Source organism: Rhizobium mulingense, assembly GCF_029194105.1.
In the GTDB taxonomy this organism is placed as follows: Bacteria; Pseudomonadota; Alphaproteobacteria; order Rhizobiales; family Rhizobiaceae; genus Rhizobium; species Rhizobium mulingense.
Window position 1 is genome coordinate 114121 of the sequence record NZ_JARFVE010000013.1, and the last position, 91853, is coordinate 205973.

At 62.1% G+C, this 91853-nt stretch carries 80 protein-coding genes and 3 pseudogenes (1 of these 83 running past the window's edge); 47 read left to right on the forward strand and 36 right to left on the reverse strand.

Features of this window, described 5'->3' with window-relative positions; genetic code table 11:
- The 3 genes in view from PYR71_RS25200 to PYR71_RS25210 are tightly spaced (at most 49 nt apart) and all read right to left on the reverse strand, a layout consistent with a single transcriptional unit that may run on beyond the window.
- Positions 1 to 469 carry the 5' portion of a carbohydrate ABC transporter permease gene (locus tag PYR71_RS25200; protein ID WP_183934742.1) on the reverse strand. 458 nt of this gene lie to the left of the window's left edge, so 469 of the gene's 927 nt are visible here — the first part of the coding sequence; its start codon is at positions 467 to 469; its stop codon lies off the left edge, out of view.
- A gap of 37 nt (positions 470 to 506) precedes the next feature.
- A complete protein-coding gene (locus PYR71_RS25205) occupies positions 507 to 1730 on the reverse strand; it encodes an ABC transporter substrate-binding protein (RefSeq protein WP_275621314.1) in 1224 nt (407 codons plus the stop codon).
- 49 nt (positions 1731 to 1779) lie between these two features.
- Positions 1780 to 3102, reverse strand: coding sequence for an alpha-L-fucosidase (locus PYR71_RS25210; RefSeq protein WP_275621315.1), 1323 nt, complete (start codon positions 3100 to 3102; stop codon positions 1780 to 1782).
- Between the two features lie 206 nt (positions 3103 to 3308).
- On the opposite strand from PYR71_RS25210, the gene PYR71_RS25215 reads away from it, so the two are divergent.
- The 5 genes from PYR71_RS25215 to PYR71_RS25235 all read left to right on the forward strand — a co-directional run bounded on the left by PYR71_RS25215 (position 3309) and on the right by PYR71_RS25235 (position 8258).
- Positions 3309 to 4316, forward strand: a complete 1008-nt coding sequence (locus PYR71_RS25215; protein ID WP_275621316.1) for a LacI family DNA-binding transcriptional regulator — start codon at positions 3309 to 3311, stop codon at positions 4314 to 4316.
- 118 nt (positions 4317 to 4434) lie between these two features.
- Positions 4435 to 5163 carry a FadR/GntR family transcriptional regulator gene (locus PYR71_RS25220; RefSeq protein WP_275621380.1) on the forward strand — a complete coding sequence of 243 codons (729 nt, stop codon included), beginning with the start codon at positions 4435 to 4437 and terminating at the stop codon, positions 5161 to 5163.
- Positions 5164 to 5438: 275 nt separating this feature from the next.
- The gene (locus PYR71_RS25225; protein ID WP_183934746.1) at positions 5439 to 6452 is read left to right on the forward strand and encodes an ABC transporter substrate-binding protein; all 1014 of its coding nucleotides are present in this window, start codon (positions 5439 to 5441) and stop codon (positions 6450 to 6452) included.
- 94 nt (positions 6453 to 6546) lie between these two features.
- A complete protein-coding gene (locus PYR71_RS25230) occupies positions 6547 to 7365 on the forward strand; it encodes an ABC transporter ATP-binding protein (RefSeq protein WP_183934747.1) in 819 nt (272 codons plus the stop codon).
- Positions 7366 to 7376: 11 nt separating this feature from the next.
- Entirely contained in the window at positions 7377 to 8258 is an 882-nt protein-coding gene (locus tag PYR71_RS25235) for an ABC transporter permease (RefSeq protein WP_183934748.1), read from the forward strand.
- A 255-nt stretch (positions 8259 to 8513) separates the two neighbouring features.
- Here the strand turns inward: PYR71_RS25235 and PYR71_RS25240 are convergent, their stop codons facing one another.
- Together PYR71_RS25240 and PYR71_RS25245 are read right to left on the reverse strand one after the other, a co-directional pair.
- On the reverse strand, positions 8514 to 9914 hold the full coding sequence (locus PYR71_RS25240; RefSeq protein ID WP_275621317.1) for a sensor histidine kinase: 1401 nt from the start codon (positions 9912 to 9914) through the stop codon (positions 8514 to 8516).
- Positions 9904 to 10572 (reverse strand): response regulator, encoded by a 669-nt coding sequence (locus PYR71_RS25245; RefSeq protein WP_183934750.1) that lies wholly within the window; start codon positions 10570 to 10572, stop codon positions 9904 to 9906. The genes PYR71_RS25240 and PYR71_RS25245 overlap by 11 nt, the downstream gene beginning before the upstream one ends.
- A 205-nt stretch (positions 10573 to 10777) precedes the next feature.
- Here PYR71_RS25245 and PYR71_RS25250 point away from each other — a divergent pair, with 205 nt between their 5' ends.
- On the forward strand, positions 10778 to 11344 hold the full coding sequence (locus PYR71_RS25250) for an isochorismatase family protein (RefSeq protein ID WP_275621318.1): 567 nt from the start codon (positions 10778 to 10780) through the stop codon (positions 11342 to 11344).
- Positions 11341 to 12351 (forward strand): GlxA family transcriptional regulator, encoded by a 1011-nt coding sequence (locus tag PYR71_RS25255; RefSeq protein WP_183934752.1) that lies wholly within the window; start codon positions 11341 to 11343, stop codon positions 12349 to 12351. Before PYR71_RS25250 ends, PYR71_RS25255 begins: the two co-directional genes overlap by 4 nt.
- Here PYR71_RS25255 and PYR71_RS25260 read toward each other — a convergent pair.
- Complete coding sequence (locus PYR71_RS25260; RefSeq protein WP_275621319.1) at positions 12346 to 13194, reverse strand: carbohydrate-binding protein; 849 nt, start codon at positions 13192 to 13194, stop codon at positions 12346 to 12348. The genes PYR71_RS25255 and PYR71_RS25260 overlap by 6 nt on opposite strands.
- Positions 13195 to 13261: 67 nt before the next feature.
- A complete protein-coding gene (locus PYR71_RS25265) occupies positions 13262 to 15055 on the reverse strand; it encodes a heparinase II/III domain-containing protein (protein ID WP_275621320.1) in 1794 nt (597 codons plus the stop codon).
- A 220-nt stretch (positions 15056 to 15275) separates the two neighbouring features.
- Between PYR71_RS25265 and PYR71_RS25270 the strand changes: the two genes are divergently transcribed.
- The 7 genes from PYR71_RS25270 (at position 15276) to PYR71_RS25300 (ending at position 23360) form a co-directional block, all read left to right on the forward strand.
- Positions 15276 to 16256 (forward strand): carbohydrate ABC transporter permease, encoded by a 981-nt coding sequence (locus tag PYR71_RS25270; RefSeq protein ID WP_275621321.1) that lies wholly within the window; start codon positions 15276 to 15278, stop codon positions 16254 to 16256.
- On the forward strand, positions 16253 to 17089 hold the full coding sequence (locus PYR71_RS25275) for a carbohydrate ABC transporter permease (RefSeq protein ID WP_064685982.1): 837 nt from the start codon (positions 16253 to 16255) through the stop codon (positions 17087 to 17089). The genes PYR71_RS25270 and PYR71_RS25275 overlap by 4 nt, the downstream gene beginning before the upstream one ends.
- Positions 17090 to 17093: 4 nt before the next feature.
- Complete coding sequence (locus tag PYR71_RS25280; protein ID WP_275621322.1) at positions 17094 to 18266, forward strand: glycoside hydrolase family 88 protein; 1173 nt, start codon at positions 17094 to 17096, stop codon at positions 18264 to 18266.
- 15 nt (positions 18267 to 18281) lie between these two features.
- Positions 18282 to 19391, forward strand: a complete 1110-nt coding sequence (locus tag PYR71_RS25285) for an ABC transporter ATP-binding protein (RefSeq protein ID WP_275621323.1) — start codon at positions 18282 to 18284, stop codon at positions 19389 to 19391.
- An 18-nt stretch (positions 19392 to 19409) separates the two neighbouring features.
- Positions 19410 to 20123, forward strand: coding sequence for a YesL family protein (locus tag PYR71_RS25290; RefSeq protein WP_275621324.1), 714 nt, complete (start codon positions 19410 to 19412; stop codon positions 20121 to 20123).
- Between the two features lie 35 nt (positions 20124 to 20158).
- Complete coding sequence (locus PYR71_RS25295) at positions 20159 to 21433, forward strand: ABC transporter substrate-binding protein (protein WP_275621325.1); 1275 nt, start codon at positions 20159 to 20161, stop codon at positions 21431 to 21433.
- Positions 21434 to 21509: 76 nt separating this feature from the next.
- Complete coding sequence (locus PYR71_RS25300; RefSeq protein WP_275621326.1) at positions 21510 to 23360, forward strand: DUF2264 domain-containing protein; 1851 nt, start codon at positions 21510 to 21512, stop codon at positions 23358 to 23360.
- Positions 23361 to 23442: 82 nt separating this feature from the next.
- On the opposite strand, the gene PYR71_RS25305 is transcribed toward PYR71_RS25300, so the two are convergent.
- Together PYR71_RS25305 and PYR71_RS25310 are read right to left on the reverse strand one after the other, a co-directional pair.
- The gene (locus PYR71_RS25305) at positions 23443 to 24018 is read right to left on the reverse strand and encodes a histidine phosphatase family protein (protein ID WP_275621327.1); all 576 of its coding nucleotides are present in this window, start codon (positions 24016 to 24018) and stop codon (positions 23443 to 23445) included.
- A gap of 60 nt (positions 24019 to 24078) precedes the next feature.
- Positions 24079 to 24627, reverse strand: a complete 549-nt coding sequence (locus PYR71_RS25310; RefSeq protein ID WP_275621328.1) for a sensor histidine kinase — start codon at positions 24625 to 24627, stop codon at positions 24079 to 24081.
- A 372-nt stretch (positions 24628 to 24999) separates the two neighbouring features.
- Between PYR71_RS25310 and PYR71_RS25315 the strand changes: the two genes are divergently transcribed.
- Entirely contained in the window at positions 25000 to 26103 is a 1104-nt protein-coding gene (locus PYR71_RS25315; RefSeq protein ID WP_275621329.1) for a flavodoxin family protein, read from the forward strand.
- Positions 26104 to 26159: 56 nt separating this feature from the next.
- Here PYR71_RS25315 and PYR71_RS25320 read toward each other — a convergent pair whose 3' ends face one another.
- The 4 genes from PYR71_RS25320 to PYR71_RS25335 form a co-directional block, all read right to left on the reverse strand.
- Entirely contained in the window at positions 26160 to 26579 is a 420-nt protein-coding gene (locus PYR71_RS25320) for a metal-dependent phosphohydrolase (RefSeq protein WP_275621330.1), read from the reverse strand.
- Positions 26580 to 26584: 5 nt separating this feature from the next.
- Positions 26585 to 26911, reverse strand: coding sequence for a DUF2934 domain-containing protein (locus PYR71_RS25325; protein ID WP_183934764.1), 327 nt, complete (start codon positions 26909 to 26911; stop codon positions 26585 to 26587).
- Positions 26912 to 26959: 48 nt separating this feature from the next.
- Positions 26960 to 27316 (reverse strand): hypothetical protein, encoded by a 357-nt coding sequence (locus PYR71_RS25330; protein WP_275621331.1) that lies wholly within the window; start codon positions 27314 to 27316, stop codon positions 26960 to 26962.
- Between the two features lie 83 nt (positions 27317 to 27399).
- Positions 27400 to 27690, reverse strand: coding sequence for a hypothetical protein (locus PYR71_RS25335; RefSeq protein WP_183934766.1), 291 nt, complete (start codon positions 27688 to 27690; stop codon positions 27400 to 27402).
- Between the two features lie 352 nt (positions 27691 to 28042).
- Between PYR71_RS25335 and groES the strand changes: the two genes are divergently transcribed.
- From groES to ydiJ, 4 genes are all read left to right on the forward strand, one after another.
- Positions 28043 to 28357, forward strand: coding sequence for a co-chaperone GroES (groES, locus tag PYR71_RS25340; protein ID WP_183934767.1), 315 nt, complete (start codon positions 28043 to 28045; stop codon positions 28355 to 28357).
- Between the two features lie 47 nt (positions 28358 to 28404).
- On the forward strand, positions 28405 to 30033 hold the full coding sequence (groL, locus tag PYR71_RS25345) for a chaperonin GroEL (protein WP_275621332.1): 1629 nt from the start codon (positions 28405 to 28407) through the stop codon (positions 30031 to 30033).
- A 66-nt stretch (positions 30034 to 30099) separates the two neighbouring features.
- A complete protein-coding gene (locus PYR71_RS25350; RefSeq protein ID WP_275621333.1) occupies positions 30100 to 30366 on the forward strand; it encodes a hypothetical protein in 267 nt (88 codons plus the stop codon).
- 78 nt (positions 30367 to 30444) lie between these two features.
- Positions 30445 to 33513: a D-2-hydroxyglutarate dehydrogenase YdiJ gene (ydiJ, locus tag PYR71_RS25355; RefSeq protein WP_275621334.1), complete on the forward strand. Its 3069-nt coding sequence runs from the start codon at positions 30445 to 30447 to the stop codon at positions 33511 to 33513.
- Positions 33514 to 33575: 62 nt separating this feature from the next.
- On the opposite strand, the gene PYR71_RS25360 is transcribed toward ydiJ, so the two are convergent.
- Positions 33576 to 34706: an HPP family protein gene (locus PYR71_RS25360; RefSeq protein WP_275621335.1), complete on the reverse strand. Its 1131-nt coding sequence runs from the start codon at positions 34704 to 34706 to the stop codon at positions 33576 to 33578.
- Between the two features lie 57 nt (positions 34707 to 34763).
- Positions 34764 to 35669, reverse strand: a complete 906-nt coding sequence (locus PYR71_RS25365; RefSeq protein ID WP_275621336.1) for a LysR substrate-binding domain-containing protein — start codon at positions 35667 to 35669, stop codon at positions 34764 to 34766.
- A 258-nt stretch (positions 35670 to 35927) separates the two neighbouring features.
- On the opposite strand from PYR71_RS25365, the gene PYR71_RS25370 reads away from it, so the two are divergent.
- Positions 35928 to 36239 carry a hypothetical protein gene (locus tag PYR71_RS25370; RefSeq protein ID WP_275621337.1) on the forward strand — a complete coding sequence of 104 codons (312 nt, stop codon included), beginning with the start codon at positions 35928 to 35930 and terminating at the stop codon, positions 36237 to 36239.
- 182 nt (positions 36240 to 36421) lie between these two features.
- On the opposite strand, the gene PYR71_RS25375 is transcribed toward PYR71_RS25370, so the two are convergent.
- Positions 36422 to 37324, reverse strand: coding sequence for a GNAT family N-acetyltransferase (locus PYR71_RS25375; protein WP_275621338.1), 903 nt, complete (start codon positions 37322 to 37324; stop codon positions 36422 to 36424).
- Between the two features lie 267 nt (positions 37325 to 37591).
- Here PYR71_RS25375 and argE point away from each other — a divergent pair, with 267 nt between their 5' ends.
- The 6 genes from argE (at position 37592) to PYR71_RS25405 (ending at position 44285) form a co-directional block, all read left to right on the forward strand.
- Positions 37592 to 38716 carry an acetylornithine deacetylase gene (gene argE / locus PYR71_RS25380; protein ID WP_275621339.1) on the forward strand — a complete coding sequence of 375 codons (1125 nt, stop codon included), beginning with the start codon at positions 37592 to 37594 and terminating at the stop codon, positions 38714 to 38716.
- Positions 38717 to 38739: 23 nt separating this feature from the next.
- Positions 38740 to 39663 (forward strand): 2-hydroxyacid dehydrogenase, encoded by a 924-nt coding sequence (locus tag PYR71_RS25385; protein WP_275621340.1) that lies wholly within the window; start codon positions 38740 to 38742, stop codon positions 39661 to 39663.
- Between the two features lie 35 nt (positions 39664 to 39698).
- Positions 39699 to 40052, forward strand: coding sequence for a cupin domain-containing protein (locus tag PYR71_RS25390; protein WP_183934777.1), 354 nt, complete (start codon positions 39699 to 39701; stop codon positions 40050 to 40052).
- A 204-nt stretch (positions 40053 to 40256) separates the two neighbouring features.
- Positions 40257 to 41720 (forward strand): aldehyde dehydrogenase family protein, encoded by a 1464-nt coding sequence (locus tag PYR71_RS25395; protein WP_275621341.1) that lies wholly within the window; start codon positions 40257 to 40259, stop codon positions 41718 to 41720.
- Positions 41721 to 41729: 9 nt separating this feature from the next.
- Complete coding sequence (locus PYR71_RS25400) at positions 41730 to 42773, forward strand: tartrate dehydrogenase (protein WP_275621342.1); 1044 nt, start codon at positions 41730 to 41732, stop codon at positions 42771 to 42773.
- Positions 42774 to 42827: 54 nt separating this feature from the next.
- Positions 42828 to 44285: an NAD-dependent succinate-semialdehyde dehydrogenase gene (locus PYR71_RS25405; RefSeq protein WP_275621343.1), complete on the forward strand. Its 1458-nt coding sequence runs from the start codon at positions 42828 to 42830 to the stop codon at positions 44283 to 44285.
- Positions 44286 to 44378: 93 nt separating this feature from the next.
- Here PYR71_RS25405 and PYR71_RS25410 read toward each other — a convergent pair whose 3' ends face one another.
- The 4 genes from PYR71_RS25410 to PYR71_RS25425 form a co-directional block, all read right to left on the reverse strand.
- A complete protein-coding gene (locus tag PYR71_RS25410; RefSeq protein ID WP_275621344.1) occupies positions 44379 to 45653 on the reverse strand; it encodes an NAD(P)/FAD-dependent oxidoreductase in 1275 nt (424 codons plus the stop codon).
- A gap of 13 nt (positions 45654 to 45666) precedes the next feature.
- Positions 45667 to 46335, reverse strand: a complete 669-nt coding sequence (locus tag PYR71_RS25415) for a haloacid dehalogenase type II (RefSeq protein WP_183934782.1) — start codon at positions 46333 to 46335, stop codon at positions 45667 to 45669.
- A gap of 195 nt (positions 46336 to 46530) precedes the next feature.
- The gene (otnC, locus tag PYR71_RS25420) at positions 46531 to 47205 is read right to left on the reverse strand and encodes a 3-oxo-tetronate 4-phosphate decarboxylase (RefSeq protein ID WP_275621345.1); all 675 of its coding nucleotides are present in this window, start codon (positions 47203 to 47205) and stop codon (positions 46531 to 46533) included.
- Positions 47206 to 47221: 16 nt separating this feature from the next.
- Positions 47222 to 48217: a LacI family DNA-binding transcriptional regulator gene (locus tag PYR71_RS25425; protein ID WP_275621381.1), complete on the reverse strand. Its 996-nt coding sequence runs from the start codon at positions 48215 to 48217 to the stop codon at positions 47222 to 47224.
- 241 nt (positions 48218 to 48458) lie between these two features.
- Here PYR71_RS25425 and PYR71_RS25430 point away from each other — a divergent pair, with 241 nt between their 5' ends.
- From PYR71_RS25430 to PYR71_RS25480, 11 genes are all read left to right on the forward strand, one after another.
- On the forward strand, positions 48459 to 49775 hold the full coding sequence (locus PYR71_RS25430; RefSeq protein WP_275621346.1) for an MFS transporter: 1317 nt from the start codon (positions 48459 to 48461) through the stop codon (positions 49773 to 49775).
- A 69-nt stretch (positions 49776 to 49844) separates the two neighbouring features.
- Positions 49845 to 50789 (forward strand): L-threonate dehydrogenase, encoded by a 945-nt coding sequence (ltnD, locus tag PYR71_RS25435; RefSeq protein ID WP_275621347.1) that lies wholly within the window; start codon positions 49845 to 49847, stop codon positions 50787 to 50789.
- Between the two features lie 11 nt (positions 50790 to 50800).
- Positions 50801 to 51577: a 2-oxo-tetronate isomerase gene (otnI, locus tag PYR71_RS25440; protein ID WP_275621348.1), complete on the forward strand. Its 777-nt coding sequence runs from the start codon at positions 50801 to 50803 to the stop codon at positions 51575 to 51577.
- A gap of 3 nt (positions 51578 to 51580) precedes the next feature.
- Entirely contained in the window at positions 51581 to 52861 is a 1281-nt protein-coding gene (gene otnK / locus PYR71_RS25445) for a 3-oxo-tetronate kinase (protein WP_275621349.1), read from the forward strand.
- Between the two features lie 147 nt (positions 52862 to 53008).
- Complete coding sequence (locus PYR71_RS25450; protein ID WP_275621350.1) at positions 53009 to 53842, forward strand: GNAT family N-acetyltransferase; 834 nt, start codon at positions 53009 to 53011, stop codon at positions 53840 to 53842.
- 11 nt (positions 53843 to 53853) lie between these two features.
- Positions 53854 to 55230: an aspartate aminotransferase family protein gene (locus PYR71_RS25455; RefSeq protein ID WP_275621351.1), complete on the forward strand. Its 1377-nt coding sequence runs from the start codon at positions 53854 to 53856 to the stop codon at positions 55228 to 55230.
- A 218-nt stretch (positions 55231 to 55448) separates the two neighbouring features.
- Positions 55449 to 56162 (forward strand): HAD-IA family hydrolase, encoded by a 714-nt coding sequence (locus PYR71_RS25460; protein WP_275621352.1) that lies wholly within the window; start codon positions 55449 to 55451, stop codon positions 56160 to 56162.
- A gap of 63 nt (positions 56163 to 56225) precedes the next feature.
- The gene (locus PYR71_RS25465; protein WP_183934791.1) at positions 56226 to 57836 is read left to right on the forward strand and encodes an ABC transporter substrate-binding protein; all 1611 of its coding nucleotides are present in this window, start codon (positions 56226 to 56228) and stop codon (positions 57834 to 57836) included.
- An 89-nt stretch (positions 57837 to 57925) separates the two neighbouring features.
- A complete protein-coding gene (locus PYR71_RS25470) occupies positions 57926 to 58876 on the forward strand; it encodes an ABC transporter permease (protein ID WP_183934792.1) in 951 nt (316 codons plus the stop codon).
- Positions 58873 to 59730, forward strand: coding sequence for an ABC transporter permease (locus PYR71_RS25475; protein WP_275621353.1), 858 nt, complete (start codon positions 58873 to 58875; stop codon positions 59728 to 59730). Before PYR71_RS25470 ends, PYR71_RS25475 begins: the two co-directional genes overlap by 4 nt.
- Positions 59727 to 61382, forward strand: a complete 1656-nt coding sequence (locus PYR71_RS25480) for an ABC transporter ATP-binding protein (RefSeq protein ID WP_275621354.1) — start codon at positions 59727 to 59729, stop codon at positions 61380 to 61382. Before PYR71_RS25475 ends, PYR71_RS25480 begins: the two co-directional genes overlap by 4 nt.
- Before the next feature lie 162 nt (positions 61383 to 61544).
- Here PYR71_RS25480 and PYR71_RS25485 read toward each other — a convergent pair whose 3' ends face one another.
- Positions 61545 to 62228 carry an aspartate/glutamate racemase family protein gene (locus PYR71_RS25485; RefSeq protein ID WP_275621355.1) on the reverse strand — a complete coding sequence of 228 codons (684 nt, stop codon included), beginning with the start codon at positions 62226 to 62228 and terminating at the stop codon, positions 61545 to 61547.
- 446 nt (positions 62229 to 62674) lie between these two features.
- Here PYR71_RS25485 and PYR71_RS25490 point away from each other — a divergent pair.
- The 5 genes and pseudogenes from PYR71_RS25490 to PYR71_RS25510 all read left to right on the forward strand — a co-directional run.
- Positions 62675 to 63772 (forward strand): annotated as a pseudogene (locus tag PYR71_RS25490) (NAD(P)/FAD-dependent oxidoreductase); the annotation flags it as partial.
- Between the two features lie 100 nt (positions 63773 to 63872).
- Entirely contained in the window at positions 63873 to 65000 is a 1128-nt protein-coding gene (locus tag PYR71_RS25495; protein WP_275621356.1) for an NAD(P)/FAD-dependent oxidoreductase, read from the forward strand.
- Entirely contained in the window at positions 64981 to 65277 is a 297-nt protein-coding gene (locus PYR71_RS25500) for a (2Fe-2S)-binding protein (RefSeq protein WP_275621357.1), read from the forward strand. The genes PYR71_RS25495 and PYR71_RS25500 overlap by 20 nt, the downstream gene beginning before the upstream one ends.
- Positions 65274 to 66770: an NAD(P)/FAD-dependent oxidoreductase gene (locus PYR71_RS25505; RefSeq protein ID WP_275621358.1), complete on the forward strand. Its 1497-nt coding sequence runs from the start codon at positions 65274 to 65276 to the stop codon at positions 66768 to 66770. Before PYR71_RS25500 ends, PYR71_RS25505 begins: the two co-directional genes overlap by 4 nt.
- Before the next feature lie 13 nt (positions 66771 to 66783).
- A complete protein-coding gene (locus tag PYR71_RS25510) occupies positions 66784 to 68211 on the forward strand; it encodes an aldehyde dehydrogenase family protein (protein ID WP_275621359.1) in 1428 nt (475 codons plus the stop codon).
- A gap of 232 nt (positions 68212 to 68443) precedes the next feature.
- Here the strand turns inward: PYR71_RS25510 and PYR71_RS25515 are convergent.
- Both PYR71_RS25515 and PYR71_RS25520 read right to left on the reverse strand, forming a co-directional pair.
- Positions 68444 to 68569: pseudogene (locus tag PYR71_RS25515) on the reverse strand (cupin domain-containing protein); the annotation flags it as partial.
- Positions 68570 to 68707: 138 nt separating this feature from the next.
- Positions 68708 to 69184, reverse strand: coding sequence for an Lrp/AsnC family transcriptional regulator (locus PYR71_RS25520; protein ID WP_275621360.1), 477 nt, complete (start codon positions 69182 to 69184; stop codon positions 68708 to 68710).
- 313 nt (positions 69185 to 69497) lie between these two features.
- On the opposite strand from PYR71_RS25520, the gene PYR71_RS25525 reads away from it, so the two are divergent.
- Entirely contained in the window at positions 69498 to 70823 is a 1326-nt protein-coding gene (locus PYR71_RS25525; RefSeq protein ID WP_275621361.1) for an NAD(P)/FAD-dependent oxidoreductase, read from the forward strand.
- Between the two features lie 35 nt (positions 70824 to 70858).
- Here PYR71_RS25525 and PYR71_RS25530 read toward each other — a convergent pair whose 3' ends face one another.
- The 3 genes from PYR71_RS25530 to PYR71_RS25540 all read right to left on the reverse strand — a co-directional run bounded on the left by PYR71_RS25530 (position 70859) and on the right by PYR71_RS25540 (position 77564).
- On the reverse strand, positions 70859 to 73399 hold the full coding sequence (locus tag PYR71_RS25530) for a HAMP domain-containing methyl-accepting chemotaxis protein (RefSeq protein ID WP_275621362.1): 2541 nt from the start codon (positions 73397 to 73399) through the stop codon (positions 70859 to 70861).
- Positions 73400 to 73621: 222 nt separating this feature from the next.
- Entirely contained in the window at positions 73622 to 77329 is a 3708-nt protein-coding gene (putA, locus tag PYR71_RS25535) for a trifunctional transcriptional regulator/proline dehydrogenase/L-glutamate gamma-semialdehyde dehydrogenase (RefSeq protein ID WP_275621363.1), read from the reverse strand.
- A gap of 28 nt (positions 77330 to 77357) precedes the next feature.
- The gene (locus PYR71_RS25540; RefSeq protein ID WP_183934804.1) at positions 77358 to 77564 is read right to left on the reverse strand and encodes a hypothetical protein; all 207 of its coding nucleotides are present in this window, start codon (positions 77562 to 77564) and stop codon (positions 77358 to 77360) included.
- A 172-nt stretch (positions 77565 to 77736) separates the two neighbouring features.
- Here PYR71_RS25540 and PYR71_RS25545 point away from each other — a divergent pair, with 172 nt between their 5' ends.
- Positions 77737 to 78231, forward strand: coding sequence for an Lrp/AsnC family transcriptional regulator (locus PYR71_RS25545; protein ID WP_275621364.1), 495 nt, complete (start codon positions 77737 to 77739; stop codon positions 78229 to 78231).
- A 68-nt stretch (positions 78232 to 78299) separates the two neighbouring features.
- Entirely contained in the window at positions 78300 to 79952 is a 1653-nt protein-coding gene (locus tag PYR71_RS25550) for an acyltransferase (protein ID WP_275621365.1), read from the forward strand.
- Here the strand turns inward: PYR71_RS25550 and PYR71_RS25555 are convergent, their stop codons facing one another.
- Positions 79953 to 80840, reverse strand: a complete 888-nt coding sequence (locus tag PYR71_RS25555) for a LysR substrate-binding domain-containing protein (protein ID WP_275621366.1) — start codon at positions 80838 to 80840, stop codon at positions 79953 to 79955. It lies immediately after the preceding gene.
- A 110-nt stretch (positions 80841 to 80950) separates the two neighbouring features.
- Between PYR71_RS25555 and PYR71_RS25560 the strand changes: the two genes are divergently transcribed.
- Positions 80951 to 82204, forward strand: a complete 1254-nt coding sequence (locus tag PYR71_RS25560; protein WP_275621367.1) for an aromatic ring-hydroxylating oxygenase subunit alpha — start codon at positions 80951 to 80953, stop codon at positions 82202 to 82204.
- Entirely contained in the window at positions 82194 to 83285 is a 1092-nt protein-coding gene (locus PYR71_RS25565; protein ID WP_275621368.1) for an FAD-binding oxidoreductase, read from the forward strand. Before PYR71_RS25560 ends, PYR71_RS25565 begins: the two co-directional genes overlap by 11 nt.
- Positions 83286 to 83336: 51 nt before the next feature.
- Here the strand turns inward: PYR71_RS25565 and PYR71_RS25570 are convergent, their stop codons facing one another.
- The 9 genes and pseudogenes from PYR71_RS25570 to PYR71_RS25610 form a co-directional block, all read right to left on the reverse strand.
- Positions 83337 to 84350 (reverse strand): GlxA family transcriptional regulator, encoded by a 1014-nt coding sequence (locus tag PYR71_RS25570; RefSeq protein WP_275621369.1) that lies wholly within the window; start codon positions 84348 to 84350, stop codon positions 83337 to 83339.
- 85 nt (positions 84351 to 84435) lie between these two features.
- Positions 84436 to 84693 (reverse strand): annotated as a pseudogene (locus PYR71_RS25575) (proline/glycine betaine ABC transporter permease); the annotation flags it as partial.
- 108 nt (positions 84694 to 84801) lie between these two features.
- The gene (locus PYR71_RS25580) at positions 84802 to 86148 is read right to left on the reverse strand and encodes an NAD(P)/FAD-dependent oxidoreductase (RefSeq protein ID WP_275621370.1); all 1347 of its coding nucleotides are present in this window, start codon (positions 86146 to 86148) and stop codon (positions 84802 to 84804) included.
- Positions 86145 to 87662, reverse strand: coding sequence for an aldehyde dehydrogenase (locus PYR71_RS25585; RefSeq protein ID WP_275621371.1), 1518 nt, complete (start codon positions 87660 to 87662; stop codon positions 86145 to 86147). Before PYR71_RS25585 ends, PYR71_RS25580 begins: the two co-directional genes overlap by 4 nt.
- Positions 87655 to 88566, reverse strand: a complete 912-nt coding sequence (locus PYR71_RS25590; protein WP_183934814.1) for a dihydrodipicolinate synthase family protein — start codon at positions 88564 to 88566, stop codon at positions 87655 to 87657. Before PYR71_RS25590 ends, PYR71_RS25585 begins: the two co-directional genes overlap by 8 nt.
- Positions 88563 to 89279, reverse strand: coding sequence for a GntR family transcriptional regulator (locus tag PYR71_RS25595; protein ID WP_275621372.1), 717 nt, complete (start codon positions 89277 to 89279; stop codon positions 88563 to 88565). The genes PYR71_RS25590 and PYR71_RS25595 overlap by 4 nt, the downstream gene beginning before the upstream one ends.
- 378 nt (positions 89280 to 89657) lie before the next feature.
- On the reverse strand, positions 89658 to 90230 hold the full coding sequence (gfa, locus tag PYR71_RS25600; RefSeq protein ID WP_275621373.1) for an S-(hydroxymethyl)glutathione synthase: 573 nt from the start codon (positions 90228 to 90230) through the stop codon (positions 89658 to 89660).
- A 57-nt stretch (positions 90231 to 90287) separates the two neighbouring features.
- Entirely contained in the window at positions 90288 to 91124 is an 837-nt protein-coding gene (gene fghA / locus PYR71_RS25605) for an S-formylglutathione hydrolase (RefSeq protein ID WP_275621374.1), read from the reverse strand.
- Between the two features lie 3 nt (positions 91125 to 91127).
- Positions 91128 to 91853 (reverse strand): zinc-binding dehydrogenase (locus tag PYR71_RS25610; RefSeq protein WP_275621375.1); only part of this gene is annotated, 726 nt, incomplete at its 5' end.

A 91853-nucleotide genomic window follows, 5' to 3' on the forward strand; every position in this document is an offset into this window, starting at 1 on the left:
CGAGCCACCGGATGACGCTGTCGGCCAGGCCGTCCGGCGTGAAGATCAGCAACCACACCACGGAGGCTGCGATCGTAGGCGTGAAGGTCGGCAGGAAGAAGATCACCCGGAAGATCGCCTTGCCGCGCTTGAGGCTCGATATCCACACCGCCAGCGTCAGCGAGACGATGATGTTCAGAGCCAGATATTCGACCGCGAAGAACAGCGTATTGCCGAGGATGGTGTAGAAGGCTGGATCGACGGTGAAGAGCTTGATATAATTCTGAAAGCCGACGAAGGACGGCGTCGTCAGCAGCTGCCAGTTCGTGAAGGACAGCGCCAGCGACGCCAGGATCGGCAGGGCCATGAAGATCATGAAACCGAGGAAGCTCGGCAGCAGGAACAGCATGGCCGTCTGCGTTTCCGGCTTCAGGAAGCGCCGAGGCTGACCGGGCTGCAGGCTGATTTCGGCAACGGCGCTTTCCGACATCTCTTGCTCCATGGGCGGCAAACCCTGCCGCAGCGCTCTATTGCTGCGCGAGGCTCTGGATGGACTCCATCGTCTGCTTGGCGTCGGCGCTGCCGCCGAAGGCCGGCGGGAAATACTGGTTGAACAGGTTTTCCACCGCCGCCCAGTTGTTGGTGATCACATAAGGCACCGAATGCGCCAGCGAATAATCGAGCGCCTCGCCGCCATTGGTGATGTCCTTGGCTGCCACCTTGTACCATGAGGATTGCGAGGCCGAGCGGGCCGGCAGCGCGCGACCCTGCTCGGCGAGATATTGCAGCGCTTCGGGGCTCGTCAGCACTTGGATCGCCTTCCAGGCCGCATCCTTGTTCTTGCTCGTCGTGGCGATACCGAAACCGGAGCCGGCCGTGACGGCGGCAAGGTCCTTATCGTTTTCGCGCGGCAGGGTGGTCAGGCCGATCTTGAATTTGGCTTTGTCCTTCATGCCGATGATCGACCAGGGTCCGTCGACATACATGGCGACGTTACCCGAATTGAACCGGCCCTGGATGAATGTGCCGACATCGGCGCTCGACGGCACCAGCGGCGCGATCTTATCCTTGGCGGGAAAGCTGATCACCCTGTCGGCGGCGGCAATGGCGCTGGGATTGGTAAGATCGAGTTCTCCGGCATCGTTGACATATTTATCACCCCAAGCCGCGGCCAGGACGGAATAGTTCTGCGGAGTGATCCCGAAGCCGTACTTGCCGTCTTTCGTCAGCTTCTTGGCGGCGTCGGTAAACTCGGCGAGCGTCCAGCCCGGCTTCGGCAGCGGGATACCTGCTGCTTCAAGTGCATCCTGGTTATAATAGACGACCCAGGGACCAACGTCATAGGGTAGACCATAAAGCTGCCCATCAACGGACATGCCGCCGATGATCGATGGCGTAAAGGCGCCGATGTCGAATTTATCAGCCTCGATCCGTTCGTTCAGAGGTTCAAGCAAGGAATAGAAATTCGGCATGCGCAGCGACTGCATGGAAACGATGTCGGCGAGCTGCCCTGACGCCGCCAGCACAGGCAGCCGCGTCCAGTAATCGACCCAGCCCGTCGTCGTCAGCGTCACTTTGATATCGGGATATTTGGCGGTCACCATGTCGGCCAGGTGCTGCCAGCCCTTGGTATCGGCCTCGGAACCGGTCCACATCTGCCAGGTCAGATTGATCTGTTCGGCCGATGCTGTTGTGGCAAAGAGGCTGCCGCCGACAGCGGCAAGCAAAAGCGCTTTCTTCAGAACCTTCATGGGTTTCTCCTCCCTCCATGACGCAATGAACACGCGAGTGCGACCGAGTTCACGCCTTGAGGACGATCTCGATCACCGGGACGGTAACGTCAGGTCGCCGGACCGGCAGTTCGAGCGTGATCATGCCCTCCGGCACCATCACGCCGATATTAGAATCCACGTCTTTCGTCTGGCTGAGCCAGCGCACTTCGCTGGCATCGTGCAGGAACTGCGCATAGGCGATCCTGTCGGCGAGGCCTTCGATATGAATGTGGCGGTAGGGCCAGTTGTAGACGTGCAGGTAGAGGCGGTTGCCGCGCTGGGTGTAGCGGCAGCCGGCCGGCACCGGAAATTCGGACGGACCGGCGCCATAGATCGAGCGCCCATTGACCTCCATCCAGTTCTGGTAGACCTCGAGCGCGGCAATGGCGCGGGCGTCAAAGGTGCCGCGGCCGGTCGGGCCGACATTCATCAGGAGGTTGCCACCGAGCGCCACGGAATCGATCAGCAGTTGGATGATCTGCTCCGGGCTCTTCCAGCTGTCCTCGTCGCGGTGATAACCCCAGGAGCCGCTGAAGGTGTGGCAGGCTTCCCAGAGTACCCCCTGGCTGGCGATGGCAGGCGCCACGCGTGGGGTATACTGCTCCGGTGTCGTTACGTCGGGCAGCTTGCCCGGCGGCAGGTCGAGTCGGTTGTTAACGATGATTTCGGGCTGCAACTCACGCACCAGCTCCACCAACCGCTCGCTCTCCCAGTCCGCGCGCCCCTTGCCGGGTAGGCCGCGATATTCGCGGCGGGGATAGCTGAAATCGAACCAGATGATGTCGATGCGACCGAAGCCGGTCAGAAGCTCGCGCACCTGTTCGCGCATATAGGCGGCGTAAATGGCGATGTTGCGCCCTGAGTTCAGCGCCTTGGCATCGGGATGGTTGCGCAGGGGATGGTGGACGTCGATCGGAAAGTCAGGATGGTGCCAGTCGAGCAGCGAATAATAAAAGCCGATCTTCAGCCCCTCGGCGCGAAACGCTTCGACCAGAGGCGTCAGCAGATCCTTGCCGCAGGGCGTGTTCGGCGCCTTGTAATCGGTGACCTTGCTGTCCCAGAGGCAGAAACCTTCGTGGTGCTTGGTCGTCACCACGACATATTTCATGCCGGCAAGCCGGGCGCGGCGCGCCCAGGCCTTGGGATCGTAGAGGTCGGGATCGAAATTCTCGAAATAACGCTGGTAATGGTCGTCGTTCAGCTCTTCGCGGTTCTTCAACCACTCATGCCGCGCCCCGAGCGCATAAAGGCCCCAATGGATGAACATGCCAAGGCGATCATGGCTGAACCAGGCGTGCTTGGCCGCCCCTCCCGATCCGGGATTTTCCGGTTGGCGTTCCGAACTCGTCACAGGTTTCTCCTCCCTGTTTTCCGGCTCGACATCATATCGAACCGGTTCGGCGACTGATCATCTTGCTTGATCACTTGCCTGTCAAGCTGAAATTCTGAAGTCGTGAACTCATTGTATTGCCGGAGATTCTGACTAATTATCGAGGATAAGTTGCGCAGACGAAAGAAATCTGACAAAAGAAGGGCTTTAGAACCGGTTCGATAAATATGACGACGATACGAGATGTCGCGCGCCTGGCGGGGGTTTCGATCTCGACCGTCTCGCTTGCGCTCAACAGCCCGAAACGGGTCGGCGCCGAGACGCTCGACCGCATCCAGCAGGCGATCAAATCGACCGGCTACCGCATCGATCCGGTGGCCCAGACGCTGGCGCGCGGGCGCAGCTCGCTCATCGGTTTCGTGTCGGCCAATCTCAGCAATATGTTCTTCGGCGATATCCGCCGCGAGATCGAGCACCAGGCGCTCGACCATGGCTATTTCGTCCTGATCGCCGACTCCTCCGGCAGGGCCGATCTCGAACGGGCGCTGTTGGAGCGGATGGAAGCGCAGAAGATTGCCGGCATCGCGCTGGCGACAAACGGCCACGGCGCGGAGTACGCGGCCTTCCTGCGCGACTTCAAGACGCCGATCGTGATGTTCGACCAGAAGGTGGAAGGTGCCGAGCGCGATTTCGTCGGTTCCGACAATCCGCTGACGACCACCATCCTGACCGAGCACCTGCTGCAGCTCGGCCACCGGCGTATCGCCTTCATCTCCGGCCCGAGCGGCCTGCACACCGCCGATGAGCGCCTGAAGGGCTTCATGGATACGATGGCGGCGGCCGGCGTCGATGTCGATCCTTCGCTGGTCACCGAAGGCGGCTATACGAGGCCGGGCGGCCACGCGCAGGCGATGCGGCTGCTCACCCGCCGCGACCGGCCGACCGCCATCATCGGCGCCAACAACATGATGGGGCTCGCGACGCTGCAGGTAATGCAGGAAATGGGCTTTCGCTGCCCCGAGGACGTATCGCTGGCGATGGTCGACGACGTGCCCTGGAGCAACGTCATCACGCCGCGCATCACCATGGTGGTGCAAGATGCCCAGAAGCTCGGCGAATTGGCGGCGCAGCGGCTGCTGGCAAGAATATCGAGCTCCGCGGCGGCGGCAGAGCCGCCGCAGGATTTCATCCTGACGCCGAGATTCGTGCGGGGGGAGTCGACCAGGCGGCTGTGAGGACTTGGCACTCGCCATTGAAAGATCCGAGAATTCGTCATACATGTGTGATGAATCGTAAATTTCGGAGTGCCGCCGGCATCCGGATCAAGGTCGACGCAGGGGTGAAGGCGTGGTTATGCAGGGGAAGGAGCGCGGCAGGGGCTCGGGGTCGCTGGTCTCACGGGTCGGCGAAAGCCTTCGGCAAGCCATTTTGAGCGGGCAGTATGCCGCCGGCGACAAGCTTCCGAGCGAGCATGAACTGACCGAAACGCACAGCGTCAGCCGAACCGTGGTGCGCGAGGCCGTCGCCGCGCTGCGGTCCGACGGGTTGGTCGAGGTGCGCCAGGGTGCTGGAATTTTCGTGATCAGCCCCGACCCGGCGCTGGCGGGCCGGAAGGTCGACAAGGCCCGCGTCGCTTCCGATCTCGAAGTGCTCGAAATCCGCACGCCCGTCGAAATCGAGGCAGCAGGACTTGCCGCGCTCCGCCGTTCGCCGGCGCAGGAGGAGGCGATCTTCGAATGCCACCGGAAAATCCTCCATTGCATCGAGGCCGATCAATCCATCCGCGAGGCGGACCTGGAACTCCATGTCGCCATCGCCGAGGCGACGAACAATCCGCTGTTCAAACACTTCCTTGAATCCCAGGGCTCGGCGATCATCCCGCAGTCGAGGCTCGTCCCGGAAACCAGAACTGCCGAGCAGACCGCCTATCGCAAGCTGATCCATCGCGAACATGAAGCGATCATCGTCGCGATCTCCGACAGGGACGAACAGGCGGCGCGCAACGCCATGCGCGAGCATCTGGTCGGCAGCCAGGCGCGATATCGCAATCTGCTGCGGGATCTGCGCAGCTTTACGAGCTGAGGGGCGGCGGGAAGCGCCGCAAACTCTTCGGGAATCGCGAGGCCAAGCCTTCATCCGGCCGCAGCAAGCGAATCTGCTGGCCGATTGCGTCGCCGAGTCTATTGTAGGGTGCTGCGCAGCCCTATCCGCATGTGGCATGGACGTGCGGTCTACCCGTCCGCGGCTGAAAGCTAGTTGAAAGCTTCGGCGTCATAGGAAAAGGCAGCATCGTGGAGGAGACACGGGTCAAAGGTGGCGAGACGACGATGCGGGTAAACCACTAGGAGGAGTTTTCCATGCGTTCTTCACGCAGCCTTTTTCACACCGTTGCTTTTTCCGCCCTCTTGGCCGCGGCATCGCTGACCACCAGCGCCGCCCACGCGGCCGACAAGATCACCATCATGGTCGGCGGCTACGAGAAGCAAATCTATCTGCCCGCCAAGCTCGCCGAATCCCTCGGCTACTTCAAGGACGAGGGGCTCGATGTCGAGCTTCTGAACGAAGCGGCCGGCGTCGATGCCGAAAACCAGCTACTGGCGGGCGCCGTCCAGGGTGTTGTCGGCTTCTACGACCATTGCGTCGATCTGCAAGCCAAAGGCAAATTCGTTGAATCCATCGTCCAGTTCAGCCAGGCGCCGGGCGAGGTCGAGATGGTGTCGAGCAAGCATCCGGAGATCAAGTCGCCGGCCGACTTCAAGGGGAAGAGTCTCGGCGTCACCGGTCTCGGCTCCTCGACCAATTTCCTGACCCTTTACATGGCCTCCAAGGCTGGCCTGAAGCCCGGCGATGTCGTCACCATTCCCGTCGGCGCCGGCGGCACCTTCATCGCCGCCATGCAGCAGGATCAGATCCAGGCCGGCATGACGACGGAGCCGACGATCTCCCGGATGATCAAGACAGGCGAAGCGAGCGTTCTCGTCGACATGCGCACTGTGGAAGCGACCCGTCAGGCGCTCGGCGGCACCTATCCGGCCGCCTCGCTCTACATGGAAACGTCCTGGGTCGATGAACACAAGGAAGAGGCGCAGAAGCTCGCCAACGCCTTCGTCAAGACGCTGAAATACATCAACACCCATTCCGCCGCCGAAATCGCCGACAAGATGCCGAAAGATTTCTACGTCGGCGACAAGGACGGCTACATCAAGGCTCTCGAAGAGGGCAAGGGCATGTTCACGCCGGATGGCGTCATGCCGGAAGACGGCCCGAAGACCGTGCTTGCCGTGCTCTCGGAGTTCTCCAAGAACGTCAAGGGAAAGCAGATCGACCTTTCCAAGACCTACACGACGGAATTCGTCAAGAACGTCAAGTAAGTCAGCCGCGCCGCTCCCGGCTCCCAAGCGGGAGCGGCCTCCGTTCGATCATGGGCATTGCGTGCGCGCCCTCAAGCACGCCTCAGGTATCACCATGCAACAGGACAACAAACAGGTCCCGGCGATCGAGCTGATCAATGTCAGCCGCCGCTTCGTCTCGCCGACCGGCAAGTCGCTCACTGCGCTGCGGGATTTCAACATGACGGTCGGCCGCGGCGAGTTCGTCGCCGTCGTCGGCCCCACCGGATGCGGCAAATCGACGACGCTCAATCTCGTGACAGGGCTCGCACGCCCCTCCGCCGGCGAAGTCCGCCTGATGGGCGGGCCGATCACCGGCATCGATCCGCGTGTCGGCTTCGCGTTCCAGACCGACGCGCTCTTTCCCTGGAAGAACGTCATCGACAACGTCATGGCCGGTCCGCTGTTCCGCGGCAAGTCACGCGCCGAAGCGGAAAAGAGCGCCCGCGATTGGCTGGCCCGCGTCGGCCTGTCGAAATTCCTGCACCACTATCCCCATCAGCTCTCCGGCGGCATGCGCAAGCGCGTCTCCCTGGCGCAGACCTTCATCAACGAACCCGAGATCCTGCTGATGGACGAGCCTTTCTCGGCGCTCGACGTGCAGACCCGCACGGTCATGCACGAGGAACTTCTCAAGCTCTGGGCGGAGCGCAAGGCTTCGGTGGTGTTCGTGACCCACGATCTCGAAGAGGCAGTAGCGCTTGCCGACAAGGTCTATGTGCTGACCGCCGGTCCGGCCACGGTCAAGTCGGTCTATACGATCGATCTGCCTCGGCCGCGCGTGGTGTCGGAGATCCGCTACGAGCAGAGTTTCATCGATTACTGCAAGACGATCTGGGAAGACCTGCGCGAAGAGGTCGAGACCAGCTACCGCCGCGCAAGCGAAGCGGCCTGAGGGAGGATATCATGGCACACATCACGCTCGAGGCCGGTTCGGCCGCTCTCTTTCGCCCGGGCACGTCAGACGCCGAGATCGAAGCCTCCGCACTGAGGGCGATGCGTCGGCGCAACACGCTGGTGCGCTTCTGGCAGATCGCCATCCTGGTCTTCGTCATCGGCATGTGGGAGCTTTCTTCCCACTTGCAGTGGATCGACCCGTTCTTCTATTCGAGCCCGAGCGGCGTTCTCGAGCGCCTTTACGAATGGGCGACGGAGGGCACCACCGAGGGATCGCTCTGGTACAATCTCTGGGTAACGATGGAGGAGGCGCTGATCGGCTTCTTCGCCGGCTCGATCACCGGCGTCTTCGTCGGCATCGGCCTCGGCCGCAACCGCTTCCTGTCGGATATCTTCTCCGTATACATCAAGGCGATCAACTCGATCCCCCGCGTCGTCCTCGCTCCGATTTTCATCATGATCATGGGTCTGGGCCTGCCGTCCAAGGTCGCGCTCGCCTTCATCATGGTGTTCTTCGTCGTCTTTGCCAACGCCTTCCAGGGCGTGCGCGAGGCCGACCGTAACATGATCGCCAATGCCCGCATCCTCGGCGCCTCGGACTGGCAGGTGACCCGCACGGTGGTCATTCCCTCGGCGATGAGCTGGATCTTTGCGAGCCTGCACGTCTCCTTCGGCTTTGCGATCATCGGCGCGATCGTCGGCGAATTCGTCGGCGCCCGTTTCGGCATCGGCCAGCTCATCTCGATCGCCAAGGGCACATTCGATGCAGCCGGCATGTTCGCGGCAATTCTCCTCGTCATGGTCGTAACGCTGGTTGCCGAATACATCATGACGCTGATCGAGAACCGCCTGGCGAAATGGAGGCCGCAGCAGCAGCTCGATACGCAGTAACCAGATCGACCTCCCTCCCAAGGCAGATCGAAGGAAGGCCGGGCGCAAAGCCCGGCCTTCGTGCGTTTGATGGCAAAGTCGGTTCCCCTTCGTCGTGCTCGAGCTTGCCCCGAGCATCTGCCTCCATTCGGTAGGGCAGCAGATCCTCGGCACGAGGCTGCACAAGGCCGAGGATGACGCGGGGTAGAGAGCGAGGAGCGTCATTAACCGGTGGTGGGCGCTACCCGGCTCTCTTCTATTCGATGAGCCTCCGATCTAAGCAAGCGGAAGCCGCACGGTCACCACCAGACCGCCGCCTTCTGCATCGCCAAGCGACACCAAACCTCCGGCGCCTTCGACGACCTCGCGGATGATTGCAAGCCCGAGGCCACTCCCCTCGCTTTCGGTCCCCATGATCCGGTAGAAGCGTTCAAACACCTGGTCGCGCTCACTCTCGGGAATGCCTGGCCCGTTATCCTCGACGGTGATGACTGCGCTTCCGTCCGACTGCGTGACCGAAACAGTCACCCGTCCGTCCGCACCGCTATAGCGGATGGCGTTGTCGATGAGGTTGACCAGCATTTCACGCAGCATGGTGCCGTCGCCCCCGACGATGACGGGGCCGTCCGCTTCCAGGCCGACATCGAGGTTGCGTTTCAGCGCCTCTTCGGCATGCGCTTCCAATATCTCACGGGCGGCCTTGCTGAGATCGGTCACATCGCTGCGCGGGCGCCGGCTCCCGGGCTCGGCGCGCGACAAAGTCAGGAGCTGGCCGGCGAGGCGGGAAATCTGCCGGGTGCTGGCGCGGAGCGCCGCAAGCGCCTCGTCCCGGCGAGCCGCATCCTCTTCGCGGGCGGCCACGCTCGCTTGCGTCGAAATCAGTGCCAGCGGTGTTCTGAGCTGATGCGCCGCATTCGATACGAACCGCCGCTGCGCGGCCATCTGGTTCTGGACGCGCTCCATATGGTCGTTCAGCGCATGGACGAGCGGGCGCAGCTCGCTCTGCACCATCTCCGGCGGCAGCGGATCGAGACGATTGCGGCCGCGCGCTCGCACGGCGTCCCGCAATCTCAACGCCGGCGCCAGGCCGCGCTGCAGCCCGAGGATGGTCACCAGGCTCGCCAGGAAGACGAGCACGAACTGCTTCGAAAAATCCGAAAGCCACAGCTGCTTTCGCATCGCATATTGGCTGTTATGCGTCACCGCGACGGTCACGGAGATCGTGCCGTCATCGGGAAGTCCGACAACGGGATGGTCGAGCATCAGGACGCGCACATCGGCGCCATGGAAGGCGCGATCCTCGCCGACGCGCTGGGCCGCCGGCAGCGGCAAGTCGGGAAAGCCGCTCACCAGATTGCCCCACACGGTGATGACTTGATAGAAGACGTGGTCGCCGAAACCAGTATCGAACATCTCGAGCGCTGCGGGCGGCACATCGAGCTGGACATTGCCGCCCTCGTCGACGCGCACCGCCTCGGCAATGACGCGGGCCGAGGCCAGGAGCGTGCGATCCGTCACCAGTTTCGCCGTCGCATCGGCCGACCAAAAGCTGTCGTAGAGATTGAAGCCGATCGCGCCGAACAGCGTCAGCAGCACCAGCGAAAGCAATTGCACCCTGAGGCTCTGGCTAAGCCGGCCGAAGGCGGCGCCGATCTTGCTGTAGACGCTATTGAACATGTCTGAGGAGATAGCCGAGGCCGCGCAACGTCGCGATCTGCACGGAGCTGGCCTCGAGCTTCTTTCGAAGCCTGTGGACATATATTTCGATGGCGCTCGGATCCGCCTCGTCGTCGAAACCGAAGACGCTTTCGGAAAGGGCGGCCTTCGAGACCGTATTGCCCAGCTTCATGACCAACTGCTCGAGAACGGCATATTCGCGCGGCGTCAATTGCAGCGGCTCGCCTTCGACGAAGAACTGCCGTGTCCCGCCGGAAAAGCGCAGGTTCCCGACCGTGATCTCGGACGATGCCCGGTCCTGCCCGCGGCGCACCACCGCGCGGATCCTGGCTTCGAGTTCGGCGATTTCGAAGGGTTTGGCGAGATAATCGTCGGCGCCGCTGTCGAGCCCCGCCACGCGGCCGTCCAGGCTTGCATTCGCCGTCAGGATGATGATCGGAAGCTTGTTGCCAGATTGTCTCAACCGCTTCAGAAGCGTCAACCCGTCCAGCTTTGGCAGCGAAAGGTCAAGGATCATCGCCGAATATTCCGCCACCTTGAGCAGATGCTCCGCGTCTTCGCCATCATGGGCGATGTCTATGGCATATTGCGCCTGCCGCAGGGCTTTGCCCAGCCAGGCCGCCAGATCCTTGTTGTCCTCCACCACAAGCAGTCGCATCCGATCCCCTTAGCACGTGCGGAGGGGCTCGCGGAAGCGCGCGCATGGAAGGCCGGCAACATTCGATATCGCCTGCCGCTCGCAGTATCGGACCGCTCTCCACCATGAATGGCGCGAAGTGTCCGCTATTTGTCCGGCGTGTGCATTTTCCTCTGTCCTTGGATCGCCGAATATGGCTTCATGATCAACATCCACGGAGCAAGAAATGTCCGGCCATGATACCATCCTTCTCGTCATCGACGCTCAGGAGTCCTTCCGGCAACGCGATTATTGGGATGAAAGCCTCGCATCCGCCTATATCGATCGCCAGCAGGCTCTGATCGACGGCGCGCAGGCCAAAGGAGTACCCGTCATTCAGATCTTCCATGTCGATGGAAGCGGTCCGTTTTCGGAAAACTCGGGCTTCGTCAGAACGCTCGCTCCGCTGAGGGTCACGCCGAACGTGGTCTTCAAGAAGCGCCGTCACAGCGCCCTCGTCGGTTCGGGGCTCGACGTCTGGCTGACCGAGAATGGCGTGCGTCGCATCATCGTCTCGGGCATCCGCACCGAACAATGCTGCGAGACCACGACCCGCCACGCCTCGGATCTCGGCTATCAGGTTGATTATGTCGGCGAAGCGACCCTGACCTTCCCAATGACCGACGCGGCGGGACGCACCTGGAGCGCCGGGGAAATCCGCAGCCGAACGGAACTTGTCCTGTCGGGTCGTTTCGCCAGGATCGCCACCGTCGAACAGGCGCTGGCGGGGCACGGAGAGCCGCTCGTCGCATGACGGACACCGCGCAGCCCTTCGATATCTCCGTCTTCGTCGTCGTGCCGCCGCGCGTGCTGCTGCTCGACGTCGCCGGCCCGATCGAAGTGCTGCGCAAGGCGAATCTCGAACAGCAGGCAGTGCGCTTCAGCGTCACCTATATCGGCCCGTCGGCAACGGTCGGCAGCTCGATCGGCCTTGCCGTCACCGGTGTCGCCGCCCTGCCGGAGCACCTGCCAGATCGAGCGCTCGTCGTCATCGCCGGCAGCGCCGACGCTCCGATGGAGAACAACCGTCCCTGGGACGAGCAGGAGCGCGCCGCGCAGGCCGCCATCGTCGCGTGGCTGAAGCGCGCCATCCGCCCGGGGATTCGATTGGTCTCGATCTGCTCCGGCGCCCTGCTCGCCGCCGAGGCCGGGATGCTCGACGGCCGAGAATGCACCACGCATCACGGCTGCATGGAGGACCTGGCCAGACTCGCGCCCACCGCGCGCATCCGGGACAACCGGCTCTACGTCGAGGACGGCGAGCGTCTGACGAGCGCCGGCATCACTGCCGGCATAGATCTCATGCTGCATATCGTCGCCGAAGCGGCGGGGCATGCCTGCGCGCTTGCAGTGGCGCGATATCTCGTCGTCTATCTCAGGCGCGGCGGCTCGGACCCGCAGCTTTCGCCCTGGCTCGAAGGCCGCAACCATATCCATCCGGTCATTCACCGTGCCCAGGATGCGGTTGCCGCCGACCCCACTCGCGACTGGTCGGTCGCCTCGCTTGCGCACCTCAGCGGCGCCAGCCCGCGGAACCTCTCGCGGCTGTTCAACGAGCAGACCGGCATGAGCGTTACTGATTTCGTCAACCGCATGCGCGTGGCCCTCGCCCGCGAGATGCTCGCCGGCTCGCGGCTGGATATGGAGGCCGTGGCGATGCGCTCAGGCTTCGGCTCGGCCCGGCAGCTGCGCCGGGCGTGGAACCGGCTGCATGAGAGCCCGCCGAGCGCGGCGCGGCCGAAGCCGGCTTTGGGTTCATAGAGGAAGAGAAAGAGCGGCAGGCCCGGCCCGATCTTCGGCAGCGACGGCTGCGGCGCCAAGCGCCTCCGTCCCCCAGATTTCGATCTGCGTCAGCGCCGGAAAGGGCGAACTGTCCTCGGCCTTGATAAGCCCGTGCAGCTCCACCCATTCGACGGTGCAGGGCTCTATCTGAAAACGCTGCGCCGCGCCGGATTTCACCAGCGGAAAAGCGGAGGTCCTGCCGTTCGAGAAAGTGACGCTCGCCTGCTCCCACCATGAATCATGCGGGAAATCGGCCCTGAGGTAGAAGACGACCTCGTCGATCCGGACCGGCCGGCCGAACTCCACCGTCAGTGTAGCCTCGGGATCGCGATTGATGCCCCAGCTGGTGTAGGGCCAGAAGCCGTGGTTGTCGTTGGCCTTTTCGCCGTCGATTGCGTTGCGTGCGGCAAAAACCGCTTCGCCACGGGTTTCGACATTGGCGCGTGCATGCGGAAAGAGCGCCCGGTTGGCGTGATCGTCCCAGGGGTTCAAAGCGAGATTGCGCCGCTGGGCGCCCTCGTCGGGCCGCGCGCTTCGCACCGAAAGCCGGTGGATATCGCCCTTGAAGGCGTTCGGCGAGTAGGATTTGCGCTTGTCGCCGAAGGGCACGGCGAGCGAATAGGCGCTTTCCCTGATATAGACCAAAGCGGGATGAATTGCGCTATCGAGCGCGAGGAAGACATGGCCGGGCTCGGAAGCCTCGACGACGACGCAGTCGCCTTCGCGATAGCTCTGGCGATAGACGAGAAAGGTCTCGTCCCGCCCGGTGGCGCTTCCCAGCACGAACCCATCGGCATCCACGATCTTCAGCGTCAATTCCATGTTCGACCTCCTCAGAGCATGATGCCGAAAGTGTAAGCGGTTTCCGACAACATCATGCTCTAACTTTTCAATTTATCTGCAATTTCAGGCGCTTGCCGGCGAGCGGCAGGCGCAGCCGGTAGAGCTTCTCGGGCCAGGCCGATCTCAGCCTGGCGTCATTCACCTCGATCTCGTCGATTTCGATTTCGCCGGCGCCGTCGACAGAAATGCTGCCGAGATCGGCGAGATCGATCCTGTTCCCGGTGATAACAGGCGCGAAGCACGTCATCAGCGACAGCACCGCCGGCCGGTCGCCGTCATGGGTATCGACGATCTCGAGATGGCGCCCCCGCAGCAGGGATACCGTGCGCCGATAGCTGCGCAGTTGCGCCTCCCGGGGATAGGCGCCTGAAATTTCGAGGGATATGCGCGCGCGCGTCTCGCCGAATTCGACCTCGACATCCCTTGCGCCGAAGGCTTCGCCGGCGGACTGCATGACGCCTTCGAATGTCGGCAGGTTGTGATAGGCCGACTGCATCGTCCAGATCTCGTAGCGCCGCGGCGAGAAGGTCTTGGCGGTATAGGTCTCGACGCCGACGTCGATCAGGAAAGGGCGACCGTTCTTGTAGAGCGTCACACTGCCGACATCGTTGTGATTGTGGCCCTCGCCATTGTTGCCGCCCTTGACCGCAAGCGAAAACTGCCCGTCACGGGCGACGAACAGGCCGATGCCGGAATAGAAAATATCCTGCGCGGACACGGGATTCGGCTCGACCTCCGGAATTGCCGGCCCGGTCAGCAGCTCCTGCACGCGATTCCAGAGGTTCCATTCCCCCGGCAGATGCGGGCTCTCGGCCGCCGCCCGGTCGGCTGCGGCGAAGGCCGCGAGCATTTCGGAGCCGACCGCCTTGCCGAACAAATATTCCCGCGCGCTGCAGGGTTCGACCACGGCGGAGGAATCCGCGAAGTTGAAATAATGGCGGCCGGCCACATGCATGTGGGCGATATATTCGGCCATGTTGCGGATCTTCGGCTGCCGCCAGACTCCGTCGAACAGCCCAGGCGCGACGCTATCGAGCACGGTCAGCGCGCCGTGCAGGCAGAGAGCGGCGTGGCGGTAATAGACCACGCCTTCCTCGCAGGCGCCGTCCTCGGCATAGTCCTTGAGGAAAGCATCGAGGCTGCCGAGCGCCTTTTCGATAACGGCGCGGCGCGTCGGCTGATCAGTCTTCAGCGAGAAGGTGGTCAACAGGATGTTCTGGGTTATCCAGGCGGTCCAGTTGTTCATCCGCTCGTCGCCGCTGCCCATCCACCAGAAATGCCGGTCGAGATAGGGCGTCAGGATGCGGGCCTCGATCTCGCGCTTCACACGCGCGGCAATCTCCGGGCTGATGCCGTCGAGCGGACCGCGGAACAATGCGACGATCGTTGCCAGAAGGGCTGACGTTTCGGCGGCGAAGAGATCGACGACCGGCTGCGAATTATCGGGCAGCGGCAGACGCGTGTCGCCACGCCCATAGGCATTATGCGCCGGAAGCTGCCAGCCACTTTCCTCCGCGATCAGGAAGATGCCGTCGACGATTCGGGGCAGGAATCGCCCGCTCCCCTCGACGAGTTCAGCCAGCACCAGATCGTTGAGCATCCGCCGCCGCGTGAAATAAAGCTCCTCGAAGCGCGAACGATTGCCGGTGGCCGTGTATTCCCGGTAATCCGAGGCGGTGATCAAAGGCCATGCGCGCGGGAGCGCGACCTCGGCGTCGCGGACGACCACGTCCCGCACGGCCTGCGGCACCGCTTTCCATCTCTCGCGATCAGAGTAGACGGCTCCCGGCGTGAAATCGCCGAGGATGTCCGGCAACGCGCCTGAAATCTCGCTGAACATGTCCCTCCCCGCACTGGAAAAGCATTGACGGGCGTCTGGCCTTCACTCCCACCTATCATATGTTTTCGGTGCTTGCTATAAAATTTGTATGATCTATTCAGAACTTGTTTGACCAATACCGGAGATGTGCTATGTCCTTGGCAGGAGGAAGAACAGGCGGCACCCATCCGCCCGAACGGCTCTGGATTTAGATTAGGGAAACTCAGAAGCCGCCAGCGGAATGCCCGACCAGGAGGAAGCATCGGTGTCCATATCGAATTCGGTCATCGCTAGGGATGACGCCCCGGCAACGCCACGCCGGAAGGTCGCGGCCCTATCCAAGCGCCAGCGCAAGATCCGCAGCGCGCTCGTCGCCTATTCCTTCATCGCGCCGAATTTCCTCGGTTTTGCCGTCTTCACCCTCGGCCCCATCCTCTTCGCCTTCGCGCTCGCCTTCATGCACTGGGACGGCTCGAATGCGATCACATTCGCCGGGCTGGATAATTTCTGGCGGCTGTTCGACGACAAGGCCTTCATCGCGGCCTTCTGGAACACGATCATCTATACGGTCGCCTCGGTGCCGGCGACGCTGCTCTGCGCGCTCGGCCTCGCCGTCCTCCTCAACCAGAAGATCGCGGGGCGCAATTTCTTCCGCACGGCGATGTTCTTCCCCTATGTCGCCTCTCTGGTCGCGGTTGCCGTGGTCTGGAACATGATCTTCAATCCCGAGATGGGACCGGTGAACATGATCCTCTACACGCTCGGCCTCGACCCGAAGAATATGCCGGGATGGGCGGCCGACCGCCACTGGGCGATGGTGACGGTGATCCTCTTCGGCATCTGGAAGAACATGGGCTATTACATGGTCATCTACCTGGCCGGCCTGCAGGGCATCAATTCCGAACTCTACGAGGCCGCCGATCTCGATGGCGCGAATTCCTGGCAGAAATTCATCCATGTCACCGTGCCGCAGCTCGGGCCGACCACTTTCTTCGTCACCGTCATGCTGACGATCCAGTCCTTCAAGGTGTTCGACCAGATCTTCATGATCACCCAAGGCGGCCCTGGCACTTCGACGCTCGTCCTCGTCTACCACATCTATAACGAGGCGTTCATTTCCTGGGATCTCGGCTATTCCAGCATGATTTCGCTGGTGCTGTTCTTCCTCGTGCTCGCGGTCACGGTCTTCCAGTTCCGCCGCCAGAGGGAGGACGAGGCATGAGGATCGCCGGACGTAAGATCACCGTCAAAACAGTCCTCCTCTATGTCATCGTCATCACGGTGACGGTGGTGATGCTGATGCCCTTCGCCTGGATGCTCTCGGCATCGCTGAAGCTCAGCCGCGACGTTTTCGCCTTCCCGATCGAATGGATACCGTCGCAGCCGCAATGGCAGAACTACGTCGACATCTGGACGAAGATCCCGCTTGCGCTCTTCATCTACAACACCTCGAAGCTGACGATCATCGTCACGCTGCTGCAGCTTCTGACATCGAGCTTTGCCGCCTACGCGTTCGCCAAGCTGAACTTCCCTTATAAGAACACGTTGTTCCTCGGCTATATCGCCACCATCGCCATGCCCTGGCAGGTCTATATGGTGCCGCAATTCTTGCTGATGCGCGAATTCGGCCTCAACAACACGCATCTGGCGCTGATCTGCCTGCAGGCCTTCACCGCCTTCGGCGTTTTCCTGATGCGGCAGTTCTACATGTCGATCCCGACCGAACTTTGCGAGGCGGCCCGCATCGACGGCATGAACGAGTACCAGATCTGGGCGCGCATCATGCTGCCGCTGTCGAAGCCGGCGCTCTCGACGCTGACGATCTTCACCTTCGTCAGCACCTGGAACGATTTCCTCGGGCCGATGATCTATCTCACCAAGACCGAGCTGAAGACCGTCCAAATCGGCCTGCGCATGTTCATCTCGCAATATTCGGCCGAATACGGGCTGATCATGGCGGCCTCCGTCGTCGCCCTCGTGCCCGTTCTCATCGTCTTCCTCGCTCTGCAGCGCTTCTTTGTCGAGGGCATCGCCTCGACGGGACTGAAGGGTTAAAGCCATGAATGCCGTTTCAAGAGTCGCCCCGCAGCCGATAACCGACAAGGAAGTGAACGCCGCGCTCGATCTCGCCGTCACGCAGGTCAGGCGCAACCTTCCTCAGTTTACTTACGCTGCGCAGAACCATTCGAGCGTCAACAACTTCTATCCCGCCGTTGCCAACGACCAGTGGACGGCCGGCTTCTGGCCGGGGGAGCTCTGGCTCGCCTTCGAGCATAGCGGCGATCCGGTGTTCCGGCATGCCGCGCAGATCCAGGTCCAGTCCTTCCTGCATCGGATCGTCAACCGTATCGAGACCGATCATCACGACATGGGCTTCCTCTATTCGCCCTCCTGCATCGCCGCCTGGAAAATCGTCGGCGACGAGGACGGCCGCAAAGCCGCGATCCTGGCCGCCGACCAGCTGATCGAGCGCTTTCAGCCGATCGGCCAGTTCATCCAGGCCTGGGGCCGCAAGGGCAGACCGGAAGAATACCGCTACATCATCGACTGCCTGTTGAACCTGCCGCTTCTCTATTGGGCCAGCAGCGAGACGGGCGACCCAAAATACCGCGAGATCGCGCTCACCCATGCCCGCACCACGCTCGCCAATTCGGTGCGGCCGGACGATTCCACCTATCACACCTTCTACATGGACCCGGTCACCGGCGCGCCGGTGCGCGGCGCCACCAAGCAGGGTTACCGGGACGACAGCGCCTGGGCGCGCGGGCAGGCCTGGGGCGTCGCGGGCATGGCGCTCTCCTACCGCTATGAGCGGACCGAGGAATACCGCCAGACCTTCGACCGGCTGCTTGCCTTCTATCTCAACCGGCTGCCGGCCGACATGGTGCCCTATTGGGATCTCGTCTTTTCCGATGGCGACGGCGAGCCGCGCGACAGCTCGTCCGCTTCGATCACCGCCTGCGGCCTGCTTGAGATGGCCGATCTCGTCGATGCCGATACCGCCGATCGCTACCGCATGCTGGCGCGGCGCATGGTGAAGAGCCTCGCCGATCACTATGCGGTCAAGGATCCCGCAGTCTCCAACGGCCTGGTGCTGCACGCCACCTATTCGAAGAAATCGCCCTTCAACACCTGCCGCGGCGAGGGCGTCGATGAGTGCGTCTCCTGGGGAGATTATTATTACATGGAAGCTTTGACGCGCCTTTCGCGCCGCTGGTCTTCCTATTGGTGAGGTCAGGAGAACCCGATGGCCAGCATTTCGCTTAAAGAGCTGAACAAATCCTACGGCGCGCTCACCGTCGTCCACGATATCGATCTTGAGATCGCCGACAAGGAATTCATCATCCTGGTCGGCCCCTCCGGCTGCGGCAAATCGACGACACTCAGGATGATCGCCGGCCTCGAGGAGATCTCCGGCGGCGAACTCCGGATCGGCGGCGACGTCATGAACGACGTCCCCTCCAAGGACCGCGACATCGCCATGGTCTTCCAGAACTATGCGCTCTACCCGCATATGACCGTCTACAAGAACATGGCCTTCGGCCTGCAGCTGCGTAAAGTGTCGCGTGATTTCATCGACAAGCAGGTCCAGGATGCGGCAAAAATCCTCGACATCACCCATCTCCTGAACCGCAAGCCGAAGGCGCTTTCGGGCGGGCAGCGCCAGCGCGTGGCGCTCGGCCGCGCCATGGTGCGCAACCCGGCCGTTTTCCTGCTCGACGAGCCGCTTTCCAATCTCGACGCCAAGTTGCGCGGCACGATGCGCTCAGAAATTTCCAAGCTGCACAAGCGCCTCAACGCCACCTTCATCTACGTCACCCACGACCAGGTGGAAGCCATGACGATGGCCGACCGCATCGTCGTCATGAAGGACGGCCATATCCAGCAGGTCGACACGCCGCAGAACCTCTACGACCGCCCCGTCAACATGTTCGTCGCCGGCTTCATCGGCGCGCCGCAGATGAACATGCTGCCCTCGACCATTCAGCGCCGGGGCGAGCGCTATGTCGCAATCTTCGATGGCCGGGAGCTGCCGCTGCCTGATCATTTCGACAAGAGCAGGATCGCGCCCTATGAGGGCCGCGAACTGGTGCTGGGGATCCGCCCGGAGAATTTCCACGAACTGCCGCCGACCGATATCCCGGCCGAAAATCTGGCGCCAGTTAAGGCAGTGGTCGAGCTTGCCGAACCGATGGGCTCGGAGGTGCATCTGAACATGGTGGCCGGCGGGCGCAATCTCATCGCCCGTGTGTCGCCACGCTTCCGGCCCGATATCGGCGAGGAGGCGACGCTTGTCGCCGACATGAGCAATGCGCAGCTGTTCGACAAGGAAACCGAACGATCGGTTCTCTACTGAGCGCCTGAGGAGACGGCCATGCAGTGGTTGCGGGACATGTGGACAAAGGCGGGGCCGGGCATTCCGAAGGATGCGCCTGCGAAGACCGGCCTTGCCCTGTTCGCCGATATCCTCGCCCGCGAATGGTGGGAGATGGTCAAGCTCAACATCCTGTTCATCCTCACCTCGCTCTTCGTGGTGACGCTGCCGGCAGCACTCGCCGCCATGGCCCGCGTCTCGGTCGCCTTCGCCGAAGATCGCAACACCTATATACTCAGGGACTTCTTGGAAGCATTCCGGCAATATTTCTGGCGAGCCATCGCCTGGGGCCTGGCCTTGGCAGGCGCGCTTGCGATCGGCGTCCATGCGATCGTCACCTATGCCGCCGGCGCGCGGGGCAATTTGATGCTCGCCGCACCCCTGGCGATCGCGCTCGTCGCGACCGCTTTCCTTGCCGTGCTCGCCTGCCATCTCATCGTGTTGATGGTGATGCGTGACCTGCCGGCGCTGCGGCTCCTTCGCCTCGCCGCCCTCGCCTCCGTCGCCCGCCCGCTCCCGGCGCTTGCCGCGCTCGCGGTCAACGCCACGCTGTGGCTGGCGCACATCCTCTTCTATCCGGTTTCCGTGTTCATGCCGGCTACCGTTAATTTTTCACTCGGAATGTTCGCCGTCGCATTCGGCGTCCATCGGGCAGCGGTGTTGGTTCTGGACCTGCCAAAGGCAATGCGGCCGCACCGACGCTTCATAAAATAACTGATCCAGAGACGATCCAAGGAAGGAGAACAGGAATGTATTTGGACAAATTCGGGAGGACGGTGAAACTTGCCGTGGCAGGTTTCACTCTGGCCACGACGACGGCTGGCGCAGCGCTTGCTCAAGACGCCGTGACGCTGAAATGGGCTTTGTGGGACTGGGACAAGACCGCCTATTACAAACCGCTGATCGAGGCCTATCAGGCCAAGCATCCGAATGTGAAGTTCGAGCCGATGGATCTCGGCTCGCAGGACTACCAGCAGATGATTTCGACGCAACTGACCGGCGGGTCGACAGATATCGACATCGTCACCATCAAGGACGTGCCGGGCTATACCAATCTGGTGCGCGCCGGCAACATCGCCGATCTCAGCGGCTTCGTGACGGATCAGAAGATCGATCCGGCGCCCTATGGCGGCCTGATCGAAGAGCTGACCGTCGACGGCAAGATCTATTCTCTGCCGTTCCGCTCCGACTTCTGGATCGTCTATTACAACAAGGACATCTTCGACAAGGCAGGCGTCCCCTACCCCACCAACGACATGACCTGGGCGCAGTTCGACGAGACCGCCGAGAAGCTCGCAGGCGGCATGGGCACCAACAAGACCTACGGCGCACTGCTGCACACCTGGCGTTCGACCGTCCAGCTTCCCGGCATTCTCGACGGAAAACACACGCTGGTCGATGGCGACTACACCTTTCTGAAGCCCTGGTACGAGCGCGCGCTCACCCTGCAGAAGGATGGCGCCATCCCCTCCTATGCCTTCCTGAAGACGTCGAACACGCACTATTCGGCGCTCTTCTTCAACGGCACGATCGGCATGCTGCCGATGGGCACCTGGTTCGTCGGCACCCAGATCGCCAAGGTCAAGTCGGGTGAATCGAAGAGCAAGAACTGGGGCATCGTGAAGTTCCCGCATCCTGATGGTGTGGCCGCCGGCACCACGGCTGCGCAGATCTCGGGGCTCGCAGTCAACGCCAATTCCGCCCACAAGGATGCCGCGCTCGATTTCATCAAGTTCGTCACCGGCCCGGAGGGCGCGGCCGTCATCGCCTCAACCGGCACCTTCCCGGCGCTGAAGACCGCCGATGTCAGCGCAAAGATCGCGTCGACGCCCGGTTTCCCGCAGGATGAGGCCAGCAAGGAAGCGCTGATACCGGCCAAAGCCTATCTGGAAATGGCCGTCAATCCAAACGCCGCCAAGATCGAGGTGGTGCTCAACCGCGCCCATGACGCGATCATGACCGACAATACCTCCGTTGATGACGGGCTGAAGGAAATGACCGAAGGCGTGAAGGCCATCAAGTAGGTCTCGCAAGATACCGGCGGCCGCGGGTCAGCACTGGCCCGCGGCCGAATTTGTTTTACGAAATTCCGAGTTGACGATGATCTATGATCCCAGCAGGGCCAATCCGCTTTCCGGCAATCCCCTGAAGACGCGCGACGATCTGGCAAAGGCCGTCATCGACCTGTTCGAGCCGCTCCTGCCCTATTTCTCCGAAGGCGGCGCACGTGTGCGCCTCGGCGCAGCGGGCGCGATCTTCGACCGGGCGGCGGCGGATCTGGAGGGATTTGCGCGGCCGCTCTGGGGCATCGTTCCTCTTGCCGCCGGCGGCGGCCATTTCCCGCATTGGGATCTCTATCGGCACGGGCTCGCGAACGGCACCAATCCCGACCATCCCGAATATTGGGGTGATCTGGCCGATCGCAACCAGCGGCTGGTCGAGCTTGCCGCCGTTGGCTTTGCGTTGGCGCTGGTGCCCCAACATATCTGGGAGCCGCTTGCTGACAACGAGAAGACGACGGTCTCCGCCTATCTTGTCGCCGCGCGGAACCTTGAATTCATTGACAACAACTGGAAATTCTTCCGCGTCCTCATCGATCTCGGGCTGGAGCGTGTCGGTGTGGCGTTCGACCACAGCAAAACCGTCGCCTATCTCGACGAATTGGAAGCCTTCGATCTCGGGGACGGCTGGTATCGCGACGGACCGGTCAGGCGGGTCGATCACTACATCCCCTTCGCCATGCATTTCTACGGCCTGATCTACGCCGTGCTGGCGCGCGGCGACGGGGCGCGCAAGGACCGCTTCCGCGATCGCGCAAGGACCTTCGCCGCTGATATCCGCCACTGGTTCGGCCCGGATGGCGCCGCCCTTGCCTTCGGCCGCAGCCAGACCTACCGTTTCGCGGCCGGCGGCTTCTGGGGCGCGCTTGCCTTTGCCGGACTCGAGGCGCTGCCCTGGACCGAGATCAAAGGCTATTACATGCGCCATATCCGATGGTGGTCGGCGATGCCGATCGCCGACCGTGACGGCGTACTCTCCATCGGCTACGGCTATCCGAACCTCCTGATGAGCGAGAGCTATAACTCTCCCGGCTCGCCCTATTGGGCGCTGAAATTCTTCCTGCCGCTCGCCCTTCCTCACGATCACCCCTTCTGGGTCGCCGAAGAGGCGCCACAGCCGGAATTCTCAGCGCCGGTGGCTTTGAAGCCGGCCGGCATGGTCGCCATGCATACGCCGGGAAATGTCGTCGTGCTCTCCTCCGGCCAGCAGCACGACAAGATGCGCGGTGCAAACGAGAAATATTCGAAATTCGCCTACTCCACCCGCTATGCCTTCAACATCGAGGCCGACGACCGGAACTTTGCCGCCGCCAGCTTCGACGGCATGCTCGGCCTTTCCGACGATGGGGTCCACTTCCGCATGCGGGAAACCCTCGAAGAAGCGCTGATAGCGGGCGACCGGCTTTATTCTCGCTGGCGTCCCTGGCAGGACGTCAGCATCGAGACCTGGCTCATTCCCGCAAACCCCTGGCACATCCGCATTCACCGCATAAGCACGCCGCGTGCGCTCAGCACCATAGAGGGTGGTTTTGCGATCGAACGCGCCGATTTCAATGCCGATCTATCCGAACAGGCGGAGGGCCGGGCCGTCTGGTACGGACAGACGGATGTCAGCGCCATCGTGGACCTGTCATCCAGTCCGAGGGCCGGCCACGCGATGAGCCCGATCCCCAACACCAACCTCATCCACGCCAAAACCCTGCTCCCGCAATTGCGCGGCGAACTCGGCCCGGGAATCGCCGTGCTGGTCACCGCGGCGATGGCCCTGCCCAGCCGCGAGAACTGGGCGGAGGCGCTGGGCATTCCGCCACCTAGACCGGACATTGACGAGCTGGAGCGGCACTCCCGTGAAACCGGCGTGCGCGTGCCGGCATTCGACCTCCTGTCGTAGCTTAGTTTTGGCAAGACTCAGGCGGCTAACCAGAGGTAGAAAGAGCAGAAAAGCCAGCCGATCTTTAGGTTCAGCCGCAGGGCTATTCGATAAGGTGAGCCTGGCCATTCTGAAGCCGATAAAATCCGGCTTGCGGCACCGGCAGTTCCAGCATTTCCTCTTGGGACAATCCAAGATACACGCCTCGTATCAGCCTCCCCGTCAGGCCGTGGGATATGGCTATCGTCGTGGACCGAAGCTGTGACAACCACTCCTTGACGCGTGCGCAAGCTGCATCGAATGTTTCTCCATCCGGCGATCGAAAGAACCAGTTGAAAGCATTGGCGCCTTCGAGCATGCCCGGATATTCCATGTCGATTTCATAATGGCTCATGCCATCCCAGGACCCGGTCGTTACCTCCATCAATCGTAGTTCATCGCGGCTGGCCACGGGTACATAGCGCGAGATGCGCGCCGCTGTTTCCTTTGCGCGGCCCAACGGGCTGACGTGGACATCGATTTCACCGGAATGCCGCTCAAGTTCCCGGCCGAGAAGTTTGCCAGCCTGATCCGCCTGCCACCGCCCTCTTTCCGTAAGCGGGGAATCCTTTTGTCCTTGAAACCGACCTGCTGCATTCCAGATCGTCTCGCCGTGCCGAAGGAGAAAAATTATCGTCAATCCTCTGAACCCTTATGGGGCGCTACTGAAATTTGGCACTATCTTCGCGACCCGCCCTGCCTAGCCCGTCGCAACGCGCATCTCGTCCGACGTCTCGGCGCCTATCGGAATCCGGAGGGTAACCGTCGTGCCGTTTCCCCGACTGCTCGCCACCTGGATCGTTCCCCCGTGAAGCTCAACTATCTGCTTGACGAGATTAAGGCCGATGCCGGTGCCGGCAATGCCTGTTGAGCTTCTGGCGCGGAAATAACGCTGGAACATCTTCGGGAGGTCGTCGGCATCGATGCCGATGCCCTCGTCGCGCACTGTGATGCAGACGCTTTCTCCTTCCTGCCATCCTGTGACGTGGACGTTTGGAGATTCCGGCGCGTATTTGACGGCATTCGAGAAGAGGTTGCCGAAGACCTGATCGAGCGCGGGGCGATCGCCATAAATGGTCTGAGGAATCCGATCGAGTTCAAGCAGAAAGCGATGGGATCGCCAAATGCTTTCCTGACGCGCGCTGCAGGTTTCGACGATTTCGGCAATTGAGCACGGCTTGGGCACGATGGTGATCCGGCCATGATCCAGCCGCCCGGCAGCAAGAATGCTTTCCATCGGTTCGAGCATACGGGAAACCGAGCTGCGAATCTGGTCGGCCTTTTCGGCAAGGAATCAAAGGCAATCGCCAAGTCCGGGCAGGCCCGTCAACGCACCACCCATTGCAGAGATCATGTGCAGCTCGTCGGACAAGACTACTCCACGTTCGCTCAAGTGGCCGCGACTATAAGTCGTATGAGTTAATAAGCGGCTTACCGCTGGTCGGCATCCCATCGTGGCCTGTTTCATGCTCAGGAATTGGTTAGCGGGTGGCAGCTACCTCTTTAAATTCCAGAAGAATTTAGCGCTCGACGCTCCGGTTGCATAGGCCCATCGATGGGCATGACGGGAACACAGTATCTGCCGGTGCGTTCAGCAAAGCACCGGCTTCAGGAGGTTCCAATGCCAGCCAACGTTGCCACTTCAGCCTCCGATCTCGAACCCCGCAAGGGCAGTCCCAGCCCGCGGCTCGATGAGCATGAATTCAAGCGGCGCTTTCTCAATCAATTTCAGGATCCAGCCTACGGCAAATTGCAGGAAGAGCTTACGCGGCTCGCTTCGGCAGCCTGGGAAGCCTACGCAAATTCGCGAAAAAGCCCGAAGACCCGCAAGGCCGGCCCCGGCTTCGCCGATCCCGATTATGATCTGGCTGAAGACTGGCTGGCGGCCCGCGATGCCATCCGTGACGCGGAAAAGCGGCATGACGATCCGAATGGGCCAACCCGTTTGCTTCTCGTCAACGGCTCGACACGTAGCGAACACACCTGCCCTGGCGAGATTTCGAAGAGCTACCGCATGGTCGATATCGCCAGGGAGGTGCTGGAGCAACAGCGCCATGTGAAGATCGAAATCCTCGATTTGAGCCGGCTCGCCTCGGAATACGGCCGGCAGATCCATCCGTGCAAAGCCTGCTTCTCCACTGCAGCGGCTCTCTGTCATTGGCCCTGTTCCTGTTATCCTAACTATTCGCTCGGACAGATCCATGACTGGATGAACGAGATCTATCCGATGTGGGTCGAGGCGCACGGCATCATGATCGTCACGCCGGTGCATTGGTACCAGGCGCCGTCATCCCTGAAGCTGATGATCGACCGACTTGTCTGTGCCGACGGCGGCAACCCGGATCCGACAAGCACCCACGGAAAAAATGCTGACCAGGCAAAACAGCTAGAGATGGACGGATGGCCCTATACCCGACATTTGGAAGGTCGTCTGTTTTCCGTCGTCGTTCATGGTGATACGGAAGGTTCGGAGGATGTCCGGAGGAACCTCTCGGACTGGCTTAGGTCAATGGATCTTTTACCAGCCGGCCCGCTTGCGGAAATCGACCGCTATATTGGTTACTGGGAACCCTATGCGACAAGCCATGCGGCATACGAGAAAGACCAAGCGATGCAGGAGGAAATCCGCAATGCGGCTCGAACGCTATACGAAGCCGCTGCCGCCAGGCGCCAAGGCCGCCAGATCGCTGCCGGCGCCGGCTTGCGGCAGCCGCGTCAGAAATAGCGACACGAACGGCTCTTGCCGGCCGGACGTTCGCTGGAGCCGCCGGATGAGAACACCTACTGTCCGTTCTCTATATCGCTTAGTAGATCCAGGCCGCTTTGATATTTTTGCTTGTCTTTGCCGGCCTGCTCGGCCTGGCGCAGATTGTCTTCGAGGTCGGCCCGCTTGACAGGCAAAGCGAGCGGGTTTGCTGCCGCACGTCTGACGAATTCCTCGTCAGGCTCATCGGGCCGCCGGGTCAACGCATCGACAGCAGAGATGATCGCCGGCGGGAAGCCTTCCTCTTTCAACCTGTCGAGCGTCCAGCCATTTCCCTTTTCGGCGACGTCGTGAAGGTAGGCGACGGTTCGCGCCTCGTCGCCCGGCACGAGAAGCGCGACCCGTTGACAGTGCTCGAAGAAGGGCCGGCCGGTTTTGTCCGTCTGGCCGTCATGTGCCTCCATGGCGATCTGCGTGGCGTGGTCGAGATGCTGCATGACGATTACGGTCCTTCGGTCTCTCTGATCTTCTGCCGGGAAGGCTCCTCCCCCGTGGTTATCTCGATATCGCGCGGAGTCGCCCCGGCACCCTGACCAAGTCCGGGGCGCGGCCGGTCGACATCACCGCTTTCCCCGGCGCCTTGAAGCAGCGCCGCGTCGTCCCTGTCGTCTTGATCTAGCAGGTCCTGCAGCGTCTCATGCTCGTCCTCGCCGGCCAGTTCGTCGCAGGCTTGCATCCAATGACGCAGGTCCGCCCCTTCAGGGCGGCCTTCGGCCTCCCAGATTTCGTAGGCCCGCCGGCGTATCTGTTCGTGTTTGTCTGTGGCCATGATCTTCTCCAGTTCCGACCTGACCTCGCGGTTTGACTTCGCCGTATTTCAAGGCGTGTTGATGGTGGGAAGAAAATCCTCCACCTGCTTACGCTCATCCTTTGAAAGCGTCTCCACCCTCTCCTGCCAGAAGCGCTCGGCCGCCGGCGGATCCTTCTCCCATTGGCGAACAGTGGTGATGTTGTCGTCGATCTTGGACCGGCGGCGTCCTCCGAGGCTCAGATACTCTTTCGCGAGTTTCAGGCTTGGAGTTTCAGTGCCGCTGTCGCGATCCGATGTCGAACTCGCATTGCGCCGGGCTGCGTCCGATGCTCTCTGGCGATCGACCTCGGCGCGCTGCGTGTCGAAGGAGCGCGCGTCGTCAGTTCCGCTTTCGGGTGGCGTGTTGCTTTTCGAAGTGGTCATGGATCACCTTTCGCTGCTGTGATCCATTAACCTTCGGCAGCTGCCAGAGTTCCGCATGCTGGCGATTGATTTGCGCAGGGCAATCAGTGGACGGCCATGCTTACCATACGATAGGGGTGCACGGCTTCGAACTGCGAGATCATCGCCGTCGCCTCGAGCAAGACGCGCTCGGCATTCTCGGGATCGTCGCGAGCGAGTTCGTCGGCGTTGACGCGGATCGCTTCGGCCATGTTGTTCGACAGTACAGCAAAGTGCATATTGCCCTCGACGAGGGCCTCGCGCGCAGTATCCTCGAGCGTGCGAGCGATATCGACGAAGATCTCCTCGCGTTCCTCAATACTGAGGTCTTTGATTATATTGGTCTTCTCTTCCATGTCACTCACTCCTAAAGACGTGGGACGGTGATCGAGCTCATCGAGCCTCGATCGCCTGAGAGCTAGGAACGCCGAAATCCGGATTCAAGCCGGAGCACAGTTTTAAACTCGTCTTCGAGACGAGGGGACGACCATCGTCATTAGTTCGAACGCGGGAGCCGGTCTTCTGTTCCCCGCGGGCCATTAGCAGTCGCCGGCAGCGAGTGCTAATTTTTCTGCGCCGCCCCTTGAAATCGAAAAACCATCGAACCAGATCAATCCCGCAAGGCGCGCGACCTTGCACCCGCCCGGACCTCGTCATCCGGTCCGGTCTGGCGAACAACGTCATCATTGTTTGTCGATGGAGGAAGACATGTCGTTCCGACCGCTTCACGACCGCATTCTCGTCCGCCGCGTCGATTCCGAGGAAAAGACGAAGGGCGGCATCATCATCCCCGACACCGCCAAGGAAAAGCCGCAGGAAGGCGAGGTCATCGCCGTCGGTCCCGGTGCACGCAACGATGCCGGCCAGATCCAGGCGCTCGACGTGGAGGTCGGCGATCGCATCCTGTTCGGCAAGTGGTCCGGCACCGAGATCAAGATCAACGGCGAGGACCTGCTGATCATGAAGGAAAGCGATGTCATGGGCATCATCGAAGCCCGGAGCGAAGGAAAGCAGGCCGCCTGAACCCTCAGGACGTGCTCAATGCCAGCTGCCTATGAAGGAGTGAGGACATGGCTGCTAAAGAAGTTAAATTCAACGTCGAAGCCCGCGAGAAGCTGTTGCGCGGCGTCGACATCCTGGCCAACGCCGTGAAAGTGACCCTTGGCCCTAAGGGCCGTAACGTGGTGATTGACAAGTCCTTCGGCGCGCCGCGCATCACCAAGGACGGCGTTTCCGTCGCCAAGGAAATCGAACTCGAAGACAAGTTCGAAAACATGGGCGCCCAGATGGTCCGCGAAGTCGCTTCGAAGACCAGCGACATCGCCGGCGACGGCACGACGACTGCGACGGTTCTTGCCCAGGCAATCGTCAAGGAAGGCGCCAAGGCTGTTACCTCAGGCATGAACCCCATGGACCTGAAGCGCGGCATCGATCTTGCCGTCGCCGCCATCGTCGCGGAGCTGAAGGCCAACGCCCGCAATATCTCCAACAATTCCGAGATCGCCCAGGTCGGCACGATCTCCGCCAATGGCGATGCCGAAATCGGCCGCTTCCTGGCGGAGGCGATGGAAAAGGTCGGCAATGACGGCGTCATCACGGTTGAAGAAGCCAAGACTGCCGAAACCGAACTCGAAGTCGTCGAAGGCATGCAGTTCGACCGCGGCTACCTCAGCCCCTATTTCGTCACCAATGCGGATAAGATGCGGGTCGAGTTCGAGGATCCCTATATCCTCATCCACGAGAAGAAGCTCTCCAACCTGCAATCGATGCTGCCGATCCTCGAAGCCGTCGTCCAGTCCGGCAAGCCGCTCCTGATCATCGCCGAAGACGTCGAAGGCGAAGCCCTCGCAACGCTCGTCGTCAACAAGCTGCGCGGCGGCCTGAAGATCGCTGCCGTCAAGGCCCCCGGCTTCGGTGACCGCCGCAAGGCCATGCTCGAAGACATCGCCGTGCTCACGGCGGGCACCGTTATCTCCGAAGACCTCGGCATTAAGCTCGAATCCGTGACACTCGACATGCTCGGTCGCGCCAAGAAGGTGTCGGTCGAGAAGGAGAACACCACGATCGTCGACGGTTCGGGCGTCAAGTCCGACATCGAAGGCCGTATTGCCCAGATCAAGGCGCAGATCGAAGACACTACCTCCGACTACGACCGCGAAAAGCTGCAGGAACGCCTCGCCAAGCTCGCCGGCGGCGTTGCCGTTATCCGCGTCGGCGGCTCGACCGAAGTCGAAGTGAAGGAAAAGAAGGACCGCGTCGACGACGCGCTTCACGCAACCCGCGCCGCGGTCGAGGAAGGCATTCTGCCGGGCGGCGGCGTGGCGCTGCTGCGCAGCGTCAAGGCGCTTGAAAAAGTCCAGACCGCCAATGACGACCAGCGCGTCGGCATCGACATCGTCCGCCGTGCACTTGAGACGCCGGCCCGCCAGATCGCCGAGAACGCCGGAGCGGAGGGATCGGTGGTCGTCGGCAAGCTGCGCGAAAAGACCGACTTCTCCTATGGCTGGAACGCCCAGACGGGTGAATATGGCGACCTCTATGCGCAGGGCGTCATCGATCCGGCCAAGGTCGTCCGCACCGCGCTTCAGGATGCCGCCTCCATCGCCGGTCTTCTCGTGACGACGGAAGCCATGGTCGCCGAGAAGCCGAAGAAGGATGCCCCTCCGGCAATGCCGGGCGGACCCGGCATGGACTTCTGAGACGGAAGTCGCCGGCCCGCCCCGACAGGATGATGTCCGGGCGGGCTGTTTTCCGAGGGAATTAAGATGGTTCAAACGATCACAAACCGATCGCAGGTGCCGCTGGACTCCCGCGATCTTGCAACCTGCCAGCGCGTCTTCGACAAGCTCAGCACCGATTATGCGATAGCAAGGGACAGTGACGAAGCCGAACGAATGGCGAGCATCATAATCGAACTCTACCGACAGGGCGTGCGCGACCCCAACCACCTGCAGTCGATGGTTGAGGCGGCCCGCGGACTCTTCGAAGCGGCCGGCGCCGTCAACCGGTTGGCGGCCACGCCGACCGGTTGACAGGCCGCTGACGACGCCTTCCGATTTTCGGGCCAATGCGCTAGTGACAAGGCTCGAGTGCATTCTGAAGGTTTCGAAATGATCCCACGCCTCCAGCCGAAGGCTCCCATCCCTCTTCCCGCCGCGGGTCTTTTCCAGCGGCTCGTCGAGGCGGGATTTGAGGGCGATATCGAGACCGGTGCGGCGAGCCGGACCGTATATTCAACCGACAATTCCATCTACCAGGTTGAGCCGACCGGCGTCCTCTTCCCAAGAAGCGTCGCAGACCTGCGGGTCGTGGCGGCCGTGCTGTCGGAATCGACCTTCCGGGAGATAAGCATCGCGCCGCGCGGCGGCGGCACCGGCACGAATGGTCAATCCCTGACATCGGGCGTCGTGGTGGACTGTTCGCGGCATATGAAATCCATTCTCGACATCGACCCTGTCCGAAGGATTGCGCGTGTCCAGGCGGGCGTTGTCAAGGATGAGCTGAATCGGGCTCTGAAGCCCTACGGCCTGTTCTTCGCGCCCGAACTTTCCACCTCCAACCGCGCCACGATCGGCGGCATGATCTCAACCGATGCCTGCGGTCAGGGTTCATGCCTCTACGGCAAGACCAGCAACCACGTCCTCGGATTGCGTATCGTCCTGATGGATGGCTCCGATTTCTGGTCGCGCCCGCTCGAAGCGGGGGCGCTCGCGGAGATCGGCGCACGAAAGGATCGCGTTGGTGAGATCCACAGGAGAGTCGAACGGATCGCGCTGGAGAAGCGCGAGCAGATCACCGAGATCTTTCCGAAGCTCAACCGCTACATGACCGGCTACGACCTCGCCCATATCAGGCGTGACGACGGACGCTTCGACCTCAATGCCGTTCTTTGCGGCTCAGAGGGAACGCTGGCGATGATCGCCGAAGCCGAACTCAACCTTCTGCCGATCCCGGCCCATGCAGCGCTGATCAACATCCGCTACGGCGATTTCAACACCGCCTTGGAGGACGCGCGCAATCTCGTGGCGCTGAAGGTCGCCTCGGTGGAAACGGTCGACGAGAAAGTGCTCGGCCTCGCGAAAGGCGATATCGTCTGGACCGGCATCGCCCGCTTCTTTCCCGACGATCCGGGCAGCGCGACGAACGGCATCAACATCGCCGAAGTGCTTGCCGATAACGAAGATGAACTCGAGCGCAAGCTTGCGCAGGTGACCGCCGCGCTCGACACCGGCACGAATGCGCGCCATGCCGGTTATACGATCGCCCGGGGCCATGTCGATGTTGAGGCGATCTGGTCGATGCGCAAGCGGGCGGTCGGCCTGCTCGGCAATGTTGAAGGGCCGGTCAGGCCCGTCGCTTTCGTCGAGGATACGGCTGTTCCGCCGGAGAATTTGGCGGCCTATATTCGCGAGTTCCGCGCGCTTCTCGATGGCGCCGGCCTCTCCTACGGCATGTTCGGCCATGTCGATGCCGGCGTCCTGCACGTGCGGCCGGCACTCGACCTCACCCGCGACGATCACGTCCGGCTGGTTCGAGAGGTCAGCGACGCCGTTGTGGCGCTTACCCGCAAATATGGCGGCGTGCTCTGGGGAGAGCATGGCAAGGGCGTGCGTTCTGAATATGTGCCGAAATTTTTCGGCGATCTTTATCCCAGCCTGCAGGAGATCAAGCGGGCTTTTGATCCCGAGAATCGGCTCAATCCGGGCAAGATCGCGACCCCTTCCGCGGAAGTGCTGACGAAGATCGACGACCTTCCACTGCGGGGAGATATCGATCGCATCATCGGCAACGAAATCCGCTCCGCCTTCGACAACGCCGCCTATTGCAACGGCAACGGCGCCTGTTTCGATTTCGATGAATCGAGCCCGATGTGCCCCTCCTATAAGGCGACGCGCGACCGGCGCTTTTCGCCCAAAGGGCGCGCCGCCCTGATGCGGGAATGGCTGAGGCTGCTTGCCGAGAGGGACATCGATCCCCGCCAGGAAGCGACGCGCCTGCGGCGGAGCATTCCGTTCGCCAGCCTGGCGCGGCGCGCCTTCAATTCGCTGAACCCGGCAAACCGCGATGACTTTTCCCATGAGGTGCGCGCGGCGATGGACACGTGTCTGGCCTGCAAGGCCTGCGCGGGGCAGTGTCCGGTGAAGGTCAGCGTGCCGGCCTTCCGCTCGAAATTCCTGGAACTCTATTACGGACGCTACCTCCGCCCGCTGAAGGATCCGCTGGTCGCAGCGATTGAAACCACCCTGCCGCTCGTCCGGCGCATCCGGCCTGCCTATAATATGGTCGTGGGCACGCGCGCGGGCAGAGCGATGATGCGCGTCGCTGGGCTGACCTCCCTGCCGCATCTGCCGCGAATCTCACTCGCCAGGGAAGCCGCCCGCCTCGGCGTGCCGCTTGCGACGCCGCAATTGATCGAAGCCCTGTCGCCGCAGGAAAGGCAGCGGAGCGTGGTTTTCGTCGCCGACGCCTTTACCGCCTATTTCGATCCCGATGTCGCGCTCGCAGCCATCGGGCTCGCCCGGAAAATGGGACTGGCGCCCCTTCTTGCGGCGCCCCATGTCAATGGCAAGGCCCTGCATGTTCATGGCTATCTCGAACGCTTCGAGGCTGCGGCCAAGCGGACAACGCGTTATCTCCGGCGACTGGATGAAACCGGCGTGGCGCTCGTCGGGCTCGATCCGTCCATGACCCTTGCCTTCCGCAGTGAATATAAGGGAATGCTCAAGGCAACGGTCCTGCTTCCCCAGGAATGGCTCGCCGCCAACCTCGACCGGCTCACAGCTTCGCCTTCGGCCATAGAGGGCAGCCGTTTCCGATTGATGGCGCACTGTACCGAACGCACCAATGCGCCAGCCTCCGTCGCACAATGGCAAAAGGTATTCGACAGCCTCGGCGTCGATCTTCAAGTGGCGCAAACCGGTTGTTGCGGCATGGCCGGCACCTTCGGACACGAGGCCCGCAACCGACCGATCTCCGAGCGCCTTTATGCGATGAGCTGGAAACCGGAGCTCGATGCGGCTGGCGATGCCGATATCCTCATGGTGACCGGATATTCCTGCCGCTCCCAAGTGAAGGATATCGACGGCAGGCGCATTCCGCATCCGCTGCAGGTCATTGCCCGGATAGTGTCGGAAAATCCTCCAACCCCACGGTCACACACAGCGTTCCCACCGAACTGACGACGAAGGCATGTGGCCGTGACGCCAAGGCCGGCCTGCGGCGGCCGAGCCGCTCCGCGAGGTCATGCCACGGCCGCGATCGCCTCGCCGTCACTCGGCAGCAGCCGCGCCACGGCGCTCAGGAGATCGGTCTGCGATATCAGGCCGAGGATCCGATGATCGTCATCGACAATGATGACGGCATGCGTGCGCCCGTCCGTCAGAACAGGCAGCAGCGACAGAGCGGCGTCCGAAGCTCTCGCCACCGCCGGCTTGGAGATCGCATGCGCGATCGTATCGCCGCTCGCGAACAGCTCCCGCAGGCCGACAGTGCCGACGAGACGGCCCTCCGGATCCCTCACCGGCAACGTCCGGATATTATGCTTCAGGAGAAGGTGCCGTGCGGCGTTCGGTTCCGACATTTCGCCGATGGCGATCACGTCACGCGACATGATATCGGCACAGCTGATCTTGCCGTTCGAGCGGATGGCCGCCTGCAGCTCGACCTGCTGCAGCAGCCGCCCAAGATCGGCCCGATCAATGTCGAAGGTTTCATCGAGCGCTTCCAGGGCAGCGTCGACATCCTCCTCGCGAAAGCCCACCCGCACCGCAGACGGCAGGTCGACCGTCTGATGGGTATTCTCCGCCGGCTTCGGCACGACATGCGGATAATTGCGCTTGGAAAGCTTGTGGAACAGCAGGCCAAGTCCGACGAGAATGCAGGAGTTCAAGGCGACTGGCACGAAAGGAAAGAGGAACCCCCAACCAGCAACGACGGGACCGCCGAGCACCGCGGTCAGCGCCGCTGCCCCTCCGGGCGGATGGAGGGATCGTGTAAACGACATCGCGCCGATCGCCAGTGAAACTCCGACGCCGGTTGCGATAATCGGGTCGCGAATGAAATAAGCGGCAACGATGCCCATCATGGCGGATATGGTGTTGCCGCCGATGATCGACCAGGGTTGCGCCAGCGGGCTTGCCGGCACCGCGAAAAGCAGCACTGCCGAGGCGCCCATCGGTGCGACGATCAAGGGAAGATGCGGCCCCTGACCGAACAGATAGCCGCTGATGACGCCGGTGAGGCCGATGCCCAGCAACGCGCCGAAACAGGCGATCAGCCGCTCTCTTAACGTCGCACCGGCCAGGATGGGCGAAAAAAGGCGAAAGCGGCGAAGACGGCTCTGCCCCATCTTTGGGGAAACGGGATATTGCATGCAAAGACCAATTGTAAGCGAGTATTGTCTGGCGGGCGAAGGAGGAAGACGATGAAACTAGTTTGTCGCCAGCCTCATGTCTCTGCCTTTTGTCGCGCTGAGGACTTCATGGAAGGCGCTGAAGGCGCTGGGGCGGTTATCCCTGCGGGACACCAGCAGCGTCTCGACGGGGCCAAGCTGATGGGTCGGAAGAGCCGCCGGCCAGTACATGAGGTCGAGCACGGATTTCGGCATCACGCCTGCAGTATTGCCGGTCGCTACACTCGCCAGGATCGCGTGGTAGGAGCCGAGTTCGCTCGTCGGCAGGGCGCTCGATTCACGCGCCCAGGTTTCGGCGATCCTGCGATAGGTGCAGCCGGGCTCCAGAGCGGCGAGCGCTCCGACACGCAGGTCGGCGGCGGATTTGATGGGTGGATGCCCGGACGGCAGCACGATCAACAGATCTTCGACGAAGACCGTCTCCATTTCCAGCGCCTTGAGCTCGGCATCGAAATCGCGGTCATCTTCGCGCATCGTCTTCGGCGGCCGGGCAATCAAGGCGCAATCCAGCGCGTCGGCCAGAACATCGCGGGCGAGATCGCGGGACGCGCCCATCGTCAGCTGCAGTGACACGTCGGGCCACATCTGGTTGAACTGCGTGAGCGCCGCCGGCAGCCGGCTTGCCGCCGTGCTCTCCATCGTGCCGACCCGCAATGTTCCTGATGGTGCATGGGGCCGCACGGCTTGGCGCGCTTCGAGTGCAAGGGCCATAAGTCGGTTGGCATAGGTGAGAAACGTCTCGCCTTCCCGCGTCAACGTCATCTTCTTGCCATCGCGGCTGAAGAGGGAGACACCAAGATCCTCCTCCAATTGCTGGATGCGCGTCGTCACATTCGACGGCACTCGTCCGACGGCTTTGGCCGCCTTCGTCACGCTGCAATCGCTGGCAACGGCGAGGAATATTACGATTGACGAAAGGTCCAATGAAAAGATCTCGTTTCTGGAATTAAGCTGGAGGATAATTCTCCATATAGAAATCACCACCGCCGCTCAAGTCGTAATGCGATATAATTTGGCCGATCGGGCCAGGCCGGGTACACCTGCCGAAAAAACGGTCGTGACGCCGCGGAAATAGCCAAGCAGAGCTCGCCGCTGGCGTTATCGGACGGTAATTTGAAGGCGTACGGCTGGCACGGCGTTTGCATCTGCAATTCCACCTGCAGATTGATCGGCGACGGCCCCATGTTGCAACCTGTCTTGACCTGTCTTCTCCTTAGCGTCGCCTCAGGCCTGAGCATGCGGCGTTTTCTCCTGCCCTATTTCCCAAGCGGCGATCTGGCGGAGAAGTCCGCTCCCGCAACGATGGTCGCCAGCGCCGTCTTTCTGGCGACGATCGCTTTCACAATCTCCGACCAGGAACTTTGGGCGAAATCAGCCATTCTGATGCTCGGCGTTCTGCTGGCGGCGCTGTTCGACGACGGCAGACCCAAGCTGACGATCGCCGTCTCGGCGGTCAGTTTGGCGGCCTATCTCGGACTGCGTTCGATTAACTGAGCGAAGACCGGCGGCGAGAAGCACGCCGCCTTCTCTGTTGTCGAAATCCCGGTCGAGGTGCTGCGCTCGAGAGCGTCTACCGGCGGGAATCTCCGGACGGTTTTTGGCAATATCGCTCGTTTCGGCCCGAATGCGAGCGGGCTCAGGCTCTGGCATCGCTGCCCTCTGTCCCGGCGCTTAATTCACCCGAGCGTGTGACTGACGAGCGCATAGGTCTTCGGCTCGTGCATCCCTCGGCGTCCCGGAACGGGGAGCCAAGGGTCGCCAAGCGACATGGTCGTCACGATATCATAAATGGGAAGACCGCAGCGGGAGAGGAAATCGGCAAATGTCCCGCCTTTTTCGCGTGTGTCGACGCGCAAGAATGCTCCAGCATGCTCGACCGCATGCGGATGGACGACGGCGATCGCATCGGCGTCATTGCTTGCCACGACCGGACCGATGACATGGCCGCGCCCGAACCTTCGGCAAAGCGAGAAGGCCTCGATCCGGCCGGCGCGGATCAGGACGACTCCCTTGGAATTTGCAAGGAGCCGAGCCAGGAGCAGCGTGCGATCGGTGCCGAAGGCCAAAGAATCCAATGCCGCGATCGCCTCCAGGTCATCGGCTTCCACTGCCCGTATCGCGGCACCTGGCGGCAGTTCCACATCCGGCGGCAAGATCGCTTCGCCGTGGCATTGAAAGACAGACGCCTCGCGAACAAAATTCAAGGACAGATAAAGGCGCCGCGCCGCCCGCGTCGCGTTCAGCCCGAGATTGCGTCCGGCAACCTGATCGAGCGCGTGGCCCATCAGCCACTGCCCGGCGCCGTTGGCCTGCAGGCGCGGCGAGGTGATGACCATGCCGATCGTCGCGAATCGGCCGCCATAGGGAAACCACATCGCAGAGCCCAAGATACGGCCGATTTCATCGATCGCCGCAATGCCCTGGCCGAAGTCGCGCAAGAACTGCCAGTCTTCGCGGCGATGCGGCCAGGCGACCGACATTGAGAGCGCATGCAGCTTATCGATATCGACGCTGTCGATGTCGGCGATGCGCGTCTCGAAACTGTCGACAAACCTGGATTCGGATGTCAGTGCGCTCACTCCCGCCCTCCTGCCGCGTTTTCTGGCAAAGTCCCCCAGGGAAAGCTGTCCCACAGAAAACTGCTTTATCGAGATTAGGACGGATCGCGCGATACAATTCACTGGCGACGCCCGCGCAAACACAACAATCGACCAAATCCGATGCGCTTTCAGCAAATAAAGCCTGGGCCGGTCTCTACAGTCATTGGCCAGACCCCAACGGGCCGACGGCGCCGTTGACCGCAAGAGCCCGGTTGTACCCCGACATCCCGTGCCGTGAGGACGCCCATGCAGTCAATTGAAATTCTCGAAACGCTGGTCGGCTTTCCCTCCGTTGTTGGTACGCCGAATGGCGAAATCGTCGCTTGGATCCGGCACTATCTGCAACGTCACGGCATCGCCGCCACCGAGCTTCCCGGCCCCGAGGGTGACCGCTCGAACCTCTTCGCGACGATCGGGCCGGTCGAGGTGCCGGGTTATATCCTCTCCGGCCATATGGACGTGGTTCCCGCCGCCGAGACCGGCTGGAGCAGCGACCCGTTCCGCCTGCGCGCCGACGCGGACCGCTACTACGGCCGCGGCACCACCGACATGAAGGGTTTCCTGGCCGCCGTTCTCGCCGCCGTCCCGATGCTCGCGGCGACGCGGCTCCGCCGGCCCATTCATCTTGCCCTGTCCTACGATGAGGAGGCCGGCTGCCGCGGCGTCCCGCACATGATCGCACGGCTGCCGAACCTCTGTGCGCCCCCGCTCGGCGCGATTATCGGCGAGCCGAGCAACATGCGGGCAATCCGCGCCCACAAGGGCAAGGCCGCCGCCCGGCTGACCGTCAGGGGCCGGTCCGGCCATTCCTCCCGCCCGGACCAGGGGCTGAACGCGATCCATGCCATGAGCAGCGTCCTGGCTTGCGCCAATGCCGAAGCCGCCCGGCTCGCGCACGGCCCGTTCGAAGATGTGTTCGAGCCGCCCTACTCGTCTCTTCAGGTTGGCACGTTGAAAGGCGGCCAGGCGGTCAACATCATTCCCGACACCTGCGAGGCCGAGTTCGAGGCGAGAGCCATTGCCGGCGTCGATCCGGCCATACTGCTGGCGCCGCTGCGGACCGCGGCCGAGGCGCTGCCGCAACTGGGCTTCGAGGTGGAATGGCGCGAACTCAGCGCCTATCCGGCACTGTCGCTTGCCGCCGATGCGGCGCTTGCGCGCCTGCTTGGCGAACTGACCGGCATCGAACCGCTTGCCGCCGTCAGCTACGGCACCGAGGCCGGCCTTTTCCAGCGCGCCGGCATCGATGCGATCATCTGCGGGCCGGGCGATATCGGTCGGGCCCACAAGCCGGATGAATTCATTCTCGTTGAAGAACTCCTGGCTTGCCAGGCAATGGTCGAAGCCCTCGCCGGCCGCTGCGCCGCCTGACTTGAGATCACGGAGCCGATGCAATGACCTTTCTCTTCAATTCCGACGCAAAGCGCGGCGCCATATTCGCCGAAGCCTTCGCGCGCGAACTGCCCGACATCGCCTTTTCCATGAACCCGGCATCAGTCGAACCAGAGGCTGTGCGCTACCTGATCACCTGGAGCGTGCCCGACGATCTCGCGCGCTACCGCAACCTCGAAATCCTGTTCTCGATCGGCGCCGGCATCGACCAGTTCCACATCGATGCCGTGCCTGCGTGGGTCAAGGTGGTGCGCATGGTCGAGGGCGGGATCGTCAGGATGATGCAGGAATATGCGACGCTGGCCGTCCTTGCGCTCCATCGCGACCTGCCGGCCTATCTCGAGCAGCAGCGACGCGGGATCTGGCAGCCGATCCCACCAGTACAGGCCGCAGAACGCCGCATCGGCGTCCTCGGTCTCGGCATGCTTGGAAGCACGGTGCTGGAACGTTTGCAACCCTTCGGCTTCCCGCTTTCCGGCTGGAGCCGCAGTCCGCGCACGATCGGCGGCGTCCGGTGCCTGAGCGGCGGCGAAGGTCTCGACACCCTGCTTGCAACCACCGACATTCTCGTCTGCCTGCTGCCGCTGACGGAGGAGACCCGCGGCTTCCTGAATGCCGAACTCTTCGCAAGGCTGCCGGCCGGCGCCGGGCTCGTGCATGTCGGCCGCGGCGCGCAGCTCGATCATCAGGCGCTCGTCGACACGCTCGATGCCGGGCATCTCTCCGGCGCCGTCGTCGACGTCACCGATCCGGAGCCGCTGCCTGCGGGTCACGCCTTCTGGCGCCATCCGCAAATCCTGCTGACGCCGCATATTGCCAGCGTCACGCAGCCTGAAACCGCCGCGGCGGCGGTGATCGACAATATCAAACGGCATCGCGCGGGCCTTGACCCGATCGGGCTGATCGACCGCAGCCGCGGCTACTGAATCATCCACGCCAAACTTAACCCGAAAGGAAAGCCATGTCCCTGCTCAAGACGATCGACACCAACCCATCCGAGGCGCCGCGCGAGTCCGCCCCCCTTCCCGAGCGCCTGATCTCGGGCAGTCCCACCTTCAAGACCTGGGCGCAGGATGTTGCCCGAGCAGAGACGGTTCATACCGGCGTATGGGAGGCAACGCCCGGCGAGACGCGTTCGATCAAGGGCGAGACGTTCGAGTTCTGCCACATCCTTTCCGGCCTGGTCGAGCTCACGCCGGACGACGGCGAGCCGGTGATCTACAAGGCCGGCGACAGTTTTGTCATGAAGCCGGGTTTCGTCGGCGTCTGGAAGACGATCGAGACGGTGCGCAAGATCTACGTGACCGTGTCATGACGCCGATGCCGCGCGCCATGCTCGCCTGCGGAGCAGGCGTTTCCCGACCGCAGACAGCGCGGCATGGGCGCCGGCCACCCGCCGTAGATTTGACTGGCCGCGGCGGGCAAAACGCAATTTTCGGCCGCCGCAGCGCGATCGGTCGATGCATGCTGCTCGCCTTCCCCGGCTAGGTTTGTCCTCGGTTCATTCCGAGGACGCGCAATGACACTCAGCTTCGATCCGAACACGATCTCCCTGCCCGTCGGACATTTTATCGGCGGCCGACTGGTTCCGGCCAAAGCCGTTATCGACATGCATAGGCCGTCCGACGGCAGGGCCTATGCGGGCTGCCCGCTTGCCGACGAGGCCCTTGTCGACCACGCCGTCGAGACGGCCGGAGCGGCGTTGAAGACCAGTAATTGGGGTGGCGTACGGCCGCGGGAGCGCACTAGCGCACTGCAGCGCTGGGCAGACCTGATCGAAGCCGAGGCGGAAACCCTCGCCAGGCTCGAAGCGCTCTCCTCGACCCGCCCGGTCGGCCAGCTCGTCGCCGGCGATATCGCCGTCACCGCCGAGCAGATCCGCTTCTTCGCCGAATTCGCCGACAAGGAAGGCGGCGATCTCGTCCCGACCGACAATGCGAATTTCGGCATGATCGTGACGGAACCCTATGGCGTCGTCGGCGCCATCACGCCGTGGAACTTTCCTTTGTCTATGGCGGGGTGGAAGCTTGCTCCAGCGCTGGCGGCGGGCAATGCGGTGGTGTTGAAGCCATCGGAGATGACGCCGTTTTCGACACTCTATCTTGCTGAGCTTTCGGTGCGGGCCGGCCTGCCCGCCGGCCTCGTCAACGTCGTCCTCGGCGACGGTCCGACCACCGGAACCGCCATCACCGGCCATCCGGGAATTTCCAAGATCAGTTTCACCGGCTCGACCGCGGCCGGCTCGGCGATCATGGCCAATATCGCCCGCACGGGTGTGAAGCCGATGACGCTGGAACTCGGCGGCAAGAGCCCGCAGCTGGTCTTCGCGGATGCCGATCTCAATCTCGCGGCAGGCGCCATCGCCGGCAGCATCTTGTCCAATGCCGGTCAGGCCTGCGTTTGCGGATCCCGCCTCATCGTCGAGGCGAAGGTGGCGGATGCGCTTGTGACGGCACTGCTTGCCCGGCTGGCGGCAATCCGCCCCGGTCCCACCTGGGAGGAAACGACCGACTATTCGCCCGTCATCTCCGAACGTCAGATTGCCCGTATGGATGGCATCATCCGCGCCGCGATCGACGGCGGGGCCGAGTGCCTCACAGGTGGCCATCGCCTTGACCGCGACGGCTATTTCTACGCACCGACGCTGATTTCCGGCGTGACGGCAACATCACCGGCGGTTCTCGAGGAAATCTTCGGACCGGTGCTGACGATCCAGACCTTCGAGGATGAGGAGGAGGCACTGCAGCTGGCCGATCATCCCGCCTATGGGCTCGCCGCCGGCCTCTTCACCCGCGATCTCTCACGCGCCATCCGCCTCACCCGCCGCCTGCAGGCCGGCACCATCTGGGTCAATCGCTACGGCCGCTCGCGCGACCATATCCTGCCGACCGGCGGTTACAAGCAGTCGGGCATCGGCAAGGATCTCGGCCGCGAAGCCTATCACGCCAACCGCAAGAGCAAGAGCGTGCTCATCAGCCTTTAAGGAGCTGCGATGAAGACCTACAATATCGCCCTTCTGCCTGGAGACGGCATCGGCCGCGAGGTGACGGAAGCAGCCTGGACCGTGCTCGAAAAGACGGCCGGATCGAGCGGATTTTCTCTCGAGGCAACCCGCCTCCCCTGGTCCTGCGACTACTATCTCGAAAACGGCAGTATGATGCCGGCCGACGGCATCGAGACGCTGCGGTCTTTCGATGCCATCCTCCTCGGCGCCGTCGGGTGGCCGCAAAAAGTGCCGGATTCCGTATCGCTGCATGGGCTGCTGCTGCCCATCCGCAAGGCCTTCGTGCAATATGCCAATATCCGCCCGCACCGACTGTTGCCGGGCGTACAGGGGCCGTTGCGGTCCGACGGCTTCGACATTCTCTGCATCCGCGAAAACACCGAGGGCGAATATTCCGGCGCCGGCGGCCGCGTCCATCAGGGCACGGGCAACGAAGTGGCGATCGAAACCGCGATCTTCACCCGCACAGGGGTCGAGCGCATCCTGCGTTTCGCCTTTGAGCAGGCACGTCGGCGGCGCGGCAAGCTTGCCTCGGTGACAAAGTCCAACGCGCAGAAATATTCGATGGTCTTCTGGGACGAGATCACCCACGGCCTCGCTGCGGATTATCCCGATGTCGAGGTGACCAGCTACCATATCGACGCCATGGCCGCCCGCATGGTCATGGCGCCCGAAAGCCTTGATGTCGTGGTCGCCTCCAACCTGTTCGGCGATATCCTGACCGACCTTGGCGCCGCGATCCAGGGCGGGCTCGGCTTTGCGGCATCCGCCAACATCAATCCCGATCGATCGGCGCCCTCCATGTTCGAACCCGTCCACGGTTCGGCGCCAGACATCGCCCATCTCGGGATCGCAAATCCAATCGCCGCCGTATGGTCGGGCGCGATGATGCTGGAACATCTCGGAGAGACGGCCGCCGCCGAAAAGGTGATGGCCGCAATCGAAGCAACGACGGCGCGCGGCATCGGCGCAATTCCCGGCAAGGACAAAACCGACGCGATCACGGCATCGGTGCTTTCCGCACTCGGTTAGCGCGTCGCGCAAACTGGGCAGTAATTTAGAAAAGCTTTGACGAAAGGGGAGAAAATGTACGGATTGAGAGATAGCAACCTGCTTCGCCAGCAAGGGCTCATCGACGGCGAATGGTGCGGGGCTGCGGCCGGCCGCACGATCGAGGTGACCGATCCGGCGACGCAACAGGTGCTGGGCACAGTGCCCGATATGGACGGAGCCGATACGCGGGCCGCAATCGCGGCGGCGGAGAAAGCCTTCGGTCCATGGCGGAAAAAGACCCATGCCGAGCGCGCCGCCTTGTTGGAAGCCTGGCATGATCTGATGCTCGACAATATCGAGGACCTGGCGCTGATCCTTACCAGGGAACAGGGCAAGCCGCTTGCGGAAGCGCGCGGCGAAATCCGCTACGGCGCCTCGTTCGTCAAATGGTTTTCGGAGGAAGCGCGCCGCATTGGCGGCACGACCATTCCCTCACCGACAGCAGATCGGCGCATCGTCGTTCTGAAGGAACCCGTCGGGGTATCGGCGATCATCACGCCGTGGAATTTTCCCAATGCGATGATCACCCGCAAGGTCGGACCGGCACTCGCGGCAGGCTGCACTGTTGTCATCAAGCCATCGGATTTGACCCCGTTTTCGGCGTTGGCGCTCGGCGTCCTGGCGGAGCGCGCCGGCATCCCGAAGGGCGTGATCAATATCGTCACCGGCATGCCGGCCGGCATCGGCGACGAACTGATGGCGAACCAGACCGTGCGCAAAATCTCGTTCACCGGCTCGACCCGCGTCGGTTCGCTGCTGATGCGCGGCGCGGCCGACAGCGTCAAGCGGCTCAGCCTCGAACTCGGCGGCAATGCACCCTTCATCGTTTTCGACGATGCCGATCTCGATCTTGCCGTGGAAGGTGCGATTGCCTCGAAATTCCGCAATGGCGGCCAGACCTGCGTCTGCGCCAACCGCCTTCTCGTCCAGTCCGGCGTCTACGAGGCCTTCGCCGCCAAACTTGGTGCGCGGGTCGCGGCCATGAAGGTCGGGGCCGGGACGGATGCCGGCACGGATATCGGGCCGATGATCAACAAGGCGGCGATCGAAAAGATCAAGCGTCATGTGGACGATGCGGTCGAAAAGGGCGCCAGGATCCTCGCCACGGCGGGTTCGATGCCGGCCGGCGATCAATATGCGGCGCCGATGGTGCTTGGCGGCGCGACGACCGAAATGCAGCTTGCCAGTGAAGAGACATTCGGACCGGTTGCCCCGCTCTTCCGCTTCGACACAGAGGAAGAGGCGATCCGCATCGCCAATGCAACCCCCTTCGGCCTTGCTGCATACTTCTACACCGAGAGCCTGAAACGCTCCTGGCGTGTCGGCGAAGCGCTCGAATTCGGTATGATCGGCCTCAACACCGGCGCTATTTCCACCGAGGTCGCCCCGTTCGGCGGCGTCAAGCAATCCGGCCTTGGCCGCGAGGGCGCGCAGTGCGGCATCGAGGAATATCTGGAAATGAAGAGTTTCCACATCGGCGGGCTTTCCTGACCCGCCAAAAACAAAGGGCGCCGGAAATTTATCCCGGCGCCCCTGCTGCATCTATGTTCTGGAAAGATCGAACCGCGCTCGCGTGCGCGCCGCTTACTTGAAGAGATCAAGCGTCTTGTAATAAAGTCCGACCATCGGCAGGAACCACGGCTTGCCGAAATGACCAGGAACGGCGGGCCATTCGAGCCCTTTTACCGGATTGCGTTCCGCCTTGCCCATGATCGCGTCAGCCATGATCATCCCGAGATGGGTGGAGAGTTGTGCGCCGTGGCCGGAATAGCCCATGGCGTACCACACGCCATCGACATAGCCGGCGCGCGGATAGCGGTCCTTGGTCATATCAACGAGCCCGCCCCAGCAATAGTCGATTTCGACGCCGGCAAGCTGCGGGAAGATCTCGGCGAGACTGGCGCGCAGAATATCGCCGCTTTTTGCATCCGATCGCTGATCCGACGTTGCGGAAAAGCGGGCGCGACCGCCGAAGATCAGCCGCTTGTCCGGCGACAGCCGGAAATAGTTGCCGATGTTCATCGAGGTGACACAGGTCCGATTTCCCGGCATCGTCACTGCGATCTCCGCATCGCTGAGCGGACGGGTGGCAATCAGGAAACTGCCAACGGAAATGATCCGGCGACGGAAATAACCGAAGAGCGACGGCGTGTAGGCGCCGGTCGCAACCAGCACGTGGTCGGCGGTGACGGTGCCGCGCGCGGTCTCAAGGCTGTGGCGACCGTTACCCTGCCTGTGAGCGGCCACCGCCGCTTGTTCGAAGATCGTCGCGCCGTGGCGGACGGCCGCGGCGGCAAGTCCGACGACATAACGGCCCATATGCATCATCGCGCTCTTCTTCGAGAGCATGGCGCCGTGAAAGGGCGATCCGACCTCGCTCTTCAGCTCATTTGCCGTCAGAAGCGCCGTGTCCGGATCGACTTCCCTGTGCACGGCCTCGAAATTGCGCGCAATGGCTTCGAAGTGCTGCGGCTTGGAGGCAAGCTTCAGCTTTCCGGCGCGACGGAAACTGCAGTCGATGCCCTCCTCGGCGATAATTGCTTCGATTGTATCGATGGAATCGTCGAACGCCCGATAGAGGGCAACGGCGCGCTCCGTCCCCAGTGCGCTTTTGGCGGCCAGGAAGCTATGCGCAAGTCCGTTGTTTAGATGGCCGCCATTACGTCCCGATGCTCCCCAGCCGACGCGTTCGGCTTCCAGCACGACGACCTTGACACCGGCCTTTGCGAGCTGGCGCGCGGCTGCAAGCCCGGTGAAACCGGCGCCGATGACGGCCACGTCATAATGTCCTTCGACAGGACCTTTGGCCGCCTCCGCAAAAGGAGGGGCCGTGTCGTGCCAGTAGGATTGGAACTGCATCCGCTTGTCTCCGTCAGAGCCCGACGACGCCCGGCAGGCCCGAAATATGCGGGATTTCGACATAGCCGTAATAGGGGTTGGCCGGCTCGTGACCGCGATTGACCCAGACCTTGTTCTTGATGCCGAGATCATGCGCCGACATCAGATCGTAGCGGAAGGAGGACGAGCAGTGCAGCACGTCCTGCGGTCCGCAGCCCAGCATGTCGAACATGTATTCGAAAGCCTGGAAGCGCGGCTTGTAAGCATTGGCCTGCTCAGCGGTATAGACCGCGTGGAAAGGTGCACCGAGCTTTTCGACATTCGACATGATCTGGGCGTTCATGGCGTTGGACAAAATGACCAAAGGAATTTCCTTTGCAACCCTGGCAAGGCCCTCTGGTACGTCGCGATGCGGTCCCCAGGTCGGAACACGCTCATAAACCATTTGCGCTGCTTCGTCGCGAAACGTCACGCCGTTGCGCCTGCATGTCCGCTCGAGCGAATTGTGCACCACCTCGGCATAGGGCTTCCAGGCGCCCATGATCTCGTCAAGACGATAGGCGGCAAAATTCTTGACGAACTCCGCCATGCGCGGCTCGTCGAGCTGGTCGCCGTAAAGGTCGCGCGCTGCTTCCGCCATCTGGAAGTTGGTCAGCGTGCCGTAGCAATCGAAGGTGATGTATTTCGGACGGAACGTGGTCATCTGCATATCCTCGAGCGATCGGAACTAGGGGGAACCTGTTCACAATCATAGGCACCGCTTTGCCCATGGCTTGCCTGAATCCGCGGCTTCGAAAGCAGAATCTATCGTATCGAAACCGGCGTTTGGCAGAAGGTTGCGCGCTCCCGCAGCCGGATCATGCCGTCGAGCTCCGTAATCCTCGAAGCGACAACGGGTTCAATCGTGATCGTGATCGTGATCGTGATGCGAGGGAAGATCGAGACCGAAGGTCTTGACGAGATCGGCCACCTGCTCCGGGCTAAGGAAGCGGGGATTGAGGTTGCGCAGCAGCAGATAGAGCTTCGCGGTTTCCTCCAGTTCCTCGGTTGCGAAGACCGCCGCCTCCAGGCTATCACCGGCGACGACGGGTCCATGATTGGCCAGAAGCACCGACGAATATTTTCCCGCCAGCCCGCGGATCGCATTGGCCACCGCCGGATCGCCGGGGCGATAATAGGGCACCAGCGCCGTTTCGCCGGCGCGCATGAGATAATATGGCGTCATCGGCGGCAAGGCGGCGCGCGGATCGATCTCCGGCAGCATGGTCAGCGCCACCGCATGGGTGGAATGAAGATGGACGATGGCGCGAGCGCTGCCGCGCGTATCGTAAAGGGCCGTGTGCAGCGGGATTTCCTTGGTCGGTTTGTCGCCAGACAGGAGCCGGCCCTCATCATCGAGCCTTGAAATACGCGCCGGATCGAGAAAACCGAGCGAGGCGTTGGTCGGCGTGACCAGCCAGCCGCCGTCCTCCAGCCGCAACGATATATTGCCCGACGAGCCGGGCGTCAGCCCGCGCTCGAACAGCGAGCGGCCGTATCGGCAAATTTCTTCACGCTGGCGCGCGTCGGACATGACACTTCCTCCAATATCAGGCAGTTGCCCCCTCGATCAGTTCAAAGCCGAGATCGACGGCCTGGGGCGGCGCGTTGGCGACGATCAGCTGCGCGGCTATCTCGCCCGTCGCCACGCGCGGCGTTCGGATGGTCGACAAAGGTTGCGGTATCGCCCGGCCGATATCGAGGCCGTTATAGCCGAAAATGGCGAGCTGCGACGGGATAGAAATCCCTTGGGCGAGACAATGAAAATAACCGCCCAACCCCATGTCATCATTGGAAAAGTAGACGGCATCCAAGGTCGCCCGTGCAAGCAGTCGCTCCAGCCCCAACCTGCCGTTCTCCACCGAGGAAGGACCGGCAAGAATTTCGTGGGCGACGACTGGGGTGCCGGCGGCATCGAGCGTTTCACAAAAGCTGGAAAAGCGTTTCCCGGCGCGGGTATCACGGTTCAGGTCGTGACCGACATAGCCGATCCGCCGGTAGCCGCGCCTAAGCAGAAAGGCGGCGCTCTCCCGCCCGGCCGCGCGGTTCGAGAAGCCGACCGCGATGTCGAGCGCATCCCCATCCAGATCGAGCAGTTCCACGACCCGGCAGCCGCTGGCGCGCAGCATCTTCGCCGTGCCTTCGGTGTGTTCGAATCCTGCCAACATCACCGCCGCCGGCCGCCAGGCGAGCATCGCAGCGGCGAGCGCTTCCTCCTTGCCCGGATCATAGTCGGTGACCGAAAAAACCGCCTGATATCGGTTTTCCTCCAGAACGGCGCTGGCGCCGCGCAGCACATCTGGAAAGACGATGTTGGACAGCGAAGGAATGACGAAAGCGACGAGGCGCGAACCGGTGGAGGCCAGCGTTCCGGCGATTCGGTTCGGCACATAGCCCAACCGTTCGACGGCGGCCATCACCCGCTCCCGGGTCTTGCCTGAAAACGAGCCATGATTGCGCAGCACGCGCGAGACCGTGCTCTCGCCGACGCCGGCCGCTTCCGCGACCTCTGCAAGGGTCACCGTCGCCTGGTGTTTGAATTCCATAGTCAATTTTGAACCCGACATGACGCAGCTTCCGGCGCGAAGCGGTCTGACAACACCGTCTCTAGGCCAGCTTCATTTTTCACTACTTCAGGCAATAAGCAAGATTTTTTTGGCAGCGCTGCCAATTTGCAGTTGGCAGCGCTGCCAAAATGAACTAACAAGAATGGCAGCGCTGCCAAAAGGCCAAGCGTGCTGCGGGAGGACCTGTCGGAAACCGCGGCAACGATCGGAGGAGAGAATCATGACGCTGCATACAGAGGCGCCAATTGCTGGCGCATATCCCGCAGAGGCGACGGAAGACCGGGCCTATGGCAAGGTATTCTGGCGCATCGTGCCGTTTTTGATGTTGTGTTACGTCGTCGCTTATCTCGACCGCGTCAATGTCGGATTCGCCAAGCTGCAGATGTCGAGCGAGCTCGGCCTCTCTGAAGCTGCCTATGGCATCGGCGCCGGCATTTTCTTCATCGGCTATTTCCTGTTTGAAGTGCCGAGCAATATCATCATGAACAAGGTCGGCGCGCGGGTCTGGATCGCCCGCATCATGATCACCTGGGGCGTCATCTCCGCCGCCTTCATGTTCACCTCGTCGGAAACCGTCTTCTATGTCCTGCGTTTCCTGCTGGGCGTGGCCGAGGCAGGATTTTTCCCCGGCATCATTTTATATCTGACATCCTGGTATCCGGCGCACCGCCGCGCCAAGATCATCACAACCTTCATGTCCGCCATCCCGGTATCCGCCATTTTCGGCAATCCGCTTTCGGGCCTTCTGATGGACAGCTTTCACGGAACGCACGGGCTTTCCGGCTGGCAGTGGATGTTCCTGATCGAAGCCGTTCCGGCCATTCTTTTCGGCGTCGCGACGTTCTTTTATCTTGATGATAGGATCGCTGACGCGACGTGGCTGGATGATGAGGAAAAGCGGGTGCTGACGGCCAATATCGAGGCGGAAAATCAGGCCAAGACGGCAAGCCCGCACAGCATCTCGGGCACGCTGACCGACCGTCGCGTCTGGCTGATGTGCCTAATTTATTTCTGCTTCGTGCTCGGGCAATATGGCCTGAATTTCTGGATGCCGACCATCGTGAAGGCCTCGGGCGTCAGCGGAAATCTCAATATCGGCCTCATCTCCGCCATTCCCTATATCTGCACATTCGTCGCCATGCTGGCGCTCGGGCGTTCTGCAGACAGGTTGCGCGAACGCCGGTGGCATCTCGTCGTTCCGGCTCTCATCGCCGCCGGCGGCTTCATTGCCGCAACGATCGCGACGAGCACAACGGTGTCGATCATCTGCCTCTCGCTGGCCGCTGCGGGCGCCATCAGCTGCGCACCGCTTTTCTGGTCGCTTCCGACCGCTTTCCTCGCCGGCACGGGCGCTGCGGCCGGCATCGCCTGGATCAATTCGGTCGGCAATCTCGCCGGGTTCCTCGGACCGTTTCTAGTCGGCTATCTGAAGGACTTCACCGGCACCAACAGCGCCGGCATGTATCTGCTGGCGGCCGCACTGGTCATCGGTTCGCTGGCCGTGTTGACGGTCCCGGCGAAAACCGTCAATCGCTAAACCACAGCCCCTCCGGGACGGCTTCCGGAGGGGCACGGATCTTTCCTCACGAGACTGGAGAACCTCCTCATGACACCGCTTGCTGAAAACCCGGGCCTTGCCGTCGTCGTGGCCGTTATCGGTCTTGGTTCCATGGGGCTGGGAATGGCCCGGTCGATGAAGCGCGCAGGCCTCGACGTCATTGGATATGACATAACCCCGGCAGCGGTGAACCGCTTCGCCGCCGAAGGCGGGCGCGGCGCGGCGACCCCAGCCGACGCCGCCAAGGACGCCGATATCGTCGTCTCCGTGGTGGTTAACGGCGCGCAGACCGAGACCGTGCTGTTCGGACCGCAGGGCGCTGCGGATACGATGAAGCCTGGCGCCGTCTTCATCTCGTCGGCAACCATGGATCCAGCTATCGCGCGCGATCTGGCGGGGCGGACGGAGGCCGTCGGCCTGCACTATCTCGACGCGCCGATTTCAGGTGGCGCGGCCAAGGCCGCGCTTGGCGAGCTGACGATCATGGCTTCCGGCTCCAGGCAGGCGTTCGATAGGGCCCGCCCCGCCCTCGATGCCATGGCCGGCAAGGTCTACGAGCTCGGCGACGCCCCCGGAACAGGCGCTGCGTTCAAGATGATCAACCAGCTTCTCGCTGGCGTGCACATCGCAGCCGCATGCGAGGCGATAAGCTTTGCCGCCAAGCAGGGCCTCGACCTCGACATGGTTTATGAGGTCATCACCGCCTCGGCCGGCAATTCCTGGATGTTCGAAAATCGCGTCCCGCATGTGCTGGCCGGGGACTATACGCCGCTCAGCAGCATCGAGATTTTCGTCAAGGATCTCGGCATCGTCCAGGATATGGCCCGTTCGCAACGTTATCCGGCACCGCTCGCGGCAGCGGCCCTGCAAATGTACCTGGCGGCGGCAGGCGCCGGCATGGGCCGTGACGACGATTCCTCGCTCGCCCGGCTCTATGCCCAGCTTTCCGGCGCGCAATTGCCCGGCCCGGCCAAAGAACCGCAGAGCCGATAAGGAATATCGATATGCCCGCTTTCGCCGCCAACCTGACAATGATGTTCAACGAATGGGACTTCCTCGACCGCTTCGACGCCGCAGCCGACGCGGGTTTTTCCGCCGTCGAGTACCTCTTTCCCTACGAGGCTGCACCGGAGGCCATCGCCGAACGGCTTGCCCGCAACAATCTGCGGCAGGCTTTGTTCAATCTGCCGCCGGGCGACTGGGGTGCGGGCGAGCGCGGCATCGCGGCCCTTCCCGGACGGTTCGACGACCTCAAAGCGGATGTCGAGCGGGCATTGGACTATGCGGCGGCGACGCGCGTCAGGCGATTGCACCTGATGGCGGGTATCGCCGATCCACACGATCAGGAGGCCGCCTCTTCCTACCGGCGCTCCGTCGCCTACACTGCCGGCCGGCTTGCGGAAAAAGGCATCGATCTCCTGCTGGAGCCGATCAATGGGCGCAACATGCCGGGATATTTCCTCAACGACTTCGCGATCGCCGAGCGGCTGTTCGCCGAATGCGGCCTGCCGAATCTGAAGCTGCAGTTCGACATCTATCACCGTCAGATCCTCCATGGCGACGTCACGATGGCATTGCGGCGCCTGCTGCCGATCACCGGCCACATCCAGATCGCCAGCGTGCCGTCACGCAACGAGCCGGACGGGGAGGAACTGAACTATCCCTACCTGTTCGGTGAAATCGACCGGCTGGGTTATGACGGCTTCATCGGCTGCGAATATATCCCGCGCGGCCAGACGCTGGACGGCCTTGGGTGGTTCAAACCTTTTGCAAGGAGCTAGACGATGGCTATATGGCTTGGATCGATCGCAGACGACTATACGGGCGCGTCGGATCTCGCCAACACGCTGACGAAGAACGGACTGCGCACGGTGCAGACGGTCGGCATTCCCGATCCGTCGCTCGCGCTGCCGGATATCGATGCTGTGGTCGTTTCGCTGAAAATCCGCTCCGTTCCGGCTTCGGAGGCCGTGAACGCTGCAACCAAAGCTGAGCGCTGGCTGCGCCACCAGGGCGCGGGCCATGTGCTTTACAAGATCTGCTCGACCTTCGATTCCACCGATGCCGGCAATATCGGCCCCGTCACCGAGGCTTTGAGCGAGGCGGCGGGCGGCGGCGGCGTGCTGGTTACACCGGCCTTTCCGGAGACAGGACGCACCGTCTATCTCGGCCATCTCTTTGTCGGCGGCCAGCCATTGAACGAAAGTCCGCTCAAGGACCATCCGCTGAACCCGATGCACGACGCCAATCTCGTGCGCGTTCTCTCCCGGCAATCGCGTGGCGCCGTCGGGCTGATCGATCTGGCGGCCATCACCGCCGGAGCGGCCGCCGCCAAGGCGAAGCTCGATGCCCTTGCCAGGACGGGCGCGACCATGGCTATCGCCGACGCGATTTTCGAACGGGATCTGGAAACGCTGGGCGAAATCGCGCTGGAAACGCCGGTATCCTCCGGGGCGTCCGGCCTCGGCCTCGGCCTTGCCCGCGCGCTTGTCCGTTCCGGCCGGATCTCCGGCAGCGCGACAGGTGAAGACGTCATTCGCCCTGTGGGCGGGCTTTCAGCGATCATTGCCGGCAGCTGTTCGAAGGCGACGCTGCGCCAGCTCGACATCGCCGAACGAGTCATGCCTGTGCTGCGGCTTGATCCGGAGCGGCTGCTGGCCGCCGGTCCGGATCAGATCGCCGCGGCGATTTCCTGGGCCGGTGACCGCATTTCTGCTGGCCCGGTCGTGGTCGCCGCGAGCGCGGCACCCGAAACCGTATCCCGGCTGCAATCGCAATATGGGCGGGAGGCCTCCGGCCACGCGATCGAGACCGCCACATCGATCATCGCCGCCGAACTGGTGGAGAGAGGCGTGCGGCGCCTCGTGGTCGCAGGCGGCGAAACCTCGGGAGCCGCAGTCGACAGGCTCGCCATTCCAGCCTTTCTGATCGGCCCCGAAATTGCTCCCGGGGTGCCGGTGCTGCGTACGGTCGGCAATACGCAGGGCGACATGCTGCTGGCGTTGAAATCAGGAAATTTCGGCGGCGAGGATTTCTTCGCCGCTGCGCTGGCGATGATGCGGTGACAAGGTTTGCGAAGGGCTCGGTCCTCCAGCATAAGATGCGGCGACCCGTGATCGCAAAGCCATAAGATACTGCCTCAACCACGGCCTTCAGACGATCTGCCCGCCGGCGCTCCGGCAGACTGGCGGGCAGAACATTAAGGACGGCCCATGCAAACACGTCAAATCGAAATCGCCGCGTTCAGGCCCGACCATCTCGACGCCGCCCTCGCGCTCTCCCGACAGGCGGGCTGGCCGCATCGGGTGGAAGAATGGCAGATGGCCCTCTCCTTGAGCGAAGGGATGGTCGCAATCGAAGACAATAGGGTCGTCGGCACCGTGCTCGTCACGCCATACAAGCAAGATTGCGCGACGATCAACATGGTCATCGTCGACGAAACGATGCGCGGCCGCGGCCTCGGCCGCAGCCTGATGGACGCCGCGCTGCAGATCGCAGGCGATCGGTCGTTGAGGCTAGTCGCGACGACGGCCGGCCTGCCGCTCTATCAAAAGCTTGGTTTTCACGAAACCGGAACCGTGCTGCAGCACCAGGGCCTTGCCAGAGACATTCCTGCGCCGGCCGGCACGGACGTCGCCACTGCCGACGATCTCCGTGCCATCATGGCGCTCGATCGTCTTGCCTTCGGCGCCGACCGTGAAGACCTGCTCTCCTATCTCGCCAAGGTCGGCGAATTTGCCGTCATTCGCCGCGACGGCGTTTCAGGCTTTGCCTGCCTGCGTGCCTTCGGGCGCGGCGAGGTGATCGGACCCGTGGTCGCCGCGGATATCGAGGACGCCATGAAGCTCATCGAACATCACATCGCCAGGCGGCCAGGACACTTCCTGAGGGTGGATACGACGGCGAAGACCGGACTCTCTCCGTGGCTCGCCGACCATGGTTTCGTCCATGTCGGCGGTGCTATCGCGATGATAAAACCGTCTGTCCATCACGCCGCCGCCCGGGCCGCCACCACATTCGCCCTTGCCAGCCAGGCATTTGGCTGATCGGAGATCCAATGTACAGCAATTCACTCATCGAACTCGATCGCGCCCATCTCATTCATCCCGTGGCCTCCTACCGCAGTCATGAAAAGCATGGCGTGCGCGTGCTTGCGTCAGCCAAGGGCGCAACAGTCATCGATGCCTCCGGCAAACAGCTGATCGACGGCTTCGCCGGCCTCTGGTGCGTCAATGCCGGTTACGGCCACGAAAGCATCGTCGAAGCGGCGGCCCGGCAGATGCGGGAGCTTCCCTATGCAACCGCCTATTTCGGCCTCGGCTCCGAGCCGGCGATCCGGCTTGCCTCAGAACTCGCCGACCGGGCGCCGGGCGATCTCAACCATGTGTACTTCACGCTCGGCGGCTCCGACGCAGTGGACAGCACGATCCGGTTCATCCGTTACTACTGGAACGCCAAAGGGCAGCCTCGGCGCGATCAGTTCATCTCAGTCGAACAGGGTTATCACGGCTCCTCGACAGTCGGTGCGGGCTTGACCGCCTTGCCTGCCTTCCATGCCGGTTTTGGCATCCCCTTCGACTGGCAGCATAAGATTCCGTCTCATTACGCCTACCGCAACCCTGTCGGTGATGATCCGCAGGCGATCATCGAAGCCTCGCTCGCGGCGCTGAAAAGCAAGGTCGAGGCGATCGGGCCAGAGCGCGTCGCCGCCTTCTATGCGGAACCGATCCAGGGTTCGGGCGGCGTCCTTGTGCCGCCGAAAGGCTGGCTGAAGGCGATGCGCGAATTCTGCCGCGAGCACGACATCCTTTTCGTTGCCGATGAGGTAATCACCGGCTTTGGCCGCACCGGGCCGCTTTTTGCCTGCAGCGATGAAGGGGTCGTGCCGGATTTTATGACCACCGCCAAGGGCCTCACCTCCGGCTACGTCCCGATGGGCGCCGTCTTCATGGCCGACCACGTCTATGAAACGATTGCCGAGGGGGCGGGCGCCACCGCTATCGGTCACGGCTACACCTATTCGGCCCATCCCGTCAGTGCCGCCGTCGGCCTCGAAGTGTTGAAGCTTTACGAAAACGGCCTGCTCGACAATGGCGTCAGGGCCGGGGCGCGGCTGATGCGGGGCCTCCAGTCGCTGAGAGATCACCCGCTCGTGGGCGATGTTCGCGGCCGCGGCATGCTCGCCGCCGTCGAGCTCGTCGTCGACAAGATCGACAAGACGCCGCTGCCGGCATCCGCTGAACCCGCCCGCCGGATCTTCGATCGCGCCTGGGAGAACGGCCTCGTCATCCGCGCCTTCGCCAACGGCGTCCTCGGTTATGCGCCGCCGCTATGCTGCACCGAAACGGAAATCGATGCGATCGTCGAGCGCACGCGCATGACGCTGGACGAGACGCTCGATGACCCGGATGTCCGCCGGGCGCTGCGGGCTTGAGAATCCCGCGAAAATGCCAGATTCGGTATTTTGTGCCGCTCCATGGCGTCTTTTCGGAGAATCCGGCGCAGCGCAGGTGACAAACTGAAATCAACGAAAGGCCCGGATCCCGACGAATGCGGGCCTTCCATACAAGAGCGGGACAATGATCCCGCCGGGAACAGAATATCTTCTTTGAGAAGCGTGCTCCCATCGGAGCCGAACACAGGGGAATTCACGTGCGCAAGAGCCTTCCGGAATTCAAGTACCTGACCTTCGACGTCGTCGGCACGCTCATTGATTTCGAGGGCGGCCTCAAGAGTTGTTTCGCCGAGATCGCGGCCGAAACGGGAAATGAAATCGATGGCGAACAGGCGCTCAGCCTCTATCGCGAGGCCCGCTACTGCGACGACGCCGACCTCTTTCCCGACGACCTCGTGCGTGTCTACCTCGCGATCGCGCCGAAGCTCGGCCTGCCCGCCGACCGCAAATATGGCGAGCGGCTGCGGGACTCGGCGAAAAGCTGGAAGGGTTTCGCAGACAGCGCCGCAGCCCTGGCAAGGCTCGGGCAAAACTACCGCCTGGTTGCGATGACCAATGCCCGCCGCTGGGCCTTCGCCTTCTTCGAGAAGGAGCTCGGCAATCCCTTCCATGCCGCCTTCACCGCCGACGATACCGGGACCGAGAAACCCGATCCCGCCTTTTTCGAGACGGTCTTCGCCTACATTGCTTCGGAAGGCCATTCGAAGGACGATATCCTGCATGTCGCCCAGAGCCAATATCACGATATCGGGATATCCAGGAAACTCGGAGTGACCAATTGCTGGATCGAACGGCGGCATGCTGAGAAGGGTTACGGCGGCACGATCGAACCAACCGAGTTTACGACGCCCGACTATCATTTCACGTCCATGGCCGGCCTTGCCGATGCCGTGGCCGCCGCGCGCGCCTGACTTTTAAAACCGGATCGGGCTCGCCCAGCACGGCCGCCCGCCACAGAAGAAAAGGGGAATGAGATGAACGACAAGATCACCAATTGGACCAGATCCGACGACGCCATGGTCGAAACCGCCATCCGTCGTGGCGCCACCCGCCGCGAGCTGCTGCATATGTTGCTCGCGGGCGGCGTCGCCATGTCCGCCGGTGGACTCGTGCTCGGTCGCGCCGGCAAGGCGCTCGCCGCCACGCCCGTTTCCGGCGGCGCGCTGAAGGCGGCCGGCTGGTCGTCCTCCACGGCCGACACGCTCGACCCCGCCAAGGCGTCACTCTCCACCGACTATGTCCGCTGCTGCGCCTTCTACAACCGCCTGACCTATATCCAGTCGGACGGTACGCCGCGGATGGAACTCGCCGAATCTGTCGAAAGCGGCGATGCGAAAGTCTGGACGATCAAGCTGCGCAGCGGCGTAACCTTTCATGACGGCAAGCCGCTCACTGCCGACGATGTGGTCTTCTCGATGAAGCGCCATCTCGACCCGGCGGTCGGCTCCAAAGTCGCCAAGATTGCCAAACAAATGACAGGCTTCAAAGCGGTCGACAAACTGACCGTCGAGATTACCCTGGAAAACCCCAATGCCGATCTGCCGACGATTCTCGGCATGCACCACTTCATGATCGTTGCCGACGGTACAACCGATTTTTCTAAGGGCAATGGTACCGGCGCTTTCGTGCGGGAAGTTTTTGAGCCCGGCGTCCGCTCGATCGGGCTGAAGAACAAAAACTACTGGAAGACCAACCACCCGAATGTTGATTCTTTTGAGTTCTTTGCCATCAGCGAGGACAATGCGCGCATTAATGCGCTGCTCTCGGGCGATATTCACCTCGCCGCAGCCATCAATCCACGATCCGTGCGTCTGATGGACGGCAAAGACGGCTTCTTCCTCTCCAAAACGACGTCCGGCAATTACACGGATCTGAATATCCGTCTGGACATGTCTCCCGGCGACAAGAAGGGCTTCGTGGAGGGCATGAAATATCTGATCAACCGCGAGCAGATTCAGAAATCGGCCTTGCGCGGCTTTGCCGAAATCGGCAATGACCAGCCGATATCGCCGGCCAATTTCTATTACAATGCCGACCTGAAGCCGAAGGCATTCGATCCGGAAAAAGCGAAGTTCCTATTCGAGAAGGCAGGCCTTCTCGGCCAGTCGATCCCTGTTATTGCTTCCGACGCAGCCAATTCCGCGATCGACATGGCGATGATCGTCCAGGCGGCCGGCGCCGAAATCGGCATGAAGCTCGACGTGCAGCGGGTACCATCCGATGGTTACTGGGACAATTACTGGCTCAAAGCCCCGATCCATTTCGGCAATATTAATCCGCGTCCGACACCCGACATTTTGTTCTCGCTTCTCTATGCGTCTGACGCGCCTTGGAACGAGAGCCAGTACAAGTCAGAGAAGTTCGATCGGATGCTGATCGAGGCCCGCGGCTCGCTGGATCAAGCCAAGCGCCGGGAGATCTACAACGAAATGCAGGTCATGGTGTCGGAAGAAGCCGGCACCATCATACCGGCCTATCTCTCCAACGTCGATGCGGTGTCGTCCAAAGTCAAGGGGCTTGAATCCAACCCGCTCGGCGGAATGATGGGCTATTCCTTCCCGGAATATATCTGGTTGGAATCCTGACGAGGCACCCGGCCGGGAACAGGATTGTTCCCGGTCATCCTCCCCTTTCGTGATAAGCTGTCGGACTTCGGCCGACGGGGAGCATGAAGATGAACAATCCGATCCTGTCCCTTATAGCAAGCAGGCTGCTGATCGCAGTCGTCACGCTGATTATTGTATCCTTCGCGGTGTTCTTCGCCACGACCATGCTTCCGGGCGATACGGCGTCCATCCTGCTCGGGCAGGCGGCAACGCCAGAGGCCGTCGAAGGACTGCGCAAGGCAATGCATCTCGACCAGCCGGCTTTTCTCCGCTTCGTCTACTGGATGATGGGACTGTTGTCGGGCGACCTCGGCACGTCCTACGCCAACGATATGCCAATCGCTGACCTCATCGGCGGCCGTTTTGCAAACTCGATGAAGCTGGCGGGCATCACCGCCTTGTTTGCGGTGCCGATCGCCCTGACACTCGGCATCACGGCAGCCATGATGCGAGGAACGCTCTATGACCGTGCAGTCACCGTGCTTACGATTGGCGTGATATCGGTGCCTGAATTTATGATCGCGACGTCGGCCGTCCTGTTCTTTGCGGTCTATCTGCAGTGGCTTCCGGCAATCTCCCTGACCAATGAAGCGAAAACCTTCACCGATATGCTACGGGTCTATGCGATGCCGGTAATCACACTGACCTTCGGCGTATCGGCGCAGATGATCCGGATGACGCGGGCTGCCGTGATTGAAACGCTGAACACGCCCTATGCCGAAATGGCGTTGCTGAAAGGCGCCTCGCGCAGTCGCATCGTTTTGAAGCATGCATTGCCGAATGCGCTCGGCCCGATCGTCAATGCGGTTGCACTCTCGCTTTCTTATCTGCTCGGCGGCGTCATCATCGTCGAAACGATCTTCAATTATCCCGGAATTGCCAAGCTCATGGTCGATGCGGTCGCAACGCGCGACCTGCCGCTTGTCCAGACCTGCGCGATGGTCTTCTGCGTCGGTTACCTCATCCTCATCACGCTTGCCGACATTGTTGCTATTCTTTCCAATCCGAGGCTGCGATGACATCCCATATCGAACAACGGCCCGCCGTGGCGCGCCGGCTCAGCTACCGCTTCAATCTCGTCGGGCTCCTGGGGCTTGCCGTCATCCTGTTCTGGGCCTTTATCGCGATCTTCGCGCACACGCTCATCCCCTACCCAGTGGGCGAAATCGTCGATTACGACTATTTCGGCCCGATATCCCATCAGTTTTGGATGGGATCGGATTATCTCGGCCGCGATGTCTTCTCGCGCATCCTGATGGGCGCGCGCTACACGGTCGGCATCTCTCTTGCGGCAGTGACGATCGCCTGCTTCAGCGGCGTCGTACTCGGCATGATAGCGGCCGTCGCCGGTGGTTGGCTCGACACGTTGCTCTCTCGTTTCCTCGATGCCATGAATTCCATTCCGTCCAAGCTCTTCGGCCTAGTCGTGGTCGCCGCAGTCGGATCGTCAATCCCGGTACTGATCCTGACGCTTTCGGTGATTTATATCCCGGGCTCCTATCGTTTCGCTCGGGCTCTCGCCGTGAACGTCAACTCCATGGACTTCATCACTGTCGCCCGCATCCGCGGTGAAAGCACCCTTTATCTGATCCGTTCGGAAATTCTGCCCAATATCGTGGGTCCCGTACTTGCCGATCTCGGGCTCCGCTTCGTCTTCATCGTTCTCCTGCTCTCCGGCCTTTCCTTCCTTGGACTGGGCGTGCAGCCACCGTATGCGGACTGGGGTGCGCTCGTGCGTGAAAACATCGGCGGCCTGCCATTCGGGGCTCCCGCCGTCATGTTCCCATCGCTTGCCATCGCCAGCCTCACGATCAGCGTGAACCTTTTGATAGACAACCTGCCGCAGAAGATCCGCGACCGGAGTGAGTCATGAGCAACTTCATTGAAATCCGTGACCTCAAGGTCGAAGCAACCACCGATTCCGGCCGCCGCGTCGAAATCATCAAAGGCGTCAGCCTCGATATTGCCGCGGGCGAGATCGTTGCGCTGATCGGCGAGAGCGGCTCCGGCAAGACCACGATCGCCCTGACCCTGATGGGCCATACCCGGCCGGGCTGTCGCATTTCCGGTGGCAGTGTTTCGGTCGGCGGCAAGGATGTGGTCAGGCTCAGCGAAAAGCAGCGCGCCAAAATACGCGGCACCGAGGTCGCCTATGTGCCGCAATCGGCCGCCGCCGCCTTCAACCCGGCCACATCGATCATGGATCAGGTGATCGAGGTCACCCGTATTCATCAGTTGATGTCGCCGGAAGATGCCCGCGCTCGGGCGATCGAGCTCTTCCGGGCGCTGTCCCTACCCGAACCGGAAACGATCGGCAGCCGTTACCCGCACCAGGTTTCCGGCGGGCAGTTGCAGCGTCTCGCCGCCGCCATGGCGCTGATCGGCGATCCGACACTTGTCATCTTCGACGAGCCGACGACGGCGCTCGATGTAACGACCCAGATCGAAGTGCTGCGCGCTTTCAAATCGGTTATGAAGAAGGGGGGCATATCAGGTGTCTACGTCTCGCACGATCTTGCCGTCGTCGCGCAGATCGCCGACCGCATCGTCGTGTTGAAAGGCGGGGAGACCCAAGAAACCGGCACTACCGAAGAGATCCTCAACAATGCCAAGCATCCCTATACCCGGCAGCTGCTTGCAGCCTTCGAGCCGAAACCGCGCGGCGCGGCAGGCCTTGCCGAGAGTGCGACGGCGCCGCTCCTGAAGATCGAGGATGTCGTTGCGGGTTATGGGCAGCGCCAGGCCGACGGCCTTCCTCTCGTACGCGCGGTCGAGCATGTGAGCCTGACACTGGAAAAGGGACGCAACCTCGGCATCATCGGCGAATCCGGTTGCGGCAAGTCGACTCTCGCACGCACCATTGCCGGCATTCTGCCGGCCGCAGTCGGCAAGATCGTCTTCGACGGCACGGAGCTGCGCTGCAATGCGCGCGAGCGTTCCCGCGATCAGCTGCGCGAGATGCAGATCGTTTTCCAATATGCCGACACCGCGCTCAATCCGGCAAAATCCGTCGAGGACATCCTCGCCAGGCCTCTGGTTTTTTACCACCGCATGGATCGACAGGCGCGAAACACCAGAATCGATCAACTGCTCGACATGGTGCGCCTTCCCCGCAATCTGCGCCACCGCAGGCCGGGAGAACTCTCGGGCGGACAGAAGCAGCGCGTCAACTTCGCCCGGGCGCTTGCCGCCGATCCGAAGCTGATCCTTTGCGACGAGATCACCTCGGCCCTCGACACCGTTGTCGCTGCCGCCGTCATCGACCTGCTCAAGGAATTGCAGCGCGAACTCGGCCTCTCCTACATCTTCATCAGCCACGACCTCTCGGTGGTGGAGGCGATCTGCGACGAGATCGTCGTGATGTACGGCGGCCGGAAAGTCGAGGAAATCACCCCCTCGAAAGTGAAGGCGCCGCAACATCCCTATTCGCAACTGCTCTTCTCCTCCGTGCCGACACTCGACCCGGCCTGGCTCGACGGGCTCCAGCAGGATCCGGAATTGGTGCGGAGCTATTGCCGGCACTGAAGTCAGACGGCTTGCGGTAAACTGCCTTGTCTAGAGCCGCCCACCTGATGCGCGAGACCTTCTTTGATCGCTGCTTTGCGATCAGGATCGCGCAGCATCAAGCCGGCCTGTTTCGAACCGCTGAAAGCCGGTGAACCGCTGGCTTAACTGTGTGCACTTTCTTCAACGTGGGAGCGCGCTTAGTGCGGAGGACATGTGCAGGACACCAAGCTCAGGGCTAGTAAGTACCGACACCGATGCCGCGCTCATTTTATTGAGAGCATTCGCCATTGACGCTTGAGCAAGGACAACCACGTCGACGCTGCCCACGAGTGAGGCGAGGCCTTCACGTATCATTGCATCATGCGTCGCCCTGTCCCCGCTTCGCAATTTTTCAAAGGCGCCATCACAAAGACGACCGGTCACGGAAACCTTATGCCCCATTCTTTCAGCATGGCGTTCAATTAGCCGGGTTGTAGGATTCATTGTCGTAGGCTGAGTTGCAAGGACGCCAATTCGGTTCCCGCGCCGGATCGCCTCAATCGCCATGCCATCATCTATCCGGAAGAGCGGGACGGGGCAGAGCGGCATTGCCGCATCCACTGCAGGACCGAGTGAGGAACAGGTGACGAGGACCGCCGAAGCCCCTGCATCCACCGCCGACCAAATGTGACCCGCTAGCCGCCGCATAGTTTGAGGTGACAGCGCGCCTTCGCGAATGGTGTTTCCCAGCAGGCTCTCATCTAACATATTGAACGAGCGCCAACCGGGCAGATGGAGACCGACGAGTTCGTTAAACACGGGTATGATTCCGGGAACCGTATGGATCATAGCAAGCGCAGGGCAATCATTAATTTCCGTAGGCATGGCTTAGATCTCTATTTTGGTTGTGCGCGCTCATCAATTGGAGCCGGCAGCAGTCGGTTGATGTGGCCCTGAACCCGGCATCTGTCGTGCTACGACCGGAAGTCGATTCAAAACCGTTGTCGTCAGACGATGCTTTACAACTTACCTGCTCAACGGCCGAAGTTTTGACTGTCATGCCGCCGAACACGGAACATTCCGCCGTACCGGCATTTTCATTCGACGCATACTCCTCGCCTTCCTCCGGTAGCTTCAGCTGAGTTCACTTCGAGGACGCGCCATGACACCAATCTATGATCCAGGCAGTCGCCCCTGCCCACGGCATTTGCGGCCGGCTCGCACCGCTATTTCAACTCGATACGATAGCCGTCATCGGCTCAGATGCTTCTGCCGGAGGGGCAGAAACAGTGCCGTATAAGTCGGTTCCAAATCAGCTCAGGTCAGCCTCCATGTCTCCACTCCTCAAACGAATACACAGCGAAGAAGCACTCCCCGCCAAGGCGGACGTCGTGGTCATCGGCGGCGGCATCATTGGCGCAACCGCGGCTTTCTTTCTGGCGGAGCGGGGACTCTCGGTCGCTCTGGTCGAAAAAGGCCATGTCGGCTGCGAGCAGTCGAGCCGCAACTGGGGTTGGTGCCGCCAGCAGAACCGGGATGAGCGGGAGTTGCCGCTCTCGGGTGTGGCGCTGCGGCTCTGGGGTGAGTTTGAATCCAAAATTGGCGAGGACGTCGGTTTCCGTCGATGCGGTTTGCTCTACGCTACCGACAATCCGCGGCAATTGGCGGAATGGGAGGCATGGCGTGAGACGGCCCGCCAGTTCAACGTCAATACGAAGATGCTTGGTGCCGCAGAAGCGGCTGCCACAATCCCGGCAAATGGTCGCCGATGGCTCGGCGGGGTCCATTCCATTGACGATGGCAAGGGCGAGCCCGCCATCGCCGCGCCGACCATCGCTGAGGGCGCTCGCAAACTTGGAGCGACGGTCCATCAAGAGTGCGCAGCGCGGGGTCTTGATCTGGCGAATGGAGCAGTAGCCGGGGTGATCACAGAAAAGGGGCTGATCCGGACCCAAGCCGTTCTCTGCGCCGGCGGTGCCTGGACGTCCATGTTCTGTCGCCAGCACGGGGTTCTGTTCCCGCAGGCGAGCGTGCGCCAGACAGCGGTTCGTACGCGGCCCACAGCGAATGTGGGCGAGGCGATCTATACGCCGGACTGCGCGCTGACTCGCCGGTTGGATGGCAGCTACACGCTTGCGATCAGCGGCAGGGCGATGCTCGACATCACCCCACAAGGCATTCGCTACGCCCGCTGGTTCATGCCGATGTTCATGAAGCGTCTGAAAGCTGTGCAGTTCGGCATCGGCAAATCCTTCCTCCAGGGTCCGGAAGCATTCGGAAGCTTGAGCAAGAGTAAACCATCGGCCTTCGAGCGGATGCGCGTTCTTGACCCGCCACCGAGCCGCCGCACGATTGCGGCTGTTTTGAAACGGGTCACCGAGCAGTTTCCTGCATTGGCGGGAGTCGAACTCGCCGACAGCTGGGGAGCCTGTCGCGCCTCCTTGACGGTTCGAAGGTCAAAGTCGGCGCAATCTGATCGTGAGGCCAAATCCGGAGAAGGCTGTGCGGTGCCTGGGGAAAGCTAGCGCAATGGATTACGACGTAATCGTCATCGGCGGTGGGCTGTTAGGCGTATCGATAGCCTGGGGCCTGTCGAGATGCAGACAAAGGGTCGCAATTGTCGACGAAGGCGACTTGGCAAACAGGGCCGCCCGGGCAAATTTCGGTCTCGTCTGGAGCTCAAGCAAGGGTCTCGGCAATGCCGCCTATTCGCGGTGGTCGCGAACCTCGACGGCGAACTGGCATCGGCTGGCAGCCGAGCTCAAGGCAGAAACCGGCATCGACACCGGTTTTGTCCAATCGGGCGGCTTCTCAATTCGACTCACGCCAACGGAACTGGAGCGCGGCGTCGCATCCATGACGAAGCTCGCCAGCCAGCCGGGAATGGAGGCGGAAGGCACTCCGCCGCTCGAATATGAGATACTCGATCAGGCGGAGACACGCCGCCGCTTGCCACTGGTGGGGGAGACAGTGGCAGGCGCGATTTTCAGTCCTCTCGATGGACACGTCAACCCGCTGCGGCTGTTCCCGGCCTTTCACAAGGCGCTTCAGCAGCGTGGTGTTCATTATCTGCCGCATCGGAAGACGACGGCAATCCGCCATCGGGCCGGCGCGTTCGAATTGACTGGGGATGGGTGGAGGCTGACTTCCGGCAAGATTGTGCTTGCGGCCGGCATCGGCAACACCGCCCTCGCGCCGATGGTTGGGCTGAACGTTCCGCTCTCGCCCAGCCGCGGCCAAATTATCGTCACCGAGCGGCTGAAGCCCTTCCTCAGCCATGCCACCGGCTACCTGCGGCAGACAGACGAGGGCTCAGTGCTGATCGGCGAGAGCAAGGAAGCGACGATCGATCACCAGCGGCCGCGCGGGCCGATTACCGCGGTCCTGGCGGAACGCGCTCTACGCACCTTCCCACTGCTCAAGGACGTCCAGGCGGTGCGGATCTGGGCCGCGTTCCGCGTGATGACGCCGGACGGCTATCCCATTTACGAGCAATCGGAAAGGTTTCCGGGTGCGTTCGCATTCTCCTGCCATTCCGGCGTAACCCTGGCGGCGAACCATGCGCTGATTCTGCCGCGGCAAATTTCGGCCGGCGAGCTCTGCGCAGATCTCTCCGCATTTCATTCCCGGAGGTTCAGTGTTCCGGCGGCTGTCTGACAGAAACGAGAGTTGGATTTCATTCACATTCGATGGCGTGCCGATGACGGCCCGCCAGGGCGACAGCGTTGCTGCCGCGTTATTGGCCGCTGGACATTGCTCCACGCGGCAGACCCCGGTAACCGGCGCCGCCCGCGGTCCCTATCGCATGATGGGTGTGTGCTTTGAGTGCCTAGTCAGAATTGATGGCCGTTCAAATCGGCAGGCTTGCATGATCGCTGTCACCAACGGGATGCTTGTCGAAACACAGGATGGCGCAGCTGGAGCGGAAGAATGATGCAAAACATTCACAACGCGGCCGATCTCGCCCCTCACTACGACGTTGTTATCGTTGGTGCGGGACCAGCCGGGCTCTCGGCAGCCATCGAAGCGTCGAACCACGGCCTCGTCGTACTGTTGGCCGATGAAAACCAGTCCCCCGGTGGACAAATTTATCGGTCAGTCGAGCATGCATCAGATGCCGATCTCGGCCGCATGGGGCCGGACTACGCTAACGGTCGGACGCTCCTCGAACGATTCCGGCGAGCGAAGGTGAGCTATGCCTCCCGCGCGACGGTGTGGAGCGTCGGGCCCGCTGACGAGGAAACCGGCGACGGAGTGCATCCGCTCGAACTCGGCATCTCACTCGGCGGCATAGCTCGGCCGATCGCTGCCCATCGGGTGATCCTCGCAACAGGCGCGCTCGAGCGTCCGTTCCCGATCCCTGGGTGGACCATGCCAGGGGTCATGACGGCGGGGGCGGCGCAGATCCTGATGAAGTCGTCGGGCCTCGTGCCCTCTGGACGAACCATCCTCGCTGGGGCGGGGCCGCTGCTGCACTTGCTGGCAAGCCAACTTCTCCGGGCAGGCGTGTCCGTGATAGCGGTCGTCGACACCACGCCGGTCGAGAACCGGCGCTTGGCAATGCCTCACGTGCTTGGCTTTGCCGCATCGTCCTATGCCCTCAAGGGCCTGAAGCTCCTCTTGGTTCACCGTCGAGCCCGTGCCATCCGCGGGGCGACCGCTCTCGAGGCGGTTGGTTCCGGACAATTCAGCACCTTGCGGCTTCATCGTGGCAACAAGTCCCTGCACATCGAAGGCGACCTGCTCCTTCTGCACCAGGGGATCGTGCCCAACCTCAATCTCACACTGGCAGCCGGTTGCGACTACGTCTGGGACGAGCGCCTGGCAGCCTTCCGCACGGCCGTCGACATTTGCGGCGCAAGTTCGGTTCCGGGGGTTTCGATCGCCGGCGATGCGGCGGGAATTGTCGGGGCGGCTGCCTCGGCTCACCAAGGAGAGCTGGCGGGCCTGACTGCGGCGCTCGATCTCAATCGAATTGGCCAGGGTGTCTACGAACAGCGCCGCAACGAACTGGCGCGAAAGCTCGCGCGAGCCCTCAAAGGCAGGAGTTTCATCGAGCACCGGTTCCGGCCTGACAAAACCTTTCGTGTGCCGGAGGACGACGTCATCGTCTGCCGCTGCGAGGAGATTACGGCTGGCAAGCTGCGTGAAGTTGCGGCGCTCGGCGTATCAGGCCCTAACCAGATGAAGGCGTTCACCCGATGCGGAATGGGACCATGCCAGGGCCGGTTATGCGGCCTGACCGCGGCTGAGCTGCTGGCGCAATGCCGTGGCGTAGCGCCCGGCGAGCTCGGTTACTTTCGGCTGCGCCCACCCATCAAACCGGTGACGCTGGGCGAACTTGCCGCCTTGCCGCACACGGAGGCCGCCATCGTCGCTGTCGCCGGATGGGTGGAACGCGCCGCCGAGGAGCGCAGGACATCGTAAATGGGAGTCGCCAATGAAACATGCCCACAGCTTTTATATCGACGGGAAGTGGGTCGAGCCGTCCGTATCGAAAACACTTGAGGTCATCGATCCCTCGACGGAGCAGCCGATCGGTACGATCGCACTCGGCAGTGCCGCCGACGCGGAAAAGGCGGTCGCGGCTGCGCGGCGAGCCTTTGCCTCCTTCTCGCAGACGTCCAATGGCGAGCGCATCGAACTGCTGAAGCGCATTGTAACGATTCTGAAGCGCCGCAACGATGAGCTCGGCGATGTCATCTCACGGGAAATGGGCGCGCCGCTCACCATGGCCCGGGCTGATCAGGCAGGCATCGGCGCTGTCCATTTCGAGCAGGCGATCAAGGCCATCGAGACTTTTGCCTTCGACTACATGCAGGGGACCACGCGCATCCTGCGCGAGCCAGTCGGTGTGGTTGCGATGATCACGCCGTGGAACTGGCCGATCAATCAGATCGCCTGCAAGGTCGCTCCGGCGCTCGCCACGGGATGCACCATGGTCCTGAAGCCTTCGGAGATCGCTCCCTTCAACGCCGTCATCTTCGCCGAGATCATGGATGAGGCCGGCGTGCCGAAGGGAGTCTTCAACCTCGTCCAGGGCGACGGGCCTAGCGTAGGTGCGGTACTGGCCAGCCACCCGGATGTGGACATGGTGTCCTTCACCGGGTCGACCCGCGCCGGCATTGCCGTGGCGCAGGCGGCCGCACCGACCGTCAAGCGGGTGCATCAGGAGCTTGGCGGCAAGTCGCCGAACATCATCCTGCGCAGCGCCGACTTCTCAGCCGCGGTCGCCGCCGGCGTACGCCGGTGCTTCGGCAACTCCGGCCAGACCTGTACCGCGCCAACGCGGATGCTGGTGCCAGCGGAGCGAGTGGACGAAGCAAGCGTGATCGCTGAAAGGGAAGCGGCTGCGCTCGTTGTCGGTCCGCCTTCGGATCCGCGCACCAACCTCGGACCAGTCGCAAGCGTTGCGCAGTTCAACAAGATCCAGGGCTTGATCGAACGCGGCATCGCGGAAGGAGCGGACCTCGTCGCGGGTGGCCCTGGCCGCCCGTCGCATCTCAACGCAGGTTACTACGTGCGCCCGACCGTGTTTGCTGGCGTCACCAATCAGATGACAATTGCGCGGGAGGAGATCTTCGGCCCGGTATTGTCGATCATCGGCTATGACAGCGAAGAGGAAGCGGTCGCGATCGCCAACGACACGCCCTATGGCCTGGCAGCCTACATTCAGGGCGATCCGAAGGAGGCGCGTGCGCTCGCAGGCAGGCTGCGCGCCGGAACCGTTCGCCTCAACGCCTCCGCCTGGGACGCAGCCGCCCCTTTCGGCGGCTACAAACAATCCGGCAACGGCCGGGAGTACGGCAAGTTCGGACTGCACGAGTTTACCGAAATCAAGAGCATCGTCGGCTTCTTGGAAGAGTGAAAGTTCAAACTTCGGTATGTCCGTTCAGGATGTCTCCGCAGGGCGCTCTAGTAACAGTCGGTTGGCGGCGGCAGCGTGCCCTTGGTGAGAACGCGCGGCCCTGACGACAGTCACAACGCGGTATTTGGCTATGCTTCCGTCAGCCAGCAGAGCCGGTTCAGGCTTCTGAAGTCGCCTCATCTGGAATTCTCAGCTGCGCCTTTATTCTAGTGGGCGCACCTGAGTTCTGCTGTCACTCGTAAACACAAACGTAGATTTTGCGTGCGGTCTCGATCGTACGCCAAACCCCGACGAACCCAGGCTTCATGACGAAGCTGTCACCCGCACGATAGGTTTTCGTCTCACCGCCCCTCTCCTCGGCGTTGCCGAATAAGGCCTTGCTTCAGTCGTAAATTTCGGAATCTCTCCACGACCCAGCCACACCTGCCGAGTGTTGCGACAGCTGTCACCGAGGAGGCCAAGTGCGGATCATACATGCCGGCGCAATGCGCGCTCTCTAATGCGGAAACAAAGTGGTCAGCGGCATGTGGGCTTTGGTGATCGGCGATTTCAGGACGACGAAGCTGAAATATTTGTCGATGCCGACGTCCATATCGGTGAGCCGCTCCATGATCGTCTGGTATTCGTCGATTCCGGCCGTGACGAATTTCAAGAGATAATCATAGCCGCCCGAAACCAGATGGCATTCGATCACCTGGTCGACCTTCTCGATTGCCGCGAGGAAACGGGCGAAGTCGATCTGCCGATGGTTTTTCAGGGTGATCTCGGTGAACACGGTCAGCGTCTGCCCGAGTTTGCTGACATTGATCTGGGCCGAATAGCCTTCGATGTAGCCTTCGGATTGCAGCTTCTTCACGCGCATCAGGCACGGGCTCGGCGACAGATTGACCAGCTCGGCGAGTTCTACATTGGTGACGCGGCCATTCTTCTGCAGTTCGTAGAGGATTTTTATGTCGATCCGGTCGAGTTTCATCACGCGCCTTCGTCTGCTTGAGGTCGCCAACGACGCAGCAGATTATGCTGCGACTTTCCAACGTCGAGCTTAACACATAGCAGGGCGGTGTCGATCAGGTTGAGGCACATGACGAAGCAGAAATGGCTGCCGGACTCCCCACAGGACAGAATCTTCTGCTGTCGCCGGCCGATCTCCGGCAAAGGCGAAACGTCGGATCCGCTAGACTAGGGCATGTCGCGCAAAAAATGCAGCGGTTTTGCGATAACGACATGCAAGAACAAAAAGCTAAAGCGCGGGCGACGCGCTTCAGGATCGAAACGGAGACCATGCCATGCCCGCACCGCTCACGCGCGTCGACACCACACAGGAGCTGCCTGCTGCCGCCGATGCGGTGGTGATCGGCGGCGGCATTGTCGGCGTTTTCGCCGCCTATTATCTCGCCCGGCGCGGATTGAAAGTCGCCCTCGTCGAAAAGGGGCTTGTCGGCGCGGAGCAATCGAGCCGCAACTGGGGCTGGTGCCGCCAGCAGAACCGCGACGCCCGTGAATTGCCGATGTCGACGAAGAGCCTCGATTTGTGGGAGCGCTTCGCGGCCGAAACCGGCGAGGACACCGGCTTCCGCCGCTGCGGTCTCTTCTATCTCAGCAACAGCGACGAGGAGCTTTCCGGCTGGGCCTGCTGGGGCGAATTCGCCCGGTCGGTCGGCGTCACGACGCATATGCTGAGCAGCGCGGAGGCAACCGAACGCGGGCGTGCGACCGGCGCCGTGTGGAAAGGCGGGGTATTTTCACCGACCGACGGCACCGCCGATCCGGCAAATGCGGCGCCGGCCGTCGCGCGTGCAATCGTCAAGCTCGGCGGCACGGTGCATCAGTCTTGTGCGGCCCGCGGCGTTGACATCGAAGGCGGCAGGCTTGCGGGCGTCGTTACCGAGCATGGCACGATCCGGACAAAGGTCGCGATCCTCGCCGGTGGCGCCTGGGCTTCCTCCTTCTGCCGCCAGCTTGGCATTCGTTTCCCACAAGCCTCGATCCGCTCGTCGATCCTTTCTGTGTCACCAGGTGCGAGCGGCCTGCCGGATGCGCTGCATACATCGGCGGTTTCCGTGACGCGTCGCGGCGATGGCGGTTACACTTTGGCGATCAGCGGCCGCGGCCGCGTCGATCCCACTGCACAGCAGTTCCGTTTCGCGCCCCAATTCCTGCCGATGTTCGCCCGGCGCTGGCGCAGCCTCGCGCCAGGCGGATTGGAGGGAATTCGTTCCGGCCATGAATCCCTGGCGCGCTGGCGGCTCGACGGCCAGACGCCGATGGAGCGCATGCGCATCCTCGACCCGGCGGTCGATGCGGCCACCATTGCCCTGACACATGCGCGGGCGCTCGAGCTTCTGCCTGCCTTGAGGGATAGCGGCATCAGTGCAGCCTGGGCGGGCTATATCGACAGCACGCCCGACGGCGTGCCTGGGATCGGTGAGATCGCCACCCTCCCCGGCTTCATCCTCGCTGCGGGCTTCAGCGGACATGGTTTCGGCATCGGACCCGGCGCCGGTCATCTGATTGCCGACATCGTCACCGACGATGAGCCCATCGTCGATCCGCGGCCCTACCATCCCAGCCGCTTCGCGGCGTCCGCCTGGGGCAAAGTCGCCGATTTCTAAAGAGGCGCGCCCCAGGGGAAAGACATAGACGCCGTTTAGGAGGCTAGGGCGATCCGCTGGCTGGCGGCCGTTGACGCCCTGCGGCCGTCAGCGGTCTGAAAGCGGGAGATGCGCTCGTTCAGCAGTTCCACCTGCTGCCGCAACCGGTGAATTTCGGCGGTGTTTTCCTCGACCATGGCGGCATTATGCTGGGTGATATGCTCGATGTCACGAACGGCGTTGTTGACCTCGTCGATCCCCTTGTACTGGGTGCTCGTGGCCGTCGAAATGACCTGCACCAGCCCGTTGATCGAGGTGAAGTGCTCCATGATCGCCGCCAGCGCCTCGCCGGTCTCCTCGACGAGCTTGACGCCCGCGCCGACCTGCGATGCGCTGTTGGAGATAAGACCCTTGATCTCGCGCGCAGCGGTGGCGCAACGCTGTGCGAGCTCGCGCACCTCTTGTGCGACAACGGCAAAGCCCCTGCCCGCCTCTCCAGCCCGCGCCGCCTCGACACCGGCATTGAGTGCGAGAAGATTGGTCTGGAAGGCGATCTCGTCAATTACACCGATGATGCTGGAGACCTTGTCCGACGACCGGTTGATGGCATCCATGGCGTCGACCGCCTTGGCGACGACGGCCGCGGAATGCTCCGCCTGCCGATGCGCCTCAGCGACGGAAACCGATGTCTGGCGCGCATTTTCCGCCGTCGTACGGACGCTGGCGGTCAGCTCGCCAAGCACGCGTGAGCTGTCTTCGAGAGCGGCTGCCTGCTGTTCCGTGCGCCGCGCCAGATCGTCGGCCGCACCCGAAAGATTGGTGCTCCCCTCGGCGATTTCATAGGTGGTGTTGCGGACCTCGGCGAGTGTGCGGCGCAGCGCATCGATCGCCTGGTTGTAGGTCCTGGCCATCGCGACATAATCGGCGGCCAGCTCCTCGCTCATCACAGCAGCGAGGTTGCCGTCGGCGAGTTTGCCGAGCATGTCAGAGAGAGCGTCCAGAGCCTCACTCTGCTCGGCTTCGATGCGTGCCTGCTCGGCTGCGCGGCGGGCCTGCTCCTGTTCTTCCCTCGCCCTGTTCGTTTCAGCGACCTCTTCGAGCCTCGTCTTTTCGAGTGCCTGGTCACGGAAGACCGTCACGGAGCGGATCATATCGCCGATTTCATCGCCGCGCTTGCCATCGCCGATCGGTACATTGAGATCGCCGGCAGCAAGTCTGGTCATCGTCTGGGTGATCCGCTTCAGCGGTCCGCGCAGCGTCTCGATCAGCATCAGTCCGCCGATGATGGCAAGCACCGTGCCGGCAATCATGGCCGAGAGCGACATCGTGGCCGAGCGCTGGCTGATTTCCTTGCCGCTCTCCTGCGCCGTGCTGACGAATTGTTCGAGCGTGTGACTTGCGGCCGCCACCAGCTCGGTCGCCGCCTGCTTATTGCCCTGCCACTGATCCGCGATCGATATCAGTGCCGAGGTCCCCTTTTCGATCAAGGCAAGGGAAGGCTCGATCTTCTTGGCAAGATCCTTCAAAGCGGCGTTCTTGCCGCTCAAGGGCTCGAGCTTTGCAGCGCTTTCGCGCAAGGCTTTCAGATCGACCAGAACCGCATCGCGTGACTCGGCGTCGACGCGCCTGTTCAGTTCGCTCAGGTGCAGTCGCAGATCGTCGATCGATTTGAAAGCAGCATTGACGATCGCCACCATCGAGCGAAGCGTTGCTATGCTCACATCCATGCCGGCAAACCGCTCGATCGCTGTATCGGCATTGCCGGAAGCAAGTTTTGCAAACTGCTCCTCGAAACGCTGCAGATCCTGGTCGACGGGAGTATAGCCTTGGAGCGACAGGTTGGCGCTGTCTTTCGCCATCGCGGCAAGCTTGTCCAGAACCGGCTTCAGCGAAGCGATCTGGCTTTTCGCCTTATCGGAGCCAAGCGCCTCGCTCTCGCCGACTTCCTTGACGAGCGGCGGCAGAAGGCTGCCGATAGCCTGGGCCAGCTTCTGAGGGTCGGCTGCGCCTGCGGTCGCCTTGCGCAATTTCGCAATCCGGCCCGCGAGATTTTTGTAGACCGAGGCGTCGAGAAGCAGTGCCCGGACGAAGGCCTCCTTGCCATCGGCCTGGTCCTGAAGAACATCGAGCTGCTTGCGAGCGGTCTGGCTTTCCTTGAAAAGTTGCGCCACCGCCCCATCGATCGTAAGTTCGGTATTGGCACGCTCCTGCGCCACCGCCCAGAGCGCGTCGGCGCCGCCTTGCATCTTGGCGCCGAGTTGACGCACGGCGGAAATCTGCTGTTTCTGGGCGGGATCGATCAACATGGCATCGAGCGTCGCCGCACCCTTCTGCTGATCGCCGATGCTGGCGACCAGCCGATCGCGCCTCGCCGGTGTCGGAAGATCGGTAAAGGCGGTGAGCGACGAGCGCAGCTGCTGGAAACTGGAAAGCGTATCGATCGTCTGCCGGGTCAGAGTCATTTGGCCATTCAGCGTACCAGCCGTGAAATAACCGAACAGGCCGATGCCCGCGATGAGGATGACGAGAGGCACCACAAAGAAGAGGACCTTCGTCACGATCCGCATACGCTGCAACAGACGATCAATCAACGACATGAAATGGTGGCCCCCGCTCAGGAAATTCGGCTCTTCACTCCGGCGCCCACCACGCAACAGCACGCTTGCGTGCAAATTGACCATTGTCCTCAATTGGCGGTGGCCGCGCCCGAGGCCATCAGGATAGGCATAACTCTTAAAAAAATAGTCAATCGTGTCGAGTTTCGTCGGAGCACAGATGGTGGGACCAGGGCGTGTTTTCTGCGCCCTCGTCGGTCTCAGTCAGCCGATCGCCATAAGGCTGGCATTGCCGCCGGCAGCGGCGGTGTTGATCGAGGTGGAGACCTCTTCCAGCAGCCAGTTCAGGCAATAGGCCTCGGGATCGCTGGCAAGTTCTTCGCTCGAGGCGGCCTGAACCAGGAGAAGCGGACCCGGCAAACCCGCAATCCTTTTGTTGACCGCGTGCACCCTGTCGCGATCCCCCTCGACGAGCGCGCCCGAGAAAGGTCCGTCTTTTTCCCAGTCCGAGGTCCAGGAAATCCGGCTGGCGACCGCCGCCGGAAGATCCGCGAGCACCGATTTCGAGATGGAACCGGCATCCACCGCGACATGATTGCCCGTTGCAAGGGCTGCGGCGATCTGGCGATAGAGCCCGCTCTCCGTCTGCGGCACGAGCAGAATGCGGCCGCGCGGATGCAGCGCGTAAAGATTGCGCTCGCCGACCGGGCCGGTGAGCTCGCGTTCGAGCCCAAGCGCCGAGCGGCCGGCATAACCGCGCGCCGCCTCCCCTTCACCCGACAGGCCCTTCTTGTCGAGCCAGACGATGTAGTCGCGCAGGGCAAGGTCCGTATGAACCGAATCCTGCTGCGGCGGCACCGGGGCGCGCTGCACCAGGCGGCCGATATAGAGCGGACCGCCTGCCTTCGGACCTGTTCCCGACAGGCCGCGGCCGCCGAAAGGCTGGACGCCGACGACGGCGCCGATGATATTGCGGTTGACATAGAGGTTGCCGGCCTTGATGCGGCTCGTCACATGCGCGATGGTTTCGTCAAGCCGCGTGTGAAGCCCGAATGTGAGGCCGTAGCCCGAGGCATTGATGTCGTCGATCAGGCGGTCGAGACCGTTTCTCTTGAAGCGGTAGACATGCAGGACCGGTCCGAAGACCTCCTTGGTCAGATCCGACAGCGACTTGATCTCGATGATCGTCGGCGGAACGAAGGTGCCCGCCGCAGCACTTGCGGGCAGCTTCAACTGCTCCACTTTGCAGCCTGCGCCGCGCATCTGCTCGATATGCTGATCGATCTCCGACTTCGCGCCATCATTGATGACGGGCCCGACATCGACGCTCAGGCGATCGGTACGGCCGACCGTCAGCTCGCGGAAGGCGCCCTTCAGCATGGCAATCGTCCTGTCGGCGATATCGTCCTGAAGGCACAGAACCCGAAGCGCCGAGCACCGCTGGCCGGCGCTGTCGAAAGCAGACGCAATAACGTCGGCCACCACCTGTTCGGCCAATGCCGAGGAGTCGACGATCATGCCGTTCTGACCACCGGTTTCGGCGATCAGCGGGATCGGCTTGCCGGTCGAAGACAACCGCTCGGCGAGCTGCGCCTGGATCATCCGGGCGACTTCGGTCGAGCCGGTAAACATGACCCCGGCTGTTTCGGAAGCTCCGACCATGCCGGCGCCGAGCCGACCGCTGCCGGGCACGAACTGCAGGGCGCCCACAGGCACGCCCGCCTCATGAAGGATCTTCACGCTCTCCGAGGCGATGATTGGCGTCACGCCGGCAGGTTTCGCCAGCACCGGGTTACCTGCAACCAGCGCAGCGGCCACCTGTCCGGTGAAGATCGCCAGCGGGAAATTCCACGGGCTGATGCAGACGATCGGGCCGAGCGGCAGATGCGACGGCCCGAGGGTCTTGCGCGCCTGTTCGGCGTAATAGCGCAGGAAGTCGATCGCCTCACGCACTTCGCCGACGGCGTTGGCCGCCGATTTGCCGGCCTCGCGCATGACGATGCCCATCAGGGTTTTGATGCGGGCCTGCATGATGTCGGCCGCCCGCTCCAGGCAGGCCGCCCGCTCGGCCGGCGGCACGGCCGCCCATTGCGGTGCATAGTCGGCCGCCATCGCAACGATACGGGCCGCCTCCTCGACCTTCAACTCGGTGACCGTGCCGACGACGTCGCGATGATCGGCAGGATTGAGAACATCGCGGGTTACGCCGTCGGTGGAACCGTCGGCGAGGATCGGCAGCGCATGCCACGGGCTTGCGGCCGTGGCGGCGAGCGCCTGCGCCAGATCCGTCAGCGTCGCCTCGTTCGAGAGATCGAGCCCGTCCGAATTGGCGCGGGCATGGCCGTAGAGCGCCTTCGGCGCAGCAATCTGCACATGAGGAGCGCCGACGACAGGCATAGCCGCAACGGTCTCGGCGGGATCAGCGATCAGCGCCTCGACCGAAACGTTCGGATCGGAGATGCGGTGCACGAAGGAGGAGTTGGCGCCGTTCTCGAGGAGGCGGCGCACCAGATAGGCGAGCAGCGTCTCATGGGTTCCGACAGGCGCATAGATGCGGCAGGGCCGGTCGAGCTTTTCCTTGCCGACGACCTCGTCATAGAGCGGTTCGCCCATGCCGTGCAGGCACTGGAACTCGTATTTGCCGACCGCGAAATCGGGACCGGCCAGATGATAGATCGTCGCCAGCGTCTGCGCATTGTGGGTGGCGAATTGCGGGAAGACGGCATCGGGCGCACCGAGCAGCTTGCGCGCGCAGGCGATATAGGCGACGTCGGTGTAGATCTTGCGGGTATAGACGGGATAGTCATCGAGGCCATCCAGCTGGGCGCGCTTGATTTCCGCATCCCAATAGGCGCCCTTGACGAGACGAACCATCATCCGGCGCCCAGACCGGCCGGCGAGATCGATAATGTAATCGAGCACAAAGGGGCAGCGCTTGCCATAGGCCTGCACGACGAAACCGAGCCCGTTCCATCCGGCAAGCTCCGGCGCGAAGCAGAGTTCCTCGAGCAGGTCGAGCGAAAGCTCCAGTCGGTCGGCCTCCTCGGCGTCGATATTGAGGCCGATATCATAGGTCTTGGCGAGAACGGCGAGCGCCTTGACCTTGGGCAACAATTCTCCCATCACGCGACCGGCCTGCGCCCTGACATAGCGGGGGTGCAACGCCGAAAGCTTGATCGAAATGCCAGGGCCGTCATAGATGCCGCGTCCGTTCGAGGCCTTGCCGATGGCGTGGATCGCCTTTTCATAATCCTTGAAATAACGCTCGGCGTCGGCGGCCGTCGTCGCGGCCTCGCCCAGCATGTCGTAGGAATAGCGGAAGCCGCGCGCTTCGAGCGGCCGGGCGCGCTTCAGCGCCTCCTCGATCGTCTCGCCGGTGACGAACTGCTCGCCCATCATGCGCATCGCCATGTCGACGCCGCGACGGATGACCGGTTCGCCGGCCCGCGCGATCAGCCGCGTCAGCGCTGCCGACAGGCTGCGGGCGTTGACCGTCGATGTCAGCTTGCCGGTGACGACGAGACCCCAGGTGGCGGCGTTGACGAACATCGATTTGCCGCCGCCGATATGCGAGGTCCAGTTGCCCTCGGCGATCTTGTCGCGGATCAGCGCGTCGCGGGTGTCGGTATCGGGAATGCGCAACAGCGCTTCGGCAAGGCACATGAGCGCCACGCCTTCCTGGCTGGAAAGCGAATATTCCTGCACCAGCCCTTCGACGCCGGTGCCCTTGTGCTTGGCGCGCAAGGCTTCAATCAGCGTGCGGGCCGTGTTGCGGATGTCATAACGCTTCGCTTCGGAAACCCGCGCGGCAGCGACGAGCGGCGGCAGGCATTCGGTTTCCGGACGGCGGTATGCCGCCGTGATCGCCTGGCGAAGTTCCGATTGCGGCCGGATCGGCGGGGCAAAGGCGGCGAACGGCGCGCCGCCGGCGGGTTCTTTGGAGGATGCGGGGTCGATCGCTGCGTTCAACATGGGAGATCCTGATCAGTGAATGTTGCGTCTAACGGATAAATGGAACACCGGGCTCATCATCCCAGGTGGCATCGTCCGTGAAAATCGGGCCGGAATATTCCGTCTCGCGAAGCGGACGTGCATTGCGCTTGTCGCGCTTGAGGGTGAATGCGGCCGCGACCGCTCTTATTGCCACCGGCCGGTAGTGAGCGAGCAGATCCGGTTCTTGATCGCCATCCGCTTTTCTCTCATGCATCCGTGATCTCCCCTTTGCGCGTCGCAGCCATCGATCCCGGCAATGCGCCAAGCGGCCGCGCCCTTCCTCCCATTGCCGATGCATAATCTACCACAGTCGCAAATCGCGATCTTACTTGATTTCAACGGTTTTTCAGCTGTATGAACTTATAACTCGTGCAACGAGAGTTCAAATGGCCACAGAAACCGAGGTCTTTAGTGAATTGGACCAGTTCGACAGAAAGATCCTCGCGGCACTCGCCGAGGATGGCAGGCTGTCGATCACCGATCTCGCCGCCCGTGTCGGGCTTTCGAAGACACCGTGCCAGATCCGCTTCAAGCGGCTGATTGCCGACGGCTATATCGAAGGCTTCAAGGCCGTGCTCAATCCGTCGAAAATGCAGCTCGACCACATCGCCTTCGTCGAGGTGAAGCTCTCCGACACCCGCGAGGATGCGCTGAGAAGCTTCAACGAAGCCATCAAGAAGATCCGGGAAGTCGAAGAGTGCCATATGATCGCCGGCCGGTTCGATTATCTCCTCAAGATCCGCACCCGCGACATCGGCCGCTACCGCCGCGTCCTCGGCGAGCGCATCTCGACTTTGCCCCACGTTGCCAACACCTCGACCAATGTGGCGATGGAGACGATCAAGGAAGGCTGGGGCAAGTTCGGGTCGAGCCTTTCGTGAAGGAAGACGGCTGCCGACAGTCCTGCTCAGCCGAAATTCAGCGCCTGAATCTGAGAGCGAGGAACAACATGGACCAAGCCAACAGTCCGAAAGTGTCGGCGAGCGACGAGAGGGAGGGGCGCAGGCTGCAATATCTCCCCTGGGAACGCATTGCGGCAGATCTCGATCATCGCGCCCACCTCGCCCGCAAGGCGGAGCTCAGGCGGTCATGCGGCGCGGAACTGGCCGAGACCTCCTACATCGCCGAAAATGCTGCGATCTTTACCGAGAGCCTGAGGATGGGCGAGCGGTCTTGGATTGCGGGGCATGCGCTTGTCCGGGGCGACGTCATCCTCGGCGACGATTGCTCTATCAATCCCTATGCCTGCGTTTCCGGCAAGGTGTCGTGTGGCAATGGCGTGCGGATTGCTTCACATGCATCGATCGTCGGCTTCAATCATGGATTCGACGATCCCGATCGGCCGATCCATCGCCAGGGCGTCGTCAGCATCGGCATCGTCATCGGCAACGATGTCTGGATCGGCGCCAATTGCGTGATCCTCGATGGCGTCACGATCGGCAACGGCGCCGTCGTCGCCGGCGGGGCGGTCGTCACGCAAGATATTCCTGCGCTTGCGATTGCCGGCGGCGTACCGGCAAAAGTGCTGCGGAGCCGGGGCGCACCGGCCAAGAAATCCGGCATAGGAGAGATCGAAGATCAGTTGGTCAGACTTGGGCAGAAGGCGAGAGAGCAATGGCCTGATATCCTTGCGCACTGGAAGACACCCGAGGCCTATGAATCGCTGGAAGCGGACGGCGTGAGGCGGCCGGCGATCCGGCATCTCTGCGATGCAATCGAGATCGCCGCCGGCTTCGATCAGCTGCCGCCCGGGCTCGATGCGGCGCAAACCGTCGAGCGTCTCCAGGGCCTTCAGGATCGGGAGACGGGCCTCTTTCCGGAAGCGCATTCGCGTGCACAGGAATGGGCGTTGAAAGAAGATCCGAAGGCGCTCTACAATGTGCTCTCGATCGGCTATGCGCTCGAGCTGCTCGGCTCCGGGCCACAGCACCCGATCCAGGCGGTTCAGATCGATGCTCAGGAGCTGGAGCAATGGCTGAGCGCCCTGCCCTGGTCGAGCCGGGCATGGCATGCCGGTAGCGTCGTGGATGCTATCGGAACCGCGATGTATTTCAACGCCAGGTATTTCGGCATCAAAGGGCCGTGGCAGGCGCTCTTCGAATGGCTGAGCCGCAATGCCAACGGCGTCTCTGGCCTCTGGGGCGAGCCGACGGCGCTGGAGGGATGGCTCCAGCCGGTGAACGGTTTTTATCGCCTGACGCGCGGCACCTATGCCCAGTTCGGCATGCCGCTTCCGCATCCGCTTGCCGCGATCGAGACCGTTCATCTGAATTATCGCAACCACAAAGGCTTCGTTGCCGAGAAATACAATGCCTGCAACCTGCTCGACACGATCCATCCGCTGCTGCTGATCGGGCGGCAGACCGATTACCGCCGGACCGATGGCGAGGCGATCGCCCGCGGTCTGATATCCAGGGCACTCGACAGATGGTGGGATGGCGGGGGTTTCCCATTCGCCGACGGCTGCGAACCGAGCCTGCAGGGAACGGAAATGTGGCTTTCGGTCATTCACCTGGCGGCCGATTTCCTCGGTTTGGCGGATCAGTTCGCCTTCGTTCCGAAGGGCGTTCATCGAACGGCTACCCCAGGCCTCGGCCTCTGATCAACCGTGCAGCGATGCCGTCAGCCAGGCGGCGGCGAGATCGCGCGCATTGCTGCGCTTGGCTTTGATCGGCACGATGACATTGTAGCGGCCTTCGGCGGCAAGCTCGGTTTCCGAGGCCGGCACCAGGGTTCCGTCCTCCAGGAAAGTGCCGATCAGCATGCGCCAGCCAAGGGCGATCCCCTGCCCCGCGCGCGCCGCCGCGATGCTTTCGGTGTAGTGGTTGAAGCGAAGCGCCGGCTTGATCTCGATATTACCGCCGGTCAGCGACACCCATTGCGCCCAGCCATACCACGAGCGATCGAGCACATCTGTCTCGATGAATTCGTCGGCGGGGCCAAGCGGGCCATGTCCCCTGCGCCGGAGGTGGTCGGGAGAGCAGACGGGGCAGACGACGTCGCCGCGCGAGGCAATGACGGTTCCATCGCTGAAGGGAGGCACGCCGTATCGGATCGCCACGTCGATCTCCCCGTCATCAAGACTGATCGGGTTATCCTGAGATATCACCCGCACCAGAATGCCCGGATTGGCCCGGCGGAATTCGGCAAGCCGCGGCAGCAGCCAGAAAGAGGAGAAGGCGACGGTCGCGCCGATCGTCACCACATCCTGGCTGCGCGACTGGATCGCTTCCACGCTCTCGGCGATATCGGCGAAACTCTTCGCCAGTGTCGCGCCGAGGCTGACGCAGGCCGGCGTCGGTTCGATCGCCCTGTGCTTGCGCAGGAACAGCGTCTGGCCGAGCTCCTCCTCTAGCGATGCAATCTGCCTGCTGACGGCCGCCTGAGTGACGCCGAGCTCCGTAGCTGCCAGCGTGAAACTTTTCCTGCGCAGCACCGCTTCCAGCGTCACCAGCGCCGTCAGCGACGGGAGCCGTCTTCGAAACTGCATCTCGAAATCCTATTCACATGAGAAAATATTATGTGAGCGTGATTTTTTATGCCGTTGAAAGCCCCGCGCTGCAACAGCAATCTAGGGAAACTCTCACATAAGGGGTTCTCATGCTAAACAGGCTTCCTTCTTCCATTTCGGCACTTCTCGACTCCCGCGCGGACGGCCATTCGCTGCCGGCCGGGCTCTACATCCGCGAAGACGTGTTCGAAGCGGATATCGATGTCTTCTTCCACAAGCACTGGATCTGTGTCGGCCTCGACTGCGATGTTCCGGAGCCCGGCGACGCCATCGTCGTCGACATCGGTAAGACGAGCCTGATCCTGCTGCGCGACGACGACGGCGAAATCCGCGTGCTGCACAATGTCTGCCGCCATCGCGGCTCCCGTCTTCTCAATCCGGGCAAGACGATCGTCTCGAAGCTCGTCTGTCCCTATCACACCTGGACCTATGAACTGACGGGCGAGCTCAGCTATGCCCCCCATATGGGCAAGGATTTCGACAAGGACTGTCACAGTCTGAAGCCGGTTACCTTCAAATCGATCGGCGGCCTGATCTATGTCTGCCTGTCCGACAATCCGCCCGAGGACATTGCCGGCCTCGAGCAGGCGATGGTCGAGCGTCTCGCGCCCTACGACATCCGTAACGCCAAGATCGCCCACCAGACCGACGTCATCGAGGACGGCAACTGGAAGCTGACGATGGAGAACAATCGCGAGTGCTATCATTGCTCCGCCAACCATCCAGAGCTCTGCGTCTCCTTCGTCGATCTCGATTTCGGCTTCGATCCCGAAGCGCTGAGCCCCGAGGACCGGGAACAGGCCGAGGAGCATTTCCGGCTTTACGAGGAACGCACCCAGGCATGGGAAGCCGATGGCTTCCCATCCGCCGCCATCGAGCAGCTCGCCGACTGCGCCACCAACTTCCGCACGCAGCGGCTGATCATCGCTGGCGCCGGCGAATCCCAGACGCATGACGCCACCGCCGCCTCTTCCAAGCTGCTCGGGCAGATGACCCGCAAGGATCTCGGCGACATCCATCTCTGGGGCCATAACAGCTGGAATCATTTCATGGGCGACCATGCCGTCGTGGCAATCGTCATCCCGCTGTCGGCCGGCAAGACGCTGGTCCGCACCAAGTGGCTGGTCCACAAGGACGCCGTCGAAGGGGTCGATTACGACCTCGACAAGCTGACGGATGTCTGGTTCGCAACGACGGATCAGGACGCCGACCTCGTCGCTCGCTCCCATGCCGGCGCTCTCGATCCTGCTTATCAGCCAGGTCCCTATTCCCGCTTCTCCGAGACGAACCTCGACAAGTTCGCCACCTGGTACATCGACCGGATGCGCGCTCATGGATACTAGGAACCCGCAAGCGCCGCTCGCAAAGGCAACCCGTCACGACGTCTGGAATCCGGAGGAAGACGACACACTCGTCTGCCTCGACGTGCAGCAGGAGACCCATGACGTCAAGACCTTCACCTTCGCCTCTCCTGACGGCAAGCGTTTCGCCTTCAAGGCCGGCCAGTATTTCCTGTTCGACCTCGAGCACAACGGCGAGCCTGAGAGCCGGTGCTACAGCATCTCCTCTTCGCCGCACCGCACGAACGCCTTCTCGGTGACGGTGAAGCGCGTTCCCGGCGGCAAGATCTCCAACTGGCTTCACGACACGCTGGTGCCGGGGGCGTCGGTCAAGGCGAACGGCCCGCTCGGCCATTTCGTCCGGTCCGAGGCATCGAAGCCGAAGCTTCTGCTGCTCTCCGGCGGCTCCGGCATTACGCCCGTCATGTCCATTCTTCGTGAACTCGCCGACAGCTGCGCGCCGGCCGACGTCGTCTTCATGCATGCGGCGCGCACGCCGCTCGATCTGATCTTCCGCGACGAACTCGCCTGCATCGCCCGCAGGCGGAAGGGGCTGCGGCTGCATTTCCTGCCGGAAACGGTTGCAGGCGAGCCCTCCTGGTCCGGGCTCACCGGCCGCATTTCGGCGGATTATGTCAGGCTGGCGGTTCCCGATATCGCCGAACGAACCGTGATGTGCTGTGGCCCCGCGCCGTTCATGGCGGCAGCGCGGGGCATTGCCGCCGAACTCTGCGTTCCCGCCGCGCACTATCTCGAAGAAAGCTTCGACGCCGCCGTCATCGACGCGCCTGAAATCCCCGCGATCCAGGAAGCATCCGCCAAGGTCTTCCAGGTCACCTTCCCGAAGCAGGCCCGCAGCATCGAGGTCACAGGCGATGAGAGCGTGCTCTCCTGCGCGAAGAAGGCGGGCGTCAGGATCCCTTACTCCTGCGCCAATGGCGTCTGCGGCACCTGCAAGTCGAAGCTCACCTCAGGCGCGGTCGACATGAACCACAATGGCGGTATCCGCCAGAGGGAGATCGATGCCGGCTTCTTCCTGCCCTGCTGCTCGAAGCCGCTCAGCGATCTCGTCATCGAACGCTGAGCGACACCGCGTCAGTCTTCGATACGGGAACTGCCGGGATATACTGACGCTTCAGTGTGCTCTCAAGGCCGCCGCACGATGCTGCGAGGGCGTCTGCCCGAATGTGCGCTTGAACGTCCGCGTGAACTGCGAGGCGTTTTCGAAGCCGACGTCGAGCGCGATCTCGATGAGCGGCGCCTTCGACTGGGCGAGGATCGATTTTGCCCGTTCCATGCGTACCCGATTGTAGGCCTTGGCGGGCGACATTCCCGTCTTTTCAATGAAGATCCGCTCCAGCTGCCGCCGCGAGAGCCCGACCATGGCGGCAAGCTTCTCGATCGGCATGCTGCCGTCGACGAACTGCTCCATGGTAATCATCGCCGCCTTGACGCGGGCGTCGTCATAGTCATCATAGAGGGGACGCCGCGGCTGAATATCCGATGGCGTTCGAGCCTTCTCGATCTGAAGCACCTCAAGCGCGTTCCTTTCGGCGTCGCGGCTGATGTACTTTCTCACCAGCAATGCCGCCATGTCGGCAGCGCTGCTGCCGCCGGCGCAGGACCCGCGCTGCCGGTCGAGATTGAAGAGCCGGTCGGAGCGGACGGCAAGCTCCGGAAAGCGCTCCCGAAACTCCTTGTAATGCAGCCAGCTGACGCAGGATTCGTGCCGTTTCATCAGGCCCGCCGCCGCCAGGATGAACGAACCGGTGCACACGCCGATCAGCGGCACCTTCCTCGCATCCGCCTGCCGCAGGAAGGTGATTGTCTGCTGGTCGACGGGATTTTCGACCGTCAGCAGGCCGCCGACGACCACGATATAATCGAACCTTGACGGGTCGACAAAATCCGAGGTCGGCGCCACCTGGACGCCGCAGCTGGAAGTGATCAGATGCCGCGTGCTGCCTATCACCTGCCAGTCGGCAAGCACCCTTCCGGAACGATCCTGTTCGTCGCTGGCAAGCCTGAGCGTATCCACGAATAAGGCGAAGGCCGACAGCGTGAAGGAACGCGACAGAACGAACCCCACTTTGAGTCGCGCTGCCTGCTTTGCGCCATCGTCAGCCACCCGATGCTGCTCAGCTCGCATGTTCATCTCCTGCCATGTGGAGCCAGCCGACGGCCGGCATCAGGAAAGCGCCGGAGGGAAACTGCAAGTCCAAACTATTCATGACTTCCTTCCAATTCCCCAAGTGAGCGGCGCTCTGCCATATTCGGTCAGTCACCATGGTCAATAGCACGATGGCGATTGCTGCATGATTGAGGTCGCGATATCGACCGTCCTGATCGCGCCGCAGAACATTCCTTCGAGCCGGCCTGAACCCGCAATGCCCACGACGACGGCCACGCCGGACGCCGTCGTTAGGCTCAGCTTGATCCGCCATGATGGTCGGAAGCGCAAAGGGAGGACGGATCTTGAACAAGATCGCTGCCGTCTCGCAGAAAGCCTTCCACGAAGTTTTCATTGTTATTACTCCTAGCTTTCGTCCCTTCTCCATCGAAATCTGCAGGCGGTGCTCTTCATTTTCCGCGACCAGGGATCATCCCTCGCGGCCCGCACGCAATTCCTGAAAGCGGATGACCGAGTTGATGCCCAGCCAAGCGATCGGCTCGGGAGGCAATCTCGTCGGTTCCGGCTGGTTCTTGAATTTGTCGAGCTCCGGGCCGGCCACTCCTGTCGCAAGATCCGCCGCCATGATCCCGGCAAGCGTGCTCTTGACGGTGCCGAGACCGTTCTCGCAGCAGGCGGAGAAAAGTCCTTCCTCGACCTCGCCGAACGCCGGAACATGGTTTCGGCTGAGGCAGAGCGCACCCGCCCAGCTGTATTCCATCGGCAGGCGCTCCAGCCCGGGGAAACGGGCATCGAACGACCTGCGCTGTTCGGCGGCGATGCCGGCGACCCGTTTCTCCGACACTTTGAGACTCGGGTCGTAGGTGAACCTCGTCCGGACGACGATCCTGGAAAGCCCGTCTTTGGTGATCTTGCGCACCGTTGCGCCCATGGGGTCGGCCGGCAGCAGCGCCCAACGATCGACGCCGGTGACATCGCCGCCGAATTCATTCTGGGAAAAGGCCGATGTCATCGACGCATAGGTGAAGACGTGCATCAGCCGCCCCCGGAAGTGGCCGAAGCTCTGAATATGGCCGTTTACCCCCAGAATGACCTTGGGTGCAGAAACGGAACCGCAGGCCGTCTTTGCCTTCCAGGTCCGGCCTTTACGGGAAAGCTCCAGGACCGGCGAGTGCTCGTGGATGATCACCTTGGAGGAGATCCCGCGCGCCAGGCCGCGAATATAGTCGGCCGGCTGGATCATCACCGCACCCGGCGTATAGAGCCCACCGCGATAATAGTGCGAACCGGTCATCTCCCGCATCTGAGCGGCATCGAGAACACGATGTTCCTCGCCGATCTTTTCCAGCGACTTCCGGTAATTGTCGTTCAGCCCCATCCCCCGCTCGGAGGCCGCGGCATTCACCTTGCCCGCCGGATCGAAGGTCTCGCGCGACAGGCCGTATTCGGCTGCGACATCGGCCGCGAAGGAGATCGCCAGACGGTTCTGACGGATCTCGTCCTTCGTCGCCGCTTCGTCGGCCACCGAATACTCGCCCGACGACAGGTTGTGCGGCACGTCGATCATGAAGCCGGAATTCCGCCCGGCCGGCCCCTTGGCAAGCTCACGCGCATCCAGGACGACAATCTTGTCCCCAGGGCGCGATTGCGAGAGACGGCGCGCTGCCGACAGGCCGGCAAACCCGCCGCCGATGATCAGCCAGTCGGCCGTAATGTCGTGCTCAAGCGCCGCTACGGGAAAGGTGCGTTCGCTGGTCGCCTCCCATCCCGAAACGCCGGTGTCTGTCGGCAGGTACTTGATCACATGGCGGCTCATCGGATCGTCTCGTCGACCGACCGGTCGGATATGTCGATCCAGATGGTCTTGAGTTCGCAATAGTTGTCGTGAGCGAAGACCGACTTGTCGCGGCCGCCGAAGCCGGACTCCTTGTAGCCGCCGAACGGCGTGGTGGCGTCGCCTTCGCCGAAGCAGTTGACGGTGATCAGGCCGGCGCGGATGTCGCGGGTCAGCCGGATCGCATTGCGCAGGCTGCCCGTATAGACGGATGCCGTCAGGCCGTAATTGGTGTCGTTGGCCAAAGCGGTTGCCTCGGCGAGCGTGTTGAATGTCGTGACCGACAGGATCGGCCCGAAGATCTCTTCCTGGAAAAGGCGGCTCGCCGGCGTCACGTCCTCGACAAGCGTCGGCTCGATGAAGATGCCATTATAGGTTTCGCCGCCCTGGGTGACCGACAGCTTCTCCGTCTTGGCATCGTCGAGAAAGGATTTGACCTTCTCGTAGTGCGACTTGCTGACGAGCGCGCCGATACGGTTTTCAGGATCGAGCGGATCGCCTGTCTTCCATTCGCGCATATAGGCGCCGATGCGCTTCATCAGTTCGTCCTTGACCCTGGCATGGACGATGAGGCGCGAGGTGGCCGAGCAATTCTCGCCCATGTTCCAGAAGGCGCCGTTGACGACCTGCTCGGCGACGAGATCGAGGTCCTCGGCATCGTCGAGAACGACGGCAGGGTTCTTGCCGCCGCATTCGAGCACGACCTTCTTGAGGTTCGAATCCGCCGCATAGCGCAGGAAGCGGCGGCCGGTCGGCGTCGAGCCGGTGAAGGCCACCATATCGACATCCATATGCAGGCCGATCGGCTCGCCGACTTCGCGGCCGGAACCGGTGACGACGTTGAAGACACCGGCCGGAATGCCGGCTTCGAGGGCGAGTTCGGCGACGCGCAGCGTCGTGAGCGTCGTTTCCTGCGCCGGCTTGACGATAACCGAGCAGCCGGCGGCAAGCGCCGGGCCGATCTTCCAGGCGAGCATTAGCAGCGGGAAATTCCACGGCAGCACGCAGCCGACGACGCCGATCGGCTCACGCACGATCATCGTCAGCGCGTTGGCGCCGACAGGAGCGGTGTTGTCGTAGAGCTTGTCGATCAGTTCCGCATGCCAGCGCAGCGTATGAATGCTGTCGGGAACGTCGACGGTCTGACATTCGCGGACCGGTTTGCCGCTGTCGAGGCTTTCCATGACGGCGAGTTCGTGCCTGTTGCGCTCCAGCAACTTGGCAAGCTTCAGCAGCGCTTCCTTGCGCTCGCCTGGCGAGCGGAGCCGCCAGCGCCCGTCTTCAAAGGCCTCTCTCGCCTTCTCAACGGCGAAATCGACGTCGCTGGAATCGCAGGCTGCGATTTCGGCCAGGACCTCGCCGGTGGCGGGATTGATCGAGGTGAAAGTCTTGCCGGAATTTGCCGGACGGAATGCGCCATCGATGAAGGCATTCGTCGGAAGTTGAAGACCGGCGGCGATCGCCTTGTATTCGGTCGCGGTCAAAGGTTCATGCATGGTTGGCTCCCGACGTGATCTGGCCGATCGTGCGCTTCAACGTGGAAACGACGGTCTCAAGGGTTCTTTTCTCTTCGGAGTTCAGTCCGCGCAGCGGCGCTCTCACGGGGCCGGCTTTGAGGCCGATGATCTCGCATCCGTGCTTGATCGACTGGACGAATTTCCCGCATTCGAGGAAGTCCATCAGCGGCAGCATCGCGCTCATGATCGCCCGGCCCTTGTCAAAATTCTTCTCGACAACGCAGGCCTCATAGAGGGCGACATGCTCGCGCGGCAGGAAGTTGGAGCCGGCGCAGACCCAGCTCTTCGCACCCCAGGCGAAGAATTCGAGCGCCTGGTCGTCCCAGCCGCAGGACAGCGAAATATGCGGAAACTTGCGGGCGAGCCGGTGAAGGTTGCCCATGTCGCCCGAGCTTTCCTTGATGGCGACGACGTTCTTCGACTTGCCGACGCGCGAGAAATACTCCTCGCCCATCACCACACCCATGCGGGCGGGATAGTTGTAGAGCATAATCGGCAGGTTGGCGGCGCGATCGACCGTCAGGGCGTGAACGGCATTCTCTCGCTCGGTCGGCAACGCATAGGGCGGCGACGACACCAGGATCGCATCCGCGCCGATTTCCTTTGCCGCCCTGGCATATTCAACCGAATCCTCGGTGCGCGTGGCGCCGGTCCCGATGATGAGCGGCAGCCGCGTGCCGATGACCTCTTTCGCATAGGCCGCGAGTTCGAAACGCTCCTGACTGCTCTGCGCGTAATATTCGCCCGTCGAGCCGCCGACGATGATGCCGTGGACGCCCGCTTCGATCAGCGACTCGAGCACGGCGGCAAATCCCGCCCGGTCAATCTGACCATTGCGATCGAGCGGCGTTACCGCCGGCGTGTAGATCCCCTCAAATTTCACGGCGACTTCTCCAATATTTGCGTGGCTGGACCGCCCACGAAGGCGTCCGCCTTGAGGCCCTGCGGAGCGATGAACATCTCCATGTTCTCGCGGGACAATTCCCAGTGTTCAAAAACGAGATCGACGACGGCATCCTCGTCGTGAGCGTCGAGCGCTGCGATAAAGCCGTCGTGATGTTCGACGGCCAGTCGAAGCCGCCGCCTCATATCCTCGTTTTTCGGCCGGAAAAACGTGTGGCCGATGCGCGCGTGGTCGATGAGCAGCCGGCCGAGACTCGGCTGCATGTAGACGTTGCCCGACATTTCGCCAAAGATTTCGTGAAAGCGATTGTTCTCCAGCACCATCGCCAGAGCGTCCGCATTCTGGCTGGCGGCGCGGAACCGTTCCTGCGTCTGTTTCAGCTCGGCAAGCTGTGCGGGCTTGAAATTCTGCACGGCGAGACGGCCGACCGCCGCATAGATCATCGGCGCAACGAGGAAGAAATTCCGCAGCGTCGAGTGGTTCATCGGGATGACCCGCGCACCCCTGTTTTCGCGGATATCGATATACCCCTCTCCGGCAAGACGGCGGAATATGTCCCGCACCGGCGTCCGGGAAAGCCCGTACCTTTCGCTCAAACTGGCCTCGTCCAGATCAGTGTCCGGGTCCAGTTCCATGGTCAGAATCTGGCGTTTCAGATCTTCGTAGAGATTGCTCTTGGGTGTCTTCGCCATCGTCGATCTCCGGCCATTCGTTGCTCTACGACGGGGACGATGACACGCCTCCCGGCAGGAGTCAATAATTGTGTACTTTGCGTACACAATCAGTATTCAAAGAAAACACAATTCTCCCGGCGCCACGACGGTTGCGTTGATCGAAGACCGAGCCATCCGCGAATGTGAGTGCTCAGGCCCCGCGGCGCTCGACGCATCGCGCAGTCTTCTCCAAGCTGATTGTCGTAGCAAAGTGTGGGAAAAGCCGGCGTCGCGGCAGATTATCGGAGGTCGGAAGCGCCGCGGACAAACCGGCGGAGCGCTGGGGCAACATGGAACGTCTATCGTCCAATGCCCGGCTTGATCGGGGAGCACCGGCGTCGGCGCTCCCCGGAAAATTCAGGCGGCGAGCACACCGCTCTTCTTGGCAGTCCACGTCGCGATATAGTCCATCAGGCCGGGCGACAGGCAATCATAAGGTTCGAGGCCCGAAGCCTTCAGCTGCGCCCTTACCGCGTCCATCTTGGCGGGATCGAAGCCGCTTTCGATGATCGATGAGACGAAGGCGGCAAAGGTGGGCTTGGCCCAGCCGCTTTCCTGGAAGCGCTCCGGATGGACGAATGACAATCCCTGGAACGGATGTTCGCGCTCGACCGGCCCGTACATATGCACGCCGCATTGCTTGCAGGCGTGCCGTTGGATCAAGGCAGCGGGATCGACGACGGCGAGCTTGTCGCCGTTCTCCAGCACCTCGACGCTCTCGGTCGGGGCGACCGCCACGACCGAAAAGACTGCTCCCTCGGGCTTCCAGCACTTGGTGCAGCCGCAGGCGTGATTGTGGGCGATATCGCCCTTGATCCTGACCTTGACGGGATTACTCGTGCATTTGCATACGAGCGTCCCGCCTGTGAAAGCAGCGTCAGTCGCTCGAAAGCCTGAATCCACTGCCGGATGAATGGCTATGCTGCTCATTGCTTGTCTCCCTTCCTCCCTGGCCGTTTGCGTTATGCCCGGCCGAGCTCGCTAAAATCAGTTCTCCAACCTCTGCGCGTGCCAGCGCAGATGATCGTCCATGAATGTCGAAATGAAAAAGTAGGAGTGTCCGTAGCCTTCCTGCATGCGCAGCCTGAGGGGAATACCCGCCGCCTCGCAGGCCTGCCGGAGTTCATCGGGACGCAGCCCATCCTCCAGGAAGCTGTCCGCCGTCCCCTGGTCGACCAAGAGCTCGGGGAAGCGATGCCCGTCTTCGATCAGCGAGCAGGTGTCATAGGCCCGCCAGGTGTTTTCGTCGGCGCCGAGATATTTCCGCAAGGCCGGTTTCGACCAGCCGGAAACCGAGGGGTGGCTGATCGGCGCGAAGGCCGAGCAGCTGCGGAACCGGTCGGGGTTCTTGAGCGCGATGGTGATCGCGCCATGACCGCCCATCGAATGGCCGAAGATCCCCTGGCGATCCATGTCGACGGGGAATTCCGCGGCAAGCAGGCGCGGCAGCTCGTCGGTGATGTAGCTGTACATGCGATAATTCGCCGAAAACGGCGGCTCGGTGGCATCGACATAAAAGCCGGCGCCCTTGCCGAACTGCCAATTGTCGGGCTCGTCAGGAACGTGATCACCGCGGGGGCTGGTATCCGGGCAGACGACGATCAGCCCGAGCTCGGCGGCAAGCCGCCGATACTCGCCCTTGTCCATGACATTGGCATGCGTGCAGGTCAGGCCGGACAGGTACCACAGAACCGGGCGCTTGCCCTCGGCCGCCTGCGGCGGCACGAACACTGCAAAGGTCATGTCGCAGTCACAGGCCTCGGAGCGGTTGACATAGACGCCCTGAGTGCCGCCGTAAGACTTGTCGATCGAGATGGTTTTCATGGCTTAGTACACGACCACGCCGCGGATGCTTTCACCCTTGTGCATCATCTCGAAGCCGTTGTTGATGTCGTCGAGCGGCATGGTGTGGGTGATCATCGGGTCGATCTGGACCTTGCCTTGCATGTACCAGTCGACGATCTTTGGCACGTCGGTGCGGCCGCGCGCGCCGCCGAAGGCGGTGCCCATCCAGTTGCGGCCGGTGACCAGCTGGAACGGTCGGGTGGAAATCTCCTGGCCGGCGCCGGCAACGCCGATGATGATCGATTTGCCCCAGCCGCGGTGGCTGGCTTCCAGCGCCTGGCGCATCACCTTGGTGTTGCCGGTGCAGTCGAAGGTATAGTCGGCGCCGCCGATCAGGTCGCCATTGCGCTTCGTCATGTTGACGAGATAGGGCACGATGTCGTCGCCGACCTCCTTCGGATTGACGAAATGCGTCATGCCGAACTTCTCGCCCCAAGCCTTGCGGTCGGGGTTGATATCGACGCCGATGATCATGTCGGCGCCGGCAAGCCTCAAGCCCTGCAGCACGTTGAGGCCGATGCCGCCGAGACCGAAGACGATCGCCGTCGATCCGATCTCGACCTTAGCGGTGTTGATCACCGCGCCGATGCCGGTCGTCACGCCGCAGCCGATGTAGCAGATCTTGTCGAAGGGGGCGTCGGGATTGACCTTGGCAAGGGCGATCTCCGGCAGCACGGTGTAATTGGCGAAGGTCGAGCAGCCCATATA

Excerpts from the sequence above, each read along its gene's own strand:
- PYR71_RS25450 (WP_275621350.1), top strand. The coding sequence starts at position 53,009 with ATGCAAACACGTCAAATCGAAATCGCCGCGTTCAGGCCCGACCATCTC.
- putA (WP_275621363.1), bottom strand. The coding sequence starts at position 77,329 with ATGTTGAACGCAGCGATCGACCCCGCATCCTCCAAAGAACCCGCCGGC.
- PYR71_RS25520 (WP_275621360.1), bottom strand. The coding sequence starts at position 69,184 with ATGAAACTCGACCGGATCGACATAAAAATCCTCTACGAACTGCAGAAG.
- otnK (WP_275621349.1), top strand. The coding sequence starts at position 51,581 with ATGGCTATATGGCTTGGATCGATCGCAGACGACTATACGGGCGCGTCG.
- PYR71_RS25415 (WP_183934782.1), bottom strand. The coding sequence starts at position 46,335 with ATGACCACGTTCCGTCCGAAATACATCACCTTCGATTGCTACGGCACG.
- PYR71_RS25470 (WP_183934792.1), top strand. The coding sequence starts at position 57,926 with ATGAACAATCCGATCCTGTCCCTTATAGCAAGCAGGCTGCTGATCGCA.
- PYR71_RS25280 (WP_275621322.1), top strand. The coding sequence starts at position 17,094 with ATGAATGCCGTTTCAAGAGTCGCCCCGCAGCCGATAACCGACAAGGAA.
- PYR71_RS25430 (WP_275621346.1), top strand. The coding sequence starts at position 48,459 with ATGACGCTGCATACAGAGGCGCCAATTGCTGGCGCATATCCCGCAGAG.
- groES (WP_183934767.1), top strand. The coding sequence starts at position 28,043 with ATGTCGTTCCGACCGCTTCACGACCGCATTCTCGTCCGCCGCGTCGAT.
- PYR71_RS25425 (WP_275621381.1), bottom strand. The coding sequence starts at position 48,217 with ATGGAATTCAAACACCAGGCGACGGTGACCCTTGCAGAGGTCGCGGAA.
- PYR71_RS25525 (WP_275621361.1), top strand. The coding sequence starts at position 69,498 with ATGCCCGCACCGCTCACGCGCGTCGACACCACACAGGAGCTGCCTGCT.
- PYR71_RS25290 (WP_275621324.1), top strand. The coding sequence starts at position 19,410 with ATGCAGTGGTTGCGGGACATGTGGACAAAGGCGGGGCCGGGCATTCCG.
- PYR71_RS25240 (WP_275621317.1), bottom strand. The coding sequence starts at position 9,914 with ATGTTCAATAGCGTCTACAGCAAGATCGGCGCCGCCTTCGGCCGGCTT.
- PYR71_RS25335 (WP_183934766.1), bottom strand. The coding sequence starts at position 27,690 with ATGGAAGAGAAGACCAATATAATCAAAGACCTCAGTATTGAGGAACGC.
- PYR71_RS25330 (WP_275621331.1), bottom strand. The coding sequence starts at position 27,316 with ATGACCACTTCGAAAAGCAACACGCCACCCGAAAGCGGAACTGACGAC.
- PYR71_RS25220 (WP_275621380.1), top strand. The coding sequence starts at position 4,435 with ATGCAGGGGAAGGAGCGCGGCAGGGGCTCGGGGTCGCTGGTCTCACGG.
- PYR71_RS25260 (WP_275621319.1), bottom strand. The coding sequence starts at position 13,194 with ATGGAATTGACGCTGAAGATCGTGGATGCCGATGGGTTCGTGCTGGGA.
- PYR71_RS25565 (WP_275621368.1), top strand. The coding sequence starts at position 82,194 with ATGGATACTAGGAACCCGCAAGCGCCGCTCGCAAAGGCAACCCGTCAC.
- PYR71_RS25310 (WP_275621328.1), bottom strand. The coding sequence starts at position 24,627 with ATGCTCGAACCGATGGAAAGCATTCTTGCTGCCGGGCGGCTGGATCAT.
- PYR71_RS25405 (WP_275621343.1), top strand. The coding sequence starts at position 42,828 with ATGTACGGATTGAGAGATAGCAACCTGCTTCGCCAGCAAGGGCTCATC.
- PYR71_RS25505 (WP_275621358.1), top strand. The coding sequence starts at position 65,274 with ATGATGCAAAACATTCACAACGCGGCCGATCTCGCCCCTCACTACGAC.
- PYR71_RS25320 (WP_275621330.1), bottom strand. The coding sequence starts at position 26,579 with ATGCAGCATCTCGACCACGCCACGCAGATCGCCATGGAGGCACATGAC.
- PYR71_RS25555 (WP_275621366.1), bottom strand. The coding sequence starts at position 80,840 with ATGCAGTTTCGAAGACGGCTCCCGTCGCTGACGGCGCTGGTGACGCTG.
- PYR71_RS25350 (WP_275621333.1), top strand. The coding sequence starts at position 30,100 with ATGGTTCAAACGATCACAAACCGATCGCAGGTGCCGCTGGACTCCCGC.
- PYR71_RS25215 (WP_275621316.1), top strand. The coding sequence starts at position 3,309 with ATGACGACGATACGAGATGTCGCGCGCCTGGCGGGGGTTTCGATCTCG.
- ltnD (WP_275621347.1), top strand. The coding sequence starts at position 49,845 with ATGACACCGCTTGCTGAAAACCCGGGCCTTGCCGTCGTCGTGGCCGTT.
- PYR71_RS25225 (WP_183934746.1), top strand. The coding sequence starts at position 5,439 with ATGCGTTCTTCACGCAGCCTTTTTCACACCGTTGCTTTTTCCGCCCTC.
- PYR71_RS25545 (WP_275621364.1), top strand. The coding sequence starts at position 77,737 with ATGGCCACAGAAACCGAGGTCTTTAGTGAATTGGACCAGTTCGACAGA.
- PYR71_RS25360 (WP_275621335.1), bottom strand. The coding sequence starts at position 34,706 with ATGCAATATCCCGTTTCCCCAAAGATGGGGCAGAGCCGTCTTCGCCGC.
- argE (WP_275621339.1), top strand. The coding sequence starts at position 37,592 with ATGCAGTCAATTGAAATTCTCGAAACGCTGGTCGGCTTTCCCTCCGTT.
- PYR71_RS25580 (WP_275621370.1), bottom strand. The coding sequence starts at position 86,148 with ATGAGCCGCCATGTGATCAAGTACCTGCCGACAGACACCGGCGTTTCG.
- PYR71_RS25465 (WP_183934791.1), top strand. The coding sequence starts at position 56,226 with ATGAACGACAAGATCACCAATTGGACCAGATCCGACGACGCCATGGTC.
- PYR71_RS25480 (WP_275621354.1), top strand. The coding sequence starts at position 59,727 with ATGAGCAACTTCATTGAAATCCGTGACCTCAAGGTCGAAGCAACCACC.
- PYR71_RS25455 (WP_275621351.1), top strand. The coding sequence starts at position 53,854 with ATGTACAGCAATTCACTCATCGAACTCGATCGCGCCCATCTCATTCAT.
- PYR71_RS25250 (WP_275621318.1), top strand. The coding sequence starts at position 10,778 with ATGTCCGGCCATGATACCATCCTTCTCGTCATCGACGCTCAGGAGTCC.
- PYR71_RS25550 (WP_275621365.1), top strand. The coding sequence starts at position 78,300 with ATGGACCAAGCCAACAGTCCGAAAGTGTCGGCGAGCGACGAGAGGGAG.
- PYR71_RS25275 (WP_064685982.1), top strand. The coding sequence starts at position 16,253 with ATGAGGATCGCCGGACGTAAGATCACCGTCAAAACAGTCCTCCTCTAT.
- PYR71_RS25390 (WP_183934777.1), top strand. The coding sequence starts at position 39,699 with ATGTCCCTGCTCAAGACGATCGACACCAACCCATCCGAGGCGCCGCGC.
- PYR71_RS25230 (WP_183934747.1), top strand. The coding sequence starts at position 6,547 with ATGCAACAGGACAACAAACAGGTCCCGGCGATCGAGCTGATCAATGTC.
- PYR71_RS25205 (WP_275621314.1), bottom strand. The coding sequence starts at position 1,730 with ATGAAGGTTCTGAAGAAAGCGCTTTTGCTTGCCGCTGTCGGCGGCAGC.
- PYR71_RS25410 (WP_275621344.1), bottom strand. The coding sequence starts at position 45,653 with ATGCAGTTCCAATCCTACTGGCACGACACGGCCCCTCCTTTTGCGGAG.
- PYR71_RS25370 (WP_275621337.1), top strand. The coding sequence starts at position 35,928 with ATGTTGCAACCTGTCTTGACCTGTCTTCTCCTTAGCGTCGCCTCAGGC.
- PYR71_RS25385 (WP_275621340.1), top strand. The coding sequence starts at position 38,740 with ATGACCTTTCTCTTCAATTCCGACGCAAAGCGCGGCGCCATATTCGCC.
- otnC (WP_275621345.1), bottom strand. The coding sequence starts at position 47,205 with ATGTCCGACGCGCGCCAGCGTGAAGAAATTTGCCGATACGGCCGCTCG.
- PYR71_RS25570 (WP_275621369.1), bottom strand. The coding sequence starts at position 84,350 with ATGCGAGCTGAGCAGCATCGGGTGGCTGACGATGGCGCAAAGCAGGCA.
- PYR71_RS25285 (WP_275621323.1), top strand. The coding sequence starts at position 18,282 with ATGGCCAGCATTTCGCTTAAAGAGCTGAACAAATCCTACGGCGCGCTC.
- PYR71_RS25495 (WP_275621356.1), top strand. The coding sequence starts at position 63,873 with ATGGATTACGACGTAATCGTCATCGGCGGTGGGCTGTTAGGCGTATCG.
- otnI (WP_275621348.1), top strand. The coding sequence starts at position 50,801 with ATGCCCGCTTTCGCCGCCAACCTGACAATGATGTTCAACGAATGGGAC.
- PYR71_RS25475 (WP_275621353.1), top strand. The coding sequence starts at position 58,873 with ATGACATCCCATATCGAACAACGGCCCGCCGTGGCGCGCCGGCTCAGC.
- PYR71_RS25560 (WP_275621367.1), top strand. The coding sequence starts at position 80,951 with ATGCTAAACAGGCTTCCTTCTTCCATTTCGGCACTTCTCGACTCCCGC.
- gfa (WP_275621373.1), bottom strand. The coding sequence starts at position 90,230 with ATGAGCAGCATAGCCATTCATCCGGCAGTGGATTCAGGCTTTCGAGCG.
- fghA (WP_275621374.1), bottom strand. The coding sequence starts at position 91,124 with ATGAAAACCATCTCGATCGACAAGTCTTACGGCGGCACTCAGGGCGTC.
- PYR71_RS25295 (WP_275621325.1), top strand. The coding sequence starts at position 20,159 with ATGTATTTGGACAAATTCGGGAGGACGGTGAAACTTGCCGTGGCAGGT.
- PYR71_RS25315 (WP_275621329.1), top strand. The coding sequence starts at position 25,000 with ATGCCAGCCAACGTTGCCACTTCAGCCTCCGATCTCGAACCCCGCAAG.
- ydiJ (WP_275621334.1), top strand. The coding sequence starts at position 30,445 with ATGATCCCACGCCTCCAGCCGAAGGCTCCCATCCCTCTTCCCGCCGCG.
- PYR71_RS25510 (WP_275621359.1), top strand. The coding sequence starts at position 66,784 with ATGAAACATGCCCACAGCTTTTATATCGACGGGAAGTGGGTCGAGCCG.
- PYR71_RS25395 (WP_275621341.1), top strand. The coding sequence starts at position 40,257 with ATGACACTCAGCTTCGATCCGAACACGATCTCCCTGCCCGTCGGACAT.
- PYR71_RS25245 (WP_183934750.1), bottom strand. The coding sequence starts at position 10,572 with ATGCGACTGCTTGTGGTGGAGGACAACAAGGATCTGGCGGCCTGGCTG.
- PYR71_RS25540 (WP_183934804.1), bottom strand. The coding sequence starts at position 77,564 with ATGCATGAGAGAAAAGCGGATGGCGATCAAGAACCGGATCTGCTCGCT.
- PYR71_RS25400 (WP_275621342.1), top strand. The coding sequence starts at position 41,730 with ATGAAGACCTACAATATCGCCCTTCTGCCTGGAGACGGCATCGGCCGC.
- PYR71_RS25585 (WP_275621371.1), bottom strand. The coding sequence starts at position 87,662 with ATGCATGAACCTTTGACCGCGACCGAATACAAGGCGATCGCCGCCGGT.
- PYR71_RS25325 (WP_183934764.1), bottom strand. The coding sequence starts at position 26,911 with ATGGCCACAGACAAACACGAACAGATACGCCGGCGGGCCTACGAAATC.
- groL (WP_275621332.1), top strand. The coding sequence starts at position 28,405 with ATGGCTGCTAAAGAAGTTAAATTCAACGTCGAAGCCCGCGAGAAGCTG.
- PYR71_RS25270 (WP_275621321.1), top strand. The coding sequence starts at position 15,276 with ATGCCCGACCAGGAGGAAGCATCGGTGTCCATATCGAATTCGGTCATC.
- PYR71_RS25485 (WP_275621355.1), bottom strand. The coding sequence starts at position 62,228 with ATGCCTACGGAAATTAATGATTGCCCTGCGCTTGCTATGATCCATACG.
- PYR71_RS25235 (WP_183934748.1), top strand. The coding sequence starts at position 7,377 with ATGGCACACATCACGCTCGAGGCCGGTTCGGCCGCTCTCTTTCGCCCG.
- PYR71_RS25265 (WP_275621320.1), bottom strand. The coding sequence starts at position 15,055 with ATGTTCAGCGAGATTTCAGGCGCGTTGCCGGACATCCTCGGCGATTTC.
- PYR71_RS25300 (WP_275621326.1), top strand. The coding sequence starts at position 21,510 with ATGATCTATGATCCCAGCAGGGCCAATCCGCTTTCCGGCAATCCCCTG.
- PYR71_RS25595 (WP_275621372.1), bottom strand. The coding sequence starts at position 89,279 with ATGGCGAAGACACCCAAGAGCAATCTCTACGAAGATCTGAAACGCCAG.
- PYR71_RS25255 (WP_183934752.1), top strand. The coding sequence starts at position 11,341 with ATGACGGACACCGCGCAGCCCTTCGATATCTCCGTCTTCGTCGTCGTG.
- PYR71_RS25530 (WP_275621362.1), bottom strand. The coding sequence starts at position 73,399 with ATGTCGTTGATTGATCGTCTGTTGCAGCGTATGCGGATCGTGACGAAG.